The organism is Kitasatospora sp. NPDC059827 (assembly GCF_042731675.1).
GTDB lineage: Bacteria > Actinomycetota > Actinomycetes > Streptomycetales > Streptomycetaceae > Kitasatospora.
In genome coordinates this window covers 49,619-138,528 of sequence record NZ_JBHWIV010000001.1, presented here as the reverse complement: position 1 = coordinate 138,528, position 88,910 = coordinate 49,619, and the positions used below count along the sequence as shown (strand labels likewise).

Sequence of the window (88,910 nt, the reverse complement as noted above, 5' to 3'; positions counted from 1 at the left end):
CCCGCCGCCGCAGGGTGCCGGCCGGGGGGGGGGGGGGGCCCCCCGGGGGGGGGGGGGGGGGGGTTGGGGCGGCCAAGGGGGGGGCCCGGGGGGGGGGGCGGGGGGGCGGGGCGCGGGGCCGGCCCCCCCCACTACGAGGGCTACCCGGCCAGGCCCTGAGCCCCGGACCGCCGCGGCACGACGGAACCGGCGGGTGCCGACCCGGCCGCCCCGGCCGACGCGGCACCGGCCGGGTCGGCGTCGGCCGGGGCGCGGTGGTCGAAGGCGATCAACGGGTCACCGGTCAGCGGGTGTTCGACCACCGCGGCCCGGACGCCGAAGACCTCGGCCAGCAGCTCCGCCGTCAGCACCTCGCGCGGCGCCCCGGAGGCCACCAGGGCGCCGCGGTGCAGCACGTGCAGCCGGTCGCAGACCGAGGCGGCGGCGTTGAGGTCGTGCAGCGCGACCAGGGTGGTGCGGCGCTGCTCCCGCAGCAGGGCGAGGAGTTCGACCTGGTGGCGGACGTCCAGGTGGTTGGTCGGCTCGTCCAGCACCAGGACGTCCGGCTGCTGGGCGAGCGCGCGGGCGAGCAGCACCCGCTGCCGTTCGCCGCCGGAGAGCTGGGCGAAGCGGCGGTCGGCGGCCCCGGACATGCCGACCCGGTGCAGGGCCTCGGCGGTGATCCGGCGGTCCTCGGGGTCGTCGGCCGCGAAGGCCCGCTTGTACGGGGTGCGGCCCATCGCGACCACCTCGCGCACGCTCAACTCGAAGTCCCCGCCGCGCTCCTGGGGCAGCGCCCCGATGTGCCGGGCGGACTCGGCGGGCCGCAGCTCCGCCAGGTCCCGCCCGGCCAGCAGGACCCGGCCGGCGCTGGGCCGCAGGTGCCGGTAGACGGTGCGCAGCAGGCTGGACTTGCCGCTGCCGTTGGGCCCGACCAGTCCGGCGATCTCGCCCTCCTCGGCGACCAGGTGGACTCCGGCCACCACGGTGCGCCCGGCCAGGGCGACGCTCAGGTCCTCGACGGCGATCCTCAACTGCGCTCCAGTCGTCGGTCCAGCAGGTAGAGCAGGGTGGGGGCGCCGAGTACGGCGGTGACCACGCCGATCGGCAGTTCCTGGCCGTCCAGGGCGGTGCGGGCCACGGTGTCGACGACGACCAGGAGCACGGCCCCGGTCAGGGCGGACAGCGGCAGCAGGCGTCGGTGGTCGCCGCCGACGAGCAGCCGGCAGACGTGCGGGACCATCAGCCCGACGAAGCCGATCGCCCCGGAGACGGCGACCAGCACCCCGGTGAGGACGCTGGTGACGACGAAGACCTCGCGGCGCAGCCGGGTGACGTCCACACCGAGTCCGGCGGCCGTCTCGTCCCCCATCAGCATCGCGTTGAGCCCGCGGGCCCGCGCCTGGAGCAGGGCCAGGCCGAGTGCCACGGCGGCGACGGGGACGGCGAGTTGGGCCCAGACGGCGCCGCCGAGGCTGCCCATCAGCCAGAACAGCACGCCCCGGGTCTGCTGTTCGTCGCTGGTCTGCAGGACGAGGTAGCTGGTGATGCCGCCGAGGAACTGGGCGATGCCGATGCCGGCCAGCACCAGGCGCAGGGGGGAGAAGCCGCCGCCGCGCCGGGCCATCAGCCAGACCAGGGAGAACGCGGCGAGCGCCCCGGCGAAGGCGGCCAGGGAGACGGTGAGGCCGAGCCCGCTGCCGAGGGAGAGTTCGAGCCCGAAGGCGGTGCCGAGGACGAGGGTGGCGACCGCTCCGAGGGAGGCTCCGGAGGAGATGCCGAGCAGGTAGGGGTCGGCGAGCGGGTTGCGGACCAGGGCCTGGACGGCGGTGCCGACCAGGCCGAGTCCGGCGCCCACCACGGCCGCCAACAGGGCTCGTGGGACGCGTAGTTGCCAGACGATGAGGTCGCGGGTGCCGGGCTCGGGGGCCCGGCCGGTGAGGTGGTGGGCGACCACCGACCAGACCTCGCCGGGCGGGATGTCCACCGAGCCGAGCGAGACGGCGGCGGTCAGCGCGAGCACCAGGGCGGCGGCGAGCGCGGCGGCCAGCGGACCGGCCCGCAGGGTGCGGGCCGGGCGCCGGCTGTCCGGGCTCCCGTGGTCCGGGCTCCGGCTGTCCGGACGGCGGCTGTCCGAACCATGGCCGTCCGGGCTCCGGTTGTCCGGGGCCTCGGCGAGGTCGGCCGAAGTCACCGCCTACTGCCCGTTCTTGACGAGGTCGGGGTGCACGGTGGCGGCGATCTGCCGGACGGCGTCGGCGTTGCGCACTCCCGCGATGGTGGTCACCTCGGAGCCGAGCCGGACGAAGTGCCCCTCCTGGACGGCCTTGAGGCCCTGGGTCGCCGGGAAGCCGCGCAGGAACGCCTCGGCGTCATCGAAGGCCTTGCGGGTGGCCTCCTCGCTGCCGCGGTTGCGCACGGCGAGCTGGATCCAGTCGGGGTTCTTGGCCACCACGTCCTCCCAGGAGCCGGGCTTGAAGTCGGCGTCGCAGTCGGCGAAGACGTTGCGGGCACCGGCCTGGGTGATGACGGCGTTGGCCACCTGCCGGCCGCAGACCGCGACCGGCTGCTTGGTCCCGGCGTCGAAGTCGAAGACGAAGTAGCTCGGCCGCTTGTCCTCCGGGACGGCGGCGAGCGCGGTGCGGACCCCGCCGATCTGCTTCTCCATCCCGGTGACGAGTTCCTCGGCCCGGGCGCCGGTCCCGGTGACGGCGCCGAGGCGGCGGATGTCCTCCTCGATCCCGGCGAGGTCGGTGCGCGGCGCCTTGGCGGCCTTCGGGGTGCCGGCGCAGGCGGTGGAGAGCAGGTAGACGTGCTGGATGCCGGCCGCGGCGTACTCGGCCTCGCTGGGCCCGGTGGCGCCGCCGCCCATCATCGGCATCGCGCCGAAGGTGTCGACGTAGAGGTCGGCTCCGGAGCCGAGGAGCTTCTCCTTGGGGATGGTCTTGTCGCCGAGCGCCGGGACCTTGGCGCCCTGCTCGGCGAGCGCGGCCGGCAGGGTGCCCTTGCCGGGCGGGAAGCCGGTGCCGATCACCCGGTCGCCCGCGCCGAGTTGGAGCAGCAGCTCCAGGCTCGACGCGTTGCTGGTGACGATCTTCGTCGGGGCCTTGGCTATGGTCGTCTCCTTGCCCGCGCAGTCGGCGACCGTGACGGGGTAGGCGGCCCCGGCGGGGGTGGCCTGGGCGGTGAGGGCGGCGCTGCCACCGCCACCGTTCCCGCCACCGCCGCTTCCGCAGGCCGTGGCGAACAGGGCGACGGCGGCCGCGATACCGCAGACGACGCGAGGGCGCATGAGGACTCTCCTGGTCGGTGATCGTGCTGAGGGCCCGCGCTGCGGACCCGGACCAGGTAGTCGGGCGGGGCCCGCACCGGGTTCCCGGGACTTCCGGAGCTTCCGGAGGCCCCCGTAGCCAGTGGTCGCGCATAGGGTGGCCGGGTGGCAGACCTCACCGACCCGCGCGACGACCTCGGCCTGCCCGTACGGCTCGGGCCGCTGCCGCCCCGCCGGGTGGTCTCGCTGGTGCCCTCGCTGACCGAGGCTGTCGCCGCCACCGCGCCCGGCCTGCTGGTCGGCGCCACCGACTGGTGCAGCCACCCCGCCGAGCTCGCCGTCACCCGGATCGGCGGCACCAAGAACCCGGACGTACCGGGCGTCCTCGCGCTCGGCCCGGACCTCGTGATCGCCAACGACGAGGAGAACCGCCGCCCCGACCTGGAGGCGCTGCGGGCGGCCGGGGTTCCGGTGTGGGTCACCGACATCCGCACCCTGGACGACGCCTTCCGCTCGCTGGACCGGCTGCTCACCGTCGCCTGCCGACTGCCGCGCCCGGCCTGGCTGGACGAGGCGGAGGAGGCGTGGCGGGACGTCCGGCCGAGCGGTGACCTCGGCCCGCGGGCGGTCGTGCCGATCTGGCGCCGCCCGTGGATGGTGCTCGGCCGCGACACCTTCGCCGGGGACCTGCTGGGCCGCCTCGGCCTGCGGCTCGTCCACGCCGAGCACCCCGAGCGCTACCCGGCCGTGCCGCTGCCCGAACTGCTCGCCGACCGGCCGGACCTGGTGGTGCTGCCGGACGAGCCGTACCGCTTCACCGCCGAGGACGGCCCGGAGGCGTTCCCCGGCATCCCGGTCGCGCTGGTCGGCGGACGGCACCTGACCTGGTACGGGCCCTCGCTCGCGGAGGCCCCGGCCGTCCTCCGGCGGGCGATCGAGCACCCGTTCGTCCAGGGGGAGACGACCGCACCATAGGATGACCGCCACTCGCCGGGTTCACGGGATCACCGGCGACGAGTGGGGGGACCACCAATGAAGTTGCGCACCACCCGGCGGGCCACCGTCCTGGTGTCGGCCGTCGCCGTGTCGACCGCCGTCCTGGCGGGCTGCGGCACCGAGAGCGGTGACAAGCACCCGAGCGCCGGATCCGGCACCACCCTCACCGCGGCCTCCGCCACGCCGACCGACACGTCGAGCGCGAGCCCGTCCGCGAGCACCACCCCGACGCCGAGCACCTCCGCCTCCGCGAGCCCCGACGCCTCGCACAGCCCGAGTGCCGGCCCGAGCAAGGCCGCAAAGGCTTCGCCCACCGCCCAGAGCGGCAACGCCCAGAGCGGAAACGCCAAGGGCAGCGGCGGCACCGCGGCCGGCGCTCCCGCCACCCAGCCGCCGGTCGAGAAGCCCGCCATCCCGGCGCCCGTACCGACCGCCAAGCCCGGCGCCGTCGCCCTCCCGGCACCGCCCGCGCCGCCCGCCGGCCACGTGCCCCCGGCGCAGAGCGGCTGCCAGCCCAGCAAGCCCCAGCCGGACGAGGCCAAGCCTGCGGTCGCCGCGGCGCTCACGACGGCCGCCGGCCAGTCCCGGGTGCTCAACCTCAGCTCGGGCGGCACCGACAAGCTCCCGCCGCTGCCGGTCAACCTGGTCAAGGCGATCGCCTGGCAGGAGAGCGGCTGGCAGTCCGGCATCCTCGCCTGCGACGGCGGGATCGGCACCATGCAGGTCATGCCCAACACCGTCAGCTGGATGAACGGCAAGTACGGCACCAGCTCCGACCCCAAGACCCTCACCGGGAACGTCCAGCTCGGCACCCAGCTGATCGACTGGCTGGTCGCCTACTACGGCGACTCCTCCTTCGGCGGCAAGTACGACCTCTCCCCCGACCCGGGCACCGGCAAGACACCGCTGCTCGACCTGGTCATCTCCGCGTACAACGCGGGCGCGGGCAACGTGCACTACACCACCGTCACCGACCCCACCTCGGGCGAGGTCGTCGGCAGCCTCGACATACCGAACCCGAAGTACGTCGCCAACGTGAAGGCGCTGATGGCCAGCCAGCCCTGGAACAAGGCGGGCTGACCGCCCCTTCGCAGCAGGACCGACAGACACGGCACAGGGCCCGGGACGCGATCGCGTCCCGGGCCCTGCGTGTCCGGCTGCCGCCCGGACGTCAGCCGCGCGCGGCGGTGACGGCGGCGCCCAGCGCCTCCTTGATCCGGGGGCCGAGGCGGGCGAAGCCCAGCTCCTTCATCGCCGCGCGGAGCAGCTCCTCGTCGCTCCGCCCGGTGCCGTCACCGTCGATCCAGCGGACGACGGCGAGCAGCTCGTCCGCCGAGTAGGCGGTCACGGGGCGGCCGGGGGTGAAGTCCGGCTTCGCGGGACGGCCGGTGGCCGCCTCGGCGACGGGCTCGGGCTCGGGCTCGGGCTCGGGCTCGGCCTCGACGGCCGGCTCGGGCTCGGGCTCAACCTCGGCCTCGACCACAGGGGCCACCTCGGCGACGACCTCGGGCTCGACCGTCGGCTCGACCTCGACGTCAGCGACGGCCTCGACGGCAGGGGCCTCGACCACGGCCTCCGGCTCGGCAGCCGGCTCCTCGACGGCGAGCTCGGGCTCGGGCTCGACCTCAGCGGCGGGCACCTCGGCGACTACGGCCGGAGCCTCCTCGACGGCCTCAACCTCTGCCTCGACCTCAACCTCGGCCTCGACAGTGACCTCGACAGTGACCTCGACCTCGGCGGCAGGCTCCTCGATCTCGACCGACTCGGCCTTCGCCTCGTCCGCCTCCTCCGCGACCTCGTCCGCCGTTGCGGCCTCGGCCAGGGCGGCGGTGGCGGCGGCCACCAGGTCGTCAGCGGCCGGGGAGGGCGCCGGGAGGGAGACCACGGCGACCGGGGCCTCCTCCTTCTCCTCCTCCACCGCAGCCGGCTCGGCCTCGACGGAGTCCACGTCCGAGCCGGACGCAGTCTCGACGCCCTCGGCCTCGACGTCCGCCTCGGTCCGGAGCCCGTCCGCGGCCTCCGCCGAGAGGTCGGCGTCGGCGTCGACCTGGGCCTCAACCTCGGCCTCGGGCAGCTCGGTGTCCGTCTCCTCGGCAGCCGGCTCCGCGACGACCGGCTCCGCGGCCGACGACCCCGCCAGCCCGTCCCGCTGCCCGCCCGCGAGCGCCTGCCGCGCCGCGTACGCGGCCTCGGCGGCGCGGCGGTCGGCCTTGGCGGCCGTGAGTTCGGCGAGCAGGTCGGCGAGGCCGGCCTCCTCCAGGGTGGCGCGCAGGCCGCGGATGGTGGGCAGGCGGTAGAGGGTGCCCTCGTCGGCGGCGAGACGTTCGACCAGGTCGGCCAGTTCCGCGAAGGCCAGCCCGTCGAGGTCGTGCTCGGGCAGCAGTCGGGCGAGGCCGCGCAGGCCGGTGTTGATCGGCTCGAAGGCCTGGGCGGTGCGCTCGACCAGGCCGCCGTCGGCGGGCACGCGCGGGAGGGTGCCGGCGGGGGCGACGGCGGCCCAGGCGCGGCGCTCGATCTCGGCGGAGGTGAGCGCCTCGTGCAGGTCCTCGCGGCGGACCTTGCGGTCGTGGGCGAGGGCGGCGGCCTGCTTGCGCAGCGAGCGGCCGCGCAGCCAGGACAGCTTGACGCCGTTCTCGCGGCGCCAGGTGCTGTCCGCGGTGGCGGCGGCGAGGGCGACGAGGTCGGCGTCGTACGCGGCGTCGGTGAGGGTGGTGGAGGTGCGGCGGACCCGCTGGAGCATCTCGACCAGCAGCGCGGTCTTGGCCACGGTGTCGGGCTCGTCCAGCTTGACCTCGGCGGCCATCGCGGTGACGGCTTCCCAGGTCTGCTGGAGGTCGCTGCCGCGGAGTTCGGCGAGCGCGGTGGAGGCGGCGCGGGCGTCCTCGGGGGTGGCGACGGTGTCGACGGCCGCGTACCAGGCGTGGGTGTCGGCGCTGAGCGTGAAGGCCCCGAGTTCGGCGTAGCGGCCGAGGTCCTCGCGGAGGTCGGGCTCCGCAGCGGCGTCCTGGGGGTCCTTGACGTCTGCGGCGTCGGCGACGTCCGCCGGGTCGGCTGCGTCGGCGTTGCGCGAGTGAAGCACTGTCATGTGAGGTCCGGTTCTGGGCGACGACGGCGGGGCTGACGGCGAGGGGGCGGCGGCGGCCCGGGTGCACGGGGCCCCTGGGGCGGGACCGGGGGGCGTGCGGGTCGGGCCGCCGGTTGTGGAGGCCCAGAATACGGGTGCCCGTTCGAGCCTTGCACGCACCCACCGCCGGACGGACTGGTGTCGTATGCCGTACCGCCCGCCTGGCCGCTACTCGGGAGGGCCACCCGGGTGGCCCGGTGCTGGTCCGGACGGGTGGCCGGGGTGCTCCGTCCGGGGCGGGCCCGGCTCGGGTGGAGCGGACCGTCGGAGCCGGTCGAGCGGGACGGTGCGCAGGCCGCGGCCGGGCCGGGTGGGCGGCGGGTGGTGGCCGGCCCGGCCGAGGGCGGCCAGGTCGACCGGCGCGAGGTAGGCGTGGAGCGCGGTGCGGTGCCACCAGGCGCCGGTTTCGCGCAGTTCGCGCCATCCGGTGAACCGGTAGAGGTGGAGGGTCGCCCGGACGTGGGTCGGCGGGGCGTCGGGGAAGGGGTTGTGGCGCAGCAGCCGCAGTGTCGCCCGGTCGCCGGCCAGCAGGCGGGCGACGAAGGGCAGGAACCAGGGCCGGGCGTAGGCGGGCGAGATGCCGGCGAACCACATCAGCCAGTCCAGGCGCAGGTGGTAGGGGGCGTACTGGCGCGGGAGGCGGCGCACGTCGCCGGGTTTGCCCTTGAAGCCGTACTCGCGCCAGACGGTGTGCGGGGTGACGACGGCCTCGTCGGTGCCCTCGACGACGACCTCCCGGCGCAGGCGGTTGACGCTGCCGAAGGCGCCGTAGGTGTTGACGAGGTGCAGCCGGTTGAAGGAGCGATTCATCACCTGGCCCCGGGAGAGCAGGTTGCGCACCGGCCAGTAGCTGAGCACGAGGACGGCGGCGGTGACCGCGATGACCACCGCCTGGTACCAGACGGGGGCGCCGGGGACGGTGTGGGCGCGGACGGGCAGGCCGAGGCGGGCCGGTTCGACGGCGGCGAGCGTGAGCACGACGGTCAGCCAGTTGAGCCACGCGAAGTTGCCGGAGGCGATCAGCCACAGCTGGGTGGCGATCACGGCGCAGGCGGCGTAGCTCGCGACGGGCTGCGGGAGCAGCAGGCCGATCGGGACGAGGAGTTGGACGACGTGGTTGGCCGCCACCTCGACCCGGTGCAGCGGGTCGGGCAGGTGGTGGAAGAACCAGCTGAGCGGTCCGGGCATGGGCTGGGTCTCGTGGTGGTAGTGCAGGCAGGTCAGGTCGCGCCAGCAGCTGTCCCCGCGCAGCTTGATCAGCCCGGCGCCGAACTCGACCCGGAAGACCAGCCAGCGCATCAGCCAGAGCACGGGGGTGGGCGGGGCGGTGTCGGCGTTGCCGAGGAAGGCGGCGAGCGAGCCCGCTTCGAGCAGCAGCGACTCCCAGCCGAAGGAGTACCAGGTCTGCCCGACGTTGACGATGGAGAGGTAGAGGGCCCAGAGCACCGCCCACACGGGGATCGAGGCCCAGAGCGGGAGGGCGTCGCCGAGGCCGGCCGCCACCGCGGCGGCCAGTGCGGCGCCGGTCAGGGCGACGGCGGTGAAGAAGCGGTCGCTGTAGTGGAGGTGGAAGAGGCCGGGCGAGCGGCGGAACGGGACCCTGGCGGTGAAGTGGGGCACCGGGAGCATGCCGTCGGTGCCGATGAGGGCGCGGAACTGCGCGGCCGCGTTGAGGAATCCGATCAGGTAGAGGCCGGCGAGCAGGCGTTGGACGAGCAGTCGGCTCAGCCAGTAGTCGGGGGCGGCGAACCAGTCCATCCAGTCCATGCGGCCCATGCCTACCACCGGCGGACCGGCGGCGGACGGCGGCTCGCTGGTTGCGGCCCGGCCGGGACGGCGGGCCCGGCCGGGACAGCACTGTGGCGGGGAGCCTCTCCTCGGGGGTGAGAGGCGCCCCGCCACAGTGGTGGGCAGTGCGGGTGGTGCCGTTGATTCGAGTGGTGCGGTTGGTGCGGTGGCCGGTTGCGCCCGGGCGCCGTGCTGCCGCGCACGAGCGGCGGTCGGCCGCTCAGCTCGGCAGGACGAGTCCGGTGCCGCCGGCGATGCCCGGTCGGCCGGTCGCGGTGGCCGCGCCGTTCTGCTGGAGCCGGTCGACCAGGAGGGCCGCCAGGGTGCCGAGTTCCTCCTCGGTGCGGGACTGGGCGGTGACGTCCATGCCGACGGTGAGGACGCCGTTGACCTGGCCGGTGCGCGCGGTCCGCAGCGGGGTGCAGGTGAAGCTGAAGATCTGCTGGATGCGCTGTGCCTCGGGACGGCCGGACTGGATCCGGACGTCGTTGAGGACGGTGGCCCGTCCGGTGTGGAAGGCCTCCGCGACGGCCTGCTGGAGGCCGGCCGCGCCGAGCTGGGGGTAGGCGGTGCCGATCGAGCCGTACGCCACCGGGGCGCCGAAGGTGTCGGCGTGCTGGGCGTTGGCGTAGCGGATCTCCTGGCCGGGGCCGTCGGTCAGCATGATGGGGAACGGGGAGCCGTCGAAGGCGGCGAACATCTCCTGCTGCTGGGCGAGCAGGTTGTCGCGCAGCCGGATCTCGGAGAGCAGCGCCTCGGCGAGGTGCTGGATGTCGCGCAGCCGCTCGCGTCCCCACTGCCGGGGTTCCCGGTCGAGGACGCAGACGGTGCCGATGACGGTGTTGGTGTCGTCCACGAGCGGGGCGCCGAGGTAGGCCCGGACGCCGAGTTCGTCCACGACCGGGTTACCGGCGAACCGGGGGTAGGCGAGGATGTCGTCCAGTGCGAGGGGTGAGCGCTGGGCGACCACGTGCGGGCAGAAACCGTGACTCATCGGCATCTGTCGGGTGGGGAGGTCGAAGGCGATGCCCCGATCCGCCCAGGACGCGCCTTCTTCGGCCGCCAGGTCGGAGGAATTTGGCGGAATGTAGAGCCCCCGGAACATCTGGCGCTCGTCGTTGATGAAGTTGACCATCGCGATGGGAGCGCGGGTGATGCTGGCTGCCAGGTGGGCGAAGCGGTCGAAGGCCTCGTCCGCGGAGGGTTCGTTGAGACCCAGGCTGCGCAGCCTGCGGGTCCGCTCGGATTCCCCGGCAGCACTCGGGAACTGGCCTTGAGTGCTCATCACATCAGTCATGGCGCACATGTAATCAGACATCCGGGCGCCGCGGTGCTACCGGTACCGGCCACCGACGTTGCTGATGGACAGTCAAAGCAGCATGTGAGCGACCACGGGCGCTCCGGTCGAGGGGGGAAGGTCAATCCCCTCCCGACCCCCTGGCAAAACCCGCCCCCAAGCGGACGGGCCGAATCCCGCCATTCCAAGATCCACTATGTATGGATCCCATGTGCCCATATGACAATGAGCCCTGCCGAAGACACGGACGGTAGTTCCCCGGGCCCCACGGGAGCGCCGCCCCTAGGTCCGCGTACACCGATGGCTTGGAAGCGATCGGCACCGCCACACCTCCACACCCCCACCCGAACCCTCAGGGGGAGCGGCCGGAGCGGCATCTACGGCATGAACGGGAGGCACGACACCCACCGGAATGAGAGGACCAAGCATGGCGATGGACTACTTCACCGACGAACGACACGAGAGCCTCCGGGCCGAGGTGCGTGAGTTCGCGGAGAAGGAGGTGCGTCCTCAGGTGGCCCGGATGGAGGCCGACCGGGAGATCGAGTTCGAGCTCTCGCGGGAGATCGCCCGCCGCGGCTGGATCGGCGTCACGATCCCGCGCGAGTTCGGCGGCCTGGGCCTGGGACACCTCGCCAAGACCGTGATCGTCGAGGAGCTGGCGCGGGTCAGCGGTGCGATGGGCGCGATGGCACAGGCCTCCCAGCTCGGCGTCGCCAAGGTCATCCACTTCGGTTCGGACGCCCAACGCCGCGCGTGGCTGCCGAAGTTCGCCTCCGGGGAGTGCCTGCCGACGATCGCGGTCACCGAGCCGGAGTCCGGCGGCCATGTGCTCGGCATGGGCGGCACCGCGCGTCGCGAGGGTGACGAGTACGTGCTGAACGGCCGCAAGGTGTTCGTCGGCAACTCGCACATCGGCGACGTCCACGGCGTGGTCTTCCGTACCGGCCGGGGCAGCAAGGGGCTGTCCGCCTTCCTGGTCGAGAGCGACCGGCCCGGGTTCCGCACCGGCACCGTCGGCACCCAGGGCGGCCTGCACGGGTTCAGCTTCGGCGAGCTCGTCTTCGAGGACTGCCGCGTCCCGGTCGGCAACCGGCTCGCCGAGGAGGGGCAGGGCCTCGACGTCGCCTACTCCTCCTCCACCCTGTACGGCCGGCTGAACCTGGGCGCCGTCGCGCTCGGCATCCACGTCGCCGTGGTGGAGGACACGGTGCGCTACGCCGAGGAGCGGGTGCTCTACGGCAAGCCGGTCAACCAGCTGAACAGCATCGCCCTCAAGCTCGGCGAGATGCAGTCCCGGCTGATGACGGCCAAGTTGGCCGCGTACCACGCCTCGCACCTGCTCGACCACGGCAAGGCCTGCGACGCCGAGCTGATGAACGCCAAGCTGATCAACACCGAGTACGCGATGGACTCGGCACGTCAGGCGATGGAGATCTTCGCGGCGCGCGGCACCCAGGAGGAGCACAACATCATCCGCTACCTGCGGGACGCCACCCACATCTACGCCCCGGCCGGCACCTCGGACGTGCAGAAGCTGCGGCTCGGACAGGTCGCGGCGGGCACCTACGGCAAGCAGTGGTCGGCCGAGCTGGCCGACCTGGCGAGCTGGGCGTGGACCGAGCTCAACGCGCTGGAGTCCGGGGCCTCCGGGGCCGCCCGCGCCGCCGGGGTCTCCCCGGCGGAGGAGCTGTACGGGTACAGCCCGCGCGGAGTCCGGGGCGTTCGGGGCGCTCGCGTGGTGCCGCTCTCCGCGGCGGGGTGAGCCACACGGCGGGGTGATCCGCGCGGAGGACCGAGCCGCGCGGCGGGAGCGCCGGATCCGCAGCCGCCGCCCGGATGGGTGGCGAACTTTCGGTATGACGACGATTTGACCTGCTCCTGACGGCTCCTCGGGAGGCCCACCGGCCTCCCGAGGAGCCGTTCCCGCTCCGCACCGACCGCACTGAGCTGCGACGTTCCGTCGGCGAACACTCCGACCGGAACTGGCCGTTCCTGCCATCACCCGTTCACATATCGTCAGTTGATGTTGCGATGGGGCCACCTGGGACTGATAGGTTTCCTGCCGTCGGCGGCCGAGCTGCACCCGCACGGACGGTGACACCGCGTCACCCCGTCCGGCGACCCCGGGCCTCGGCGCCCTGACGCCCGGTCCGGGCCGCTCGGGCCGACCCACCGTCCGGACCCGAGACCCGGCCTGCAACTCGGCCCTGCAACAAGGAATCAGATGCCAGGCATATCGGCCCCCCGCACGGGCCACCGCGCCGGCCGGTCCGGCTCCCTCCGCAGCTCGCTCCTCGCCCTCGTGCTGGTCCCCAGCCTGGGCCTCGCCGCCGCCTGGGGCTACGCCGCCTACCTGCTGCGCGACACCGCGAACCGCACCGCGCTGCTGGCCGGCACCGCCGCCGTCGCCCTGGTGCTGCTGGTCAGCCTGATCCGCGGCATCCGGGCCGCCCGGTCGCTGTCCGCCCGGCTCTCCGGGCTGCGCGGCGACACCTTCGCGCTCGCCCAGCACGAGATCCCCGAGATCGTCGGCCGGCTGCGCGCCGGGGAGCCGGTGCCCACCCCGCCCACCTGGGCGCCGTCCCGGCGGGTCGGCGACGAGGTCCAGCAGACCTCCGACGGCCTGGCCGCCGTCCGGCAGGCCGCCGTCGCCGCCATCGTCCACCAGGCCCAGGGCCGTGAGGGGACGAAGAAGGTCTTCCTCAACATCGCCCGCCGCACCCAGATCCTGATCCACCGGCAGATCAGCATGCTCGACGCGCTGGAGCGCGAGCACGAGGAACCCGAGCTGCTGCGCGAACTGTTCGCCGTCGACCACCTGGCCACCCGGATGCGGCGCAACGCCGAGAACCTGGTCATCCTCGGCGGCGCACTGCCCGCCCGGCGCTGGCGCAACGCCGTGCCCGTGGTCAACGTGCTGCGCAGCGCCGTCTCCGAGACCGAGAACTACGCCCGGGTCGTCGTCCAGGGCGTGCCGCGCGCCTCGCTCAGCGGGCAGGCCGTCGCCGACGTGATCCACCTGATCGCCGAGCTGATCGAGAACGGCACCACCTTCTCCCCGCCGTACACCCAGGTGCAGGTCTCGGCCCAGGAGGTCCCCAAGGGCCTGGCGGTCGAGGTCGAGGACCGCGGCCTCGGCATGACCGAGGAGGAGTACGAGCGGCTCAACGAGTACCTGGCCAACCCGCCCGAGCTGGACGTCTCCGCACTCGGCGACGACCTGCGGCTCGGCCTGTTCGTCGTCGCCCGGCTCGCCGCCCGGCACGACATCCAGGTCACCCTGCGGCCCTCGCCGTACGGCGGAACCCGGGCCGTGGTGCTGGTGCCCTCGGTGCTGCTGGAGCAGGCCGAGCAGCCGGCCGCGGTGCCCGGGCTGCCGTCCGGCGCGCGGGTCACCCGGACCCCGGTGCCCGAACCGCGGCCGTCCGAGGGCGACTTCGGCGTGGTCGACGACGAGCTGTCCGGCGCGCTGGCGGGGGTGCTCGACGGGCTGACGAGCAGCACCTCGGGCGGGGTCGACGGGGCCGGTGGCTTCGGCGGGGCCGGTGGGGTCGGTTCCCCGGCGGTGCCGACGGCGCCGACGGAGCCGGCAGGCGGCGGGGCCGACGGCGGGGTGATCCTCGGTGAGCTGCTCGCGCGGCAGGAGTTCGGACCGCAGGGGTTCGGACCGCAGGAGTTCGGCCAACAGGGCTTCGGGGCGCAGGAGTTCGCTCCTCAGGAGTTCGCGCGGCCCGACGGTGAGGACGGCGGGCCCGTCCTCGACAACGCCGGGCTGACGGTCGGTGCCGAGATCCCCGGGCTGCCCGGGGCTGTGGTGGTCCCCCGGCCCGTGCTGCCGCGCCCGTACGACCTGCCCACCGGGCCGTCGGCGGAACTCGCCGCGCAGCTCGCCGCGCAACTCGACCCGGGCGCCGGCGCGACCCCCGGGCATGCGGACCCGGCCGTCGTCGATCCTGCCGTCGTCGATCCTGCGGTAGTGGACTCGGCGGGCGGTCTCGACGGGGTGCCCGCCGACCGGTCGACGCCCACCCACGAACGCCCGCAGGAGGACAGCGTGGAGCACGGCCCGGACGGCGAACTGCGCACCCCGCGCATCCTGCCGCAGCGGGTCCGCAACGCCAGCCTCGCCGAGCAGCTCCGCGAGGCCAACGCGCCCGGCACCATGATGCCGCCGTCCGCACCGTCCGCGCCGTCCTCGCCGTACGGGGCCCGCACCGCCCCGGCCGGCCCCCGGTTCGGCGAGGCCGACGACCCCTCGCCGACGCGGTCCCGCGCCACCATGGCCGCCATCCAGCGCGGCACCCGCAGCGCCCGCGCGACCGGTACCGGACCGGACGCGCCCGCCATCGCCCCCAACCCGGCCGCACCTTCCGCCCCCGAGGGCCCCGCGGAAGCCCCCGCCGTTCAGGAAGCCAAGGAACAGCAGTGATGACGCAGCACACCGAGACCCAGCGCGACCTCAACTGGCTGCTGGACCAGCTGGTGGCGCGGGTACCCGAGACCCGGCACGCCATCGTCCTCTCCGAGGACGGACTGCTGGTCGGCACGTCCCAGGGCCTCGACCGGGCCGACGCCGAGCACCTCTCCGCCGTCGCCTCCGGCCTGCAGAGCCTGGCCCGCGGCGCCGGACACCGCTTCAACGGCGGACGGGTCCGGCAGACCGTGGTCGAGATGGACCAGCTCTTCCTGTTCGTCACCACCGCCGGACAGGGCGCCCGGCTCGCCGTCCTCACCAGCGAGCAGGTGGACGCCGGACTGATGGCCTACGAGATCAACATGCTGGTCAAGCAGGTCGGCCAGTACCTCACCGCGGCGCCGCGCAGCGACGCGGGCCGGCCCGGCCCGGGTGGCGGTGCGTGACCAGCGCCGACGCCGACGAGGGCTGGTTCTACGACAAGGACGCCGGCCACCTGGTCCGCCCCTACGCGATCACCAACGGGCGCACCGGCCCGGTCCGTGACGGCTTCGCGCTGATCACCCTGGTGGTCACCGCCGACCCGCGCACCGACACCAGCCGACTGACCCCCGAACCGGCCACGATCCTCGACCTGTGCCGCGAACGCCCGCTGGCCGTGGCCGAGATCGCGGCCACCATGGACCTGCCGGTGAGCGTGGTCAAGGTGCTGCTGGACGACCTGGCGGAGGCCCGGCTGATCCTCACCCGGGCCCCGGTCCAGCTCGCCGAGGCACCGGACATCTCCCTGATCCAGGCCGTGATCGAGGGCGTCCGCAGGCTCTGACCGGCTGCCGCTCCGTGGCATCCGCCGCGTCCACCGCACCCGCAGCATCCCCACAGTTCCCTTCCAGGAGACCCGAATTGACGACCCAGAGCCTGGTGCCGGGCGCGGTCAAGATCCTCGTCGCCGGCGGCTTCGGCGTCGGGAAGACCACCATGGTCGGCTCGGTCAGCGAGATCGAACCGCTGCAGACCGAGGAGCGGATGACCCGCGCCAGCATCGGGGTCGACAGCCTCGAAGGCGTCCAGGGCAAGTCCACCACCACGGTGGCGATGGACTTCGGGCGGATCACCGTCCGCGAGGACCTGGTGCTCTACCTCTTCGGTACGCCCGGGCAGTTCCGGTTCTGGTTCATGTGGGACGACCTCGCCCTCGGCGCCCTCGGCGCGATCATCCTCGCCGACACCCGGCGGCTCGAATCCAGCTTCGCCGCCGTGGACTTCTTCGAGCAGCGCGGAATTCCCTTCGCCATCGGGGTCAACTGCTTCCACGGCCGCCGCGACGCCACCCCGGAGGACGTCCGCCGGGCCCTCGACCTCGGGCCGGAGGTGCCGGTGGTGCTGTGCGACGTCCGGGAGCGGGCGTCCAGCAAGGAGTTGCTGCTCGCCCTGCTCGACCGGGTGCACCGGAACGCGCTGGCCGTCGGGCGGCACTGAGGCAGCCAGGCGGCACTGAGACAGCGGTGAGGCGGCCAGGCGGCGGTAGCCGCCTGGGTCACGCCTGGGCCGGGATCACGCCTTCGTCGGGCTGAGCTCGGCGAGCGCGTCGACCAGCGGGGCCAGCTCGGGGAGTTCCGCGGCCTGGGCCAGGGTCGCCTCCAGGGTGGCGTCGTGCACCGGGCGGGCGGCCTCCAGCAGAGCGCGGCCCTCGGAGGTCAGCTCGGTGTAGATGCCGCGCCGGTCGTCCGCACAGAGGTAGCGGCTGAGCAGGCCCCGGTCCTCCAGGCGACTCACCAGCCGGGTGGTGGCACTGCTGCTCAGCGCCGCCGCACGGGCCAGCTGCTGCATCCGCATGTGCCAGCCGTCCTGCCGGGAGAGCGCCTCCAGCACCGTGTACTCCACCACGGAGAGCTTGTGCTCCGCCTGGAGCGCCTTCTCCAGCGCGGCGTCGATCAGCCCGTGCAGGGCGGCGAGCGTCCGCCAGCCACCGGCCCGGACCTCGGCCGCGTCGTCGCGGATGGCCATGGCTCGCCTTCCCTTCACGTTCACCTGTGCGTCCTGAGCTGTCCCCTCTCGTACAAGTATGCCATTCGGCGCCGATTATCGGTCTCTGCAAATAAATCGGCTCACAGCTCCTTCCCGTCCTCCGCCTCGTACTCCGAGCCGTCCTCCGAGTCGTCCTGCTCGCCGCTCCAGGAGGCGGAGCAGAGCGCGGTCGCCAGCGCCTCGGTGTAGTCGGCGGCGGCCAGCCAGGCGGTGGCGAAGGCGTCGTGGTCGTCCGCGACGATCCGGCCGAACACGTCACGCCGCTGGTCCGCGGCAGCCGCCCGCAGGCCGTCCAGCAGCTCGGCGGCGGTCGCCAGCCCCGACGCCCGCAGCAGGGCCCGGTCCGCCGCCGCCGTGGCCGCGCCGGGCGCCGGCGCGGACCGGCCGGTGGTGACGGTCTGCTCCACCCGGCGGCCGAGCACGTGCACCGGCGGGCCGAGCGGCGGCCCGGTGGGGAGCTCCGCCGGGAGCCCGGCGGGCAGACCGGCGGGCAGATCAACGGATGGCCCGGCGGACGGGCCGGCGGGCAGGTCAGCGGTCTGCAGGCGTTCCAGGCCGAGGTTGACCCGGTCCGCCCGGTCGGCGGGCAGGGCGAGGCGGTCGTGGCCGCCGTGCCCGCCGTGGCCGTCGTAGTCGGAGCCGTCCCAAGGCGTGCCGATCGCCAGCACCCGCAGTTCCGGACGGTCCGCGCGCTCCAGCCGTCCGATCAGCCGCAGCCGAAGGCCCGGGGCCGTGGCGAGCAGGGCCAGATTGGCCCGGAAGGCCAGATCGGGGTGCTCGTGCCCCGGGCGCAGCGCGACCACCGTGCCGGTCCCGACCGGACGGGCGAGCAGCTGGAGCGCCCCACCCGGACCGGTCGGGGCCGTGCCCAGCAGGACGACGTCAAGGAACAACAGGTCGCTCCCCGCCGGGCGACTCCCGTACGGCAGCTCCTGCGCCGCCAGTGCCCGGGCCACCTGGGCGGCGGGCGGCTCGGCCCAGAGCCGGGCCACCGGCTCCGCCGTCCAGGCCGCGCCCGCCGCGCGGACCGCCCGTACCGAGGCACCCGCGCCCAGCCGCCCACCGGTGGACCTGGTCGCGCCTTGGACCGCCAGCCCCGCGCGGCTGAACTGGCGGTGGCTCAGCGCCGCATCGCCCAGCCGGACCGTCCGGTTGCCCGCGCCGACGGCCAGCGGGGCGGCGGTCGTGACATCGCCGTGCGGGGTCACCTCGGCGATCGTGCTGAGCCGGCCACCCGCGTCCACCGCCCAACTGACCGCCCCCGCGTGGGTCGCGGTCAGCACCGGCTCGGCGAACAGCCCGTACAGCCGCAGGCCGCCCTCCTCGGCGTAGGCCTGGCGGGCGGTGCCGCGCAGGGTGGCGAGCGGGGTCGGGGCGGCGAGCGGGGCGACCGGGGCGGTCGGCGTGGTCGCGGCAGTCAGGGTGTTCAGGGCGGTGGTGAGACCGAGCAGCTCGCGCAGCGCCGCCACCAGGTCCGCCAGCCGGTGGTCGGGCGCACCGGAACGCGCCGCCCGGATCCCGGTCACCACGGCGACCGCCGCCGCGGCCGGGCGGTACAGCCCCGCGACCCGCGCCCCGTGGCCGGCCCGCAGCAGCTCCGCCTGGGCGACCGCGCCCGCTCCGCTCACCCCGGCGGCCAGCAGCGCGCAGGCGGCGCGGTGGAGGTGCCGGGCGGCGTCGCGTTCGGCCGGGGTGAGGGCGGCGGGTTCGGGCTCCGGTCCCGACTCGGGTCCGGGTCCGGGCTCGGGTCCGGGCGGGGTTGTGGTGGCGGTCGCGGCCGGTGTTCCCGGCCCCTCGGCCGGCGTGGTCCCGACGTTCGGATCGTCGGCCTCGACCTCGGCCTCGGCCTCCGCCAGCGGGCAGAGGCTGACGGCGGCGGCCCGGTGGACGCAGGCCGGGGCGAGCAGACAGCCGCACCGGACGTCGGACGGGCCGGCCACCACCCCGCCCGGGGCGTGCAGGACGAGCAGGACCTCCTCGTCCACCTGCACCCGCCACTCGTCGCCCTCCCGGCTGAGCGGCCGTTCGGCGAGCTTCGCCGCCGCGCCGTCCAACCGCTTCTGCAGGCGGGCACTCAGCCCCGACACCACCTCGGCCACCACCTCCGGCCGGACCCCCGGCCAGCTGCTCGTGGCATGTGCCGTCTGCGTCGTCCGCGTCGTGGCGTTCATCGCACCTTCTCCCCCACCCAGCGGGCCAGTTCCAGCGGGCTCAGCGCCGCCACCGGCATCCCGGCCGCGACCAGTTGGCCGGCGACCGCCTTCGAATAGCGGGCCGTCCCGGAGTCGTCCAGCGCCGCGCAGCCCAGCAGGTGCACGCCGGAGTCCACCAGCGCCCGGGTCTCGGCGACCAGCGCGTTGACCGGGCCGCCCTCCTCGAAGTCGCTGACCACCGCGATCAGCGTCCGCGACGGCACCGTCACCAGCTCCCGGGCGTACCGCAGACCGGTCGCGATGCTGGTGCCGCCGCCGACGCTCACCTCCAGCAGCAGGCTCAACGGATCCGCCACCTGCTCCGTCAGGTCGAGGACCTCGGTGGAGAAGGCCACGAAGTGGGTGCTCAACGAGGGCACCCCGGCCAGGATCGAGGCGGTGAGCGCCGCCCAGACCGTGGACGCCTCCATCGACCCCGACACGTCCACCACCAGGATCAGCCGCCAGTCGTTGGCCTGCCGCGCCCTGGTCCGGAACACCGGGCGCTCCGGCACGATCACGGTGCCCGAACCGTCCGGCCCGGGGCGGGCCGTGGCCAGGTTCGCCCGGATCGTCCGGTGGAGGTCCAGCCCGCCACCCGGGCGCCGCGACGGGCGCGGCACGCTGATCCCGGTCAGCGCCGGGCGCAGCCGGGTCGCCAGCTCGCGGCTCAACTCGTCCACCATGCGGCGCACCAGCGGACGCAGCTTGGCCACCCGGGCCTCGGGCAGACCGCCCGCGTGGTCCAGCACCGCGCGCAGCAGGTCCACCGACGGGCGGACGGCGGACGGGTCGATCGCCTCCAGCACGTCCGTACGGCCCTGGGCGACGGCGGCCGCCAGGACCTCCTCCCGTACGCCCGGACCGAACAGGGCCTCCAACTCCTCTGCCCACTCCCGCACTCCGGGGAACGGCGCCTCGCGGCCGCCCCTGCTGCCGCCCCTGCCACCCCGGTCATCCAGGCCGGGGCCGGAGCCCTCGCCGTGGCCGCTGCCGTACAACTCGTCCAGCGCGGTGGCGAGTCGGGCGCTGCGGCCGGACAGGCCGCCCGTGCCCGGGCGGCCCAGCAGCAGGCGCCAGCGCTCGGCGGGTGTGAGGACGCGCCCGGGAACGGGCGACGGGGACGGCACCGGGCCGGTCGCCGTCGCGGGCCCGGGCTCGGACCCGGGCGCGGGCGCGGGCGCGGACTCCGATACCTGGTCGGCGGTCCGGGGAGCGGCCGGCAGCAGGCCTCTCCCGGCGAGCACCCGGCGGGCCGCCAGGTCCGCGCGGACCCAACGGGCCACCAGAGCGGGGTCGGTCTGCTCCGGCAGGGCCGCCAGGCGGGTGCCCAGGCGGTCCTCGACGGAGACCAGCAGCCGGTCACGGGCGGCCGGGCTGAGCGTGTCGAAGCCACCGCGCAGCACGGGCAGCCGGTCCAGGAAGGCGGCGTCCGAGAGCGAACCGACCCGTTCCAGCACCGGTTCGAGCGCCTCGGGCGCACTGTCGAACAGGCCCTCGGCAGCGGTCAGCAACCCGACCAGCAGCCGTCCGAGCACCTGCCGCGCCCGCACGTCGGTCGCCCCGTCCACCCAGGACGCGGCCCGCCCGCCGAACACCTCCGCGGGCTCCTGCCCGAGCAGCACCCGCACCGCCCCGGCCGCGCCCCGCACCAACGGACTCCCCCGCTCGGCGAGTTCCCCCAGCGCGTACCCCAACCGCACCCCGCCCAGCCGGTCCGCCCGCCGGGCCAGTTCCACCAGCGCCCGCGCATCCTCAGGATCGTCCGAACCCCCCAACCCCTCCACCTGCCGCACCGCCACGGCGGTCAACAGCTCCGTCGCCGCCCGCAGCGGCAGTCCGGGGCCGGTCCGACTGTCAACACCCTTGGAGGCCGGACTCGTTGACTCCGCCGCGACAGTCGAGGCCTCCGGTGCCCGGCCCGCACCGGCCGCACCCGCAGGTGCTTCCCCGGTGGCCGTGACCGGGAGGTGGCCGGCGGTGAGGCGGTCGAGGAGGGCGAGGGCGGCGAGGAGGTCGGGGAGGGTGGCGCTGGTGGGGAGGGTGGTGGTGAGTCGGGTGAGGAGGGTGGAGGTGAGAGTGGGGAGGGCGCAGGAGGCGGCGGCGGTGAGGCCGTCGATGATCTCGCGCGGGGTGGGGTCGTCGGGGAGGCGGCTGCGGAGAGCGCCCTCGGCGGCTTGGGCGGGGGTGACGCCTCGGGTGCCGGCGACGGTGAGGAGGGCCGTGACGGTGGGGGTCCAGTGCAGGCGCCAGCGGGTGCCGAGGGTTTCGGTGCCGCCGGGGCCGGTGGTGGGGACGGGGTCGGCGTAGGGGACGCCGCAGGCGGTGAGGCGGTGGAGGAGGATCTCGCGGCGGCGGTCGAGGGGGCTGCGCAGCGGGTCGAGGCGCAGTTCGCGCGGGCCCGGGTCGGTGGGGCCGGGGAGGCCCAGGTCGGCGAGCAGGGTTTCGACGGCGGGGCCGAGGCCGCTGCGCGGGGCGGCGGGGGTGGGGCGCCCGGTGCGGGTGCCGACCAGGACCTGTTCGAGGGCGCGCGCGACGGCCCGGCCGCGGCCGAGGGGCTCGCCCTGGGCGAGCACGGACTGGACGGCTTCGACGAGTTCGCCGCGGCCGGGGGCGGCGTGGCCGCGCAGTCGGGCGAGGTCGCCGGCCAGGCGGACGATCTCGCGGGCGTCGGCGGGACCGGAGGGGTGGTCCTGGGCACGCAGGGCGGCGCAGATCCGGACGGCGGTGGTGGTGAGCGCCTCGTCGAGGCGCTCGGGGTCGCCGCCGGCGTCGAGGACGGTGTGCTGCCATTCGGGGTCGCGGATGCCGGCCGGGTAGCCGGAGCGGGCGTCGAGCAGCGGGTAGGTGTACGGGATGAGGGAGAGCACGTGCCCGGGTTCGTCGGGGCGGGGCGGCTCCTCGGGGGCGGTGGGCCCGTCGAGCAGGGCGGGGGCGTGGAAGGCGCCGACGACCACGGCGGTCCGGCGTCCGCCCGCCGAGGCGGCCCGGATGCGGGCGCGCATCCAGGCTTCGCGGCGCAGGTCGTACGGGTCGACGCCGGGGCCGGTCCCGGCGTCGTGGCGCAGGGCCCAGCCGACCAGGAGGGCGGCGCGCCGGACGGCCTCCGGGCCCGAGCCGGGGGCGGCGGTCTCGACGAGGCGGTCCCAGAGGTCGTCGTCGGTGGCGCGGCCGGTGAGGCGGTGGCGCAGCGCGTCGGCCACGCCGGGGGTGTCGGGGCCGGCCGCGGGGCGGCGGCCGCGCGGGCCGGCGGGGCCGGTGCGGTGGGCGAGCGGGAGGTCGCAGGCGATGGCTTCGACGCCGTTGCGCCGGGCCCAGCGCAGGGCGACGAGTTCCGGGGAGAAGTCGGCGAAGGGGTAGAAGGCGAGCCCGCCGGGGGCCGCGCCCGCGTCGTCCCCGTCCGTGTCATCCCCGCCGGCCGGGGCGGCGGCGAGGGCGACGGGGGCCTCGGTGGCCTCGTCGGCGAGGTGGTCGAGCCAGGGCTGGAACTCGGCGGGCAGTTCGACCAGGACGGCCTCGGGCCGGGCGGCGTCGAGCAGCGCGGGGAGGACCGCACTGAGGGAGGGCGCGTGGTGGCGCACACCGATCAGGTAGGGCCCGGGACGGTCGGTGCCGGAGCCGGCCAGCCGGGCCGTCTCGGCGCGGACCGTCTCGGCACGGCCCGTCTCGGCACGGACCGCGAGGTCGGTGCCGGGGTCGGTACCGGGGGCCGTGCCGAGGTCGGCACCGGGATCGGTACCGGGGCCGCGTTCGGCACCGGGGCCGGGGCGGACGGCCGGGGCGTCCGGGGCGTCCGGGGTGGTGGTCCTCACCGCGCTGCTCGTCATCGTCAGGCCTCCAGCGCCGGGCGGAGGTCCCACAGGGTGCGCCAGGTGGCGGCGCCCTGTTCGGCCCGGCGGCGGACCGGGCCGTCCCAGTAGCCGAGCAGCCGGGCCGCGTCCGCCGGGTCGTCCTTGCGGACCACGCCGAGGAGTTGGCCGGGGAGCCGGCCGAGGAGGTCGCCGCCGTCCGGCAGGTAGGCGGCGGTGACGCCGAGTGCGGTGGCGACGGAGACGGCTTCGGCGGTGCTCATCACCGTGGAGGGGCGTTCAACCTCCCAGCCCTCGGTGGAGCGGCCGGTGCGCAGGTCGCGGAAGGCGGTGACCAGGGCCTCCAGGACGGCGTCGTCCACGGCGTAGCCGGCGCCGGCCCGGGCGACGGCGACGGTCGACTGGCGGCGGACCAGCTCGACCTCGGCGGCCAGGCTGCCGATCGGGCCGACCGTCTCGAAGTTGAACCGCCGCTTGAGGGCGGCGGACATCTCGCTGACGCCCTTGTCCCGCAGGTTGGCGGTGGCGATCAGGGTGAAGCCGGCCGCGGCGTGCAGCTGGCCGTCCGGGGTGCCGGCCAACTCGGGTACGGCGATGCGCCGTTCGGAGAGCAGGGAGACGAGGGCGTCCTGCACCTCGGGCAGGCAGCGGGTGACCTCCTCGACCCGGGCGACGGCCCCGGTGGTCATCGCGGTGAGCACCGGGGAGGGGACGAGGGCTTCGCGGCTGGGGCCCTTGGCGAGCAGCAGGGCGTAGTTCCAGCCGTACTTGAGCTGGTCCTCGGTGGTGCCGGCGGTGCCCTGGACGGTGAGCGCGCTGGTCCCGCAGACGGCGGCGGCGAGCAGTTCGGAGAGCATCGACTTTGCGGTGCCGGGTTCGCCGACGAGGAGCAGGCCGCGCTCCCCGGCGAGGGTGACGACGCAGCGCTCGACCAGGGCGCGCTCGCCGACGAACTTGGGCTCGATGGCCAGGCTGCGGCGTCCGGCCTTGAGCTTCTCGCCGCCGCTGCCCATGACGAAGGTGACCACGGCGCGCGGGGTGAGGTGCCAGCCGGGCGGGCGCGGGCCGCTGTCGTGGGCGGCGAGGAACTCCAGTTCGGCGGCGTGCTTCTCCTCGGGCGGGACGATCTGCCGCACCGAGGAGTCGGTGGCGGTGGTCCCGGTGGCGGTGGTCTCGGAGGCGGTGGTCTCGGTGGCGCTCATCGGCGGGCCTTCCTGCGCTTGCTGGTCTGGAGCTCTTCGTAGCCGGGGGCGTCGCCGTCGAGGGTGCGCTGCCAGGCGCGGGCGAACAGTTCGGGCACGGGCAGGTGCGGCAGCACCGGCCGGTGGGCGGACAGTTGGTACAGGGCGGCCTTCCAGGTCTCCGCCGGCAGGGCGGGGGACTTGGCCTCCTGCCAGCCGCCGGGCAGGAAGAGGCTGCGGCCGGCCCGGGCCCGCTTGGCCTCCAGCACCAGTGCGCCGGCAGCGAGTTCGGCGCGGGCGGCGAGTTCGGCACGGGCGCGCTTGAGTCGGGCGGGCTTCCAGCCCGTCCAGCGGGCGGCGTTGCGGTCCGTCGGGTCGGGCAGGGCGAGCAGCTGGAGGTAGAGCGCGGCCGCGTCCTCGCCCAGGCCGTGGGTGCGGGCCGCCTCGGCGACCAGCTCGGGGGCGCTGAGCTGCGGGTTCTGCAGCCAGGCCGGGCCCTCGTCGGTGGCCGGCACGGCTGCGGCGCTCGCGGCCAGGCGTTCCGGTTCACCGCCCAGGACGGACCGGACGGCGGCCAGGTCGGTGCCGAACCAGTGGCCGTCGCTCAGCCCGATGAGCAGGTCGATCAGCGGGTCGTCCGGGCCGGTGAGGCCGGCGGGGCGCAGCCAGATCTGCTCGTACTCGGTGCGGTAGGGGCTGAGGACGACGGCCGGACCGCAGCGGACCAGGCCGTCCGGGTCGGCTCCGCCCTCGGCGGGCAGGCCGAAGTGTGCGCGCAGGACGGTCGACACCGAGGTGCCCTGGGTGGTGCTGACCAGGCCGAATCCGAGCAGCAGCTCGGGGTCGGCGAGCCGGGTGCGCAGCGCGGCGGCGGCCGTGGGCAGCAGCGGGCGCAGCGGGCTGTCGGCGGGCAGGTGGTAGCCGAGCCAGCGCAGGGCGTCGATCGCCCCCGGGAGGGTGCCGGGGCCGGGGCCGGCGGTCACGTCCGCGGGCTCCAGTTGGAGCGCGGCGCGGCTGCCGGTGGTCAGCCGGTAGGTGGTGGTGCGGGTGAGCCAGGGCGTCCGGCCGGGGTTGAGCAGTTCCTCGATGGTGCCGATGGGCACGCCCTGGACGCCGGCCAGGGCGTCCTCGGGGAGGGTGACGAGGCGTCCGAAGTGCCGGATCCAGGCCTCGGCCGCGGCGGCGGTGTCGAGGCCCTCCGTCCACAGCCGCTCCGGGTCGTCGAGAGGCAGCAGGGCGCCCCAGACGTCGGCGATCGCGTGGTGGTCGTGGTTGCGCAGCCAGGCCTGGGCGGCCCTGACCTCGGCGGTCTTGAGGCCGTGTTCGGCGGGCACCTCGACGTTGCCCCAGTGCAGGAGGCCGGGGGGCGGGCAGAGCAGCAGGGTGGCGCGGGCGGTGCCGATGCCGGTGAGATCGGCGAAGGCGGCGGCCTGTTCGGGCTGCCAGGGGACGCTGCCGTGCAGGGCGGCGACCCGCTGGAACTTCTCGGTCCAGGCGGTGTTCACCCGCTCCTCGGTGCGGCGCTCCTCCAGGGTGGTGAAGTGGGCGACGGGGCCGAACTCGCCGCTCGGGTCGTGGTCGACGGCCCGCCAGTGCGCCGTTCCGTCCTCCTGCTGGTGGCGGTAGTCGAGGATCACCACGGTGCGGTCGCCGCGGCGGAGCACCTCGCCCTGGCGGTAGGCCTCCGGGCGTCGGCCCTTGGCGCGCTCGTCCGTCTCGGCGAGGACGACCTCGCGCAGGGTGGCGCCGCGGTCGGCGAGCGGGCCCTTGGTGAGCTCGCCGAGCAGCAGGACCAGGGTGGAGCGGTGCGCCGGCGGGGTGAGCGGGTTGGCGATGGCGTGGGCGAGGACGTCCACCCGGCCGAGCAGGTTCCGCCAGCCGTGGTGGGCCTCGCCGCCGCGCAGGGTGACGGTGCCCTGGGCGGTCCAGCCCTCGCCCCCCTCCGCGGTCGGGGCGGTCGGGACGGCCGCGGCACCCGCGGCGGTCGGGGCCGCGAACGCGGCGGTGACGGCGCGCAGGTTGTTGAGCACCCAGTACTGCTCGGAGTCGCCCCAGTTGTTGCCCAGGCCCGGGGTCCCGGGCAGGACGGCGCTGACGGCGTCGCGCAGCTGGTGGTCGCGGCCGTGCTCGGGGCGCCACTCGGCGGCCTCGGCCTTGCTGGGCCGCTCGGCCTCCGGCTGCGGGAGGAACCGGGCGATCCGGTCGAGCAGGTCGGCGGCGGTGCGGGCGAACCCGGCGACGCCGGCCAGCAGCAGCGGGTGGGTGATCGCGGGCAGGGCGGCGCCGACCGCCTCGACCGGCAGGCTGTTGCGGGCCTCGCCGCGCTGGGCGAGCGGGCGCCGTACGCCCTGGACGGTGATCCAGCGCTGCTCGTCCGCGGGGACGGGCTCGGCGTCGACCGGCCAGGCGAGGTCGACCAGCCGGGCGGCCTGCTCGGCGGTCAGGGCGCGCAGCACCCGGGAGCCGGCCTCGTCGCGGGGCCGCAGGGCGTGCCAGTGGTCGTACGGCGGGACCAGGGCGGTGCCGGCGGCGGAGAGCTCGCCCGACCGGCAGGAGCGCAGGTCGGCGGTGCGGTCGGAGCGGTCGGCGAGGTCGGGCAGGCCGAGGTCGAGGAACTCGCCGGTGCGGCTGACCACCGGGCCCCGCGCGCCGGGCAGGGCGAGCCGGCCGACCGGGAGGATGTGGGTGTCGCTGCGGTCGTTCAGCGGCAGGACGATGCGCTGCCCGTCGGCGGTGAAGGTGGTGACGGCGCGCCCGGGGTCGTGCCGGACCCAGCTGCCGAGCACGGTGCCGTCGGTACCCAGCGGGGTGCCCTCCAGGCCGGGCTGCAGCGGCAGCAGGCCGGTGCTGCCGATGACGAGCCGGCCGGCGGCGGCGGTGGCGGCGATCATCGGCGGTTCGGCGGCCCGGCCCAGGGTGCCGGTGGCCGGGTCGAGTTCACGCAGGACGGGGGTGCCGTCCGGGGCGTGGCGCAGCGTCCAGTACCCGGTGCCGTCGCCGAGGACGGGGTGCTCCTCGGGCAGCCGGGTGTCGCCGGGGTGCAGCGGGCGGGCGCCGGTGGTGCGGCCGCCGCCGGGCAGCGGGAGGGAGGTGTCGTCCGGGTGGCGTTCGCCGTAGTAGTAGCCGGCGATGGTGCGGCCGGTCAGTTCGAAGGTCTGGTCCGGTCGGCCGGACCAGTAGGCCTTCTGTGCGTTGCCCTCGTACCAGACGACGAGGAGTTCGCCGTCGACCAGGCGCAGCCGGGGCCGGTTGCGCACGCCCGGCAGCGGGGGCACCCGCAGGGTGTGCTCCAGCAGGATGCCGTCCGGGCCGACCACGAGGGCCCGGTCGTGGCGGGCGAGGACGAGGTACGGCCAGGCGTCCTCGATGGTCAGGTCGTTCAGGCCGCGGGGGCGGTGGCCGGGGGCGGTGTCCGGGAGGGCGTCGGCGGCGGGCGGGTCGGCGAGCCTGCCGAGTGCCTCCTCCAGGGCGGGCCAGCCGAGTTCGTCCAGGATCCCGGCGGCGAGGGCGCCGGCGAGCAGCCCGGCGACGTCGAGCGCGGCGATCTTCTCGGCGGCGGCCGGGGCGACCGTGCGGAGGGCGGTGCGGTGCGGGGTCAGCGAGCGGACCAGGTCGACGGCGCCGGCCAGGCCGCGGACGGCGGTGAGTTCCTCGGCGCGCTCCTCGGCCCACTCCCGGAACAGCTCGTTCAGCAGCGGGAGTGCGGCGCAGCGGTGTTCGACGGCCTGCGCCCAGGCGCCGGGGGCGGAGCGGCGCAGCAGCGGCCGGAAGCGTGCGTCGGCGGCGACGGCGGCGAGCGAGCCGCCGATGGTCCTGGCCCCGTCGGTCGGAGCGCCGGTCGGAGCGCCGGCGGCGGCCGGGCCGCTCTGGGTGACCCACTCGCGCAGGTCGAAGCCCAGGCCGGCCGGCGGGTCGGCCACCGGGATGCCCTCGGCCAGCAGGAGCTCCAGCACGTCGATCCGGGTGAGGCTGCCGCTGATGCCGGTGAAGAGGTCGACCGGGACGGCGTCGGCGCGCAGCCGCTCGACCATCCGGCCGGTCAGCGCGAGGGTGGCCGGGCAGCCGGGCCGGTTGCGCCAGCCGCGGCCGAGGTGGTCGCACCAGCGCCGCAACCACTGCGCGGCGGGCTCGGCGCCCTCGGCGCGCGGGCCGGTGAGCAGGTCCTCGGCGCCGGTGGCGGCGAGGACGGCCAGCCAGGCGGCGTCCTGGGCGGTGGCGTCGGCGGCGTCGACGGCCGGGTCGGGCATCAGTTCCAGCAGCCGGGTGCGGACGGCGGCGTCGCCGCTGCCGAGCTCGACCAGGGCGCCGTGCCAGGACTTCCAGAACGCGGCGGGCGCCCGGTTGACCGCCGGGGACTCCAACAGCTCGGCGAGCAGCGCCCGTTCGTGCTCGGCGCGGTCCAGCCCGGCGGCCCGGATCAGCGCGCGGGCGTCCTCGGCGACCCCGGCGTACGGGGCCATGCCGGCCGCGGAGCGCTCGGTGCACAGCTGGCGGAAGCGCAGCCAGGCGGTCTGCGGGTCGAGCCGCCGGGCGAGCTCCTTGACGTACTGGCGCAGGGACTTGACGGTGAGCGCGCCGGCCAGGGCGAACTCCAGGAAGACGGCGCGCAGCCGCTCCTCGTCGACGGCCAGGTTGTGGGTGCGCTCGGCCTCGCGGGCCTTGCCGAACCAGGCGGCGGCGTAGGTCTGGTTGCCGTGGGTGAGGAAGATCCGGCCGACCTCCTCGCAGAAGGTGGGCAGGAAGTGCGGGACGGCGCGGCCGAGCCGGGTGGCGAGTTCGTCGAAGCCGTCCTTGGCGGCGCCGGGCTTGGACCGGGCCTGGCGGGCCAGCCGCTCCAGCTCCTTGACCAGGGCGAGCGCGTGGTGCCCGTTGGCCGGGTCGTGGACGAGTGCCCAGGCCGGGAAGCCGAGCGCCTCCTGGCGGACCTGGCCGACCTCGGCGGGCGCGCCCTCGGGGGCGAGGCCGAGGAAGTCCAGGGCGAGGTCCTCGGCGGGGCCGAGCGCGCCGGGGACCAGTCGGACGATCCGGCGGCCGTCGAGGGCGGGGTGGGTGTAGCCGCGCGCGGTCAGCACGTCGGCGGCGCTGTCGGGGCGGCCGGCGTCGGCCAGGGTGCCGGGCGGCAGGACGGCGCCGGCGTCGAGCAGCGCCTCGGGCTCCGCGGCGCGCTGCTGCGGGACGGTGGTGGTCATCGGGCCGGTGGTCATGCGGCGTCCTCCCCTTCGATCGTGCGGCCCGCGTGGAGCGCGGCGGCCATCCTCATGCCCTCGGACCAGGCGACCGGTCCGACCTCGGCGAGCGGCAGGGACCGGCCGTCGGGGCCGGCCCAGCTGAGCGCGCCCGTCTCGCAGGCGTCGTACTCGTAGTAGTCGCCGACCCAGACCCGGGCCTCGACGGTGCGGCCGCCCTCGGTGATCGGCTGGACGGCGGAGCCACCGCGGACCCGGCAGCCGAGCCGGGTGCAGCGCCCGACCAGCTCGCGCAGTTCGCGGTAGCGGCCGCCGGCGTAGGTGTGGACCTCGGTGCCCGCGGCCGGCTCCTCGGGGCGGTGCCAGACCTCGCGGTAGAGCTGCTGGACGCGCTGGGAGACGCCGAGTTCGACGGCGAACTCGCGCAGGTCGTCGAGGTCCGGGAGGAGCACCGGGTGGGGTATCAGCACCTGGCCGTCGGTCAGGCGCACGGTGTCGCCGTCGAGGTCGACCAGGCCGAGGCCGCGCTCGGCGTCGGCGTCGCGCAGGAAGCCGGCCACGGCGCCGTCCGCGCCGGTGACCACGACGTCCCGCAGGACGGACTGCCAGGCCTCGTCGGGCCAGACGGCGGCGAGCACGGCGGCGGGGACCGGCAGCGAGCGCACCATCCACCGCTCGACGTCCTCCTGGCAGCGCCGCTCGTGCGCGGCGAGCCATTCGGCGAGTTGCTTGAGCTGGGCGACCACCGGATCGTCACCGAGCTTCGACGGGACGGACTTGAGGGGGCGGCCCGCCGCGTTGCGGCACACCACCCGGCCCTCTCCGTCGAGCGTGACGCGGTACCCTCCCGCGCCCGTTTCCACCCATGCCACAGCCGTACTCCTCCCACCGGGGAACGTCGTTCGGATCGCCCCGCTGACCAGCGATGCGAGGAACGTAGCGAGGGTCACTGACAACGCGACGGGCGGGGGGAGACGGCCGGGGAGCGGACGAGTTGAAACCACTCGAACGGGTGGTCGATCGGGTACGCAGGGCAGCCCCGGAACGCGCGGAGGCGGCGCCACCCCCGCACGGGGTGACGCCGCCTTCGCAGCCGACCGACCAGCGGGCCCACCGACCCAGCGACTTGGCGACCTGGCGACCGGCCGACCAACCGACCGATCCCGGTCCCGCCCCCTCAGCCCGCCGGCGCCCGCGGGACGATGACCGGGGCGCCGTCGTCCGGGGCCGCCAGGACGTGGCTGTCGATGTCGTACAGCGCCCGCACCAGCGGCGCGTCCACCACCTCCCGGGGCGGCCCGCAGGCCACCACCGCGCCGTCCCGCAGGGCTACCAGCAGGTCGGCGTAGCGGGCGGCGGCCGCGAGGTCGTGCAGCACCATCACCACCGTGCGCCCGCCGGCCGCGACCGTGCGGACCAGTTCCAGCACCTCCACCGCGTGGCCGAGGTCGAGCGCGCTGGTCGGCTCGTCCAGCAGCACCACCGGGGCGTCCTGGGCGAGCACCATGGCGAGCCAGCAGCGCTGCCGCTGGCCGCCGGAGAGCTGGTCGAGGCGGCGGTCGGCGAGGGCGTCGACGCCGGTGGCGCGCAGGGCCTCGGCGGTGAGCCGCTCGTCGTCGGCCGACCACTGGCGGAACAGTCCCTGGTGCGGGTGGCGCCCGTAGCGGACCAGGCCGGCCACGGTGACCGCCTCGGGGGCCTGCGGGCTCTGCGGGAGCAGCGCGACCCGGTGGGCGGCCCGGCGCGGGCTCAACCGCCAGATGTCCTCGCCGCCGACCAGGATCCGCCCGCCGTCCGGCCTGTGCAGCCGGGCCACCGCCCGCAGCAGGGTGGACTTGCCGCAGCCGTTCGGGCCGACCACCGCCACCACCTGCCCGGCGGGCACGGTGAGGTCGATGCCGCCGAGCACCGGGCGGCCGGGGCGGTACCCGGCGGTGACGCCCTGGATCGTCAACTCCATCTCTCGGCCCCCCGGTTCCGCGCGCTCAGGAACCGGACAGGGCCTTGCCGAGGTCGCCGATGACGACGTCGGCCGCCAGCGGGCCGCCCCGGGTGGACCAGACCGAACCGTCCACGGTGACGGCGTGGTTGTTCTTCACCGCGTTCAACTGCTGGTAGGCGGGCTTGGACTGGACGTCCTTGAGGGCGGCCTTGCCGTCGTCGGTGAGGGTGGACAGGAACAGCCAGTCGCCGTCGATCTCGGCGAGCTTCTCCAGGCTGAGTGCCGGGCTGTGGGCGTTGCCGTCCTTGTCCTGGGCGGCCGGGCGGGTGAGGCCCATGTCGAGGGCGACGCCGCTCGCGAACTGCTTCTTCTCCATCCAGCTGGGGCCGGTGGGGTTCCAGCGGACGATGGAGACGGCGGCGCCCTTGTTCTTGCCGAGGTCGGCACCGGCCTTGGTGGCCTTGGCCTGGTAGTCGTCGATCACCTTGGTGGCCTGGTCGAGCTTGTTGACGGCGTTGCCGATGCCCCGGAAGGCGAGCTTCCAGTCGTCGGTGGGCGCCATGGTGACCAGGGTGGCGGGGGTGATCTCGCGCAGCTGCTTGAGCACCTGCTCGTCCTGCATGTCCCCGGCCAGGATGAGGTCGGGCTTGGCGGCGATCACCTTGTCCATCACGGGCTGGAGCAGGTTGCCGACCACCGGCACGCCCTGGACCTTGTCCTTGAGGTATGCGGGCGGCTCGTTGAGCCCCTGGCCGTTGGTGATGCCGGCCGGCTTGAGGCCGAGGGCGAGCACCGCGTCGAGGTCCTCCTGGGTGAGGGTGACGATCCGCTTGGGCTCGGCGGGGACCTCGACGGCCTTGCCGGTGGCGTCCTTGACGGTGCGCTTGCCGCCGTTGGCCGCGTCCGCCGCGCTGCCCGGGGCGGCGGACGCGGAGTTGGAGGGGTCCGCGGACTTGGAGGAGGACCCGGAGGAGCCGCACCCGGTGAGCAGGAGGGCGGCCGCCCCGGTGACGGCCAGCGCCCGGGCCGCGCGGCGGCGGACGGGGTGGAGCGGGCTCTGGGCGTACGGCATGGGTGCCTCCGGGGCGGGGGTGGTACGGGAGTTGGGGGCGTCCGGGCAGCCCGGCACGACGGCGGTGCCGGCGGGACGCTCCGGCCATTAGGTTAGCCTTACCTTATGACATCGTCGCAAGTGGGCGCCCCCGAAGCGCCCGCCGTCACCGCACCCGGCGCCCCTCCCCCACCGGCCCGCCCCCTCCGGGACAGCGCCTGGCCGGTCGCCGCCGGGGCGGTCGCGGTGCTGCTCGCGCTCACCGCGCTCTCGCTCTCGGTCGGCGCCGGCGAGGTCGGGCCGGGACGGGTCCTGGACTACCTGCTCGACCGCGGCGGCGCCCGCGCCGACAGCCGACTCGCCCTCGTCGTCAGCGAGTTGCGGCTGCCCCGCACCCTCACGGCGCTGCTGGTCGGCGCCGCCCTCGGTGTCGCCGGCGCCCAGCTCCAGTCGGTCACCCGCAACCCGCTGGCCGAGACCGGCCTGCTCGGCGTCAACGCGGGCGCCTCGCTCGGCGTCGTCCTCGGCATCGCCGTGCTCGGCGTGCAGACCTCCTACGGTTACCTCGCCTTCGCCTTCGGCGGCGCCGTCCTCGCCAGCACCCTGGTCCTGCTGATCGCCGGCAGCCGGGGCGGCGGCTCCCCCATGCGCCTGGTCCTCGGCGGCTCCGCCGTCGGCGCGACCTTCGGCGGCATCACCGGCGTGCTCATCGTCAACTCACCCGAGGCGTACGACCGTTACCGGGTCTGGGTACTCGGCTCACTGGCCGGGGTGGAAGGCTGGACGACCCTGGGCCAACTCGCCCCCGTCCTCGGCGCCGGCTTCCTGCTCGCCCTGCTCACCACCCGGCCGCTCACCGCCCTCGCCCTCGGCGACGACCTCGCCCGCGGCCTCGGCCACCGCCCCGGCGCCACCCGCGCCGCCGTCGCCGCCGCCGTCACCCTGCTCACCGCCTCGGCCGTCGCCCTGGCCGGGCCGATCTCCTTCCTCGGCCTGCTCGCCGGCTTCCTGGCCCGCGCCCTCGCCGGGCCCCGGATCGGCCGACTCACCCTGTTCGCCGGGCTGTTCGGCGCCGCCGTGCTCACCGGCGCGGACGTGCTCGCCCGGGTGGTCGCCCGGCCCTTCGAGGCGCCGGTCTCGGTGATCGTCGCCCTGGTCGGCGCCCCCGCGCTGATCGCCATCGTCCGCTCCCGCCGCTCCGCCGCCCTGGCGATCGGCGACCCCGACACCGAGGCCCCGCCCGTCCAGCGCGCCGAACCGCGCCCGACGCGGCCGGACCCGGCCCTGCGGTACGGCGCCTGGTCCCTGCTGGTGCCGCGCCGGCCGCTGCTCGCCGGACTCGGCCTGGCCGCCGCCCTGCTCGCCGTCGTGGTCGTCTCCGCGCACGCCGGACAGAGCAAACTCGGCCTCGGCACGACCTTCCAGGCCGTGTTCGGCTACGGCGAACGGCTGGACGTCCTGCTGGTGCAGAAGTTCCGCCTCGGCCGGATCGTCGCCGGACTCGCCGCCGGAGCCGCCCTCGGACTCGCCGGCTGCCTCACCCAGACCCTGGCCCGCAACCGGCTCGCCACCCCCGAACTCCTCGGCGTCAACGACGGCGCCACCGCCGCCGTACTGATCTCCGCCACCGCCTCCGGCACCTTCGGCGCCTGGTGGGCCGGACCGCTCGGCGCCCTGGCCGCCGTCCTGGTCGTCACCCTTGTCTCCGGCGGGCTCGGCGCCCGCGGCTACCGGGTGCTGGTCGTCGGACTCGCCATGTCGGCGCTCGCCTCGGCCGTCATCCAGGTCGCCCTCGCCCGGCGCTCGCTCAACTCCGCCGGCTCGCTGTACGTCTGGACCTCCGGCAGCCTCAACGGCCGGGACTACGCCATCGCCACGCCCGCACTCATCGGACTCGCCGTCCTGGTGCCGACCGCCCTGGTGGTGGCCCGGCGGCTGGCGGTGCTGCGCTTCGACGACAGCGTGGCCGCCTCGCTCGGCGTCGACCCCGGGCGGGTCCGGCTCGCCTGCCTGCTGCTCGCCGTCGCCCTCGCCGGGCTCGCCGTCGGGATCTGCGGACCGGTCGGCTTCGTCGCCCTCGCCGCACCCGTGCTCGCCGCCCGGCTCGCCGGACCGACCCGGGTGCCGGTGCTCGGCTCCGCGCTCACCGGCGCCCTGCTCGTCGTGCTCGCCGACACCCTCGGACGGGTGCTGATCGGCGGGGTGGAGATCCCCGTCGGCATCGTCACCACCGTGCTCGGCGGCCCCTTCCTGCTCTGGGTGCTGCTCGGGCGCCGCTCAACCTGACTGAGGAGTACGGACCTTGAACAACTTTCCCCTCATCGCCACCGACCCGGACGACCCCGCGTACCGACTGGTCACCCTCGTCTCCACCGCACAGGAATGCGACGGCGTACTCGCCTTGGTCCACACCGTCACCGACAAGGACCGGCACGCCGGTGACCTGGCACCACACTTGATGGTGCGTCAGAACGGCCGATGGGAACTAACCCACCGGCTGCGCGCCGACCACCGCGCCTCCTACCAGTTCCACCCGTTCCAGGGCGACACCCCCGGCACCACCCGGGCCGACTGGCTGCACGTCCTCGACCACGCCCGCCCCGACCCGCACGACACCGATCCCCGCCTCCCCGCCCGCGACGGACGCCACCCCTCCTCGGTGCTCAGCCTGCCGGAGGCCCCCGCCCAGCCGTACGTCCGGCGGCGCGCGGGCGTGCCGCGCGGGCGGACGATCCCCCGCACGGTGGCCGGCCGGCGGGTGGACGTCCACCTCCCGGCCGGGCACGACCCTGGCCTCGGCCCGTACCCGGTGGCGGTGGTGCTCGACGGCGAAATGTGGGGCGAGGTGCTGTCCGTCGGCGACACCCTCGACAACCTGACCGCCGACGGCGCCATCCCGCCCACGATCGCCCTCCTGTTGCACACCATGGGGCCCGGCCGCCCCGACGACCTGAGCTGCAACCCGGCCTTCGTCGACCTCCTCGCCGACCGCCTCCTCCCCTGGGCCGCCGAAGAGTTCGGCGCCACCGACGACCCGCGCCGGACCGTCATCGCCGGCCAGAGCGCGGGCGGCCTCACCGCCGCCTTCGCCGCCTACCGGCGCCCCGAGCGCTTCGGCAACGCGCTCTCCCAGTCCGGCTCCTTCTGGTGGCCGGACGAGACGGAGTTCGACGAGGGCAGCGAATGGCTGACCCGCCGCTTCGCCGCCGAACCGCGACGCGAGGCCCGGTTCTACGTCGAGGTCGGCCTCCAGGAATGGATGCTGCTCACCCAGAACCGCCACCTGCGCGACGTCCTCACCGCCCGCGGCTACGACCTCCACTACCAGGAGTTCAACGGCGGCCACGACTACGCCTGCTGGCGCGGCGGCCTGGCCGACGGACTGGCGCACCTGCTGGGGTCACCCGCAAGGACGGTTTAGGTCAATTCGCATACCCCCGAGGCCTGTGCGGACGTAGCGTCGGAACCCACACCGAGTGACCTGGGGGGTCAGCGATGAACGCGTCCTCGTCCGCCACGCCGCCGCCGATGTCATGGCAGTACTGCGGCGACCAGATCAAGCTCTGGCGCGCTCGCGCCGGAGTCACTCGCGAGGCCCTGGCGACCGAGGCCGGCTACAGCTACGAGAGCCTGCGATCGATGGAGGCCGGGCGGCGCAAGCCGTCGCTGCACCTGCTGCAGGTGGCGGACGAGATGTGCGGCGCGAAGGGAATCCTGCTGGCAGGGGCGGACTACTTGAAGCCCGAGAAGTATCCGCGATTCGCTGAGGACTACATTCGCAACGAAGGGGAGGCGGTGGTCATCAACTGGTACGAGAACCAGCTCTTCCCTGGCTTGCTACAGACCGCCGCAACAGCCAAGACCGTCATCGACGGACGCTGGCCCCCGCTGGACGACGAGACCGTTGCGGTACGGGTGGCCGCTCGCCTTGAGCGTCAGGAGTTGCTGAAGGTCCAGAGCAAGGCGTTCAACTTCGTGATCGAGGAGAACGTCCTCCACCGCCGACTCAGCACGGAGGAAGCCCACGTCGAGCAGTTGCTGCACCTCCTCGTCATCGGCAGGCAGCGCAACGTGGCCATCCAGATCGTTCCCTCGGTCGGTTTCCACCCTGGCTTGGAAGGACCGTTCGTTCTCCTGGACTTGCCGGAACACGAGCGGCTCGCCTACGAGGAGGGCCAAGCAGCCGGGATGCTCCACGCGGACACCGACAAGGTGCAGTTCCTGAGTCAACGCCATGAAAGGATCCTTCGGCAGGCTCTCACTCGGGAGAAGTCGGCCGAGTTCATCAACGCGTTGGTGGAGGACCAGTGAGTAGCGAGTTGACTTGGCGTAAGTCCAGCCACAGCGGGAGCGAGGGCGGCTCGTGCATCGAGATCGCTCACGCCGAGGGCACAATCCACGTCCGCGACTCCAAGGACAAGTCCGGCCCTCAACTCGCCTTCGCCCCTGGGGCCTGGGCCGACTTCATCGAGTTCACCCGAAACGTTCCTCGCCACGTCGGCTGAGGCCGCTGGCCGGGCCTCGTGCTAGCGTCGCCGTCGGCAGCGCGACGGCGCCCGCCCCGGACGAGATGTGCGCCGTACCCGGCCCGCCAAGACGACGCACCCAGGGAGTCGTCATGACCGCTGCCGGAGCACCGATCGCCCGTCCGCTGGACGTGCCGTGGATCCACGGCTCGCCGTCCGCGAAACACGACACGGACCCGGAGATCCAGACCCACGAGTACGACGAGCACACCGTCATCCTGCGGCAGAACAAGGCGGTCCACTACGAGGCGTCGTTCCTGTTCCTGCTCTTCGGGGCGGAGCGGGCCGTCCTCATCGACACCGGGGCGACCGCCGAGCCCGAGTACTTCCCGCTCCGGGAGACCGTCGACGGGCTGATCACGCAGTGGCTCGCCCGCAACCCCCGCGACCACTACCCGCTGCTGGTCCTGCACACCCACCCGCACGGCGACCACATCGCGGGTGACGGACAGTTCGCCGACCGGCCGGACACCACCCTGGTCGGCGCCGACCTGCCCACCGCCTGGGCGTACTTCGGCTTCGACCACGACCCGGAGGCCACCGCCCGCGTCGACCTCGGCGGCGGACGGGTCCTCGAATGCCTCGCCACCCCCGGCCACCACCCGGCCGCCGTCACCTACTACGACCCGTGGACGGGCTTCCTGCTCACCGGCGACACCGTCTACCCCGGCCGGCTCTACATCGACGACTGGCCCGCCTTCGGCCGCAGCATCGAGCGCCTGATCGCGTTCACCCGGGAGCGGCCCGTCACGCACGTCCTCGGCTGCCACATCGAGATGACCCGCGAGCCGGGCGTCGACTACCCGATCCGCACCACCCACCAGCCCGACGAGCCCCCGCTCCAGCTCACCGTCGACCACCTGCACCGCATCCGCGCCGCCCTCGCCGAACTCGGCGACCACCCGCGCCGCCACGCGCTGGACGACCTGATCCTCTGGCCGAACGGCTGACGGCAGCACCGGAGTGCTGCCGTCCCTCCTCGCCCCGCTACTTCTGCTTGATCGCGGAGATGTCGAACTCCAGCACCACCTTGTCGCCGACCAGCACGCCGCCGCCCTCCAGCGCCGCGTTCCAGGTCACGCCGAACTCCTTGCGGCTGATCGTCACCGAACCCTCCAGGCCCACCCGCAGGTTGCCGTACGGGTCCACCGCGTTGCCGGTGTACTCGAAGTCGATGGCCACCGGGCGGGTGGTGTCCTTGATGGTGAGGTCACCGGTGACCCGGTAGTCGGTGTCGGACTTGGCCTCGACCGAGGTCGAACGGAACGTGATGTCCGGGAAGTTGGGGGCGTCCAGGAAGTCGTTGGTCCGCAGGTGCTGGTCGCGCTGCTCGACTCCGGAGTCGATGCTCTCCGTCTTGATCACCACCTGGCCGGTCGACCGCGTCGGATCGGCGCCGTCCAGGTGCGCGGTGCCCTCGAACTGCCCGAACGCGCCCCGCACCTTGGTCACCATGGCGTGCCGGGCGACGAAGCCGATCCGGGAGTGCGCGGGGTCGAGGACGTAGTCCCCGGTGAGCTCGGGAAGCGAAACGGTCATCAGGTACCTCCAAGGGGTGGCCCGGGGTCCGGGCGTCAGCCTGCAAGGTGTCAGCCCAATGCAGTATCACCCCGCCCGCCGCGCGGCACCACCGTGCCAAGTTCCCGCCAACGGGTGAAGCCCTCTCAGTCCCGGTACGGGACCAGCCGCGCCAGGTCCAGCTCGAAGCCGAACGGCTCGGGGATCCGGATCGTCTCGCCGAACTCCCGCTCGGTACGGGTGTGGTAGCGGTCGCGGTTCGGCTCCGAGAACAGGGTGACGGTCTTCTGGCGCGGGTCGATGATCAGATAGAGCGGGAAGCCCATCCGCGGGTAGTCGCGGACCTTTCCGGTCCAGTCGTTCTCGGGGTTGGACGGGGAGACGACCTCGACCGCGATCAGCGCGAGCTCTGCCGGGATCTCGTGGCCGCTGAGATCGACGACGTCCTCGGGCAGGTAGGTGAGGTCGGGATTGCGGACAGCACCGACTTCCGGCGACGAGAGATCGCTGTTACCGCTCGTGAAGTAGCCCGCCGGCAGTGCGCGTCGAACTGACGCTGCACGATCGACAAGTTCAGCTGGTGGATCGAGGGCGGCGACGCCTGCATGACGATGACGTCGCCGGACAGCTCGACCTTGAAACCGTCCGGGAGGCTCCGTCGAGCCTCTTCGAGAAGCCGGTAGCGCCCGGGGTTCATGCGCCCTCCTCCGGTGGTCCTGCCACCGTACGGCAGGCGGGGCGGGCGGGGGAAACGTCCCCGCCCGCCCCGATCGCGGGCCCCTCAGCCCTCCGGGGGTGGGGGCGGGCCCTGGGCCGGGAGGCGGCGGGCGAGGAGGGCTCCGGCGGCGACCAGGGTGGCGGTGAGGGCCAGGGCGAGCCGGTAGGGGGTGGGGTCGGTGCCGTCGCCGAGGGCGCCGATCAGGGCGGCGGTGGCGGCGATGCCGATGGCGCCGCCGAGGGTGCGCAGGATGGTGAACAGGGCCATCGCGCGGCCCATCGCGGGCGGCGGGACGTCGGCGAAGCCGGCGATCTGGACGGTGAGCACGGCGGTGCCCAGCACCAGTCCGACGGCGAACATCAACGCCCGTACGGCCCAGGGGTTCTCGGCGAGGCCCAGCGCCGCGAGGATCGCCGCGGCCAGCAGCAGGGCGGGCAGGGCGAGGCGGCGCGGGCCGAGCCTGGGCAGCAGCCGGTCGACCACCTGGGAGGCGGCCATCAGGCCGATCGCCTCGGGGAAGACGCTGAGCCCGGCGTCCAGGGCGGTGGCGCCGCGGGCGGCCTGGTAGAGCAGCGGCAGCACGAACAGGGCGCCCATCAGACCGGCCGAGGTGAGCAGGGCCAACCAGCTCGCCGCGCCGTAGGAGCGGTCGGCGAGCAGCCGCAGGTCCACCAGCGGTTCGGGCGAGCGGAGCTGGTTGCGTACCGCGAGCCCGAGCAGGGCGGCTCCGGCGAGGCCGCCGAGCCAGACCGCCGGTGCCGTCCAGCCGTGGGCCGGGCCGAAGCCGAGGGCGTAGGTGAGCAGGCCGAGGCCCGGGGTGGCGAGCAGGAAACCGCGGGTGTCGAAGCGGCCGGCCGGGGGTTCCGGTTCGGTCCGCAGGGCGGTCAGGCCGAGTGCCACGGCGGCGATGCCGACCGGCAGGTTGACCAGGAACAGCCAGTGCCAGGAGAGGTGTTCGGTGAGGAAGCCGCCGAGGGGCGGTCCGAGGGCGGGCATCAGGGCGGTCGGCACGATCAGGATCCGGCCCAGGCGCGGGCGCTCCTCCGGCGTGAAGGCGCGGAACAGCAGGGTCATGCCGACCGGGGTGAGCAGGCCGCCCGCCACGCCCTGGACGCCGCGGGCGGCGGCCAGGGTGCCGAGGCCGGGGGCGGCCGCGCAGAGCGCGGAGGCGAGGGTGAAGACGGCGAGCGCGCCGAGGAAGACCCGCTTCACGCCGTACCGGTCACCGAGCCAGCCCGCCACCGGCAGGCCGAGGGCGAGGCCGATCAGGAAGGCGGTCTCGACGGAGTTGGCGGCCGGGACGGGCCGGCCGAAGTCCTCGGCGATCCGGTACAGCGCGGGGTTGACGATGGTCGAGTCGAGGCCGTTCATGCACATCGCGGCGGTGTACACGACGACCACGGCGGCGCGCCCCGCGAGCAGGGGGCGCGCCGGGGACGCGACGGCGGGAGGGGTCACAGATCGGTCCAGTGCGCGGTGATCCAGGCGAGGGCGTCGGGGCGGGCGCAGGGGCCGTGGGCGACGCCCCAGCCGGGCGGGACGGCGGCGAAGGCGGGCCACAGGGAGTGCTGGCCCTGGCCGTTGACGAGGGCCAGGAACTCGCCGTCGGCGTCGAAGGGGTTGGCGGGGGCGTCACTCATGGTCGGGGTTCTCCAGGTGGTCGGCGATCACGCTCGCGATGTGCGCGATCGGGGCGGGCAGGGTCATGTCCTTGTGCGAGCAGGCCACGTCGGTGTTGTGGATCCGGCCGGTCACGTAGGGGGCCCAGAGTTCGGGCACCAGGGCCTCGTCGATGGTGTCGACGGTGGCGCGGAAGAACCGGACGTCGCCGTGGAAGGGGCGGTGGTCGTAGCCGCGGACCAGGTGGTTGGTGTTGAGGTAGATCTCGTTGAGCGCCGTCACGGTGGACCGGTCCAGCCCGGCCAGCGGGCTGCCCTCGCGGCCCAGCAGCTCGATGACGGAGTCGAGTTCGAGCGGCTGCCCGGCGAGGTCGTCGGGCCCGAAGCCGCCCATGGTGAGCAGTGCCTCCAGGGCTTCGGCCTGATCGGGGACGGGCAGTTCGCGGAAGCCCTCGGCCGGGTAGGCGTCCAGGATCGCTAGCAGTTCGACCCGCTGGCCCAGCTCCTGGAGCCGGACGGCGACGGCGTGGGCGATGATCCCGCCGGTGGACCAGCCGAGCAGCCGGTACGGCCCCTCGGGCTGGACCTCGCGCAGCCGGTCGGCGTAGTGCGCGGCCAGCTCCTCCATGGTCGCGGGCAGCGGTTCGCCGACGGTGGCGGCGCCGACGCCCTGGGCCTGGAGACCGTAGAGGGGGACGTCGGCCGGGAGGTGGCGGATCAGGCCGGTGTAGCACCAGCTGAGGCCGCCGGCCGGGTGGATCGCGAACAGCGGGGCCCGGCGGCCGGGGGCGGTGGGGCGCAGCGGGAGCAGCACGTCCAGGGCGTCGGCGCCGGGGGCGCCCTCGGACAGGGCGGCGTCGAGCGCGGCCACGCTGGAGGCCTGGAACAGCGCGCCGATGCCGACCTCCAGGCCGAGCACCTCCCGGATCCGGCCGGCCAGCCGGACCACCAGCAGGGAGTGGCCGCCGAGCGCGAAGAAGTCGTCCTCGACCCCGACCGCCTCCAGGCCCAGGACCTCGGCGAAGAGCTGGCAGAGCTGCTGCTCGCGCGGGCTGCGGGGCGGGCGGCCGGCTCCGGCGGCGGGGGCCTCGGGGGCGGGCAGGGCCCGGCGGTCGAGCTTGCCGTTGGCGGTCAGCGGCAGCCGGTCGACCGGGACCACGGCGGAGGGCACCATGTGGGCGGGCAGTTCGGCGGCGGCGTGGGCGCGCAGGGCCTCGGGCGAGGCGGCGGTGGCGGTGGGGGCGGCCGCGGTGGCGGGGACGGTGCCCACGACGTAGCCGACCAGGCGCTTGTCGCCGGGGGTGTCCTCGCGGACCACCACGGCGGCGTCGGCGACGGCCGGGTGGGCGGCCAGCACGGCCTCGATCTCGCCGAGTTCGATCCGGAAGCCGCGCAGCTTGACCTGCTGGTCGGCGCGGCCGAAGTACTCCAGCACGCCGTCCACCCGGCGCCGGGCGAGGTCGCCGGAGCGGTACATCCGGGTGCCCCGCTCGCCGAACAGTTCGGCGTGCGGGTCGGCGACGAAGCGGGTGGCGGTGAGTTCGGGGCGGCCGAGGTAGCCGCGGGCCAGGCCGGCCCCGGCGACGTACATCTCGCCGGTGACGCCGGGCGGGACGGGCTGGAGGTGCTGGTCCAGGACGTAGACCCGCAGGTCGGGGATGTTGACGCCGATGGTGCTGCTGCTGGTCGCGGCGGCGCTCGCCCGGTCGAGGGCGATGTACGAGACGTGCACGGTGGTCTCGGTGATGCCGTACATGTTGACCAGGGTCGGGGCGTCCTGCGGGTGCCGGGAGTACCAGTCGTCGAGGCGGCCGAGTTCGAGCGCCTCGCCGCCGAACACCACGTAGCGCAGGGCGAGTTCGCTGCCGGGGCGGTCCCGGTCGGCGGCGCTGAGCTGGTAGAAGGCGGACGGGGTCTGGTTGAGCACGGTGACGCGCTCGCGGGCGAGCAGGTCGAGGAAGGCCGCCGGGTCGCGGCTGACCAGGTGCGGGACGACGACCAGCCGGCCGCCGTACAGCAGCGCGCCCCACAGTTCCCAGACCGAGAAGTCGAAGGCGTAGGAGTGGAAGAGCGTCCAGACGTGCTGGGCGTCGAAGCCGAACCAGTGGTCGGTGGAGCTGAACAGCCGGGCGACGTTGCGGTGGGTGACGGGCACGCCCTTGGGCCGGCCGGTGGAGCCGGAGGTGTAGATGACGTACGCGGTGTCCTCGGCGCGCAGCGGACGGGTGCGTTCGTGCTGGGCGAGCGGGGTGGCCGGGTACCGCGCCGACTCCGGCCCGTCGACCAGGAGTCGGGGCACGTCGTGGGCGGGCAGCCGGGGGGCGGTGGCCCGGTCGGTGAGCAGGGCGGCGGGGGTGGCGTCGGCCAGCATGTAGGCGAGGCGGTCGGCCGGGTAGTCGGGGTCGAGCGGGAGGTAGGCGGCGCCGGACTTGGCGACCGCGAGCAGGGCGACGACCAGGTCGACCGAGCGGGGCAGGGCGAGCGCGACGATGGTGCCGGGGCCGATGCCGTGGGCGGCCAGCAGGCGGGCCAGGCGGTCGGCGCGGGCGGAGAGTTCGGTGTAGTCGAGTCGGTCGTCACCGCAACTGACCGCTACGGCACGCGGGTTGGCGGCGGCCGCGGCCTCGAAGAGCTCGGGCAGGGTGGCGGTCGGGTCGGCGGCCGCCGGCACGGGGGCCGCCGGGTCGGTGGCCGTCGGCACGGCGGCGGACGGGGTGAGGTTCCACTCGACCAGGGCGCGCCGGTGCTCCTCCGCGCTGATCAGCGGCAGCCGGCCGATCGGGGTGTCCGGGGCGGTGGCGGCGGCGGTGAGCAGCCGGGTGAGGCGGTCCGCGAGGGCGGTCGCGGTGGCGGGGTCGAAGAGGTCGGTGCGGTACTCCAGGAAGCCGCCGATGCCGCCGCCGGGCCGCTCCCCCGCGTTGAGGGTGAGGTCGAACTTGGCGGTGCCGCTGGGGATCGCGGCGATCTCGGCGGTCACGCCGCCGCCGAGCGCGAGGGGTTCGTCGGCACGGCTCTGCCAGGCGAGCATCACCTGGAACAGCGGGTGGCGGGCGAGCGAGCGGGCCGGGTTGAGCTCCTCGACCAGGCGGTCGAAGGGCAGGTCGGCGTGCTCGTGCGCGGCCAGCACGGTGCCGCGCACACGCCGGAGCAGCTCCCGGAAGGACGGGTCGCCGGCGGTGTCGGTGCGCAGCACGGCGGAGTTGACGAAGTAGCCGACCAGGACGGCGGTCCGCTCGTCCTCGCGCCCGGCGAGCGGGGTGCCGACGGGGATGTCGGTGCCGCAGCCGTGCCGGGTGAGCAGCGCGGCGAGGCCGGCTTGGACGGCCATGAACACGGTGCCGCCGGTGGCGCGGGCGAGCGCGGCGAGGGCGGCGTGGGCCTCGGCGCCGAGGGCGAAGGGGACGGTGGCGCCGTCGTGTCCGGCCAGCGGCGGGCGGGGGCGGTCGGTGGGCAGGTCGAGCTGGTCGGGCAGGCCGGCCAGGGCGGTGCGCCAGTGCTCGGTCTGCCGTACGGCGAGCGGGGTGGGTGCGTCCACGGTGCCGAGCAGTTGTCGTTGCCAGGCCGCGTGGTCGGCGAACTGGACTTCCAGTGGGACGAGTTCGGGCGCGTGCCCGGCCTGCCGGGCGGTGTAGGCGGCAGCGAGGTCGTGCAGCAGCGGGGTGGTGGAGGCGCCGTCGCCGGCGATGTGGTGGAGCAGCAGGAGCAGGGTGTGCCGCTCGGGCTCGTGGCCGAACAGCGTGGCGCGCAGCGGGGGTTCGGCGGTGAGGTCGAAGGCGTACCGGACGGCTTCGGACAGCTCGCCCTCGACGTCCGGGAGTTCGACCGGCGCGGGCGGCAGGATCCGCTGGTACGGCGTGCCGTCCGGCTCCTCGCCGTAGACGGTGCGCAGGACTTCGTGCCGGGCGGTGAGGTCGCCGAGGGCGAGGGCGAGGGCGGCGCGGTCGAGCGGGCCGGTGAGGGTGAGGGCGAGCGGGATGTTGTAGGTGGGGCTGGGGCCTTCGAGCCGGTGCAGGAACCAGAGGCCGCGCTGGGCGGGCGAGAGCGGCATCCGCTCGGTGCGGGGCACGGGCACCAGGGCGGGGCGGGGTTCGGCGGGCCCGGCCTCGGGGTGCCCGTCCTGCGCTGCGGGCCGGAGCAGGGCGGCGAGGGCGGCCGGGGTCGGGTGGCGGAAGACGTCGGCGAAGGCGACCGGTGCGGCGAAGGTCTCGCGCAGCCGGGCGGCCAGGCGACCGGCGAGCAGGGAGTGGCCGCCGAGGTCGAAGAAGGACTCCTCCCGGCCGGGTGCGGCGGGCAGGCCGAGGACGTCGGCGAACAGCCCGCAGACCAGTTCCTCCTGCGGGGTGGCGGCGGCCGCGCCGGGGGTGGTGGCGGCGGGTTCCGGGAGGGCGCGGTGGTCCAGCTTGTCGTGGGCGGTGCGCGGCAGTTCGTCCAGCAGCAGGACGGCGGCCGGGACCATGTGGGCGGGCAGCCGGGCGGCGAGCGCGGCGCGCAGCGCCTCGGGGTCGGGGAGCTCTCCGGAGGCGGGGTGGTCGCCGACGGCGGGGAGTTCACCGACGGCGGGGAGCTCTCCGGCGGCGGGGACGACGTAGCCGAGCAGTCGCTTGCCCTGCGGCCCGGGCCGGGCGATCACCACGGCCTGGGCCACGCCCGGCAGTTGGGCGAGGACGGCGGCGATCTCGCCGGGTTCGACCCGGAAGCCGCGGATCTTCACCTGGTCATCGGCACGGCCGAGGAACTCCAGGGTGCCGTCGGCGCTGCGGCGGGCGAGGTCGCCGGTGCGGTACATCCGGTCGCCGGGCGGGCCGAAGGGGTCGGCGAGGAAGCGTTCGGCGGTGAGGTCGGGGCGGCCGAGGTAGCCGCGGGCCAGGCAGGCACCGGCCACGTACAGTTCGCCGGTCACTCTGTCGGGCGCGGGGCGCAGCGAGCCGTCCAGGACGTAGGCGCGGGAGCCGCGCACCACCCGGCCGGTCGGGGCACCGTCCGGGCCCGGGGTCCAGGCGTAGGCGTCGACGGTGGTCTCGGTGGGGCCGTAGAGGTCGATCGGGTGCAGGCCGGGGACGGCGGCGAGCCGCTGCCAGAGGGCGGGCGGGGTGGCCTCGCCGCCGACCGCGAGCACCGAGGGGCGGTGCCGGTCCTCGTCCAGCACGCCTTCGGCGAGGAGGACTTCGAGGTAGGAGGGGGTGAGGTCGAGGTAGTCGATGCGCTCGCGGTGGAGGTGGGCGGCGAGGGCGGCCGGGTCGCGGTAGGTGGAATCGTCGAGAACGTGGAGCTCGTGGCCGTGGACCATCCACAGCACCGGGTCCCAGGAGGCGTCGAAGGCGAAGGACGCGCTGTGGGCGATGCGCAGGCGCTCGCGGCCGGTGCGGCGGACGGCGGGGGCGATGTGGTCCTCGCCGTGGCCGGCGTACAGGTTGGCGAGCGAGGCGTGGGTGACGACCACGCCCTTGGGGCGGCCGGTGGAGCCGGAGGTGTGCAGCACGTAGGCGGCGTCGTGGAGGCACGGGGCCGGCAGGGGCGCCTCGGTGGCACCGGGGGCCTCAGGGGCCTCGGCGGTGACGGGGGCCTCGGCGTCGGACGGCCGCACGGTGGGCAGGCCGGGCGGCAGGTCGAGGTCGGCGAGCGCCTCGGGGGTGCCGACGGCGCAGACCGGGCGGGCGTCGGCCAGTACGGCGGCGAGCCGCTGCCGGGGGTGGGCCAGGTCGAGGCTGACGCAGGCGCCGCCGGCCTTGAGCACGGCGAGCATCGCGACCAGGGTGTCCGCGCTGCGCGGCAGGGCGAGGGCGACAGGCGCGCCGCCGTGGACGCCGAGGCCGCGCAGCCGGTGGGCGAGGCGGTCGGAGCGGCTCTCCAACTCGCCGAAGGTGAGGGCGGTTTCGCCGCAGCGGACGGCGACGGCGGCCGGGGTGCGGGCGGCCTGGACGGAGAACAGCTCGGGCACGGTCCGCTCGACCGGGGGCTCGGTGCGGCCTTCGGTGGCGCGGCGCAGGGCGTCGGCGTCCAGCAGGTCGATCCGGGCGATCGGCGTCGTCGGGTCGGTGAGCAGCAGCTCGGTGAGGGCGTCGAGGTAGCGCAGCAGGCCGTCGCGGTGGGCGGCCAGCGAGTCGGCGCCGTGGCGGGCCGGGTCGGCGTCGAGGACCAGGCGCAGGGCTCCGTCGGGGCCGGGCGAGACGTTCACGGCGAGGTCGTCGACCGGTCCGGCGGCGAGGTTGCGGACCACGCCGGGCAGGCCGGCCAGGTCGAGGTCGGCCTCGAAGGCCTTGATGTTGACCATCGGGCCGAACAGGGCGCGGCGTCCGCCGGTGCGGCCGAGGTCGCGGCGCAGGTCCTCCAGCGGGTAGCGCTGGTGGCGGCGGGCGGTGCGCAGGGCGCGGACCACCTGGCGCAGTAGGTCCTCGGCGGTGTCGGCGGGGCGGACGGCGAGGCGCAGCGGCAGCACGTTGGCGGCGGCGACGGGCGTGCGCAGGGCGGCGGGGCCGCGGCGGTTGGCGAGCGGGAGGCCGAGCAGGACGTCCTCGGCGCCGGTCAGGCGGTGCAGGTAGCCGGCGGTGGCGGCGAGGAGGAGCTCGGCCCAGGTGGCGCGGGCCGCGGTGGCGGCGCGCTCCAGGCGCTCGCGGGTGCCGGCGGGGAGGGTGGCGGTCAGCCGCAGCGGGGTCGACTCGGGCCCGGGGTGCGCGGCTCCAGGGCGTTCGGCCCCGGAGTGCTCGGCCCCGGCGCGCTCGGCCCCGGGGTGCGCGGCGGGGGTGCCCGGCAGGACGGCCGGGGCGTCGGCGCCGGCGAGGTGGGCGGACCAGTGGGCACGGTCGGCGCGATAGTCCTCGCCCGCGCGGTAGGCGGCCTCCTCGGCGGCGGCCTCGGCGAGGCGGGCGAAGGGGCTGGGGCCGGGGTCGGCGCCGGTGGTGCGGGCGGTGTAGTGGGCGGCGACGCGGTCGCCGAGGAGGGTCAACGCGTAGGCGTCGACGGCGAGATGGTGGATCCGGCGGTACCAGATCCGGTGGTCGTCGGCGAGCCGGATGAGGGCCTGGGTGAACAGCGGGCCGGTGGTGAGGTCGGCCGGGCGGGCGAGGTCGGCGCGCATCCAGGCCTCGGCCTCGGCGGACGGCTCCTCGGCGGCCCGCAGGTCGAGGCGGTGCAGCGGCCAGCGGTGATCGGGGGTCAGGCGCTGGTGCGGGGTGCCGTCCGGGCCGGTGACGACGACCGCGCCGAGGGCCTCGGCCTCGTCCACCGTCTGCCGCAGGGCCGCCTCGAAGGCCTCCTCGTCGAGCGGTCCGGTGATCTCGACGGCGTCGCCGGTGTTGTAGACCGGGCTGGCGGGGTCGAGCGACTGGGCGTACCAGACGGCGGCCTGGGCGGCGAGCAGCGGGACGTCGGCGGGCCGGGCCCCGGTGGGCTGCTGATCGACGGGCTGCTGATCGGCCGGCTGCTGATCGGCGGGCTGCGTTTCGACGGCGGGCATGGTGCGGAGAGCTCCTCGGGGGATCCGGAACGCCTTACTTAGGTTAGCCTAATCTAACTTCATACGATCTGGTCAACGGCCCCGTGCGGCCGCGCCCCTGACATCCCGGAGACGCCCATGGCCCAGCCCCAGAACCAGGCTCAGAACCAGCCCCGGAACCAGCCCCAGAACCAGGCGCCGAGCGCGGCCAAGCAGGCCGTCCGCGAACGCGTCCACGCGCACGCGGCCGACCTGCTGGCGCTCAGCCACCGCATCCACGCCCACCCCGAGACCGCCTTCGAGGAGCACCGGGCGGCCGCCTGGTGCGCCCAACTGCTGCGCTCCCACGGCTACTCGGTCACCGCTCCCGCCCACGGCCTGGCCACCGCGTTCACCGCGAGCCTCGGCAGCGGGCCGGTCACCGTCGCGCTGGTCTGCGAGTACGACGCCCTCCCCGGCCTCGGGCACGCCTGCGGGCACAACCTGATCGCCGCCGCCGGCGTCGGCGCGGCGCTCGGGCTCGCCCCGTACGCGGACGAACTCGGGCTCACCGTACGGGTGATCGGCGCGCCGGCCGAGGAACGCGGGGCCGGCAAGGCCCTGCTGCTGGAGGCGGGAGCCTTCGACGGGGTGGACGCGGCGATGATGGTGCACCCCTGCCCGGTCGAGGTCGCCGACTTCCGCTCCTTCGCGCTGGGCACCCTGTCCGTCCGCTACACCGGGCGCGCCGCCCACCCCAGCCTCAACCCGCACGAGGGCCGCAACGCCGCCGACGCGCTCACCGTCGCGCAGGTCGCGCTCGGGCTGCTGCGGCAGCAACTCCCGCCCCAATGGCGGGTGCACGGAATCACCACGGCGGCCGGGACGGCCCCGAACCTGATCCCCGACAGCGCGAGCGCCGAGTACGAGATCCGCGCCTCGGCGGCCGAGGACCTCGCCCGACTGCGGGCCCGGGTCGAGGACTGCTTCCGGGCCGGGGCGCTGGCCACCGGCTGCGAGGTGGAGCTGACCAGGCCCGAGCCGGACTACCTGGACATGCGCTCCGACCCGGCTCTGCTCACGCACTGGCGCGCCAACGCGGCGGCGCTGGGCCGGCCGGAACCGGCCGAGCGCGCGCCGTTCGCCTGCACGGACATGGGGAACGTCTCGCACGTGGTGCCCTCCATCCATCCGGTCCTGGACATCACCGGGGGCTCCTGCGCACCGCACGAGGCGGCCTTCGCCGAGGCGGCGCTCGGGGCCGAGGCCGAACGGGCCCTGCTGGACGGCGCGGTGGCGATGGCGTGGACCGCGATGGACCTGGCGGGGTGACGGCCGTCAGCCAGCGGATGACAGCTGCTGGCTGACGAATAACAGCCGACAGATAACAGATGACAACTTTCAGCGAACAGATTTCATCTTTCATCATCTGTTCGCTGAAAGTTGTTCGCTGTCATCCGTCAGCCGCCGCCCGCCAGCACCACCGCCGCGCCCGTCCGCAGCGGCCAGAGGAAGCCCCAGTGCGGCAGCCGCAGTTGCAGCACCCGGTCGCCCGGCCCGAGCGGGTGGGCGGCCTGGAGCTCGCGCACCCGCCGGTCCGCCTCGGCGTGGGTCAGCCGGACGGCGGCCGGGCGCCCGCCCGGGCCGTACCCGACGCTGAGCAGGTGCTGCGGGGTGAGCGCGCGCGGCGGGTCGGTGTCCAGCTCGCCGGTCGTGTCGAGGCCGCCCGGTGCACCCGGTGTCCCCTCCCCCAGCACGCAGACCAGCTCGTTCTCGGCGCGCAGCCAGTCCCGCCGCCCGGGCGGGTCCGCCGGGTCCAACGACAGCCACGCCGCACCGGACTTGGCCACCGCGAGCACCGCCGTCAGTTGCTCCTCCGGACGGCCGGCGGGCGTCAGCCCGACCACCGCGCCCGGCCGGGCGCCGCGCCGGGCCAGGGCCCGGGCCAGCCGGTTGGCCGAGGCGTTCAGCTCCCGGTACGTCACCACCCCGCCGTCCGCGAGCACCAGCGCCGGGGCCTGCGGCGTCCGGGCCGCCTGGGCCTCGACCGGGCCGACCACGGTGGTGGCCGGGTACTCGACCGCCGGACCGGACCGCACCGGTTCCGGCAGGACCAGCCCCTCCGCCGCGAGCAGCCCGGCCGGGCCCTCCGCCACGGAAGGGCCCCTCCCGCCGGCCGGGCCCGCGCCCGCCTCCCGTACGACCGCCTCCATCAGGCCACGCCCAGCAGTTCGGCCCAGGCCTCGACGGACGGCCGCTCCGCCAGCCGTACGAACTCCACCTCGGCGCCCTCGGCCCGCCAGCGCTCGGCCAGGGTCATCAGCCGGACCGAGTCCAGCCCCCAGTCGGCCAGGTTCTCGTCCAGCGGGATGTCCGCCGGGTCCTCGCCGAGCAGGTCGGCGACCTCGCCCCGGATCCGCTCCACCGTGAAACCGGTCGCGTCCACGCCCGTCACTTCCCGTCCGTCCCGTCCAGCGCCGCGCGTACGACGTCCGCGGTGGTGACCGCCCCGCACCGCCCGGCGATCCACTCCAGTGCGGCGCGGTGCTCGTCCGGTCCGAAGTCGGCGACCGCGTCGGCCACCACGAAGGCCCTGACGTCCCGCATCCAGGCGTCGCAGGCGGTGGCCTGCACGCCGATGTGGGCGTACACCCCGGTGATCACCAGCTGGTCGCGGCCCTGCTCGCGCAGCAGCTGCTCCAACTCGGTGCGCACGAAGGCGCTGTACTTCCACTTGGTGAGGACGGTGTCGCCCTCGGCCGGGGCGACGGCGTCGGCGACCGCGGTGGCACGCGGGTCGTCGGGGATGCCGGGGCCCCAGAAGTCCTGCTGGAGTCCGCGTTCGGCCGGGCTCTGCCCGCCGCGCTGCGCCGAGTAGAGGACCGGCACCCCGCTCGCGCGGGCCGCGGCGGTCAACGCGGCGACGTTGTCCAGGAGTTCGGGAACGGGCGCGGCGTCGCCCGGGAAGGCGTCCAGGAAGTGGTTCTGCAGGTCGTGCACCAGCAGCACGGCGCGGGCCGGGTCCACCGTCCAGGAGACCCGGTTGGCGGGCAGCTCCCCGGCGGCGGGCAGCGGATAGGAGGGAATGCGGGGCAGGCCCACGATGGTCGAACTCCTCGGATTCACGGGGGTGATGGGGGGGTAGACGGGGGGCTGTCACGATGCGGGGAGGGAGGCCGCGATGGCGGCCCGCAGGTCCTTCTTGCTGACCTTGCCGATCCCGGTGGCGGGGAAGGCGTCGACGAACTCCACCCGGTCCGGCACCTTGTACTCGGCCAGTCCGCGCCCGCGCACGAAGCGCTTCAACTCGACGCCCTTCGGCGGCTGTTCGCGGTGTTCGGCGCGGAGCACGACGTACGCGCAGGTGCGTTCGCCGAGGTACGGGTCGGGCATCGACACCACCGCCGCGTCGTGCACGGCCGGGTGGGCGAGCAGGTGGTTCTCGATCTCCTCGGCGGCGACCTTCTCGCCGCCCCGGTTGATCTGGTCCTTGGCCCGGCCCTCGACCACCAGGTGGCCGCTGGGGAGCCGGCGGACCAGGTCCCCGGTGCGGTAGTAGCCGTCCGCGGTGAAGGAGGCCGCGTTGTGCCCGGGAGCGTTCCAGTAGCCGCGGATGGTGTACGGGCCGCGGGTGAGCAGGTGCCCGGTGGTGCCGTCGGGCAGGTCGCGGTCCTGGTCGTCGACCACCCGGACCTCGTCGTCGGCGGAGATCGGCCGGCCCTGGGTGGTGGCGATCAGCTCCTCCGGGTCGTCCAGCCGGGTGTAGTTGACCAGGCCCTCGGCCATCCCGAACACCTGCTGGAGCGTGCAGCCCAGCACCGGGCCGACCCGCCGGGCCGCCTCCTCGCTGAACTTGGCGCCACCGACCAGCAGCACCCCCAGGCTCTCGTGGCCGCGGGCGCCGCGCTCCGCGGCGTCCAGCCACAGCAGCGCGAGCGGCGGGACGAGCCCGGTGACGGTGACGCCCTCGCGCGCCATCAGCGGGAAGGCCGTCTCGGGGCTGGGCTGCGGGCAGAGCACCACCCGGCCGCCCGCGTACAGCGCGCCGAGCGAACCGGGCGAGCTGAGCGGGAAGTTGTGGGCGGCGGGCAGCACGCACAGGTAGACGCTGCGCCCGTCCAGCGCGCACAGCTCGACCGAGCCGCGCAGCGAGTAGATGTAGTCGTCGTGGGTGCGCGGGATCAGCTTCGGCACCCCGGTGCTGCCGCCCGAGAGCTGGAGGAACGCGACGTCCCCGGGCTCGGGTTCGCGCGCGGGGCCGGGCCCGTCGCAGGGCACGTCCGCCAGCCGCAGGTGCTCGCCCGGGTCCTCGCCGGCCACCAGCACCAGCCGCAGGTCCGGGTTCTCCGCCCGGACCCGGGTGGCGAGTTCGCGGTGGTCGAAGCCGCCCTCGACGCCCGGGACGACGTACGCCACGGCGCCCGTGAACGCGCAGAAGTGCGAGATCTCCGCGTAGCGGTGCGCGGGCAGCGCGAAGACCGGCAGCGCACCGATCCGGAACAGGGCGAAGACCACCTCGAAGAACTCGGCGGCGTTGGGCAGTTGGACCACCACCCGGTCCCCGGGCCGGAGCCCGCGGGCGAGCAGCCCGGCGGCCATCCGGTCGGCCCGGCGGTCGAGTTCGGCGTACGTCCAGCGCCGCTCGCCCGCCGCCACCGAGTGGCCGCCCGGGTCGACCACGGCGATCCGGTCGCCGTGCGCGGCGGCGCGCTCGCGCAGCATCCGCCCGAAGGTCTCGCCGCGCCAGTGGCCGGCCGCCCGGTAGCGTTCGGCGAACTCGGCCGGGTAGGGGGTGAATCCGTCCAGCACCTCGTCCAGAGGCGTCACAGCGCCACCCCCGCGGCCTCCAGGAAGGTACGGAACTTGGCGCTGGTCTCGGCGAGTTCGGCCTCCGGCCGGGACTGCTCGACCACCCCGGCGCCCGCGTACACCCGCAGCGTGCGGTCCTGCGCCTGCGCGCAGCGGATGGTCACCACCCACTCGCCGTCGCCGCTCTCGTCGCCCCAGCCGACCATGCCGGTGTACAGGCCCCGCTCGAAGGGCTCGATCTCGCCGATCACCCGGCGGGCGACGTCCGTCGGCGTGCCGCAGACCGCCGGGGTCGGGTGCAGCGCGCAGGCCAGCTCCAGGGCGGAGACGGCCGGGTCGGCCAGCTCACCGCTGATCGTGGTGGCCAGGTGCCACATCGCCGCCGTCCGCACCAGGGTGGGCCGCTCCGGCACGTCCAGGTTCCGGCAGTACGGCGCCAGCGCCGCGCGGATCGCGTCCACCACCACGGCGTGCTCGTGCAGGTCCTTGGGCGACTCCAGCAGCGCGGCGGCGCGCCGGACGTCCTCGCCGAGGTCCTCGCTGCGCGGCACCGAGCCGGCCAGCGGGTTGGCCAGCACGGCCGTGCCCCGCCGGGAGAGCAGGAGTTCGGGGCTGGCGCCGATCAGGGTGCTGCCGGCGCCGGCCGGGACGGCGAAGGTGTAGCCGCCGGGGTCGCGCCGGGCCAGGCGCTGCAGCACGGCCGGCAGGTCGAGCGGACGGTCGCTGGTCAGCTCCAGCGTGCGGGCCAGCACCACCTTGCTCAACTCCCCGCCGCGCAGCCGCTCGACGGCCGCCGCGACGCCCGCACCGTAGGCCTCCGGCTCCGGGACCGGGCGGATCCGCCAGCCGGCCTGCGCGGCCCGCGGCGCGGGCAGCGCGATCAGCGGGTCGTCGCGCAGCGCCCCGGCGGACCGGACCCGGGCGGGGACGGCGAGTTCGTCCCGGCCGTCGTGGTCGAAGGCCACCGCGCCGACCACCAGGGGCCGTTCGACCCCGGCACGGCGCGCCCCGGCCAGCGTCTCGGCGACCCGGACGGGCAGCGGACGGGCGTCCTGCGGCACCCGGGCGTGCACGCCCGCGGCGAGCAGGGTGCGGGTCGGTGAGGCGAGGAACGCCTCGTCGTCGGCGGCCCGGTACTGGCCGAGCAGGCCGCTGGCCGCGCCGATGGCGGTTCGGTCGGGGCCGCCGTCGGTGGGGGTCGGCGGGGCGTGGTGCACCGTGGTCACGGTGGTCTCTCCAGTCTGGGACGGGTCTACGGTCTGCGGTCGGCGGATGCCCGGGGGTGCCTCAGGCGCGCAGGGTCGCGCCGCCGTCGACGTACAGGTCGTGCATGGTGATGTGCCGGGCCCGGTCGGAGGCCAGGAAGAGCACGGCCTCCGCGACGTCGGCGGGTTCGGCGATCCGCCCGAGCGGGATCCCGACCCGCCAGGCCGCCGAGTCCCCGTCGATCACCCGGCGTTCGGCCGCCTCGGCGTCCTCGCCCCACAGCGCGCGCTGCATCCGGGTGTCGGTCGACCCGGGCGAGACGACGTTGCAGCGCACCCCGGAGCGGGCCAGCTCCAGGCCGAGGCAGCGGGTGAACATGGTGGCCGCCGCCTTGGACGCCGCATAGGCGGCCATCCCGGCCCGCGGCACCCCGGCGGCGTTGGAGCCCACCGTGACGACGGCGCCCCGCCCCCGCTCGGCCATCCGGCGGCCGACCGCCCGGCCGGTGTGGAACACCCCGGTGCTGTTGACGGCGAAGGTCTCCGCCCAGTCGGCGTCGGACAGTTCGACGACCGGGCCGGGGCGCAGCACTCCGGCGACGTTCACCAGTACGCCGATCGGGCCGAGTTGACGTTCCATCAACTCCACGGCGCTGTCGACCGCTCGGGCGTCGGAGACGTCCAGGGCGTACGGGTGCAGCGCCTCGGATTCCGCCGCGATCCCGGCGAGCGGGCCGGCCTCCCGGTCCACCGCCGCGACGACGGCCCCCTCGGCGACCAGCGCCCGGGCCACGGCCGCGCCGATGCCCTGTCCGGCCCCGGTGACCATCGCGACGACACCGGCGAATTCGGACCGTTCCACAGGACTTCCCCTCCGACCAGCAATGTTAGGCAAGCCTAACCTAACACATTTGTTCGCCTACGCCGATAGTCCGTTCGACAGATTCCGACACCTGGGCCGTCGTCAATCCGCCCGGCCGCCCGGCCGTCCCGATGCGTCCTGATCCGCCCGGGCACGCGAAGAGGCCGCCCGCCCCGACGACGGGACGAGCGGCCTCAGGGGCTCAAGGGCGTGTCTGACAATTCGCGTCGGATCAGCGCGCGGCGTTGGGGTGCGTGCATCGCAAGGCGGAGGAGAGAGCCCAATGCAGCGCATTGGCGACCGACGACAACGCGGCGAGGTGCGTGCCCCGGCGTCGCACGCCCGGCGGGAATTGTCAGACACGCCCCAGGGGGGTTCGCGTCGATGCCGCCCTCGACCGGGCGTCGCAACGATGCTCTACGGGTGGTCAGTTCCAGTTGACCGCTCACCCGTTGATGTACGGACCGCCGTCTCGGTGGACGGCCATCGTCAGTGGACGGCCATCGTCAGTGGACGACCGTCGTCAGTGGGCGGCCGGGGGCGGGGTGAGTCCGGCGCAGCCGCGCAGGCCGTTGCGGCGCTTGAGGGCGGCCTCGGCGGCGGCGCCGGTGACCGGCTGGGGGATGCCCTTGTCGTCGATGGCGGCCGGGGCGAAGGCCTCGCCCTTGACCTTGCCGTCGGCGGCGAGGGTGAGGGTGGTGACGCCGGTCTCGTTGGAGAAGGCGTAGTTGGAGGTGCCGTACCAGAGGAAGTTGCCGAAGCCGTACCCGATGTAGGTGTTGCCGAGCATGCCCGAGCCGACCATGGTGTGGGCGTGGGTGCCGACCACCGCGGAGGCGCCGACGGCGGCGAGCTTCTTGGCCACCGCGGTCTGGGCGGCGGTCGGGCAGGCCTTGCCCTCCTCGCCCCAGTGCAGGTAGACGAGGACGACCGGGGCCTGCTGCTTGGCCGCCTGCACGGCCGCGACCAGCGCGGGGACGTCCAGGGCGGAGGCGATGCCGGGCTTGTTGGCCCCGGCCCGCCACTTCTGGTTGGTGATGTCCTCGACCTGGCTGGCGGCGACCACCGCGACCTTCACCCCGCGCACGGTGGTCACGTACGGGGCGTACGCCTCCTTGGCGTTGTGCCCGACGCCGATCACCGGAACGGGCGAGGAGTCCTTGGCGGCCAGGGTGTCGGTGAGGCCGTCGGCGCCGAAGTCGACGGCGTGGTTGTTGGCCATCGAGACGACGTCCACGCCGGAGTCCTTGAGCACGGACAGCGCCTTGGGCGTGGTGCGGAAGGTGTAGGTCTTCGGTTCGGGTGCGCCGCGCCCGGTGATCGCGGTCTCCAGGTTGAGCACGGAGAGGTCGGCGTCGGCGAGGGTGCGGGAGATCGGGCCGAGGGCCTGCTCGGGCGGCTGGACGGACAGTCGGGGCTCGGTGCGGCCCTCGAAGTGGACGTCCCCGGCGAAGGCGACGGTGATGGTGCCGTCCGGGCGGGGCGCGCCGCCCTTGGTGGGGGCGGCGGCGGGGGCCGTCCCGGTGGTCGCGGCGGCGGAGGCCGGGGGTGCCGCGGCGGGCGGCGCGGTCGACGCCGAGCCGGGCGCCGGGTCGTCCGGCCCGCAGGCGGTGGCGACGGTCAGGCCGACGAGCACGGCGACGGCAGCCGCGGCACGGCGCATGAGTGGTTCCCCCCGAGGTCGATGCAAGCGGTCAGCCTACGCCACCGAATCGGCACCGCTTGTGCCCGCATCCACAACATTCCGGACACAGGAGGACACCGGCGGCCGAGACGCGACGACCCCCGCGAACGCGCGCGACGCGTGGGCGCGCGACGCGTGGGCGCACGCCGCCTGCGGTAGGACATGCTGGACCCGCCCTGCCCTCACCCCCGCCGGAGCCACCCCGCCGATGACGACGCCCGAGCCCACCCCAGCGCCGGCCCCAGCCCCCGGCGCGGCCCCCACCCCCGGCCCCAGCCCCGCACCCGCACGCACCCCCGCACCCGACTTCACCCCCGCCGAACGCGCCCGCGGCCGCGCGCTGCGCCGCGCCCAGCTGCCGTGGGCGCTCGGCGGCCGCCTGGCGGGCCTGGCGCTGACCCTGGTGCTGGGCCTGACCCCGGCCGGTGCCGCGCTGGTGACCGCCACCGGCCGCTGGTTCGGCGGTTCCCGGACGGCCGGGGTGCTGGCGGGCGCGGCCGCCCTGGTGGTGCTGGGCCAGGCGCTGCGACTGCCGTTCGGGGCGGGGGCGCGGGCCGTCCGGGCCCGGTTCGGCCTGGTGACCCAGGGCTGGGCGGGCTGGGCGCTGGACGCCGTGCGCTCGCTCGGGCTGACCCTGCTGCTGGTCCTGCCGCTGGTGCTCGGGCTGTTCGCACTGACCGGGTGGTCCCCGCGGCGCTGGTGGCTCCCGGCGGCGGGGGCGGCGGCGCTGCTGACGGCCGCGCTGTCCTTCCTCCACCCGCTGCTGATCGAGCCGGTGTTCAACCGCTTCACCCCGATGCCGCCGGGCGAGCTGCGGACGGCGCTGCTGGCACTGGCCGAGCGGGACGGCGTGCGGGTGCGGGACGTCCTGGTCGCGGACGCCTCCCGGCGGACCACCGCGCTGAACGCGTACGTCTCCGGGTTCGGCGCGACCCGCCGGGTCGTCGCGTACGACACCCTGCTGACGGCCGCCGAGCCGCGCGAGGTGGAGCTGGTGGTGGCGCACGAGCTGGGGCACGTCAAGCACCGGGACGTGCCGGTCGGTACGGCGCTCGGGGCGCTGGGTGCCGCACTGGCGGTGGTGCTGCTGGGCCTGCCGGCGGACTGGCGGCCGCTGCTGGCGGCGGCCGGGGCCGCGGACGCGGCGGATCCCCGGGCGCTGCCCCTGCTGGCCGCTGCGGCGGCGCTGATCGGCGCGCTGTCGGGGCCGGTGCAGTGTGCGGTGAGCCGCCGGATCGAGGCCAGGGCGGACCGGCACGCCCTCGAACTGACCGGGGACGCCGAGCAGTTCGTGGCGATGCAGCGCAGACTGGCGGTGGTGAACGTCTCGGATGTCGACCCGCCGCGGCTGCTTGAGCTACTGTTCGCCACTCACCCGAGTGCGACCCGCCGGATCGCGGCAGCCCGCGCCTGGCAGGCAGGGCGGGTAGCGCAGGCCCCGCCGGACCCCGCGAACGGCGGCCCGGCGGCGGAGACGCGCGCGACCCCGGGGTAAATCCGTTGTATAGTGCAACAAATCCCGAGGAGGTAGGAACGCCGTGTCCGGCCGCGAGTCGTCCATCGCCACCATCCAGCGCGAGCTGACCGCCTTCGCCCGCCGTGCCCGGCACAAGGCCTCCCAGCTGCACCCCGACCTCACCCTGGTCACGTACAGCATCCTCGACCTGATCACCGAGCGCGGCGGCTGCCGGGCCGCCGACGTGGCCGCGTACTTCATGCTCGACAAGTCCACCGTCAGCCGCCAGGTCACCGCGCTGGAGAAGCTCGGCCTGCTGCGCCGCGAGACCGACCCGGACGACCAGCGCGGCCAGATCCTGCGCGCCACCGAGGGCGGCCTCACCCTGCTGCGGGACGCCAATGAGCAGCGCCGGACGGCCTTCACCGCCCGCTTCACCGAATGGTCCGACGAGGACGTCGCCCGCTTCGCCGCGTACCTGGCCCGCTACGGCCAGGAGGACTGACCGGGCCCGCAGCCGCGCCCCGGCTCCCTCCCCGGCCCCTCCTCACCACCCCCGGTCACCCCAGGTCACCCCCGACCCCGCCCGTCCCGGGGTGCGCCCCACCGCCCCCACGGTGTACAGAGGAGAGGTGCCCCTCCGGCAGCGTCCCGACGACCCCCGTCCCCGCGCCCGCCGCCGCTCCTGGCGACCCGACCGCCGAGTGATGACGGCACTGCCGCTCGCACTGATCGTCGTGATCACCGTCGTCGACATCCTCTCCCCGCCGTCGATCCACCTCGGCCCGCTGCTGATCGTCGCCCCGGCCCTCACCGCCTCCTTCGCCGGCCCGCGCGCCACCGCCGGGGTCGCCCTGCTGGCCCTCGCCGCGCTCACCGCCATCGGGGCCGTCCGGGACGGCCTGACCAGCGCCAACATCGAGACCCAGCTGAGCGCCCAGGTGGTCGTCTCGGCGCTGATCGTCGGCCTGCGGGTGCTGCGCGACCGCCACGAACGCGAGCTCGCCCGGGTGCGCTCGGTCTCCGAGGCCGCCCAGCGGGTACTGCTGCGCCCGCTGCCGGAGCGGATCGGGCCGCTGCACCTGGCCTCCTTCTACCTGGCCGCCGAGGCCGAGGCCCAGGTCGGCGGCGACCTGTACGCGGCCGCCCGGACCACCGACGGCACCCGGCTGCTGGTCGGCGACGTCCGCGGCAAGGGGCTGTCCTCACTCGGCGACGCGGCCCTTCTGCTCGGCGCCTTCCGCGCCGCCGCCCACCTGCACGCCGACCTGCCGGGCCTGGCCGAGTACCTGGACGGCAGCGTCTGCTGGGACCTCGCCCAGCTGGCCGAGGCCCGGCGGGCCGAACGCTCCCGGCACCAGCGCCCGGCCGAGGAGGCTCCGGACGAGGGCGGCGAGTCCTTCATCACCGCCGTGCTGATCGACATCCCCGACGACGGCTCGCACGTCCACCTGATCGACTGCGGCCACCCGCCCCCGCTGCTGCTGCGCCCGGACGGCGTCACCACGCTCACCACCCGCAACCCCGCGCCGCCGCTCGGCCTCGGCGAGCTCGCCCCGGTCTCGTACGAGGTGCAGACCTTCCCGTTCCACCCCGGCGACCGGCTGCTGATCTACACCGACGGGGTGATCGAGGCCCGGGACGCCCAGCGCCGCTTCTACCCGCTGACCGAGCGGGTCACCGCCTGGCAGGCCGAGCGCCCCGGCGTCCTGCTGAACCACCTGCGCCGCGACCTGCTGGCGCACGTCGGCCGCCGGCTGGACGACGACGCGGCGATGGTGGTGGTGGAGCGGCTCCCTTAGGGCCCGTCTTCAAACTCCCGTCGTCCGCCCGGAGGGCGGGCGGGGCGGCGTTGGGGTGCGTGCATCGCAAGGCGGAGGAGGGAGTCCATGCGGTGGGGGCACCTCCCGGCCGAAGGCTGGGGGCCATCGGCGACCGACGACAACGCGGCGAGGCGCGTGCCCCAACGCCGCCCCGCAGGCGGGAGTTTGAAGACGGGCCCTAAGGCCCGCCCTACGGCTGGTACACGTACGGCGTGGTGGTGCTGAGCCGCGCGAAGCCGAGCCGCTCCAGGATGGGCCGGCTCTGGTCGCTCGCGTCGACCTGGAGGTACTCGTAGCCGAGTGCGGCGGCCTGGCGGGCGCGGTGGGCGACCAGGGCGCGGTAGATGCCGCGACCGCGCCAGCCGGGGACGGTGCCGCCGCCCCACAGGCCGGCGAAGCCGGTGCCCGGGGTGAGCTCCGTCCGGGCGGCGCTCACCGGCTGGTCGCCGGCCATCGCGACGACCATGAGCAGCGTCTCCGAGTCGTGCCGGAGGTGGTCGAGCAGGCGCCCGCGCAGGGTCGGGGATGCGGCCCCGAAGGCCAGATCGTGGGCGGCCACCATGAGGTCCACCCCGGCCTCGTCGGTCACCGGCTCCAGCCGGACGCCCTCGGGCAGGGCCGCGTCGGTGGGCAGGTCCGCGATCCGGGCGATCATCAGCGCCTCGTCGGGTTCGGCGGTGAACCCGGCCGCGAGCAGCCGCCGGCCGAGGTCGGCGGGGCGGTCGTGGCTGTAGGTCTTCCACTCGAACTCCAGGCCCAGCCCGGTGAAGTGGGCGACCTGCGCGGCGATCGCGGCGTCCGCCCCGGCCTCGTCCAGGCCGGACCAGACGATGCCGTTCCAGGCGTGCTCGCCCCCCACCTGGCGCACCACGGCGCCGTCGCGCTCGACCCGGACGTCGGGGCCGTCCGGCCGCGCGTCGCGCCGGATCCGCTGGTCGAACACGGCGAGTACATGATCACGATCCATCCGACCACTCCAGCACGCCGCGACGGGCGGGCGCCACCGCATTTTCGGTCCGCCCACGAACGCCCCCGCCCGCCCCCGCCCGGCGCGGGCGGGCGGGCGAGAGCGGCTGGGATACTGCCGCCATGCCCTTGCTCACCTGGATCGCCGAACTCGCGGACGACCCGCTGGTACTGGACCCGAACGACCGTCCGGCGGAGCAGGAGACCAACACCTGGCGGATGACCGCCGAGGAGGAGGACCGGCGGACGCTGACCGTCCAGCAGGTGGTGGACGCCTTCGAGCGCACCGCCGCCCTGCTCCGGGAGCGGGTCCGGGCACTCGGCCACCACGGGCCGGCCACCTTCTACGTCTGGCACGACGTGCTGGCCGGGCAACTGCGCTGCTCGACCGGCTCGGTCGGGCCGCGGGACCTGCCGTTCCGCGGGAACTACCTGCCGACCACGGACCTCGGCCCGATCGTCGCGGACCACCTCGCCGACGACGAGCCCGGCACGGTCCTGCGCACCGAACTGGTGGACATCGGCGACCTCGACGAACCCCCGAACGACGGGGACGTCCTGGACGCGGACGGGAACTGGATCCCGGGGCCGCCCCTCCCGCCGTTGCCCGTCTGGGTCCGCGAGCTCGGAACGGCGGGCGGCGCCTGATCGGCCCCGCGCCCCGCCCGCTACTGCGCCAGGTAGCCGCCGTCGACCGGCAGGACGGCCCCGGTGATGAACGAGGCCTCCTCGGAGGCGAGGAAGAGGACGGCGGCGGCGACCTCGGCCGGGTCGCCGAGGCGGCCCATCGGGTGCAGCTTCTCGATCGCCGCCAGGTACTCGGGCCCGCCGGGTTCGTCCCGCAGCCGGGCGACCCGCTCGGTGCCGATGGTGCCGGGGGCGACGGCGTTGACCCGGATGCCGCGGTCCGCCCATTCGACGGCGAGGTGCTTGGTCAGCCCGGAGGCGACGAACTTGGCGGGCCCGTACACCGCCTGGCCGCGCTGGCCGGCCTCGCCCGAGATGGAGGACAGGCAGACGATCGAGCCGCCCGGCCGTTCCTGGGCGAGCATCGCCTCGATCGCGTACTTGCAGGTGAGGAACATGCCGCGGCCGTCGACGGCCATCACCCGGTCCCAGTCCTCGGCGCTCGCCTCGGTGATGTCCATCAGCGGGATCACCCCGGCGTTGGCCACCAGCACGTCGATCCGCCCGTGCCGTTCGACGGCCGCCGCGACCATCCGGCGGGCGTCCGCGTCGACGGACACGTCACCGACCACCGTGCCGACGGCCTCCGGGAACCGCCCGGCCAGCCGGCCCAGCCCCTCGGCGTCCAGGTCGGTGGCCACCACCGACGCGCCCTCCCGGACGAAGCGTTCCGCGACGGCCCGGCCGATGCCGCTGGCCGCGCCGGTCACCACGCAGGAGCGGCCGGCCAGCCGCCCCGCCGCGTTCAGAGTCACCATGGCGGGACTCTACCGAGCGCGGCGGCGCGGGGCCGGACTTCCGCCCGACGGGCCCTTGCCGACAGCGGACCGGGCCGACAGCGGACCGGCCCGGACGGCGGCAGCGCTCGGACCGCTCAGACCACTCGGACCACTCAGGCCACTCAGACCGTGAGGACGATCTTCCCCCGCACGTGCCCGTCCTCGCTGATCCGGTGCGCCTGCGCCGCCTCCGCCAGCGGGAGCACCCGGTGCAGCGGCAGCCGCAGGGTGCCCGCCCGGTGCAGGGCGAGGGCGGCCGCGAAGGCGCGCCCGTGGTACGACTCGCCGCCCTCGGCCCCGCCGCTGAAGCGGATGCCGTGCTCCTGCGCGCCGGGGATGTCGGCGATCGTCAGCACCCGCTCGGCGCTGCCCGCGAGTTCGACGGAGAGCGGCAGCACTCCCTTGCCCGCCGCGTCCAGGACGCGGTCGACCCCGCCCGGCGCGGCCGCCCGCACCCGCTCGGCCAGACCCTCGCCGTACGTCACCGGGATCGCGCCCAGCTCCCGCAGGTAGGCGTGGTTGGCCTCGCTCGCGGTGCCGATCACGGTGATGCCGCGGGCCCGGGCGAACTGGAGCAGCAGGGTGCCGACGGCCCCGGCGGCGCCGTGCACCAGCAGCGTCTCCCCGGAGCGCACGTCAAGGACGTCGAGGACCCGCTCGGAGGTCTCGGCGGCGACCGGGATCGCCGCGGCCTCCTCCCAGCTCAAGGTGGCGGGCTTGGCCACCACCTGGTCGGCGTCGAGCAGCGCGTGCTCGGCGTAGCCGCCGCCCATCAGGGCGCCGAACACCTCGTCGCCGGGGGCGAAGGCGGTGACCTCCGCGCCGACCGCCTCCACCACCCCGGCGACCTCGTAGCCCGGCACGGCGGGGAAGGTGACCGGGAAGATGCCGTCGAACGCGCCGCTGCGCACCTTGTGGTCCAGCGGGTTGACGCCGACCGCGCGGACCGCGACCCGCACCTGGCCGGGCCCGGGGGCGGGCAGGTCGAGCTCGATCGGGCGCAGCACGTCCGCGTCGCCGTACCGGGGGAAAGCGATGGCCTTGGTCATGGAGGATCCTCGGTTCGTCCGGGCGTTGTCCGTCCGGGGGTTGTTCGTTCCGACGGCTCCATCCTGCGGCGCCGGCCGCAGGCCCCCGGCCGGCCGTTCGGACAGTTCCACCTGGCCGAAGGGAGGGGCGGCCGGGGGCGGCCCCGGAACTAGGGTGAAGGGCATGGACGCAGGCATGGAGTCGCACGAAGGCATGGACGCGGTGGACGGCCCCGGCCCCGACGAGGCCTGGCGGGAGCACTGGGGCCGCCCCGAGGACGCGCTGGCGCGGGCCGTCGAGGTGCTGCGCGCGCCCCGGCCCGAGGTGGTGCCGCGGCTGTCGGCGGTGGTCCGCACGCTCGTCCCGCACGTCGCGATCGCCCACCTCAGCGGTGTCTGCGCCTACTCCCCCGCCAACGCCCACGGCCCGCGCGAGCTGGTCGGCGGCCTCTCCGGGCTGGAGCTGTCCCGGCTCGCCGAGCGGGCCGCCGGGACGACCTCGGCCGGCCGCCCCTGGCAGGGCGAGGCCGAACTGGCGGGCCGGACCCGGCCGGTGGTGGTGATCGCCGCTCCGGCCGACGACAAGGAGGTGCTGCTGGTCCTGGTCCGCGGCGACGCCGCGCCGGTGCCGGCCGGTGCGCTCGCCGTCCTCCAGCAGGTGTGCGAGCTGGTGATCGCCCACTCCGAGCACCGCGCCACCGACGCCGCGCCCGGCCAGGCGATGATCTCCCGTACCGCGGCCGTCACCCGGGCCCGGACCATCGCCGAGTTCACCGGCACCCACAGCGCCGCGCTGACCGCCGTCCTGGCGCCGCTGCGTTCGGCCGACCTGGACGACCGCGCCGCCCGCCGGGCCGCCACCGACCTGGCCGTCACCGCCCTGCTCGACCTGCGCCGGGCCGCGGACCTGGACCGCGAGCTCAGCGAGGAGCCCGCCGACGCCGCGTTCGCCCGGCTCGCCCGCGAACTGCGCCCGCTGCTGCGGCACACCGGGGTCCGGCTCGACCTCGCGCCGCCGTCCGACGCCACCCGGTCCATCCCCGCGGACACCGCGCACACCGCCCGGGCCGCCGTGCAGTGCGCCGTCATGCTGATGATGGAGCAGGAGAAGCCCGGTCGGCTGCACCTGAGTTGGCAGTTCACGGCGGACGGCGCGCTGCGCACCGTGGTGCGCGACGACGGCCTCGGGCTGCTCGCCTCGGACGCCCTCGCCGTCCACCGCACCGCCGACCGGATCACCGCCCTGGGCGGCCGCTACGAGGTCGAGTCCGTCCCCAACTGGGGTACCACCGTGACGGTGGAGCTGCCGCTCGGCATGCCCTCGCCGACCGCCGTCACCGACCCGCTGGACGGGCTCCAGCCGCGCGAACTGGAGGTGCTCGACCAGCTCGCCCAGGGCCGCCGCAACCGGGACATCGCCGCGGAGCTGCACATCAGCGAGTCCACGGTGAAGTTCCACGTCGCCAACATCCTGGCCAAGTTGGGTGTCGGCTCGCGCGGCGAGGCGGCCGCCCTCGCCCACCGCGCCGGGATGCCCGGCGGCGCGCGGCTGCACGTGGCATCCTGAACCGGATCCGCTGCCACACCCGTTGACAGGAGTCCCGATGACCACGCCCACCCCACCGCGGACCGTTCTCATCACCGGCTCCACCGACGGCCTCGGCCGCGCCCTCGCCCACCGCCTGGCCGCCGAGGGCGCCACCCTCCTGCTGCACGGCCGCGACCGGGACCGGCTCGACCGCACCGCCCGGGAGGTGGCCGAGGCCCACGGGACGGCCCGCCCGGCCACCCTGCTCGCCGACCTCGCCGAGCTGGAGCAGGTCCGCGCCCTCGCGGCCGAGGTCCGCGCCACCACCGGCCGGCTCGACGTCCTCGTCAACAACGCGGGCATAGGCGCCGGCGAACCCGACGGCCGCACCCGCCGCACCAGCGCCGACGGCCACGAACTGCGCTTCGCCGTCAACCACTTGGCCGGCTTCCTGCTCAGCCTCGAACTGCTGCCGCTGCTGCGCGCCTGCGCGCCCGCCCGGATCGTCAACGTCGCCTCCGCCGGACAGCAGGAGATCGACTTCGACGACCTCATGCTGGAGAACGGCTACGACGGCACCAGCGCGTACTGCCGCAGCAAGCTCGCCCAGATCGCCTGCGGCATGGAGCTCGCCGCCCGGGTGCCGGCCGCCGAAGTGACCGTCAACAGCCTCCACCCGTCGACGTACATGCCCACCAAGATGGTGCTCCGGGAGATCGGCCACAGCATCGACAGCCTGGAGGACGGCGTCACCGCCACCCACCGGCTGGTCACCGACCCGGCCCTGACCGGCACCACCGGCCGCTACTACGACCGGCTGCGCGAGGCCCGCGCCAACCGCCAGGCCTACGACCTGCGGGCCCGGGCCGAGCTGTGGGAGCGCTGCTCGAAGCTCGTCGGGCACGCCGACCTCTGAACGGCCACCCCAACGGCCACCCCAACGGCCAACGCAACGGCCACCGCGACGGCCATCCCCGCTGAAAGGCGACACCGGCGACCATGACCGACCACACGTCCACCACCGGCTGGGAGCCCGACGCCCCGGGCGTGCTGCGCCTGCCCTCCGGGCGGCTGCTGCGCGGCCGCGGCGTCCGCAACCCGCTGCCGCCGGGCCCGCGCCCCGACTTCGGCATCTACCTGCTGGGGCGCGAACCGAAGCCGCTCCCCTGGGAGAGCCGCTGGGTGCGCTGGCCCGACTTCCGGCTGCCCGCCGACCGCACGGACGCCGCCGACGCCTTCCGGGAGGCCTGGGAGCGCTGCACCGGCGAGCGGGTCGAACTCGCCTGCGCGGGCGGTCGCGGGCGCACCGGAACGGCCCTGGCCTGCATCGCCGTGTTGGACGGCGTGCCGGCGGCGGAGGCGGTCGGGTACGTGCGGGAGCACTACGGCCGGCACGCCGTGGAGACGCCCTGGCAGCGGAAGTTCGTGGAGCGCTGGGCCCGGCCCTCGACCGACTGACCGGCCCTGAACGGCCCTGACCGGACCGACCGGTCCTCAGGTGCGGGGGTACGCCTTCACGACCGTGCCGTCGAAGTCCGCCCTGAGGTAGGCGGTGCCGTAGGCGTCCGCGACGTACACCAGCAGCGACGGTTCGGTGTCGCCCATCCCCTGGGCGTCGTGCAGGAGCACGTAGTGGCTGGTCGGGTGGGTGATGCCGAGTTCGGCGTCGGCCCGTTGCAGCAGCGCGGGGAGGGCGTCCCAGTTGACGGACCGGAGGTCCAGCGGCTTCTCGCCGAAGGCCACGGTGCCGGAGCGGATGCCGGGCGTGGACTTGCCGTCGCGGTAGGAGAGGCTGTCGTAGAGGTTCGGGTTGGCGGCGGTCGCGACGAGGGCGTCGCCGGAGTCCTGCCGGAGCGTGAACTCCAGGAAGGCGCGGCCGCCCGACTTCTGGCTCATGGACTGGATCGCGCCGCGCGCGCCCGTCGGCGTGAGCAGGCCCGGGTAGGCCGCCGGCGGGGTGGCGGTGCTGTCGCCGCCCCGGGCCGCGAAGTGCTGGACGGCGAAGCCGATGCTCACCATCAGCACCGGGACCAGCACCAGGTAGCCGGTGCGCAGCGCGCCGCGCAGCCTGCCGGGCCGGGGCGGGGGCGTCGCGTCGCGCGGCTCCTGGGCGAGGGTCTGCGGCGGGCCGTAGGTCTGCCCGGTGGGGTGGCCCGTGACGTACCCGGTCGGCGGCGGGGCGGTGGCCGTGGCCGTCGAGGCGGTGGCACTCGCGGCGGCGGCCGCGGGCGGGAGCAGGCGGACCGTGCCGACCGCCCCGGCCTGGGCCTCGGCCGCCGCCGCGACCTCGGCGTCGGCGAGCTGCCGGTCGAGCTGCCAGGCGTCGGGGCGCGCGGCCGTGTCCCGCACCAGCAGGGCGGCGAGCACCGGGCCCAGCGGCCCGGACCGTACCGGGGCCGGTACCGGCTCGTCCAGGACGGCGGCCAGCGTGGCGAGGGTGGTGGCGCGCCGCAGCGGGTGCTGCCCCTCCACCGCGACGTACAGCATCAGGCCGAGCGACCACAGGTCGGAGGCCGGGTTGCCCTCCTCGCCGCGGACCCGCTCGGGGGCTATGTACTCGGGCGAGCCGATCAGGGCGCCGGTGGTGGTCAGGCTGGGCGCCTCCGACAGCGCGGCGATGCCGAAGTCGGTGAGGACCGGGGTGCCGTCCGGGCGCAGCAGGACGTTGCCGGGCTTGACGTCGCGGTGCTGGATGCCGGCCGCGTGCGCGGCGCTCAGGGCGGACAGCACCCCGCGGCCGAGCCGGGCCGCCTCCAGGGGCGTCATCGGGCCGCGCGCGAGCCGGTCGTGCAGCGATCCGCCGGTCACCAGCTCCATGACCAGCCAGGGGTGCGGGTACTCGGGCCGGTCGACGATGTGGTGGATCGTCACCACGTGGGGGTGGTTGAGCCGGGCCAGCGACCGGGCCTCCCGCAGGACCCGCTCGCGCAGCACCGCCGCCGCGCCCGGGTCGCCGGCGAGGTCGGCCGGGTCGGGCGGGCGCACCTCCTTCAAGGCCACCTCGCGCTCCAGGAGGGTGTCGCGTGCCCGCCACACCAGTCCCATGCCGCCGCCGCCCAGCCGCTCCACCAGTTCGAAGCGTCCGTCGATGAGTTGGAGCCCCGGCCCCCCAGAATTCATGACGGTCATCGTAGGGGCGCGGTCCGTCATCGGTGACACCGGTGGTCCCGCACCGGCCTCGCCGACGGGGCGGAGCGGGTCAGAGGTCCCAGGTCTGCCCGGCGGCCCAGGACTCCAGCGTGCGCCACTCGACGGCCGGGGTCTCGGCGTGCAGGGTGTCGGTGTCGATCTCCAGGCCGACCTCCTGGAAGTAGCGGAACATCGCGGCGAGGTCCTGGGAGTAGGTCTCGACGACGGACAGCGGCACCTCCTGGCAGCGGACCGGCCGGCCGGCCGCCGCCGTGATGGCAGCGGCGATCTGTTCGCCGGTGCACCACTGGGAGGCGATGTCGATGCGCCGCCCCGCGTAGTCGTCCGGGTGGGCCAGGACGTGGGCCGCGAAGTCGCCGATGGTCTCGGCGGCGATCACCGGGAGCGGGACGCCGGGGGGCATGGGCAACGGGAGGACCCCCTCGCGCAGCGAGGCGAGGGTCCAGTCGTTGGCGTAGTTGTCCAGGAAGGCCGCCGGGCCGATGACCGTCCAGGGCAGGTCGAGGCCGGAGAGGTGCTGTTCGATGCGCTGCTTGGAGTCGAAGTGCGGGATGCCGGTGGAGCGGTCGGCGTTGGTGGCGGAGGTGAGGACGACGTGCCGGACGGTGCCGGCCGCGCGGGCGGCGTCGAGCAGGGCGATGCCCTGGCGGACCTCGGTGTCGAGGTCCGTCCCGAACGGGGTGGACATCGCGAAGAGGCTCCCGGCGCCGTCGAGGGCGGCGGCGAGCGAGGCCGGGTCGTCGAAGTCGGCGCGGACCGGCTCGGCGCCGAGGGCGGCGAGTTCGCGGGCGGCCGGGGAGCCGGGGTCGCGGGTGAGGGCCCGGACCGGGCGGCCGGCCCGGAGCAGGGCCCGGGCGGTGGCGCCGCCCTGGGCGCCGGTGGCTCCGGTGACGGCGACGGGGGGTCGAGACATTATCTGCGTCATGCAGACAACATACGAAGAGATCTCTGCGCGGCGCAAATGATTAACGGATTGCCGGTTACCCTGGCCCCATGACGCCCCACCGCGACGAACTGCTGGCCCGGCTCTGGCCGCTCTCGCGCCGCTACCTGGCCTCCTACGTGCTGTTCAACCAGGCCGTCGCGGACCACCTCGGCATGCACCCGACCGACGTCCAGTGCCTCAACCTGCTCACCCTGGAGGACGGCCCCGTCACCACCGGCCGGGTCGCCGAGCTGACCGGACTGACCAGCGGCTCGGCGACCCGACTGGTCGACCGCCTGGAGAAGGCGGGCCTGGTGGCCCGGCAGCGGGACGAGGCCGACCGCCGCCGGGTGCTGGTCGCCGTCCTCCCCGACGCACTGGCGCGCTTCGGGGAGGTCTGGCGCGAGCTCGGCGGCGACTGGGCCGCGATCTTCGCCGAGGACAGCGAGGACGAGCTGGCCTTCCTGCTCCGGCACATGAACCGCACGGTCGAACTCAGCCACCGGCAGATCGCCCGCCTCGCCGACGCGGACCTGCGCCCCCGGGCCGACCGGGACTCCTAGGGCCGCCAGGGCTCCGGGCCCGCCGGGCCGCCCGGGCCCGGCAAGGCCCCCGCCCCCGCCCCCGGCCCCGGCCCCGTCAGGTCTTGCGCAGCTCCGGCGCCGGCGCCCCGATCAGCAGCCGGCGGACGGCGTCCCAGGCGGCCCGCAGGGCGGCGGCGCAGGCGCGGGTGTCGGAGTCGAGCAGCCGTAGCCAGGCGCCGCTGTCCTGCGGCAGCACGCTGACCCCGTACAGCAGGCCGCGGTCGGCCAGGGCCTCGTACAGCGCGTCGGCGATCCGGGCGGCGGGGGCGAGCGGGCTGAGCACGTAGAGGCTGGACATCACGTCGTGGCCGCCGAGTACGGCGGGGCCGGTGACGCCGGCCCCGGCGGGCTCCAGCCGGACGGTGTCCAGGGCCACCAACTCGCCATCGGGGCGCCGCACTTCGAGGTCCGAGGCGAAGACCCGGTAGGCGTTGCGCTCGCCCCGGGCGAGGCGGCCGGCGAGGACGGTCTCGCCCGCCAGGACGGTCGCCCCCCGGTCCACGGTGAGCACCGTGCGCTGGTAGAGGCGCGAGTCGACGAAGGGGATCACCGGCTCGGGCAGGTACTCCACGTAGGCGCCGGGCCCGGCCTCCAGGTTGACCAGCTGCGTCGCGTAGTCGTGCTCCATCCGGTAGACCTTGGTGGCCGCCTGGGTGGTCAGGTGGACCGCCGTGTCGGCCCCGCAGCGGATGTCGGTACGCAGCCGGTCGGCCTGGAGGATGCCGCCGCCGGTGGACATCAGCAGGGTGACGGCGAGGTCGGGGCGGGCCGGGTCGAAGTACAGCGGGCGCATGATCTGCAGCGGCGACTTCTGGTAGTGGCCGGTGAGTTCGGTGCGCCCGCCGATCCGCTCGAAGGCCAGCTCCAGCAGCCCGACCTTGCCGGGGCGCCCGACCGCGAGGGTGTCGGGCGTCCCGGCGTACCGGCGGACCGCCTGCGGGACCCGGGCCGGCTCGTAGTGCCGGGGGTCGAGCCGGGGCACCGGCCGCTGCCCCTCGGGGGCGCGCACGGACACCGTCATGCCGGGACCTTGCGGAAGGTCTCCAGGAAGGTCGCGATCTCCTCCAGCCCCTCCCCCGTCAGGCAGTTGGTGAGCACCACCGGCCCGCCCTCGCGGACCCGCCGTGCGTCGGACTCCATGACGCCGAGGTCGGCGCGCACGTACGGGGCGAGGTCGATCTTGTTGATGACCAGCAGCTCCGACTCGGTGATGCCCGGGCCGCGCTTGCGGGGCATCTTCTCGCCCTCGGCGGTGTCGAGGACGAACAGGAAGAGGTCGACCAGCACCGGGCTGAACGTCAGGGTCAGGTTGTCGCCGCCGGACTCGTACAGCAGGGTGTCGACGTCGGGGAAGCGCTCCAGCATCTCGGCCCCGGCGGCCAGGTTCATGGTCGGGTCGTCGCGCACGGCGGTGTGCGGGCAGGCGCCGGTCTCGACGCCGACCACCCGTTCCGGGTCGAGCACCCCGGCGAGGGTGCGGCGGACGTGCTGGGCGTCCTCCTGGGTGTAGATGTCGTTGGTGATGACCGCCGGGCGGTGGCCGCGCTCGATCAGCACCGGGACCAGCGCCTCGATGAGCGCCGTCTTGCCGGAGCCGACCGGGCCGCCGATGCCCACCCGGAGCACGTTCTCGGTCATGGGGTCCTCCTCCATTCGTAGGGGTGTCCAGCGTTCAGCGGGGTGTTCAGCTCGCGAACAGCCGGGCCTCGGCCCGTTCGTGCCGCCCGGACATCGCGTCCGCGACCGGCACGCAGCCGCCGAGGTCCGCCAACTCCCGCTCCAGCGCGGCCGCCACGACCTCCCGGATGACCGGGGCGGTGGCCCGCAGCACCACCTGCGCCTTGCGGTGGTCGGTCAGCCGCAGCCGCAGCGCGGCGCCGACGAAGCTGGTGCAGAAGGCGAACAGGTCGCCCGCCACGGCCTGTTCGACGGGGACGGCGGCCGAGGCGTAGGCGACCCCGGCGGCCACCGCCTGGCAGCCGGGGGCGCGCTTGTCCGCGACCAGGGCGGCGTACCGCTCCAGCGGCTCGCCACCCACCGACTCCCGGGCGATGTCCAGGAGTTGGCGCCCGGTGCGGGTGGCAGCGAGCCTCAGCTCGCGGTTGAGCTTGGTGGCGTGCAGCCGCTGGTCGGTCTCGGTGAGCAGCGCCCAGTCCCCGGCGCCGGCGGCCCGGTGGGCCAGGGCGAGCGCCGTGGCGTCGGCCGGTCCGACGCTGTGCCGCAGCAGGTCGGCGAGCAGCACCGGCATGGTGTCGGCGGTGACGGCCTTGGCCTGGGCGTAGCCCTCCAGGCCGTGCGAGAGGGTGTAGAAGCCGCTGGGGAAGGCCGAGTCGGTCAGCTGGAGGCTGACCAGCAGGGCGTCCAGCCCCGCGTCGGTGGGCCCCGGGCCGGCACTGCTCATGCGAGGTAGAACAGGTGGTTGAGCGGCAGTTCGCGGGCCGGCTCGATGGTCGCCGGCTCGCCGTCCAGGGTGACCTTGTACGTCTCCGGGTCGACCGCGATCTTCGGCAGCGCGTCGTTGCGCACCATGTGCTGCTTGCCGACCGAGCGGCAGTGCCGCACCGGCAGCACCCGGCTGTCCAGGCCGAGTTCCTTCGGCACCCCGAGGTCGACGGCGGCCTGGGACATGAAGGTGATCCGGGTGGCCTGCTTGGCCCGCCCGAACGCCCCGTACATGGGCCGGTAGTAGACCGGCTGCGGGGTGGGCAGCGAGGCGTTGGGGTCGCCCATCAGCGCCCAGTTGATGAGGCCGCCCTTGATGACCAGCTTGGGCTTGGCGCCGAAGGAGTTGATCGGCCACAGCACGATGTCGGCGAGCTTGCCGGGCTCCAGCGAGCCGATGTGCTCGGCCGTGCCGGAGGCGATCGCCGGGTTGATGGTGAGCTTGGCGAGGTAGCGCAGCACCCGGACGTTGTCGTTGCGCTCGCTGTCGCCGTCCAGCTTGCCGCGCTGCGCCTTGCAGTGGTGGGCGGTCTGGAAGGCGCGGGTGAAGGACTCCCCGATCCGGCCCATGGCCTGCGAGTCGGAGGAGAAGATCGAGATGACGCCCTCGTCGTGCAGCACGGTCTCGGCGGCGATGGTCTCGGCGCGCACCCGGGAGTCGGCGAAGGATACGTCCTCGGGGATGTCGTGGCTGAGGTGGTGGCAGACCATCACCATGTCGAGCAGCTCGTCCACCGAGTTGACGGTGTAGGGCAGGGTCGGGTTGGTGGAGGACGGCAGCACGTTGGGCTCGCCGGCGATCCGCATGATGTCGGGGGCGTGGCCGCCGCCCGCGCCCTCGGTGTGGAAGGTGTGGATGGTACGGCCGTCGATCGCGGACAGGGTGTCCTCGAAGAAGCCGGACTCGTTGAGGGTGTCGGTGTGGATGGCCACCTGCACGTCGTACTCGTCGGCGACCCGCAGCGCGCTGTCGATGGCCGCCGGGGTGCTGCCCCAGTCCTCGTGCACCTTGAGCCCGCACACCCCGGCCTCGACCTGCTCGCGCAGCGCGCCCGGCAGCGAGCCGTTGCCCTTGCCGAGCAGGCCGACGTTGACCGGGAGGTCCTCGACCGCCTGGTACATCCGCCCGATGTTCCACGGGCCGGGGGTGCAGGTGGTGCCGTTGGTGCCGTCGGAGGGGCCGGTGCCGCCGCCGATCAGGGTGGTGATGCCGTTGCTCAGCGCCTCCTGGGCCTGCTGCGGGGCGATGAAGTGGATGTGGGTGTCGATGCCGCCGGCGGTGGCGATCAGGTGCTCGCCGGAGATCACCTCGGTGCCGGGGCCGATCACCAGCTTGGGGTGCACCCCGCTCTGGGTGTGCAGGTTGCCGGCCTTGCCGACGGCGGTGATGAAGCCGTCCTTGACGCCGATGTCGCCCTTGACCACGCCGAGCACCGGGTCCAGTACGACGACGTTGGTGATCACCAGGTCGAGCGCGCCCTGCGCCGAGGTGGCGGCCGGGTCCTGGGCCATGCCGTCGCGGATGCCCTTGCCGCCGCCGTAGACGGCCTCGTCGCCGTAGTGGCCCTGGTTGAAGTCCTGTTCGACCTCGACCACGAGGTTGGTGTCGGCCAGGTGGAAGCGGTCACCGACGGTGGGGCCGAAGAGGTCGGTGTACTGCTTGCGGGACAGCATGGCCATCAGCGGTCGCCCTCCGAGTGGGTCCGGGTGTGGAAGTCCCTGCCGTGCAGGTCGTCGTCCTTGAGGTCGAGGTTGGTGCCCTTGAAGCCGCGCGCGATGGCCCGGTCGATGGCCCGGGCACGGGTGTCGCGCGCGGTGATGCCGCCATCCACGAGGTTGCTGAAACCGACCAGGCGGCGGTGCCCGCCGAACTCGGCCAGGGTGACGTCCTTGGTGTCACCCGGCTCGAAGCGGACGGCGGTGCCGGCCGGGATGTCGAGGTGCTTGCCGAAGGCGGCGTTGCGGTCGAAGTCGAGGGCGCGGTTGGCCTCGAAGAAGTGGTAGTGGGAACCGACCTGGATCGCGCGGTCGCCCGTGTTGCTGACCGTGATCGTGGCCTTGGCGCGGCCGGCGTTGATCTCCACCGGGTCGTCGCCGTACAGGTATGCGGCGCCACCGGACATGGCTGGCCTTCCTCTCTGCCGGTTCAGTGGGGGGTGTGTGCGGGTGCTGGTGCGTGGGGGTGGGGGTGGGTGTCTGCATGGGGGTGGAGGTGCGGGTGCGTGGGGGCGTGCGGGTGGCCGTGGTGGTGGTGCGCCTCGCCCGGGCCGTGGCTGTGGGCGTAGCCGTGTCCGTGCTCGGCGTCGAGGCCGGCCAGGATGCCGTCCTCGCCGTGGCCGAGCAGGTGCAGCGCCGCCGCCGTGCGGGCCGCGACCACTCCGGCGATCGCGGCCGGGCGCAGCAGCGGGCCGCCGTCCCGGACGCCCTCGCCGGTCGGGCCCGGGGGCAGCGCGGTGCCGAAGGAGGCCGGGACGACCGTGACCCGCTCGGCGCCGAGCAGCCGGCAGCGTTCGACGCCCTCGGCCGGGTCGGGGTCGCCGCCCGTGAAGGCGACCTCGACCCGGTGGTGGCGCCCGTACTGGCGGACCAGCCGGGCGATCCGGAACAGTTCGGCGTCCTCGAAGGGCCCGGCTGCCGGGGCGGTGACCAGGACGGCGTCCCCGTCGCCGGCCGTGGCCGCGGCGGCGCGCAGCCAGCCGATCAGGTGCTCGGCGGCGCCGAAGGGTGCGGTGAGCGCGAGCCGTCCGCGGCCCTCGCCGGCGGCGAGCCAGCGCAGCGCGCGGGCGGTGTCGGCGATCAGTTTCGGGTCGCGACCGAGGGTCATCGGGACGACGCACACCGGCCCGTCCCCGGCCGCCAGGGCGGACCGGACGGCTTCGGCGAGCGGGCGCCCGGCGGCGGCGGCGTCCACGACGGGCGAGCCCACCCCGGGCGGGTGCCCGACCAGGGCGGCCAGGTCGCGGCCGCCATCGCTCTCGTGCCCGCCGGCCAGCACGACCGTGGCGGACTGTGGTGCGGTCATGGGTCAGGCACCGACGGGGTCGTGACAGGAGACCAGCTTGGTGCCGTCCAGGAAGGCGGCCTCGACCTGGAGCAGCGGCAGCATCTCGCGGACGCCGGGCATGACCTCGGCGTTGCTGACGACCTGCTTGCCGATCTCCATGCACTCGGCGACGGTGCGGCCGTCCCGGGCCCCCTCCATGATGGCCTCGCTGATCAGCGCGCAGGCCTCGCTGTAGTTGAGTTTGACGCCGCGGTCGCGGCGTTTGCGGGCCAGATCGGCCACGACGTAGATGTAGAGCTTGTCCATCTCACGCGGGGAGAGGTTCATCGGAACCACTTCTCCTTTCCGAGAATCCGACGAAATGCAAGTCATAGGAATTGCAGGGGAGTTGGCCGACGGAATACCAGGTTAGGGCGAGTGCGGGTTCAGATCCGACGCAGTCGGGGAATCGCCGGCACCGCCGCCAGGAACAGCAGGGTGGTCAGGACGAACGGCCAGGTGAAGGCGTGACCGCCGAACGGCGCGGTGACCGCGCCGAGCGCCGGGGTCAGCACCGTGGCGGCCGCCGCGCCGAGCACGGCGTAGGCCGCGCTCCAGCCGTCCGGGGCGACGAACACCCCGCACAGCGCCAGCGCCACCAGCACGCTGCTGTAGCCGAGCACCCCCTGCTCGACCGCCTCCGCCGGGGCGCCGAACACCCGGGCGGTGAGCAGTGCAGTGGCGCTGCCGACGCAGGCCATCAGCCCGGCGAGCCGGCCGGCCGCGAACAGCCCGGCCAGGAACAGCAGGCCGACGTACCACTGGGGCATGAGGAAGACCTGGCCGATGTTGGCGAAGAACCCGTGCCAGAGGTGTTCCCAGCTCAGGCCGGTGCCGCCGGTGGCCGGTACGGGCAGCGCGGCCGGGCCGCCGCTCTCCGGCCACAGCCGTCGGAAGCCGGGCGCGGCCACCGTGACGGCGGTCGCGACCAGGCAGAACGGCGCGGTCAGCGCGGGCAGTCCACGCCCTTCCAGCAGCACCCCGAGCCCGGCGGTCACCACCACGGCGACCACCGCGCCGAGCACCGCGACCACGACCGTGGCCGGGCGGCCCGGGTCGAGGAACACCGCGCAACCGAGCGCCACCAGGCACCCGTTGCACCCGGTCAGCCCCGCCTCGACGGTGTCCCGCCGCAGCCGGAGACCGTACCCGGCGGCGGTGGAGACGGCACTGCCCAGCAGGCCGTAGACGCCGTACTGCCAGCCGGCGGCGAACAGTGCGACGACGAAGAGGAGTCCGCACACGGCGGACGGCATGAAATCGACCTGGGCGACACCGCGCAGGACTTCGACGACCAACTTGACGGATAGCGGACGGACCACCGGCGGAACCCCTTCCGGGACTCCTTCCCCACCCTTTTGCAGACCCATGCGGCGCACCAATTCCCCGGTACGGCCGAGGGGGCTCGGGAGATTGCTCGGGAGCCCGTTCGGCGATTCGTTGGGAACCGTACTCCTGCGGATTGCGGAGCGGGATGGGCGCGGTGGGTCACACCAAATCGACGGTGGGTGACGGCAGGGCCGCTGAGCTGCAACATTCTGTTGAAATCAACGCCCGGCAGAGTGGTTGCGGAGGGCAATTCTTTGCGAAGTTTTACTCGCCCTCGACAAGCGCCGGAATATGACCATGCCAATTGATTCTTGACAAATTCCACTGATCCCGGCAATACGGACAGCGGAAACCGTGGGAAGGCTGTGGGAAAGCTGTGAAGCGCCGGGTGGATGTGGCGGAAATGTGGTCGGATCGGGGCGCCGGCGCACACGGCTCCGGTCAGGCCGCCGCCGGCGCCCCGCCGCCGAGGTGGCGCAGCAGGAAGCCCTCCGAGGCCGCCGCCTCGAACCCGGGCACCGCCAGATGGCCCCCGGCGTTGGCGTACAGCGTCTTCTCCCGCGAGCCCAGCGCCCCGTACAGCGCCAACGCGCCCTCGCGCGGCTGGAGTTCGTCGTCCCACTGGAGGACGAACTCCACCGGCGCGGTCACCCGCCCGGCCGCCTCCGCCAGCGCGGCGTTCCCCGCCAGGCCGAACACCGCGGCCACGATGCGGGGTTCGACCGCCGCGAGCGGGACGCCGATCACCGTGCCGAGCGACAACCCCCAGTAGCCGACCGGCCCCAGGCCCTCCCCCGTCGCGTCCGCCAGGGCGTCCAGCACCGCCCGCCACTCCGGCACGGCCCGCTCCGCGAGCGCCGCCGTGTGCCGGGCCACCCACGCGCTGACCGGACGCCCGGCCGCCAGCAACTGCCCGATCTCGGTGGCGAACCGCTCGTCCTGCGCGGTGCGCGCCCGCTCGCCGTGCCCGGGCGCGTCGATCGCCACCGTCGCCCACCCGTACCGTCGCGCGCAGCGCAGCGCCCGCTCCCGCGGCCCCCACCGGTCCTGCCCGCCCCCGCCGCCGTGCCCGAGCAGCACCAGCGGCCGTGCGCCGGGGCCCGCACCGTCAGGGCCGGGAGGGCCGTCGGGGCCGGAGCCGTCCGGCTGCCAGAGCACGCCGGGTACGCCGTCGAGGACGAAAGGGCGTTCCAGGACGCCGTCCGAGCTGGTCTCCGAGGTGAAGTGCACCCGTCCATGATGGCCCCCGACGCACGTTCGAGTCCGGCCTTTTCACCCCCTGGCCGATACTCGCCGGAGCCGCCCCGGCCCGGACCGCCGCACACGCACCACCGCACTGCTACCGGGCTGCCGCCGCGCTGCTGCGGCCCCGCCGGCGCGCCGCCACCGCCCGGCCGGCGCCCTGCTACCGCGCCGCCGAGGACTCCCGCAGGAAGTCCGTCAGCAGTGCCGTCACCTCCGCCGGGCGCTCCAGGCTCGGCAGGTGGCCGGCCCAGGGCAGTTCGAGGTGGCGGACGTGCCGGGCGTTCGGCATCAGGCCCGGCAGCTCGGCGGCGATCTCGCGGTAGTCCGGCAGGTCGTGGGCGCCCGCGACGGCCAGGGTAGGGGCCGTGATCCGGGCCAGGTCGGCCTCCTCCTGCTCCGGCCCGCCCGTCGCGTCCCACTGCACCTCGAAGGCGTGGCGCTGCATCCGGCGGACGAACGCGCGGGTCTCCTCGTCGGCCTCCGGGCCCAGCCAGGTGCGGACGTTGAGCTCGACGGCGCCGTCGAGGTCGTCCGCCTCCACCAGCGCCTCCTCCTCGGCACCGAAGGCCCGCAGGGCCTCGGAGGGCTGGTGGCCCGGCCGGCCGGCGCCGAGCAGCGCCAGCGCGGTGACCGCCTGCGGGCGCAGCGCCGCCACCGTCAGGGCCGTCCGCCCGCCGTACGAGGCGCCGACCACCGCGGTGGACTCGATGCCCAGATGGTCGAGCAGGGCGAGGACGTCGGCACCGGCGGCGTACGGCCCGTCGGCGAGCGGCGTCTCGCCGAAGCCGCGGAAGTCGCAACGGACGACGCGGTGGCCGGCGTAGAGCAGCGCCTGCCACTGCGCGTCCCACATCCGCCGGTCGCACACCGCGGAGTGGAGCAGGAGGACGGCCGGTCCGGCACCTGAATCGTCATGGGAGAGGATCATGCGGCGGATGGTAGCCGTGGGAAGGGTGGGGCGCGAACCTTTTCTCCGCGGAGTAAGCGCTTCCGGCCCCGGGTGGGCTCTTGGTGGGTGAGGAGGTGCTCATGGGAGAACCGAAGAACACACGGGACGAGGAGTTCCAGACGTTCATCGTCGCGGCCTGGCCACGGCTGGTGCGGACGGCGTTCCTGCTGGCCGGCGAGCAGTACGCGGCCGAGGACCTGGTGCAGTCGGCGGCGGAACAGGCCTGCGCGGCCTGGTCGAAGGTACGCCGGGCCGACGATCCGTACGCCTACGTACGGCGGATCCTGGTGAACCAGCACGCCCGCCGCTGGCGCCGCCGGCCGCCGGAGCTGCTGGTCGACGCGGTGCCGGACGCGGCGGGGCCGGAGGACGGCTTCGCCCGCTCCGACCAGCGCGGCGCGCTGCTGGCCGCGCTCGCCACCCTGCCGCCGCGCCAACGCGAGGCGGTGGTGCTGCGCCACTGGGAGGACCTGAGCGACAGCCAGACGGCACTGGCGATGGGCTGCTCGGTGGGCGCGGTGCGCAGCCACGCGGCGAAGGGCATAGCGAAGCTGCGGCTGGTCCCGGCGCTGGTGGAAACGATGGACAGGACTGAGATCGGAGGGGCGGTATGACCATGGAGAACCCGGAAGCGGGCAAGGACACCGATCTGTGGGTCGGGCTGGGCCTGGCCGAGGCCGCGTCGACGGCGCGGATCGGACCGGTGCCGGTGGCGGACATCGTGGCGGGCGGCCGGCGGATCCGGCGCCGTCGCCGGACGGCGGTCGGCGCCGTGGCGCTGGCCTCGGCGGTGCTGCTGGCGGGCGGGGCGATCAGCCAGCTGCGGCCGGCCCCGGCCGCCTCCCAGCCGCTGGTCGCCGCGGGCACCGGCCACGGCTCCGGCACCGGCGGCCCGCCGAGCCCCACGGCGGGCACGCCCACCACCCCGGCCGCGCGGGACCCGTTCACCCCGCTCCGGGTGGTGCTCGGGCAGGGCACCACGGCGGACGGCAAAGAGTGGAAGCTGTGGCAGGCGGTGTGGCCGACCGCGCCCAAGGACCGGGCGTACGAGCAGGCCCTCGCCGTGTGGCAGGAGCGCAGCCCGTACGACTCGGCGGTCGGCAAGCCCACCCCGGAGTACGTCGACCAGTACTACGACGCCGGCTCCGACGTCATCAACACCTACTTCACGGTCGACGGGGTCCGGCAGAGCCACGACTCGGAGGGCATCACCCCTGCCCCCGGCAAGCTCGACCCCCGCAGCGGCGCGTACATCTCCGGCGGCCTCCAAGGCGCCCGCGGCAAGGGCGACACCGTGGCGCCGGGCGAGATCGTCGCGCTCAGCCTCGGCCCGGACATCGCCCGGGTGAAGGTCACCTGGACGGACGGGAGCGTCACCGAGCCGACCATCGTCACCGTGGGCGAACTGCCGCTGCGCACGGTCGTGGTGGCCCGGCCGGCGGGCAAGACGGCCAAGCTGTGGGAGTTCTTCGACCGGAACGGCGCCAAGCTGCCGGACTCGGGGTCGCAGTTCCTGACGTCCTGACGTCCTGGTTCCTGACGTCCTGGTTTCTGACGTCCTGACGTCCTGGCGTCCTGGTTCCTGACGTCCTGGTCCCTGGCTTCCTGGTTCCGCCCGGGTCGTCAGCCCAGCAGCAGCCTCGCCGCCACCTCCGCCCCGTCCGTACGGATCTCGCGTGCGAGCGCCGTCGCCCGCGCGACGACTTCCGGGGCCCGCGCCGCTCGGAGCGCGGTGGTCAGCGAATCGACGGTGGGGACGGCCCCGTCGTGGGCCACGCCGATCCCCAACTCGGCGACGCGGCCCGCCCAGTAGGGCTGGTCGACCATCTGCGGGACCACCACCTGCGGGACCCCGGCCAGGGCGGCCGCGGTGGTGGTGCCCGCGCCGCCGTGGTGGACGACGGCGGCGACCCGGGGGAACAGCGCCTGCTGGTTGACCTCGCCGACGGCGAAGCAGTCGCCCCCGCCGTCGGCGAGGGCCAGCTCCGCCCAGCCCCGGGCGAGCACCGTCCGCCGCCCCAGGGCCCGCGCGGCCGTCACCGCGTCGCGGGCCGCGTCGGGCGCGCCGCGCATCGGCATGCTGCCGAAGCCCACGTACACCGGGGCCTCCCCGGCGTCCAGGAAGGCGGACAGTCCGGCGGGCAGCGGGCGGTGGTCGGGCAGCAGCCAGGCCCCCGTCTGCACGACCGTGCTCCCGGCGAACTCCGGCCATGGGCCGAGGAGTTGGTCGGTGGCCAGCCAGGGGCGGTCGGTGAGGATGTGGTCGCGCACACGGTCCACGGCGGGCAGGCCCACCGAGGTCCGGTGGGCGTTGACCGGCTCGCGGAACAGCGCGTCCATGGTGCGGATGTTCTCCTGCCACAGCTCCCGGTTGTCCGTCACCCCCGGCGGATGCGGGTGGCCCGGGTACTCGAACGGCGGGTGGTGCGGGGAGGGCAGCATGATCGACTGGAGGGCGACGTACCGGAACCGGGCGCCGACCGTCTCGGCCGCCGACCGGGCGCCGGCCACCGCCGGGAACAGCCCGGTGGCCACCACCGTGTCCCCCGGCCCGGCGGTCGCCGCGACGGCCTCGTGGAACTGCCCGACCATCGTGGCCACCCGCCGGGGGAAGTCCCCGGGCGCGGGCGGCGCCCCCTGCGCGGCCGCCCGCACCGCTGCCCGCACGGCCGGCCCGACCGGAACCAGCTCGACCCCGTCGACGGCCAGCCGCCGGGCGAACTCCTCGTCCGGCGGAGCGCACACCCGCACCGGCACGCCGAGTTCCCGCAGCTTCACCGCGAGTCCCGCCAGCGGCTGGACGTCACCGCGCGAACCATAGGTGGAGAGCACCACGCGCATCCTGACATTCCTCCGTTCTCCCCAGGGACCGCCCTGGAGGGGGAGATTCTGCGGCACGACCGGGGCCTTGCGGCAAGGCCCCCCGTGCGCTATAGCTTGAGAGTGGCGGGGAGCGCGTGCGGTCATCCGCGCAGGACCGCCACCACCTCCCCGACCAACTGCCGCGCCCGCTCCACCGTCGCGGCCAGCGCCTCGGGCGTCTCCCCGGCGGAGCCGAGCAGTTGACGTACCCGGGCCTCGAAGTCGGCGGGCACATAGTCGAGTTGACCGGCGACGGCCAGCGCGCCCTTCTCGTTCAGGCACCAGCGCCGGTCCCGCGCGTACAGCCCCTGCACCAGCACGCCGACCGCCCGGGACACGCAGAGCGACACGTACAGCACGTCGCCCCGCCCCGCACCCTTCGCGGCTGCGCCGACCAGGAACTCCGCCTCCCAGGCCCCGGCCGTCAGGGCCGCCCGCAGCGGTTCGGGATAGTCCGCGACCTGCGCCCGCAGGGTGGCCAACTCCCCTGCCGGGTCGGCGAGTACGCGACCGAGCGCGAGCTCACCGACGTAGCAGGGCGACCAGAACCCGAGCGGGTGCCCGGCCTGCACGCCGACCTCGTAGCGGCCCGCGCGGCAGTCCGCCCACACCCGCTCGACCCGGTCGAGGTCCCGCAGGATCCAGTCCACGGCGACCCCGTCGACCCGCAGCCACGCCCCACCGTTCACCCACGGCCCCCAGCCGCCGGGCCCGGCGACCTCGACCCCGCGGCCCGCCACCTCCCCCAGGGCGGCGAGGTCCAACTCGCCCCGGTAGTACACCCCGAGGTCCCAGTCGGACTCCGGACGGTGCTCCCCCCGCGCCCGGCTGCCCCCGAGCATCACCCCCACCACGCCCGGGACTTCGGCCAGTCGGGCCGCCATGTGCTCGATGTGCTCGGTGATCGCCTGCATGGCGCCCATCCTGACCCGCCCACCGCCCCCCGGGCCAGCGCATTCCGGCCCGGCGGGCTGCGCCGTGGACGGCCTCCGCCGCCAAGGCGGGCGCGGCAGCCGACATCTCCCTCTCCCAGGCCCGGTGCGCCTCCGGGTCTCGCTGTTCCTCCTCCTGGCAGTCGGCACGGCAGAGCCGGCTCACCACCTCGGCGAACCGCCGCTCCGGCCCCACCAGCCGCCGGGGCGTCAGCTCGCCCCACCGCGATCCCGCCCTCCGACTGTCCGGCTACCCGGCCTGCCCGGCCTGCCCGGCTACCGGCCTGCCCGCCCGCCCGCCCGCCGGCGCCCCGCAGCCACTCGCGGCCCGGCCGTGAACACACGGGCCGCGAGAGCCCGTTGCGTCAGGACCCGCCTGCCGCTCCGCCGGCCAGGTGGGCGGCCAGGTCCTCGGCCAGGCGGGCGGGGTGGCCCCGGCGGCGGCGGGCGAGGGCGAGGCCGAGGTGGCGGCGGGGGCCCGGTTCGGCGAGGGGGAGGGCGACCAGGTCGGGGTGCGGGGCGAGGCCGATCTCGGGGATGAGGGCGATGCCGATCCCGCCCCGGACGAGGGACTGGGCGAACTCGTAGTCGGTCGCGGTGCAGGAGATCCGCAGCTCGACCCCGGCCAGGGCGGCGTGGTGGGTGAGCTGGCCGGCGGACTTGCGACAGCCCAGGATCCAGCGCTGGTCGGCGAGTTCGGCCAGGTGCGGCGGCTCGGGCCGGTCCCGGTAGCGGATCGCGGCCGGGTGCCGGACGGGCAGGACGACCCGCAGCGGGTCCGCGCCGAGCGGGGTCCAGTCCAGGCCGGAGCGGTCGCCGGGGCGGCTGGGCGGCGGTCCGTCGAGGTGGTAGGCGAGGGCGAGGTCGGCCCGGCCTTCGCGGACGGCGGGCAGGCTCTCCTCCGGTTCCGCCTCCAGGACGGTCAGTTCCACCTCGGGGTGGTCGGCGGCGAAGGCGGCGAGCGCCGCGGGCAGCAGGCGGCGGCCGCCGCTGGCGAAGGTGGCGATGGTCAGCGCGGTCCGTTCGGCGGTCAGCCGGTCGATGCGCTGCCGGGTGTCGGCGAGTTCGGCGGCGATCGCGTCGGCCGCCTCGACCAGCAGGCGGCCCGCGTCGGTGAGGGTGACGCCCCGGGTGGAGCGCACCACGACGGGCGCGCCGAGGCCGCGTTCGAGGGCGGCGACCTGCTGGGAGACGGCCGAGGGCGTGCAGTGCAGGGCCTGCGCCGCCTGGTTGAAGCTGCCGCGGCGGGCGACCTCCCGCAGTACGGCCAGCCGCTGGACGTCGATCACCAGTTCTCCTTATGACGGGGGCTCCAGCTCGACACTACTGCTGTCGTCCGATTCGCGACAGGCTAGCCATCGAAGCCGACCCGCAGAGGGCGGGGCGGCACGGTGCGGGACCGCACGGCATGGGACGGCACGGTACGGAACCGGGCCGGACAGAGGGGATCCGAACGATGGACGTGTGCGTGATCGGCGGGAGCCGCTACTTCGGCAGGCAGTTGATCGAGGAGCTCCGCGACGCGGGCGCGGCGGTGACGGTGGTCAACCGCGGCTCGGTCCCCGCCCCGCAGGGCGTGACCCACTTGCGCGCCGACCGCAACGACGAGGCCGCGCTGAACGCCGCGCTCGGCGACCGGCGCTTCGACGCCGTCGTGGACCAGGTCTGCTACACGCCCGTCCAGGCGGCCGTCGCCGCGCGGGTGTTCGCCGACCGCACCCCGCGCTACCTGCTCACCTCCACCGTCGAGGTCTACGCCCACCTCGGCCGCCCCGGCGGCGCGCCGCTGCCGGAGCAGGCGCTCGACCTGTCGGCCGAGCAGGTGGACCTGCGACTCCCCTGGTCCGAGCAGGAGTTCCGGTCGGAGAACTACGCCGAGGGCAAGCGCCAGGCGGAGGCCCTGCTCACCCGGCTGGCCCCCTTCGACCTGGTCACCGTCCGCACCGCGCACGTCCTCGGCGGCGCCGACTTCACCGGACGGCTGGCGCACTACGTGGAGCGGATCGGGCGCGGCCTGCCGGTGGCCGTGCACCCGTCGCCGCAGCGCGCGTCCTTCGTCCACGCGCCGGAGATCGCCCGGTTCCTGGCCTGGGCCGCGCAGGCGGACTTCACCGGCCCGGTCAACGCGGCCTCCCCGGAGGCCCTGGACGTAAGGGAGTTGTCCGCCGTGGTCGGCCAGGTGGTCGGCCGGGAGCCGGAGTTGACCGTCGCCGGTGCGGGCGAGTCCCACTCCCCGTTCTCCTTCGACCACTGCTACGCGATGGACACCGGCCGGGCGGCCCACCAGGGCTTCCGCTTCTCCCCCGTCACCGACTGGCTGCCCCAGGCCGTCAAGGAGGCCCACGCATGAGCACGCTCCCCACGACTCCCGTCACCCGCCGGATCGGCGGCCTCGGCGTCGGCGCGATCGGCCTGGGCGCGATGCCCCTGTCGGTCGAGGGCCGCCCGGCCGAGGAGCAGGCCGTCGCCACCGTGCACGCCGCCCTGGACGCGGGCGTGACGCTGATCGATACCGCCGACTCCTACCACTGGCACGCGGACGAGGTGGGCCACAACGAGCGCCTGGTCGCCCGCGCCCTGGCCGCGTACGGCGGCGGCACGGACGGCGTGCTGGTGGCGACCAAGGGCGGGCGGGGGCGCCCCGGGGACGGCAGTTGGACGGTCGACGGCGATCCGCGCCACCTGCGCCGGGCCGCCCGGGCCTCGGCCGCGCGGCTGGGCATCGAGGCCATCGGCCTCTACCAGCTGCACAAGCCCGACCCGGCCGTGCCCTTCGCCGATTCGGTCGGCGCCCTGCGCGAGCTGGTGGACGCGGGGACGGTACGGCTGGTCGGCATCTCCAACGTGGACTGCGCGCAGATCCGCACCGCCCGGGAGATCCTCGGCCCGCACCTGGTCTCCGTGCAGAACCGGTTCTCCCCGGCGTACACCGCCACCCGCGACACCCTCGACCTGTGCACCGCGCTCGGCCTGGCCTTCCTCCCCTGGAGCCCCCTCGGCGGCATCTCCGCCAGCGCCGTCGACGACCCGGGCGCCGCCGCGCCGCCGACCGACACCCCGTTCCACGCCCTCGCCCGCGCCCGGGGCGTCAGCCCCCAGCAGATCTGCCTGGCCTGGCACCTCGCCCAGTCCCCCGGCGTCCTGCCGATCCCCGGCGCCCGCCGACCCGCCTCCATCCGCGACTCCGCCGCCGCGGCCGAGCTCGTGCTGACGGCGGAGGAACTGGCGACACTGCACCTGTAGTCGCCCGTACGACAACCGTAGTGAGGAACAGGAGGCCGTCCGGACGCGACATATCCGCTGGTGATCCACCACCGCGCCCGGTGGTACTGGGCGGCATGTCGCACGACCTCTGCTGGCCGGCCGTGCCCGCACTCGGGCCGGCGCGGACCGCGAACCACGCCCACCTCCAGGTCAACACCCACCACGAGGCCGAGGACCTCGACCACCCGTGGACGCCGCACCACGTGCTCTACCTCCACGCGGGCGACGACGTCCACGCCGAGTGGCTGGCGGCGCAGGTCGGCGCGGCCCTCATCGGCGAGCCGTACCTGTACTGATCCCGGCCGTCGGCGAGGAGGTCGAACGGCGGCTCAGGCCCCCGCCTCCGTGGCGGCCCGCTCGGCGGCGCTGCGGAGCACGCAGAACTCGTTGCCCTCGGGATCCGCGAGCACCGCCCACCCGGCGCCGTCCGGCTCGCGGCGGTCGGCGACGAGGGTGGCGCCGAGCTCCAGCAGCCGTGCCACCTCCTGGTCGCGCGGGCCCTCCGGGCGCAGGCACAGGTGGAGGCGGTTCTTGGCCGTTTTGGGCTCGGGCACCTGACTGAAGTACAGCACCGGGCCCTCCGTGAGCATCACCGCCACCTCCTCGTCGCCGGGCCGGTCGTCCGGACCGAGCGGTCGGCCCGTCACCTCACTCCAGAAGCGGGCCAGTTCATAGGCGTTCGCGCAGTCGACCGCCACGTTCTGCAATACCGAGACCATGCGCCCGAGCCTCCCCGATTCCCGCGCCGACCGCCACCGGGTTGCGCCCCGCCCGCCACCGGGTTGCGCCCCGCCCGCCACCGGGTTGCGCGCCGGGAACCATCCGAGCGGGTACGAAGTCCTGTACGGAGTGAATCCCGATGCAGCAGCCCAGAACCCGCCGGCCCGCCCCCAGGTCAACCAGATCAACCGCAGGCGGCTGCTGTTGAGCGCGGCGGGCGGCATCGGCGCGCTCGCCGTCGCGGGCGGGGCCCGCTGGTGGGCGGACCGGAGCGCCGAGCACGGCCCCCGGCTCTGGAGCACGACGGCCGCGAACGGGCGGCTCCTCCTGACCGACGGCCCGCAGCGGGACCTCTACGTCTCCGGGTCCGACGGCAACCTGCGCGCGCTCGACCCCCGCACCGGCGCCGTCCGCTGGAGCCGGGCGGTCGACTCACCCGACGCCGTCTCCTCCTCCGCGGGCGGCCGCCCCTCGGCGGTGGGCGACGGCGCCGTGTACACGGCCACCTCGACCGGGCTGCAGGCGTTGGACGCCGCCACCGGCGAGGTGCGCTGGCAGGTGCCGGTGCCGGAGTGGGCCGAGCTCCCCGCCGAGCAGACCCCGGTCGCCGTCGGCGGCGGCCTCGTGTTCGCGGTCCACGGGGGCGCACTGCACGCCCACGACCCGGCCACCGGCGAAGCGCGCTGGAGCAAGGCGTCGGGTGCCGGGGACTTCCTGGTCGCGGACGGCGACACCGTGTACACCGGCGGGGCCGGGGCCCGCGCCTTCGACGCGCGCACCGGCGAGCAGCGCTGGGTGCAGGAGACCGTCCCCGGCGTCAACACCACCCCCGTCGTCCACCGGGGCGCCGTCCTGCTCACGTACGCCGGCTGGACCCCGACCACCACGTGGGTCTGCTCACTGGAGGCGGCCACCGGCCGGGTGCGCTGGCAGCGCATGCAGCGCGGCGCGACCAACCACCCGCTGTCGGCCGCGGACGGGACGGTCTGCTTCCTCAGCGGGACGCAGCTGGTCGGGATGGACACGGAGACCGGCGAGCCGCGCTGGACGGCCACCGTGACCCTGGGCCTGGGCCGCGGCGAGAGCTCGATGACCACCGCGAACGGCGTCGCCTACGTCGGCACCAACGACGACCGGCTGTTCGCCTTCGACCTCACCACCGGCAGCCCGCGCTGGCAGGACGCCCCCGACAACCTCCGCTCCGGCACCGGGTACACCTACGTCTCGCTGGCCGCCGCCGGCTCCACCGTCTACCGCAGCAGCCGCACCGGCCTCCAGGCCCTGGGCACCCTGACCTGAGGCCGGGCTCACCCGGCGCCACGGGCGAACCGCATCGAGCACCGGCGGTGAGCCCCGTCGTCCCGGTACGTCCGCTCCACCAGCCGCCACCCGGCCGCCTCGATCCGCTCGACGTACCGCGCGAGGTTCCGGTCCGGATGCACGGGGTGGAGCCGAATGCTCCGGTCGTGCCCGGCATCCCCCCGCTCCCAGCACCGGGCAGCATGACCGTCCACGGGACCGAGCCCGCTGGGCACGTGTCGCTCCATGCCGGCGATCGTAGGCACGACCGAAGCGTTCGAGCACCCGGGTTTCCAGAGGCCGCCCCGATCTCCACAGGCGCCGAAGGTGTCCGGGCGGGCATGCCCTGGGGTTCCGCCGTGCGCCCGGCCGTCGTGGGAACCGATGGGCGGCCGGTGCGGGCGAGTAGCTTGTGACGGGGTCACCTGGCACCGGAGAGCGGCGAGTTCCCGAGCAGACGGAGGTTGGGCACGGTGGCGACGTACGTACTGATCCACGGCGCGGCGGCGGACGCGTGGTACTGGGGGCCGCTGGCCGCCGAGTTGCGCGGCCGGGGCCATGAGGTGATCGCGCCGGACCTGCCGTGCGGGGACGAGTCGGCCGGGCTCGGCGCGTACGCGGACGCGGTGGTCGGGGCGATCGGCGACCGGACCGAACTCGTCGTCGTGGCGCACTCGTTCGGCGGGTTCACCGGGCCGCTGGTGTGCGCGCGGGTGCCGGTGGACCTGCTGGTCATGCTCCAGGCCCAGATCCCGGCCCCGGGCGAGACGCCGGGCGCGTGGTGGGACACCACCGGGTACGGCGCGGCCCGACAGGAGGCCGACCGGCAGCGGGGCGTTCCCGAGGGCACCGAGGAGGACCCGGTCGCCCTCTACCTGCACGACACCCCGGCGGAGCTCGCCGCCGAACTCCTGACGAATCATCAGCAACCGCAAGCAGCTGCGCCGTTCGGCGACCCGTGGCCGCTGGAAGCCTGGCCGCAGGTGCCGACCGAGGTCCTGCTGTCGGTCGGCGACCGGTTCTTCCCGGTGGAGTTCATGCGGCGGCTTGCCGTCGAACGGCTCGGCATCGAGCCGGACAAGATGCCCGGCGACCACCTGCCGATGCTCGGCCACCCGGAGGAACTGGCCGAGCGCCTGGAGGCGTACCGCACCGCGCTGTAGCGGCGGCGAACAGGAGGCCGGGGAGTGGGGGGGGGGGGGGGGCGCGGTGCCCCGCCACCCGGGGGGCCGGGGGGGGGGGCCGGGGGGGCGGGGGGGGGCCGGGGGGTTTTAAAAAAAAGCCAG

74 protein-coding genes and 1 riboswitch are annotated in these 88,910 nt (G+C 75.1%); of the genes, 28 read left to right on the top strand and 46 right to left on the bottom strand.

All coding sequences use genetic code 11. The features are described 5' to 3' along the window. Positions 1–140: 140 nt before the first annotated feature. The 3 genes from ACFV8H_RS00565 to ACFV8H_RS00555 form a co-directional block, all read right to left on the bottom strand. A complete protein-coding gene (locus ACFV8H_RS00565) occupies positions 141–1,013 on the bottom strand; it encodes an ABC transporter ATP-binding protein (protein ID WP_380395856.1) in 873 nt (290 codons plus the stop codon). Continuing rightward, positions 1,010–2,044, bottom strand: a complete 1,035-nt coding sequence (locus tag ACFV8H_RS00560) for a FecCD family ABC transporter permease (protein ID WP_380395980.1) — start codon at positions 2,042–2,044, stop codon at positions 1,010–1,012. Before ACFV8H_RS00560 ends, ACFV8H_RS00565 begins: the two co-directional genes overlap by 4 nt. Positions 2,045–2,176: 132 nt before the next feature. Beyond that, positions 2,177–3,271 (bottom strand): ABC transporter substrate-binding protein, encoded by a 1,095-nt coding sequence (locus ACFV8H_RS00555; RefSeq protein ID WP_380395855.1) that lies wholly within the window; start codon positions 3,269–3,271, stop codon positions 2,177–2,179. A 201-nt stretch (positions 3,272–3,472) separates the two neighbouring features. Here ACFV8H_RS00555 and ACFV8H_RS00550 point away from each other — a divergent pair, with 201 nt between their 5' ends. Together ACFV8H_RS00550 and ACFV8H_RS00545 are read left to right on the top strand one after the other, a co-directional pair. Further along, entirely contained in the window at positions 3,473–4,225 is a 753-nt protein-coding gene (locus ACFV8H_RS00550) for a helical backbone metal receptor (protein ID WP_380395979.1), read from the top strand. Positions 4,226–4,282: 57 nt separating this feature from the next. Further along, complete coding sequence (locus ACFV8H_RS00545) at positions 4,283–5,326, top strand: transglycosylase SLT domain-containing protein (RefSeq protein ID WP_380395854.1); 1,044 nt, start codon at positions 4,283–4,285, stop codon at positions 5,324–5,326. A 91-nt stretch (positions 5,327–5,417) separates the two neighbouring features. Here the strand turns inward: ACFV8H_RS00545 and ACFV8H_RS00540 are convergent, their stop codons facing one another. From ACFV8H_RS00540 to ACFV8H_RS00530, 3 genes are all read right to left on the bottom strand, one after another. Next, a complete protein-coding gene (locus ACFV8H_RS00540) occupies positions 5,418–7,331 on the bottom strand; it encodes a hypothetical protein (protein ID WP_380395853.1) in 1,914 nt (637 codons plus the stop codon). Between the two features lie 207 nt (positions 7,332–7,538). Next, the gene (locus ACFV8H_RS00535; RefSeq protein ID WP_380395978.1) at positions 7,539–9,128 is read right to left on the bottom strand and encodes a lipase maturation factor family protein; all 1,590 of its coding nucleotides are present in this window, start codon (positions 9,126–9,128) and stop codon (positions 7,539–7,541) included. Between the two features lie 250 nt (positions 9,129–9,378). Beyond that, the gene (locus ACFV8H_RS00530) at positions 9,379–10,455 is read right to left on the bottom strand and encodes a GAF domain-containing protein (RefSeq protein WP_380395852.1); all 1,077 of its coding nucleotides are present in this window, start codon (positions 10,453–10,455) and stop codon (positions 9,379–9,381) included. 427 nt (positions 10,456–10,882) lie between these two features. Between ACFV8H_RS00530 and ACFV8H_RS00525 the strand changes: the two genes are divergently transcribed. The 5 genes from ACFV8H_RS00525 to ACFV8H_RS00505 all read left to right on the top strand — a co-directional run bounded on the left by ACFV8H_RS00525 (position 10,883) and on the right by ACFV8H_RS00505 (position 16,351). Further along, the gene (locus tag ACFV8H_RS00525) at positions 10,883–12,220 is read left to right on the top strand and encodes an acyl-CoA dehydrogenase family protein (protein WP_380395851.1); all 1,338 of its coding nucleotides are present in this window, start codon (positions 10,883–10,885) and stop codon (positions 12,218–12,220) included. A 462-nt stretch (positions 12,221–12,682) separates the two neighbouring features. Beyond that, positions 12,683–14,887 carry an ATP-binding protein gene (locus ACFV8H_RS00520; RefSeq protein WP_380395850.1) on the top strand — a complete coding sequence of 735 codons (2,205 nt, stop codon included), beginning with the start codon at positions 12,683–12,685 and terminating at the stop codon, positions 14,885–14,887. Beyond that, a complete protein-coding gene (locus ACFV8H_RS00515) occupies positions 14,887–15,318 on the top strand; it encodes a roadblock/LC7 domain-containing protein (protein ID WP_380395849.1) in 432 nt (143 codons plus the stop codon). The genes ACFV8H_RS00520 and ACFV8H_RS00515 overlap by 1 nt, the downstream gene beginning before the upstream one ends. Further along, a complete protein-coding gene (locus ACFV8H_RS00510) occupies positions 15,315–15,698 on the top strand; it encodes a DUF742 domain-containing protein (protein WP_380395848.1) in 384 nt (127 codons plus the stop codon). Before ACFV8H_RS00515 ends, ACFV8H_RS00510 begins: the two co-directional genes overlap by 4 nt. A gap of 77 nt (positions 15,699–15,775) precedes the next feature. Further along, positions 15,776–16,351 carry an ATP/GTP-binding protein gene (locus ACFV8H_RS00505; RefSeq protein WP_380395847.1) on the top strand — a complete coding sequence of 192 codons (576 nt, stop codon included), beginning with the start codon at positions 15,776–15,778 and terminating at the stop codon, positions 16,349–16,351. Between the two features lie 75 nt (positions 16,352–16,426). On the opposite strand, the gene ACFV8H_RS00500 is transcribed toward ACFV8H_RS00505, so the two are convergent. From ACFV8H_RS00500 to ACFV8H_RS00465, 8 genes are all read right to left on the bottom strand, one after another. Beyond that, positions 16,427–16,879 (bottom strand): MarR family winged helix-turn-helix transcriptional regulator, encoded by a 453-nt coding sequence (locus ACFV8H_RS00500; protein WP_375891991.1) that lies wholly within the window; start codon positions 16,877–16,879, stop codon positions 16,427–16,429. A gap of 101 nt (positions 16,880–16,980) precedes the next feature. Further along, a complete protein-coding gene (locus tag ACFV8H_RS00495; RefSeq protein WP_380395846.1) occupies positions 16,981–19,071 on the bottom strand; it encodes a hypothetical protein in 2,091 nt (696 codons plus the stop codon). Beyond that, the gene (locus tag ACFV8H_RS00490) at positions 19,068–22,919 is read right to left on the bottom strand and encodes a DUF5682 family protein (RefSeq protein ID WP_380395845.1); all 3,852 of its coding nucleotides are present in this window, start codon (positions 22,917–22,919) and stop codon (positions 19,068–19,070) included. The genes ACFV8H_RS00495 and ACFV8H_RS00490 overlap by 4 nt, the downstream gene beginning before the upstream one ends. 2 nt (positions 22,920–22,921) lie before the next feature. Beyond that, complete coding sequence (locus ACFV8H_RS00485) at positions 22,922–24,103, bottom strand: AAA family ATPase (RefSeq protein ID WP_380395844.1); 1,182 nt, start codon at positions 24,101–24,103, stop codon at positions 22,922–22,924. Continuing rightward, positions 24,100–29,286 (bottom strand): hypothetical protein, encoded by a 5,187-nt coding sequence (locus tag ACFV8H_RS00480; protein WP_380395843.1) that lies wholly within the window; start codon positions 29,284–29,286, stop codon positions 24,100–24,102. Before ACFV8H_RS00480 ends, ACFV8H_RS00485 begins: the two co-directional genes overlap by 4 nt. Further along, entirely contained in the window at positions 29,283–30,140 is an 858-nt protein-coding gene (locus ACFV8H_RS00475) for a DUF4132 domain-containing protein (RefSeq protein WP_375891999.1), read from the bottom strand. The genes ACFV8H_RS00480 and ACFV8H_RS00475 overlap by 4 nt, the downstream gene beginning before the upstream one ends. A gap of 305 nt (positions 30,141–30,445) precedes the next feature. After that, positions 30,446–31,228, bottom strand: a complete 783-nt coding sequence (locus tag ACFV8H_RS00470; RefSeq protein ID WP_380395842.1) for an ABC transporter ATP-binding protein — start codon at positions 31,226–31,228, stop codon at positions 30,446–30,448. Between the two features lie 25 nt (positions 31,229–31,253). Further along, entirely contained in the window at positions 31,254–32,282 is a 1,029-nt protein-coding gene (locus tag ACFV8H_RS00465) for an ABC transporter substrate-binding protein (RefSeq protein WP_380395841.1), read from the bottom strand. Positions 32,283–32,387: 105 nt separating this feature from the next. Between ACFV8H_RS00465 and fhuB the strand changes: the two genes are divergently transcribed. From fhuB to ACFV8H_RS00440, 5 genes are all read left to right on the top strand, one after another. Further along, positions 32,388–34,547 carry a Fe(3+)-hydroxamate ABC transporter permease FhuB gene (gene fhuB / locus ACFV8H_RS00460; RefSeq protein WP_380395840.1) on the top strand — a complete coding sequence of 720 codons (2,160 nt, stop codon included), beginning with the start codon at positions 32,388–32,390 and terminating at the stop codon, positions 34,545–34,547. A 16-nt stretch (positions 34,548–34,563) separates the two neighbouring features. Next, a complete protein-coding gene (gene fes / locus ACFV8H_RS00455; RefSeq protein WP_380395839.1) occupies positions 34,564–35,682 on the top strand; it encodes an enterochelin esterase in 1,119 nt (372 codons plus the stop codon). Between the two features lie 74 nt (positions 35,683–35,756). Then, positions 35,757–36,572, top strand: a complete 816-nt coding sequence (locus ACFV8H_RS00450) for a Scr1 family TA system antitoxin-like transcriptional regulator (protein ID WP_380395838.1) — start codon at positions 35,757–35,759, stop codon at positions 36,570–36,572. Then, entirely contained in the window at positions 36,569–36,766 is a 198-nt protein-coding gene (locus ACFV8H_RS00445; RefSeq protein ID WP_380395837.1) for a DUF397 domain-containing protein, read from the top strand. Before ACFV8H_RS00450 ends, ACFV8H_RS00445 begins: the two co-directional genes overlap by 4 nt. A 33-nt stretch (positions 36,767–36,799) precedes the next feature. Beyond that, a riboswitch (guanidine-III (ykkC-III) riboswitch) is annotated at positions 36,800–36,867 on the top strand. Positions 36,868–36,879: 12 nt separating this feature from the next. Next, entirely contained in the window at positions 36,880–37,737 is an 858-nt protein-coding gene (locus tag ACFV8H_RS00440) for an MBL fold metallo-hydrolase (protein WP_380395836.1), read from the top strand. Positions 37,738–37,774: 37 nt separating this feature from the next. Here ACFV8H_RS00440 and ACFV8H_RS00435 read toward each other — a convergent pair whose 3' ends face one another. From ACFV8H_RS00435 to ACFV8H_RS00415, 5 genes are all read right to left on the bottom strand, one after another. Continuing rightward, positions 37,775–38,326 (bottom strand): YceI family protein, encoded by a 552-nt coding sequence (locus ACFV8H_RS00435; RefSeq protein WP_380395835.1) that lies wholly within the window; start codon positions 38,324–38,326, stop codon positions 37,775–37,777. Positions 38,327–38,451: 125 nt separating this feature from the next. Further along, entirely contained in the window at positions 38,452–38,844 is a 393-nt protein-coding gene (locus ACFV8H_RS00430) for a Uma2 family endonuclease (RefSeq protein ID WP_380395977.1), read from the bottom strand. Between the two features lie 242 nt (positions 38,845–39,086). Next, entirely contained in the window at positions 39,087–40,481 is a 1,395-nt protein-coding gene (locus ACFV8H_RS00425) for a DHA2 family efflux MFS transporter permease subunit (protein WP_380395834.1), read from the bottom strand. Then, a complete protein-coding gene (locus ACFV8H_RS00420) occupies positions 40,478–40,663 on the bottom strand; it encodes an MbtH family protein (RefSeq protein WP_375892016.1) in 186 nt (61 codons plus the stop codon). The genes ACFV8H_RS00425 and ACFV8H_RS00420 overlap by 4 nt, the downstream gene beginning before the upstream one ends. Beyond that, positions 40,656–48,095, bottom strand: a complete 7,440-nt coding sequence (locus ACFV8H_RS00415; protein ID WP_380395833.1) for an amino acid adenylation domain-containing protein — start codon at positions 48,093–48,095, stop codon at positions 40,656–40,658. The genes ACFV8H_RS00420 and ACFV8H_RS00415 overlap by 8 nt, the downstream gene beginning before the upstream one ends. Positions 48,096–48,212: 117 nt before the next feature. On the opposite strand from ACFV8H_RS00415, the gene ACFV8H_RS00410 reads away from it, so the two are divergent. Then, positions 48,213–49,385, top strand: a complete 1,173-nt coding sequence (locus ACFV8H_RS00410) for an amidohydrolase (RefSeq protein ID WP_380395832.1) — start codon at positions 48,213–48,215, stop codon at positions 49,383–49,385. A 128-nt stretch (positions 49,386–49,513) separates the two neighbouring features. Here ACFV8H_RS00410 and ACFV8H_RS00405 read toward each other — a convergent pair whose 3' ends face one another. The 7 genes from ACFV8H_RS00405 to ACFV8H_RS00375 all read right to left on the bottom strand — a co-directional run bounded on the left by ACFV8H_RS00405 (position 49,514) and on the right by ACFV8H_RS00375 (position 56,592). Beyond that, complete coding sequence (locus ACFV8H_RS00405) at positions 49,514–50,209, bottom strand: AMP-binding protein (protein ID WP_380395831.1); 696 nt, start codon at positions 50,207–50,209, stop codon at positions 49,514–49,516. Between the two features lie 56 nt (positions 50,210–50,265). Then, the gene (locus tag ACFV8H_RS00400) at positions 50,266–50,499 is read right to left on the bottom strand and encodes a phosphopantetheine-binding protein (protein WP_380395830.1); all 234 of its coding nucleotides are present in this window, start codon (positions 50,497–50,499) and stop codon (positions 50,266–50,268) included. A 5-nt stretch (positions 50,500–50,504) separates the two neighbouring features. After that, a complete protein-coding gene (locus tag ACFV8H_RS00395; RefSeq protein ID WP_380395829.1) occupies positions 50,505–51,155 on the bottom strand; it encodes an isochorismatase family protein in 651 nt (216 codons plus the stop codon). 54 nt (positions 51,156–51,209) lie between these two features. Next, positions 51,210–52,880: a (2,3-dihydroxybenzoyl)adenylate synthase gene (locus ACFV8H_RS00390; RefSeq protein WP_380395828.1), complete on the bottom strand. Its 1,671-nt coding sequence runs from the start codon at positions 52,878–52,880 to the stop codon at positions 51,210–51,212. Continuing rightward, the gene (dhbC, locus tag ACFV8H_RS00385; protein ID WP_380395827.1) at positions 52,877–54,088 is read right to left on the bottom strand and encodes an isochorismate synthase DhbC; all 1,212 of its coding nucleotides are present in this window, start codon (positions 54,086–54,088) and stop codon (positions 52,877–52,879) included. Before dhbC ends, ACFV8H_RS00390 begins: the two co-directional genes overlap by 4 nt. A gap of 61 nt (positions 54,089–54,149) precedes the next feature. Beyond that, complete coding sequence (locus ACFV8H_RS00380; RefSeq protein WP_380395976.1) at positions 54,150–54,896, bottom strand: 2,3-dihydro-2,3-dihydroxybenzoate dehydrogenase; 747 nt, start codon at positions 54,894–54,896, stop codon at positions 54,150–54,152. A 556-nt stretch (positions 54,897–55,452) separates the two neighbouring features. Continuing rightward, positions 55,453–56,592 carry a CapA family protein gene (locus tag ACFV8H_RS00375; protein WP_380395826.1) on the bottom strand — a complete coding sequence of 380 codons (1,140 nt, stop codon included), beginning with the start codon at positions 56,590–56,592 and terminating at the stop codon, positions 55,453–55,455. Positions 56,593–56,821: 229 nt separating this feature from the next. Here ACFV8H_RS00375 and ACFV8H_RS00370 point away from each other — a divergent pair, with 229 nt between their 5' ends. The 3 genes from ACFV8H_RS00370 to ACFV8H_RS00360 all read left to right on the top strand — a co-directional run bounded on the left by ACFV8H_RS00370 (position 56,822) and on the right by ACFV8H_RS00360 (position 59,871). Continuing rightward, complete coding sequence (locus ACFV8H_RS00370; RefSeq protein ID WP_380395825.1) at positions 56,822–58,108, top strand: M48 family metalloprotease; 1,287 nt, start codon at positions 56,822–56,824, stop codon at positions 58,106–58,108. Between the two features lie 43 nt (positions 58,109–58,151). After that, a complete protein-coding gene (locus ACFV8H_RS00365) occupies positions 58,152–58,574 on the top strand; it encodes a MarR family winged helix-turn-helix transcriptional regulator (RefSeq protein WP_380395824.1) in 423 nt (140 codons plus the stop codon). A 202-nt stretch (positions 58,575–58,776) separates the two neighbouring features. After that, positions 58,777–59,871 (top strand): PP2C family protein-serine/threonine phosphatase, encoded by a 1,095-nt coding sequence (locus tag ACFV8H_RS00360; RefSeq protein WP_380395823.1) that lies wholly within the window; start codon positions 58,777–58,779, stop codon positions 59,869–59,871. Between the two features lie 211 nt (positions 59,872–60,082). On the opposite strand, the gene ACFV8H_RS00355 is transcribed toward ACFV8H_RS00360, so the two are convergent. Then, entirely contained in the window at positions 60,083–60,859 is a 777-nt protein-coding gene (locus ACFV8H_RS00355) for a GNAT family N-acetyltransferase (protein WP_380395822.1), read from the bottom strand. Positions 60,860–60,981: 122 nt separating this feature from the next. Here ACFV8H_RS00355 and ACFV8H_RS00350 point away from each other — a divergent pair, with 122 nt between their 5' ends. Next, the gene (locus tag ACFV8H_RS00350; RefSeq protein ID WP_380395821.1) at positions 60,982–61,506 is read left to right on the top strand and encodes a hypothetical protein; all 525 of its coding nucleotides are present in this window, start codon (positions 60,982–60,984) and stop codon (positions 61,504–61,506) included. 20 nt (positions 61,507–61,526) lie between these two features. On the opposite strand, the gene ACFV8H_RS00345 is transcribed toward ACFV8H_RS00350, so the two are convergent. Together ACFV8H_RS00345 and ACFV8H_RS00340 are read right to left on the bottom strand one after the other, a co-directional pair. Continuing rightward, entirely contained in the window at positions 61,527–62,303 is a 777-nt protein-coding gene (locus tag ACFV8H_RS00345) for an SDR family NAD(P)-dependent oxidoreductase (protein WP_380395820.1), read from the bottom strand. A gap of 143 nt (positions 62,304–62,446) precedes the next feature. Further along, positions 62,447–63,373 (bottom strand): NADP-dependent oxidoreductase, encoded by a 927-nt coding sequence (locus ACFV8H_RS00340; protein WP_380395819.1) that lies wholly within the window; start codon positions 63,371–63,373, stop codon positions 62,447–62,449. A gap of 163 nt (positions 63,374–63,536) precedes the next feature. On the opposite strand from ACFV8H_RS00340, the gene ACFV8H_RS00335 reads away from it, so the two are divergent. The 3 genes from ACFV8H_RS00335 (at position 63,537) to ACFV8H_RS00325 (ending at position 66,338) form a co-directional block, all read left to right on the top strand. Then, positions 63,537–64,919: a LuxR C-terminal-related transcriptional regulator gene (locus tag ACFV8H_RS00335; protein ID WP_380395818.1), complete on the top strand. Its 1,383-nt coding sequence runs from the start codon at positions 63,537–63,539 to the stop codon at positions 64,917–64,919. Positions 64,920–64,956: 37 nt separating this feature from the next. Next, positions 64,957–65,796: an SDR family NAD(P)-dependent oxidoreductase gene (locus ACFV8H_RS00330; protein ID WP_380395817.1), complete on the top strand. Its 840-nt coding sequence runs from the start codon at positions 64,957–64,959 to the stop codon at positions 65,794–65,796. Positions 65,797–65,879: 83 nt separating this feature from the next. Beyond that, positions 65,880–66,338, top strand: coding sequence for a protein phosphatase (locus tag ACFV8H_RS00325; RefSeq protein ID WP_380395816.1), 459 nt, complete (start codon positions 65,880–65,882; stop codon positions 66,336–66,338). A gap of 36 nt (positions 66,339–66,374) precedes the next feature. Here ACFV8H_RS00325 and ACFV8H_RS00320 read toward each other — a convergent pair whose 3' ends face one another. Both ACFV8H_RS00320 and ACFV8H_RS00315 read right to left on the bottom strand, forming a co-directional pair. Beyond that, positions 66,375–68,000: a serine/threonine-protein kinase gene (locus ACFV8H_RS00320; RefSeq protein ID WP_375892060.1), complete on the bottom strand. Its 1,626-nt coding sequence runs from the start codon at positions 67,998–68,000 to the stop codon at positions 66,375–66,377. Positions 68,001–68,079: 79 nt separating this feature from the next. Continuing rightward, positions 68,080–68,943 carry an NmrA/HSCARG family protein gene (locus ACFV8H_RS00315; RefSeq protein ID WP_380395815.1) on the bottom strand — a complete coding sequence of 288 codons (864 nt, stop codon included), beginning with the start codon at positions 68,941–68,943 and terminating at the stop codon, positions 68,080–68,082. 80 nt (positions 68,944–69,023) lie between these two features. On the opposite strand from ACFV8H_RS00315, the gene ACFV8H_RS00310 reads away from it, so the two are divergent. After that, positions 69,024–69,518, top strand: coding sequence for a MarR family winged helix-turn-helix transcriptional regulator (locus ACFV8H_RS00310; RefSeq protein WP_380395814.1), 495 nt, complete (start codon positions 69,024–69,026; stop codon positions 69,516–69,518). A gap of 76 nt (positions 69,519–69,594) precedes the next feature. On the opposite strand, the gene ACFV8H_RS00305 is transcribed toward ACFV8H_RS00310, so the two are convergent. The 10 genes from ACFV8H_RS00305 to ACFV8H_RS00260 all read right to left on the bottom strand — a co-directional run bounded on the left by ACFV8H_RS00305 (position 69,595) and on the right by ACFV8H_RS00260 (position 78,526). Further along, positions 69,595–70,560, bottom strand: a complete 966-nt coding sequence (locus tag ACFV8H_RS00305; protein WP_380395813.1) for an urease accessory protein UreD — start codon at positions 70,558–70,560, stop codon at positions 69,595–69,597. After that, positions 70,557–71,177, bottom strand: a complete 621-nt coding sequence (gene ureG / locus ACFV8H_RS00300; RefSeq protein WP_380395812.1) for an urease accessory protein UreG — start codon at positions 71,175–71,177, stop codon at positions 70,557–70,559. The genes ACFV8H_RS00305 and ureG overlap by 4 nt, the downstream gene beginning before the upstream one ends. Positions 71,178–71,223: 46 nt before the next feature. After that, positions 71,224–71,940 (bottom strand): urease accessory protein UreF, encoded by a 717-nt coding sequence (locus tag ACFV8H_RS00295; protein ID WP_380395811.1) that lies wholly within the window; start codon positions 71,938–71,940, stop codon positions 71,224–71,226. After that, positions 71,937–73,661 (bottom strand): urease subunit alpha, encoded by a 1,725-nt coding sequence (gene ureC, locus ACFV8H_RS00290; protein ID WP_380395810.1) that lies wholly within the window; start codon positions 73,659–73,661, stop codon positions 71,937–71,939. Before ureC ends, ACFV8H_RS00295 begins: the two co-directional genes overlap by 4 nt. Beyond that, on the bottom strand, positions 73,661–74,104 hold the full coding sequence (locus ACFV8H_RS00285; protein WP_380395809.1) for an urease subunit beta: 444 nt from the start codon (positions 74,102–74,104) through the stop codon (positions 73,661–73,663). Before ACFV8H_RS00285 ends, ureC begins: the two co-directional genes overlap by 1 nt. A 23-nt stretch (positions 74,105–74,127) precedes the next feature. Then, positions 74,128–75,003, bottom strand: a complete 876-nt coding sequence (locus tag ACFV8H_RS00280) for a sirohydrochlorin chelatase (protein WP_380395808.1) — start codon at positions 75,001–75,003, stop codon at positions 74,128–74,130. Positions 75,004–75,006: 3 nt separating this feature from the next. Beyond that, positions 75,007–75,312, bottom strand: coding sequence for an urease subunit gamma (locus tag ACFV8H_RS00275; RefSeq protein ID WP_188310190.1), 306 nt, complete (start codon positions 75,310–75,312; stop codon positions 75,007–75,009). A 98-nt stretch (positions 75,313–75,410) separates the two neighbouring features. Then, the gene (locus ACFV8H_RS00270; protein ID WP_380395807.1) at positions 75,411–76,346 is read right to left on the bottom strand and encodes an urea transporter; all 936 of its coding nucleotides are present in this window, start codon (positions 76,344–76,346) and stop codon (positions 75,411–75,413) included. A gap of 448 nt (positions 76,347–76,794) precedes the next feature. After that, a complete protein-coding gene (locus ACFV8H_RS00265; RefSeq protein ID WP_380395806.1) occupies positions 76,795–77,583 on the bottom strand; it encodes an alpha/beta fold hydrolase in 789 nt (262 codons plus the stop codon). Positions 77,584–77,758: 175 nt separating this feature from the next. Continuing rightward, positions 77,759–78,526, bottom strand: a complete 768-nt coding sequence (locus tag ACFV8H_RS00260; RefSeq protein WP_380395805.1) for an alpha/beta fold hydrolase — start codon at positions 78,524–78,526, stop codon at positions 77,759–77,761. 101 nt (positions 78,527–78,627) lie between these two features. Here ACFV8H_RS00260 and ACFV8H_RS00255 point away from each other — a divergent pair, with 101 nt between their 5' ends. After that, complete coding sequence (locus tag ACFV8H_RS00255; RefSeq protein WP_375892080.1) at positions 78,628–79,161, top strand: SigE family RNA polymerase sigma factor; 534 nt, start codon at positions 78,628–78,630, stop codon at positions 79,159–79,161. Beyond that, positions 79,158–80,072 carry a hypothetical protein gene (locus tag ACFV8H_RS00250; RefSeq protein ID WP_380395804.1) on the top strand — a complete coding sequence of 305 codons (915 nt, stop codon included), beginning with the start codon at positions 79,158–79,160 and terminating at the stop codon, positions 80,070–80,072. The genes ACFV8H_RS00255 and ACFV8H_RS00250 overlap by 4 nt, the downstream gene beginning before the upstream one ends. A 98-nt stretch (positions 80,073–80,170) precedes the next feature. Here the strand turns inward: ACFV8H_RS00250 and ACFV8H_RS00245 are convergent, their stop codons facing one another. From ACFV8H_RS00245 to ACFV8H_RS00235, 3 genes are all read right to left on the bottom strand, one after another. Beyond that, on the bottom strand, positions 80,171–81,388 hold the full coding sequence (locus tag ACFV8H_RS00245; RefSeq protein WP_380395803.1) for a glycosyltransferase: 1,218 nt from the start codon (positions 81,386–81,388) through the stop codon (positions 80,171–80,173). A gap of 122 nt (positions 81,389–81,510) precedes the next feature. Beyond that, the gene (locus tag ACFV8H_RS00240; protein WP_380395802.1) at positions 81,511–82,332 is read right to left on the bottom strand and encodes a nucleotidyltransferase domain-containing protein; all 822 of its coding nucleotides are present in this window, start codon (positions 82,330–82,332) and stop codon (positions 81,511–81,513) included. Between the two features lie 374 nt (positions 82,333–82,706). Next, positions 82,707–83,630 carry a LysR family transcriptional regulator gene (locus ACFV8H_RS00235; protein ID WP_380395801.1) on the bottom strand — a complete coding sequence of 308 codons (924 nt, stop codon included), beginning with the start codon at positions 83,628–83,630 and terminating at the stop codon, positions 82,707–82,709. 167 nt (positions 83,631–83,797) lie between these two features. Here ACFV8H_RS00235 and ACFV8H_RS00230 point away from each other — a divergent pair, with 167 nt between their 5' ends. The 3 genes from ACFV8H_RS00230 to ACFV8H_RS00220 all read left to right on the top strand — a co-directional run bounded on the left by ACFV8H_RS00230 (position 83,798) and on the right by ACFV8H_RS00220 (position 85,901). Continuing rightward, entirely contained in the window at positions 83,798–84,691 is an 894-nt protein-coding gene (locus ACFV8H_RS00230; protein ID WP_380395800.1) for an NAD-dependent epimerase/dehydratase family protein, read from the top strand. After that, on the top strand, positions 84,688–85,584 hold the full coding sequence (locus tag ACFV8H_RS00225; RefSeq protein ID WP_380395799.1) for an aldo/keto reductase: 897 nt from the start codon (positions 84,688–84,690) through the stop codon (positions 85,582–85,584). The genes ACFV8H_RS00230 and ACFV8H_RS00225 overlap by 4 nt, the downstream gene beginning before the upstream one ends. 95 nt (positions 85,585–85,679) lie before the next feature. Beyond that, positions 85,680–85,901, top strand: a complete 222-nt coding sequence (locus ACFV8H_RS00220; RefSeq protein ID WP_380395798.1) for a hypothetical protein — start codon at positions 85,680–85,682, stop codon at positions 85,899–85,901. A 33-nt stretch (positions 85,902–85,934) separates the two neighbouring features. Here the strand turns inward: ACFV8H_RS00220 and ACFV8H_RS00215 are convergent, their stop codons facing one another. Beyond that, positions 85,935–86,324, bottom strand: coding sequence for a VOC family protein (locus tag ACFV8H_RS00215; RefSeq protein WP_380395797.1), 390 nt, complete (start codon positions 86,322–86,324; stop codon positions 85,935–85,937). Positions 86,325–86,454: 130 nt separating this feature from the next. Here ACFV8H_RS00215 and ACFV8H_RS00210 point away from each other — a divergent pair, with 130 nt between their 5' ends. Beyond that, positions 86,455–87,624: a PQQ-binding-like beta-propeller repeat protein gene (locus tag ACFV8H_RS00210; protein ID WP_380395796.1), complete on the top strand. Its 1,170-nt coding sequence runs from the start codon at positions 86,455–86,457 to the stop codon at positions 87,622–87,624. 8 nt (positions 87,625–87,632) lie between these two features. On the opposite strand, the gene ACFV8H_RS00205 is transcribed toward ACFV8H_RS00210, so the two are convergent. Then, positions 87,633–87,767, bottom strand: a complete 135-nt coding sequence (locus tag ACFV8H_RS00205; RefSeq protein ID WP_380395795.1) for a hypothetical protein — start codon at positions 87,765–87,767, stop codon at positions 87,633–87,635. Positions 87,768–88,097: 330 nt separating this feature from the next. On the opposite strand from ACFV8H_RS00205, the gene ACFV8H_RS00200 reads away from it, so the two are divergent. Further along, entirely contained in the window at positions 88,098–88,787 is a 690-nt protein-coding gene (locus ACFV8H_RS00200; RefSeq protein WP_380395794.1) for an alpha/beta fold hydrolase, read from the top strand. Positions 88,788–88,910 lie beyond the last annotated feature (123 nt).

Bases quoted from the DNA above. Each gene is read 5' to 3' on its own strand.
- ACFV8H_RS00345 (WP_380395820.1), bottom strand. From the start codon at position 62,303: ATGGTGACTCTGAACGCGGCGGGGCGGCTGGCCGGCCGCTCCTGCGTG.
- ACFV8H_RS00280 (WP_380395808.1), bottom strand. From the start codon at position 75,003: ATGACCGCACCACAGTCCGCCACGGTCGTGCTGGCCGGCGGGCACGAG.
- ACFV8H_RS00225 (WP_380395799.1), top strand. From the start codon at position 84,688: ATGAGCACGCTCCCCACGACTCCCGTCACCCGCCGGATCGGCGGCCTC.
- ACFV8H_RS00240 (WP_380395802.1), bottom strand. From the start codon at position 82,332: ATGGGCGCCATGCAGGCGATCACCGAGCACATCGAGCACATGGCGGCC.
- ACFV8H_RS00375 (WP_380395826.1), bottom strand. From the start codon at position 56,592: ATGCGCCGTGCCGCGGCTGCCGTCGCCGTGCTCGTCGGCCTGACCGTC.
- ACFV8H_RS00500 (WP_375891991.1), bottom strand. From the start codon at position 16,879: ATGGCCATCCGCGACGACGCGGCCGAGGTCCGGGCCGGTGGCTGGCGG.
- ACFV8H_RS00350 (WP_380395821.1), top strand. From the start codon at position 60,982: ATGCCCTTGCTCACCTGGATCGCCGAACTCGCGGACGACCCGCTGGTA.
- ACFV8H_RS00325 (WP_380395816.1), top strand. From the start codon at position 65,880: ATGACCGACCACACGTCCACCACCGGCTGGGAGCCCGACGCCCCGGGC.
- ACFV8H_RS00255 (WP_375892080.1), top strand. From the start codon at position 78,628: ATGGGAGAACCGAAGAACACACGGGACGAGGAGTTCCAGACGTTCATC.
- ACFV8H_RS00525 (WP_380395851.1), top strand. From the start codon at position 10,883: ATGGCGATGGACTACTTCACCGACGAACGACACGAGAGCCTCCGGGCC.
- ACFV8H_RS00305 (WP_380395813.1), bottom strand. From the start codon at position 70,560: ATGACGGTGTCCGTGCGCGCCCCCGAGGGGCAGCGGCCGGTGCCCCGG.
- ACFV8H_RS00310 (WP_380395814.1), top strand. From the start codon at position 69,024: ATGACGCCCCACCGCGACGAACTGCTGGCCCGGCTCTGGCCGCTCTCG.
- ACFV8H_RS00340 (WP_380395819.1), bottom strand. From the start codon at position 63,373: ATGACCAAGGCCATCGCTTTCCCCCGGTACGGCGACGCGGACGTGCTG.
- ACFV8H_RS00220 (WP_380395798.1), top strand. From the start codon at position 85,680: ATGTCGCACGACCTCTGCTGGCCGGCCGTGCCCGCACTCGGGCCGGCG.
- ACFV8H_RS00545 (WP_380395854.1), top strand. From the start codon at position 4,283: ATGAAGTTGCGCACCACCCGGCGGGCCACCGTCCTGGTGTCGGCCGTC.
- ACFV8H_RS00410 (WP_380395832.1), top strand. From the start codon at position 48,213: ATGGCCCAGCCCCAGAACCAGGCTCAGAACCAGCCCCGGAACCAGCCC.
- ACFV8H_RS00515 (WP_380395849.1), top strand. From the start codon at position 14,887: ATGACGCAGCACACCGAGACCCAGCGCGACCTCAACTGGCTGCTGGAC.
- ACFV8H_RS00440 (WP_380395836.1), top strand. From the start codon at position 36,880: ATGACCGCTGCCGGAGCACCGATCGCCCGTCCGCTGGACGTGCCGTGG.
- ACFV8H_RS00485 (WP_380395844.1), bottom strand. From the start codon at position 24,103: ATGAGCGCCACCGAGACCACCGCCTCCGAGACCACCGCCACCGGGACC.
- ureG (WP_380395812.1), bottom strand. From the start codon at position 71,177: ATGACCGAGAACGTGCTCCGGGTGGGCATCGGCGGCCCGGTCGGCTCC.
- ACFV8H_RS00335 (WP_380395818.1), top strand. From the start codon at position 63,537: ATGGACGCAGGCATGGAGTCGCACGAAGGCATGGACGCGGTGGACGGC.
- ACFV8H_RS00535 (WP_380395978.1), bottom strand. From the start codon at position 9,128: ATGGACTGGTTCGCCGCCCCCGACTACTGGCTGAGCCGACTGCTCGTC.
- fhuB (WP_380395840.1), top strand. From the start codon at position 32,388: ATGACATCGTCGCAAGTGGGCGCCCCCGAAGCGCCCGCCGTCACCGCA.
- ACFV8H_RS00380 (WP_380395976.1), bottom strand. From the start codon at position 54,896: ATGGTCACCGGGGCCGGACAGGGCATCGGCGCGGCCGTGGCCCGGGCG.
- ACFV8H_RS00530 (WP_380395852.1), bottom strand. From the start codon at position 10,455: ATGACTGATGTGATGAGCACTCAAGGCCAGTTCCCGAGTGCTGCCGGG.
- ACFV8H_RS00435 (WP_380395835.1), bottom strand. From the start codon at position 38,326: ATGACCGTTTCGCTTCCCGAGCTCACCGGGGACTACGTCCTCGACCCC.
- ACFV8H_RS00215 (WP_380395797.1), bottom strand. From the start codon at position 86,324: ATGGTCTCGGTATTGCAGAACGTGGCGGTCGACTGCGCGAACGCCTAT.
- ureC (WP_380395810.1), bottom strand. From the start codon at position 73,661: ATGGCCATGCTGTCCCGCAAGCAGTACACCGACCTCTTCGGCCCCACC.
- ACFV8H_RS00420 (WP_375892016.1), bottom strand. From the start codon at position 40,663: ATGAGTGACGCCCCCGCCAACCCCTTCGACGCCGACGGCGAGTTCCTG.
- ACFV8H_RS00490 (WP_380395845.1), bottom strand. From the start codon at position 22,919: ATGACGAGCAGCGCGGTGAGGACCACCACCCCGGACGCCCCGGACGCC.
- ACFV8H_RS00330 (WP_380395817.1), top strand. From the start codon at position 64,957: ATGACCACGCCCACCCCACCGCGGACCGTTCTCATCACCGGCTCCACC.
- ACFV8H_RS00230 (WP_380395800.1), top strand. From the start codon at position 83,798: ATGGACGTGTGCGTGATCGGCGGGAGCCGCTACTTCGGCAGGCAGTTG.
- ACFV8H_RS00370 (WP_380395825.1), top strand. From the start codon at position 56,822: ATGACGACGCCCGAGCCCACCCCAGCGCCGGCCCCAGCCCCCGGCGCG.
- ACFV8H_RS00355 (WP_380395822.1), bottom strand. From the start codon at position 60,859: ATGGATCGTGATCATGTACTCGCCGTGTTCGACCAGCGGATCCGGCGC.
- ACFV8H_RS00285 (WP_380395809.1), bottom strand. From the start codon at position 74,104: ATGTCCGGTGGCGCCGCATACCTGTACGGCGACGACCCGGTGGAGATC.
- ACFV8H_RS00540 (WP_380395853.1), bottom strand. From the start codon at position 7,331: ATGACAGTGCTTCACTCGCGCAACGCCGACGCAGCCGACCCGGCGGAC.
- ACFV8H_RS00555 (WP_380395855.1), bottom strand. From the start codon at position 3,271: ATGCGCCCTCGCGTCGTCTGCGGTATCGCGGCCGCCGTCGCCCTGTTC.
- ACFV8H_RS00295 (WP_380395811.1), bottom strand. From the start codon at position 71,940: ATGAGCAGTGCCGGCCCGGGGCCCACCGACGCGGGGCTGGACGCCCTG.
- ACFV8H_RS00480 (WP_380395843.1), bottom strand. From the start codon at position 29,286: ATGACCACCGGCCCGATGACCACCACCGTCCCGCAGCAGCGCGCCGCG.
- ACFV8H_RS00260 (WP_380395805.1), bottom strand. From the start codon at position 78,526: ATGATCCTCTCCCATGACGATTCAGGTGCCGGACCGGCCGTCCTCCTG.
- ACFV8H_RS00250 (WP_380395804.1), top strand. From the start codon at position 79,158: ATGACCATGGAGAACCCGGAAGCGGGCAAGGACACCGATCTGTGGGTC.
- ACFV8H_RS00275 (WP_188310190.1), bottom strand. From the start codon at position 75,312: ATGAACCTCTCCCCGCGTGAGATGGACAAGCTCTACATCTACGTCGTG.
- ACFV8H_RS00520 (WP_380395850.1), top strand. From the start codon at position 12,683: ATGCCAGGCATATCGGCCCCCCGCACGGGCCACCGCGCCGGCCGGTCC.
- ACFV8H_RS00495 (WP_380395846.1), bottom strand. From the start codon at position 19,071: ATGAACGCCACGACGCGGACGACGCAGACGGCACATGCCACGAGCAGC.
- ACFV8H_RS00465 (WP_380395841.1), bottom strand. From the start codon at position 32,282: ATGCCGTACGCCCAGAGCCCGCTCCACCCCGTCCGCCGCCGCGCGGCC.
- ACFV8H_RS00315 (WP_380395815.1), bottom strand. From the start codon at position 68,943: ATGTCTCGACCCCCCGTCGCCGTCACCGGAGCCACCGGCGCCCAGGGC.
- ACFV8H_RS00360 (WP_380395823.1), top strand. From the start codon at position 58,777: ATGACGGCACTGCCGCTCGCACTGATCGTCGTGATCACCGTCGTCGAC.
- ACFV8H_RS00320 (WP_375892060.1), bottom strand. From the start codon at position 68,000: ATGAATTCTGGGGGGCCGGGGCTCCAACTCATCGACGGACGCTTCGAA.
- ACFV8H_RS00470 (WP_380395842.1), bottom strand. From the start codon at position 31,228: ATGGAGTTGACGATCCAGGGCGTCACCGCCGGGTACCGCCCCGGCCGC.
- ACFV8H_RS00415 (WP_380395833.1), bottom strand. From the start codon at position 48,095: ATGCCCGCCGTCGAAACGCAGCCCGCCGATCAGCAGCCGGCCGATCAG.
- ACFV8H_RS00450 (WP_380395838.1), top strand. From the start codon at position 35,757: ATGAACGCGTCCTCGTCCGCCACGCCGCCGCCGATGTCATGGCAGTAC.
- ACFV8H_RS00245 (WP_380395803.1), bottom strand. From the start codon at position 81,388: ATGCGCGTGGTGCTCTCCACCTATGGTTCGCGCGGTGACGTCCAGCCG.